Origin of the sequence: Cyclobacterium xiamenense, assembly GCF_900109255.1 — a bacterium.
GTDB classification, from domain to species: domain Bacteria; phylum Bacteroidota; class Bacteroidia; order Cytophagales; family Cyclobacteriaceae; genus Cyclobacterium; species Cyclobacterium xiamenense.
In genome coordinates, this window is record NZ_FNZH01000005.1 from 30,258 (window position 1) to 145,600 (window position 115,343).

Consider the following 115,343-nt stretch of genomic DNA (forward strand, 5'->3'; position numbering starts at 1 on the left):
CCCGAAGCTCCCTTAAAAACCAGGAACAGGGTTTGATCGCCCAGAAACACGGATCCGTCGGCGTAGCTTTCCGGGTCCACCACCCTGATCGCAAAAGGTGCAAAAGTTCTCCAGCCACCGGTAGGCCTAACCTCAGCCGTAGCGATGAGGGTACCCTCCGGGCTACCGGTTCTGAATTCGACTGTACCTCCTGCGGTATTGCTGGATGCGATGATCTGCCCGGCCAAGGGGCCGCGCCCAAAAGCCACGTGGTCAAACCGGATGTAGTCGCCGTCGTTGATATATCCCACTGCTGCCCCGGCATTGCTGGGCTGAATTCCGTTTTGGCTGGAAAAATCCTCGGCCTGAATCCCGGCATACGGATCAACAGAAGTGGATTTTTCCTGAACGATGATCGTACAAACCGCGAAAACCGAACCATCGCTGAAACTTGTGGCCGTCACCGTGACTTCACCCGGCGCGGTCGCCGTGAATTCTCCGGTGATGTAATCGACACTTATGCCATCATTTGAAGCAAAGGCCACAAACTGATTGCTGGTGTTTGCGGGAGAAATAAGGACATCGAGATCGATGGTGTCACCGACCTGCAAGGGTTCCGAAGGGCAATTGATGAAGCTGAGCTCCTCCACTATCACCTCCGAAGGCTCGAACGTGAAGCTATCGACATCGAGGAGGTATCCCGAAGCTCCCTTAAAAACCAGAAATAGGGTCTGATCTGCCAGATACGCGGATCCGTCGGAATAGCTTTCCGGGTCCACCACCCTGATTGCAAAAGGTGCAAATGTTCTCCAGCCACCGGTAGGCGTAACCTCAGCCGTAGCGATGAGGGTACCCTCCGGGCTACCGGTTCTGAATTCGATCGTACCTCCTGCGGTATTGCTGGATGCGATGATCTGCCCGGCCAGGGGTCCGCGCCCAAAAGCCACGTGATCAAACCGGATGTAGTCGCCGTCGTTGATATAGCCCACCGCTGCTCCGGCATTGCTGGGCTGAATTCCGTTTTGGCTGGAAAAATCCTCGGCCTGAATCCCGGCATACGGATCAACGGAAGTGGATTTTTCCCGAATCAAGGGTTCAAAGGGTTCTTTTTTAGGTTTGAAATGCTCAGGCCAATGCGCATCGGGATTTGTTTCCGGGGAATGTGAAAAATGCGCCTTCGCGCTACTACGTATAAACGAGCTACCAAAATCATCGGTACTTGGTATTCGCATCCCTATCTGACCCGGATTATTGGTATCACATTTAAATGGATCAGTTGACTTGCCCTGACTAGTTCCCACTAAAACAACAAATAATATGTTCAAGTGGAGAAGGAATACTTTTCGCATTTTCACATCCTTTAATTTGTTTTTAATAGTATTTTTTTTGCTTTTCATCCAAAAATAGGTAAAAATATTCAAACAAAAAAGCGATCGATTCTTTTTTCTGGTACCTTTTTCAAAGTAGAAAGCAGGGGTCGCACCATGCAGCAAAGGCAGCTTTTGGACTGCACATCTCTCAAAAAAAAACTACTTTACACTGGATGTTTCCTTTTTCCAACCCGCCTCGAACTGACAGAATTCCCATGCCTGAATATTTGGGTATCGGAGGCTCGCTCACTGTTCAGCAAACCCGAAAATTAGGTAATGATAGATTTACGCACCCAGTTTTCCACCGCACCTTCCGTAACCGCCTGTATGAATAGATCGTGGCCCACTTCGGTGATCAACCCGGTCAGTCTGGAATTGAGGGTACGGCTGTATCGACGGCTGTGGCTTCAGGAATTTTTTTGGAGGACTGTAGTTAATAAACCTGGCTGCTTTCATCGTGTTGGTTCTCTCAGGGGGCTGTCAACATCAAAGGTAAACGTACATATCCGCAATCACCTGTACGTTACCGTCGATTTCTTCGATCCGAACGCCCTTTTTACCAGGGACGGGTAAGGGCAAGGTGTGAACCGTACCGTTGCTGCGGTAGCTTACCTGTTGCGAATACAAGGCAGTTTGCTGCAAAACAATCGGAGTTCCTACAAGATAGGCGAAAAATCTAAAGATTCGAGCAAAAATCCCGGTTCGATTTCCGGACCGTTGGAGACAGGCGGAAGGTAGCCGGGAAGGAGTTCAACTTGGGGAAAGATGGGAATAAATGGAGATAGCCATTCGGGGAAGCCGATTGCGTGGGAACGCGAATGCAGTGACGTATTACCAAACCGGCAGCAGAACGGAATTGACCCGCCTACATAGCGGCAGGCGGGGAGGCAGCACCCTATTTTAGTAAATTTGGCGTATCTGCGATGCAAACTGTTGTGGAAGGAGCAAGTCGACTCCGAGGGATCCGTTCGTTAACGAAGTTTTACCACAGAAAACGTATCTTTTTGGTACCCGTTAAAAAAATAAATGGTAGTATTAGTGGTAGAAGGATTGTCCATTCGCTCCGCTTGACTGGCGCTGCGTATTCGAGGGCTTTGGTAAAGTGGTGTGTCACAGGAAGCATGCAACATGAAGCAACTTGGTTTTTTAGTATCTGTTTTTCTCGGCGTTAGTTCGCTCGCGTTCGGTCAATACTATACCTCCTATTTCACAGGAAATACCCATGACGAAACAAGGGCGCCGGCTGGTGGCGTCTGTTTGATGGGCGGGGCAACCGAAGACGATCGGGCGATGACCTGGTTTTTGCAGCGCGCAAACGGGGGAGACGTGCTGGTCCTAAGAACTTCCGGAAGTGATGGCTACAATCAGTACCTGTATTCCGAATTGGGCGTGCCCGTAAATTCCGTTGAGACCCTTGTCTTTCACCAGCCTGGCGCATCGGAGGAGGCATACATTCATCAAAAAATTCTGCAAGCAGAGGCGATCTGGTTTGCCGGAGGAGACCAATGGGAATACATTACCTATTGGCGGACTAGCCCCATCGCCCGCCTGATCAACGAAGCGATCGCCAATCGAAACGTAGTGATCGGGGGCAGCAGCGCGGGGATGGCGATCCTGGGAGGCTTTTATTTTTCTGCGGAAAATGGAACGGTTTCTTCCGGAGCAGCGCTATCCAATCCCTTTGACAGAAAGGTGACCGTCGATTCCCTATCTTTTATTTCCAATCCGTACCTATCGGATGTCATCACGGATACGCATTACGATAACCCAACGCGGAAGGGCAGGCATCTGGTTTTCCTAGCCCGCATTCTGATGGACTACGGAATCGAGGCAAAGGGAATTGCCTGTGATGAATATACGGCCGTTTGCATCGATGCCAGCGGTATCGCTCGGGTCTTTGGTGGTCATCCGGCGTACGATGACAATGCCTATTTTATCCAAACGAATTGCGAGTTGCCGGATGTGCTGCCTGAAAACTGTTCTCCCGGACAACCGCTGGATTGGAATCGGGGGGGCAAAGCCCTTCGCGTGTATGCGGTAAAAGGAACAAGCGAAGGTGCCAACAGCTTTGATTTGACCGATTGGGAGACGGGTAGGGGCGGCGTATGGGAATATTGGTACGTAGACCAGGGGCGGGTATACCAAAAAACCGGCAGGCAACCCAATTGTGAGGCACCGCCGGTAGCGGAAGCCATTGGGTTTCTAATGTATCCCAATCCGGCAAGCGATTACTTGTGGATCAGGTTTGCAAACAGCGAGGCGAGTCCCGAGTCCCTAATCATTAGCAATGAACGGGGCCAGGTAATCAGACGGGCGAGCCTAGGAAATGAGGATGAAATTCGGGTAACCACGAGCGGTATGACCCCAGGTATGTATTTGATCCGGGTAAGGTACGCGGACCACCGTTCGCTGGTAAAAAAGCTACTCATCCGCTAGAAAGCGAATACACCGCTGCATTCAGACAGGAAAGCGATGCTGGGTATAAGGATTTTAGTACCCTTTCTGATAAAAACGTATGAAAACAGTAAAAATAGGTGCGACCGTTTTATCCGTACTGCTTGGCGTTCATTCGGTGGCGGTACAAGAAATTACGCTATTCGATTCCGGGGGAGAAGCAATCGCCTACATTGACGCAGCCGATGCAGATTGGACCATTTACCTGTGGGACGGTACACCGGTGGCCTATCTTGATTCCGAGGGAGACGCTTTTGCTATGTATGGGTTTAACGGGAACCACCTGGGTTGGTACGAAGACGGGATGGTCAGAGATCGGGACGGATACCTGGTTGGATTTAGAGAAGGCCGGGCGCAGGTGTATACCCGGTACCCGCCTTACAAATCCGCGAAGCAGTACAAACCCTACCCGGCGTACCGGGAACCTGCGGCCTACAAACCCTATTACAGCAACCAATTTTCATCCGAACCGCTATTGCATTTTTTGCGAAAAGGAAGGCGTTAGCAAATTCAGGCTGCATTTACAGCTGTTGGATTCGCTTTCGGTAGTCACACAAAGTCACTCAGTAGAAGTTCTACTTTCGATAGTAGGGTGTAGGGGATAAAAAAAGCCAATTTTTAGTAATTGGTCATAAAAAAATTAGTAGTATTAGGTGACGGTGAGTGCGGGAAATTTGTGGCGGTTGATTTGGTTAGTTGCTGTCCTACTGATCTCCAATTGTAATCATTGACCACCTTGGGGTTTGTTGTGCATGGCCAGGGAAGTAACCAAGACAATAAGAGAATCCGGATGAAACATCAGAAAAAAACGAACCTGAACGGAAACATGCCGGTGCCAGGTAGGCTAAATGGCCAAATACTACGGAAGACAAATAGTCAGAAAAGTACGCCATCATTGAAGACGCAACGCAGGATCGCTGTTCCTGGTAGCGGCCCCTATCGCGCATTTACACGTTAGTTTACAAAGAAATGGAAGACGTACTGTTTGACTTTATCGCCAGATACATTTCCCTGACGGAGGAAGAGAAAAAGGCGTTGATCGATTTGGACCTGTTTCACTCGGCAAAAAAGGGAGCGGTCTTACTCGAAGAGGGGCAACGTTCCAAACAGGGATATTTTGTCCTGAAGGGCTGTATCCGGACGCATTACACCATAGAGGGAGTGGAAAAGACGACCGCATTTTTTACCGAAATGGAAGGCCTGACCCCTCCCTGTGTGCTGGACGGCAAGCCCTCTACTTACGCCGTTTCCTGCGTGGAAGACACGATTCTTACCATTTCCGACCCGAGCATGGAAGGCGAAATTTTTCAAAAATTCCCCAAGTTTGAAACCATGTGCCGGGTCTTGTCCGAAGAATTGTTGGTGAAACAACAAATGGATTTCGATGCCTTCAAGACCTCTTCACCCGAGCAACGCTACCTCGATCTCCTGGAAAAACGACCCGATTTAATCCAACGGGTTCCCCAGTACCAATTGGCCAGTTTTTTGGGGATTCAACCGCAATCGTTGAGCCGCCTACGGGCGAGAGTTGTCGAAAAAAGCAAGCATTGAGCCACCCTTCTTAACTTAAGTGAAGGAATTTGGGCCAGCCCTCCACCTATTTTTGTCCCATCGTTTTACCTAAATGGAGCGGACATGCAAACAAACAAACGATGGCTGGGTGTAGTCGTCCTGATGACGATTAGTTGCACCCTTTGGGTACAATACACCGGAAAGGAAAGGAGCTGCTTCGTGGCTGGCATTTTCGTGCTGCTGGCCAATTTTGCCCAGACAAATGCGCCGGATTTTGCCCAACTTAACCTTGGTTTCCGGCTAACGGCGCAGGACGTGCTATCCCTGGAACTAAAAACCTGGAAATATGCCTGGCCGCTGGGTATACATCCAACAAACAGCGCCTACGGCGATCCCAACACCGCCTTTCCCGAATACATCCGAGGACACGGCTTTGCCCTGGTGTACCAGCGGTTTTGGCGGAAAGGCCTGTATGCCGAGGTCCATATCATGCACGCCTGGCAACGGTTTGTTGACGAAAACGGACAGAAAATAGGAAACGGCTTCCAACTGTTTACCACCTACCGCCTGGGTTATCAGATAAAGTTGTTTCACAACCGCTTTTTCATCGAACCCTCCCTTGCGATTACCCATCGCCTCTATCCTACGAAAATGCCGGATGGGTTCCGGCAGCAGGACGATCAATGGCCCAGGTTTCTATTTGGCGAACCCGGTTTGCCTGTTGGATGTAATTTTTAGGGTATGAAAGCCATTGTATGCAGCAACTACGGGGGTCCGGAAGTACTTCGGCTTGTGGAGGTAGCCAAACCCACCTGCGGGAAAAACGAGCTATTGATACAAGTGATGGCCACGGCTGTCAACAGTGCCGATGTAAAAGTGCGCGCCCTGGCCATGCCGGGCTATTTAACGCCGCTTATGCGGATCGTGCTTGGAATTTGTCGACCCCGAAGACCCATTTTAGGGACCGTCTATGCGGGTGTAGTGGAGGCGGTCGGAACACAGGTCCGGCAATTTAGAAAAGGAGACCGGGTTTTTGGCAGCACGGGTTTCAATTTTGGTACCTATGCAGCCTACCTCACCGCCACCGAAAACAGTCCGGTCTCGCGGATGCCCGAAAAGGCAAGCTTTGCGGAAGCGGCTGCGCTTGTTTTTGGCGGGCAAACAGCCCATTGGTTTCTTCAACAGGCTGGCCTGCCAACTGCTAAAAAGCCCAAGCTCTTACTTATTGGTTCGACCGGCGCGGTTGGCACAGCAGCTGTTCAGTTGGCGCACGCGTACGGGGCAGACATCACCGCCGTTTGCAGCAGTGCCGGCAAGGAATTGATGGAAGGCCTGGGGGTTTCGAACACCCTCTTTTACGATACCGTCGATTACACCAAATGCGGCGGGTCCTACGATGTCGTATTCGACGCAGTCGGGGTGGTGAAAAAATCGGATATCAGGCACCTTTTGCGGGAGAAAGGTCGCTTTGTTTCGGTCGGTAGCTTATCTTACGCAACCGAGACAAAAGCGCAACTGGCAGCCATCAAAGCCCTCTACGAATCGGCGAAGATGCGGGCTGTTATTGACCGAACGTATTCCCTAAAAGAGATAGTGGAAGCCCATCGCTACGTCGATACCGGGAGAAAAAAAGGAAACGTGGTGATTCAGGTGGCTTCGTTGGCTTCCGAAACCGGGTGAAAGGAGCTCTTGAAACCCAGGCATGGGAAAAATCCGGCCAAAGGCCGAGAGAAACCTGGAAACCTGGAATCCGCCTGCACTGAAAATGGAGAAAAATACGAATTTCGAAAGGGAGATTACGTTGGCATGAAAAAGCCTTGCTCAATTCACGTTCAGCAGAGGAACCTGGGAACCCTAGGCCGAGGTCAAAGGCAGCTTTGGTACCGTTAAAATCAAGCTTGGGTGTAAAAAAGCCGATACGTTTGACATCGAAAGTTATTTCGACTGGTACGAGGCCCCAGCCAAGGCACGAAACGTGCAGTGCTGCGCCCTGCCCGGAGGCCTAAATGACGCCCGACGCCTGAAATTAGTAGGGTAATCGGAGCCAGTAGCGATGGGCTTCTGCTGATCCGTTTGGGGTCAAAACCCACTTTTCCGAAGGTATTCGGTCGATTTATTGGGATAATTCTCTATGTTGCGTTGACGATTGGGTAGCATTTCTTGCCGCATGGATACCTCAGGAGCCAAAAATACCGGACTCGCTGCCTTATGGAGTCCTGCTGATTGCCGGATTTTCTGATCCGGGGGTCAAACGAAACCCAATCAAAAACGAAATCGTTGGGAGAGCAAAACCAAGTGGAAGAGCTAGTAAAACAAGTAATGGACACTTTTGCCGGGATACTCACTTCGGTTAGTTACCGTCGAGGAGCGATCATTCACGCGTCAAATACCACCTGCAATAGCCTATTTATTGTGAAGTCCGGAATTTTACGGTCGTACTATTTTAAAGACGGAAAGGACATTACGGCTCATTTTGCCATGCGCTACGGAATGGTCGGTGCAGTGGATAGCTTACTCCGGCAGACCAAAAGTAGGTATAGCATTCAAGCGCTGGAAAACAGCGAAGTGCTGCGTATGGACTACGGCGAAATGGAGTCCTTTTTGGCAAAAAAACCCTCCCTGGAGCGGTTGGCGCGAAAGGTTTCGCAGGAGCTTTACCTGGACCTGGTGGAGCGGTTAGAGGGCATGTTATTTTTATCGGCAAAGGAGCGGTACGATCATTTGCTAAACCGCTACCCCCAGATCACCCAATACGTGAGCCTCGGACATATCGCCTCCTACCTGGGCATAACGCAGGAGACCTTGAGTAGAATTCGGAATTCGACCTGATTTTTTGACATTCGTCAAAAGTAAAGATACGCGGGGTCTTTACTTTTGTGTGTTCACCGACGAGAAGAGAAGTCATGACAATTTCTGCAAAAAACTTGTTATTGCTGGATGGCGTGGGGGCCTTGATGACGGCCACCCTGCTAACTCAGGTAGTGGCTCGGTATGAACCACTATTTGGTATGCCAAAGGCGACCGTCTACGTACTTTCGGTCGTTGCATTGGGCTTTGCGGCTTTTTCACTGGGCAGCTACTTGCTGGCAAAAAGGGGTTTTTCCCGCTATCTGGGAATGATCCTTTTTGCGAATCTGGCGTATTGTGTGGCAACTACCGTGTTGCTGGTTATTCATCGTGAAAAACTAACCTGGTTGGGGATTGCTTATTTTGTCGGTGAAATCATCCTCGTTTTGGTTCTCGTCTACCAGGAATACAAAAAAGTAACACAGGGGATTGGTGGCAAACCGTTTGTATAGCATGAAAATACTGTTTCGCGGAGCTATCAAACCCTTTCTGGGGCTATCCGTTGTTCGGCCAATGCGCGTTCTCTTTCACTCAATTCTTCTGCCGGAAGGGTGCGATTTTTAAGCACCTGACCATACCCAATACCGGAAGAAATCCGTTGATTGGCGATTTTTTTCAAAACCAGCCAACTACTTGGTTTCTTTTAGTAGGTATAGCCAATACGCTGATTTATACCTGAAAAGCTTCAGGTAGTCGCCATTGCCCATCATCAACTCTAATCAATCAAACGCGATGCTCAAAGCGGTTCCAATAAAGAAATTGCTTTGCGTGGGAACCTGCTGGCTGTCCAGGAAAATGTCATCGCTTCGACTACTAAAGGTCCTACCTTCTACCCGCCAAAGTACATTTTCCATTACCTGCACGTCCACGTTTACAGAATACCCAAACGTTTGAAAGCCACTGCCGGTGGAAATGATCACTTCATCTTTATCCGAATAGTACTCGGCCCTGGCGGAAATAGCCAATTTCTCGGTAGGTGTAAATCGCCCTATAAGCACAGGCGAATACCAATGATGGTAATCGTTGCTACCTTTTTCCACTTGCTGGGTGCCCATATCAAAACCAGCGATTATACCAAATTGATCGGTGAATTGAAACTGACCATAGAAATTGTGAAAATACCGCATCTGTCGGGTACTGTCCGGCGTGTCGCTGCCAATAAAGGAACTGCTGTTGAGCGTTACTTTTTCATTGGGTGTCCAGGTAAGTTGATGGCCAAAGGCCGGGGTTTGGTTGCCGGGAACGCGTTGTATGCGCTGCCAGCCATTAAGGAGTAACCCACTTAGAAACCATGCTTCATTATCACTGGTATAGGAAATTTTCGCCCCGGAGAGAAAGTAAGGTGAATTTTCTGCCAAAATACTCCGCGTCATGTTCCAACAAGTGGCCCCTATGGCGCTTTCAAAGCCAATATGGGAGCCAAAGATGCCGGCATCGACCCAGAGATTTTTTGTTTTGGATATTTTTATTCCAGCGTTGGCCTCAAATATATTTTTCAATACACCGGGTTCGGCCGAAAGATTGGCATTGGTATAGGTACCTGTCATCAATGCCAACTTTCCCCTTACCTGATCGTTGTCATAGGCGGCCTGAATGTACCCGAAATTTAGATTTACTTCGTTGTGCCGGTTAAAGGAGTAAAGGAAATCGGGCCGGTTGTGGTCCACGGGCTCGCCAAAATCGTACACGTAATAGGTTTCCAAATACCCACTTATTTTTACTGGGCGCTCGTTGGGTTCGGTCTGGGCAAAAATCGGGTTAACCAGGCCAAAAGTTATTGGAATTAAGAATAGTAGTTTAAACATCTTGTTGAAATTAATCCTTGTACAATGTAAGATTTTTTGACGCCCAGGATTATAAAAAGCAGACCAATCTTCTAACACGGATTAATAGCACCAAACAAGCGGCTACTTTAACGCGGGAACCAATAAAATTGCTTATAGGGAAGGGAATTGCTACCACGCTACCCTTTATCCATTGGTTTTAAATTAAAATAGGCCATGTAGAGGGGCAAAGTAACAATAAAAACGAATGCCCTATCAAATCCCCAAGGTCAGTTGGTCTTTGACTTTGTGGTACCGTAAAGCCGCTTTGATGCATTCTTTTAGTTCCGGGACCGGGATTTGCTGGTTTATTGCAAATATAATGGCCCGATTTCCCTCGTAGTGAAAGGTACGGTCAAAGACCATTCGAAAGGTATCCACCAGGCGACTCGTGCATTGAAAATATAGGGAGTATTGATCTGGCGCTTCCGATTTCCAATCCATACGAATGGTGCTGCCATTTCTTGTCAGGAAACTAGGTTCGCCCCATTTTAACGTTTCCACCAGTTCGTCAACCCCCTCTGTTTCTTCGGCCGTTTCGATAACCAATTCCCTTAAAAAAGTCATTTTATCCCGAACGCCTTCCGGATACCGGGCAAATACTTCATTTACGGTTGGGTTTGTTTTTCGTGTAGGCTTTCCCATGGTCTATGTTTGTTTGGGCGCCGCTGATTAACTAACTGTATTTAACTAAACTATTTTATCAACGTCTTAATACCTGCAACCAGCGCCGCTCTATGATTCGAACGGACCTGGTTCCAGGCTTGTGTATCTTTAAGGTAATAAATAAATGGTACTATTTTATACGTTTTGAGTCGATCTGGAAGGAATAATGCACCATTCTAACGTTCCTTTTTTCACCCCGGATTTTTGGGGAAACCATCCAAGTGAAACGATTTATTTTTTCAACGTTATCACCACGACTCCGTAAACCCCGTCTTTTCCATATACCTTTGTCGCCGATTCTCCCTTTAGCACCTCAATACTTTCGATGGAATCGGGAGAGATGGCGTTCAAATCATCGACTCTTTTCGTTTTTCCATCTTCAATTATAAAGAAAAGGGGCTTTTCTTTACCCGAATTAGTGTCAACGATACGAACGGTTTGGTTTTTGCCGGCAATATTGGTCGCGCCATATCCAACCACGGAGACGCCTCCCGGTTTAAAGCCATTAAGGCGTTGCTGCTGCTGCTCAGTCAGTTCGTTTTTTATAGCCACTAAGGTAGTAAGCTGCAGTTTTTTCAATTGGTTTTCCAGGCTGAGTACCCGGTCCATTTGCTTTTCAACTGCTTCGACGCTTACTTTTGACCTGTCCATCAATTCATTTAGCGTAGAGGTCGCTTCTTCCAGATCCCACTTAAGGGTGCTAAACTCACCGGCGTTTTTGCTATGAATTTCTTTTATGGTAGTTGCCTGTTGGTCGGTAAGATTGATTTTATCGCGATGGCTCATGACCAAATCGGCACTATATAGGTGATTTTGAAACAGGTCCTGGGCATGGGTGATTTCTGCGCACAACACCAGGAGAAATACGAATACAGTTTTCATTTTATTTGGGAGTTTTGTTAAAATTCAGTTAATAGAGAAGAAGTAGGTGACTCCCATATATCCATGGAAGTAGTCGATCTCACCACGATGGTCGGGTCCTGATTCTCGTTTTTCTCCAACGAGATAACCACTACGTCTCTGTCAAGGGAGATTTTTTCCTCTCCCCTTCCAAAATAGAACAGCGCGAGGAATAGGGAAGCTGCTATCCCTAAAACAGCAAACGCCCTCTTTTTAATTTTTTTGCGCCGTTCCGGAAATACCGGAATCGACAAATGCCGGTCCTCCCTTTTGTATGCCGCAAAGAAATCTTCAAGCACCGGATCCTTTAATTCATTTGCTGTCTTCATGTTCCCTTTCTTTTAATATCAAACACTTTAGGTTTTTCTTTCCTCGGTCATAGTGTGTGCGGGCCGTTCCCAGGCCTACCTGCATGATATGGGCTGCTTTTTCCAGGGTAAGGCCGTGGTAGAAAACCAACAGCAGTACCTCCTTTTGTCTTTCGAGAAGCAACTGTATAAGTGCTTCGTGAGAAACCGGTTCCTGTTGTACAACTGCCGGGTCTTCTATTTCGATGATCTCCGGTAGCGAATTTTCAGCGGGTTTTTTTCGTATCCATTCCAGAGATGTGTACCGGATGACGGAAAACAGCCAGGTTTTTGCTGCCGATTGGTGGTGGAAGGTTGCCTTTCCTTCCAGTATCTTGAGGTAGACATGCTGGAGGACATCCCGGGCCATTTCCCCATCAAAGCCGCAACACTGCCTTGCCCATAGAAACGCATCCTTATGAAGGGATTTTACGAGTGTTTCAAGTTGGTCTCTTGTCATTGTTGCCTATTGGTGTCTTCTCAACCACGATATATGACTTGAACGAAGAAAAAAGTAAAAAAATAATCGAGTATCTTGTTTTTCGAGACTTTTGGGCAGCCAAAAAGCGCAAATCTGCCAGCAACTATTTAATATGCTCCAGCCTGACCACCACTTTTCCCCGGTGCTTTCCTTCACCGAAGTACTGGAGGAGCCTCGGGGTATTTTCAAGTAAATAAGGCCCGTCAATGAGGACCTGAATTTTCTTCTGGGTATAAAGCTCCAGGAAATAGTCTAAATCCTTATTGGGTTTTAAACTTACTATTTGAAGCTTTTTTGAGGAGAATAGGGACTGGAGTTTGCCAAAAAAGAGCATTTGAATCAAGCTGCCCGGTTTGCCACCAATCGTAACGTATTTTCCGTTCGGGGATAAGGCTCGTAAGTAGGACCAGGGGTACTGGTTAGTTTTGCAATCCAGGATCAAATCGTAGGTCTCGCCCCTCTTGGTGAAATTGGTCTTCTCGTAATCAACGACAAAATCAAATCCGATGGCCTTCATTTGCTCCAGTTTTTCTCCCGAGTCAACTCCGGTTACCTCACAATCTTCCAGTTTGGCCAGCTGAACGGCCAGGTATCCTACCCCTCCTCCACCGCCGTTGATAAGGATTTTTTGCCCTTTTTTAAGTTTTCCAAGGTCCCGAAGCGCTTGCAAAGCCAGGCAAAAAGCATGAGGTACCGCCGTGGCTTCTTCGAAACTCAGGTTCTCTGGTTTTTTGATCAAAGCAGTTGCGTCTACACAGATGTATTCCGCAAAGGTTCCGAAACCATATTCCGAAATATCTCCAAATACTGCCTCTCCAACGGTAAATTTTGTTACATCCGATCCGACTGCATCCACCATTCCGGCCAATTCCATCCCGGGGATTTTCACCTTGGGTCGAAACAGCCCAAACATCAGTCGGTACAGGTGGGGTTTGCCCCTTACCAGGCTCCAATCGTAATCGTTTATTGCGGTAGCCCGTACTTTTACCAATACCTCGTGATTTTTGGGAATGGGTTTCTCCACCTCCCTTACATCAAGCACTCGTTCAGGATTGCCGTATGTTGTAAATTGGACCGCTTTCATAAGAGTAGCAATTGGTTGTGGTTGGCTTTCGCTGCCGATTCAGGGTACATCTGATTTCATCGCTGTTATTCCAGTTGATGCAATCCCCAACCAAGCTGCCAGGTTCCGATTGTAGAAACGTGAAGCGGGGATGCGCCTGTTTTTCATTCACGTCAACTTTACCCGACATAACAAAACTCACACCATAGGTAAGCTGGCAAAATGCTCTGTTTCGAAATCATAAAACATTTTTTAGGTTCTATTTTTCTGGGTCCATTTATTGAAAGCGCCTGTGGACCAAAGGGCCCATACAACCAATACAGGTTGGAAAAATAGCCGTGTCAATCGTTTTTGATCGGTATCCAAGCCAAACGCATCGATCCCATTGCTGTACTGAGATAGGTTTCCAGGGAAGATAAGTACGTAAAAGACCGCCAACGCAATCCCCACGTAATAGGTATAACCAGTTAAAAAGATCATCGCAAGTCCCAGCGATATTTCTACAATGCCAGAGGATATGACGACAAAATCCATAAACGCCGGATCCTGAGGTAACCATCGCGGAACCTGGGCCTGGAATTCCTCCCGTTGAAAAGTCAAATGTCCCAGTCCCGCCAGTACCATTAGGCCACCCAGGAGGATTCTCATTAGTTTTTGAATAAGCGTTGTTTTCATGTTGACTATCGTTTGGGATGAATTGGTTTCCGATAGAAAAGTACCCAACATTTGTCGCATGATCAAACCAATGTGAATCATTTACTAAAAACCTTACGTCCGCCCGCGGATTTAGTCCCGGTAATGGTTGACCGCTCCCCAAGCGACATCGACGGAATAAATTGGACAACGCGCAGGTGCATGGGTTAGGCGTGTAGCGCTTCCAACCGACAGGCCTGCATCCGTAATCACGACTTATTTCGCTCTTAGGTGCATCCTGGTATTTTTTCGTTTGGGCTGTTGCTCCTCCTTATTTTTTGTGGATCATTGAATTTTTATTAATTTAAACCGATGGCAGGTATACAGGGTCGACGCCTATTGGCAAGTCCAAGCATCACTGCTGTTGCTTTATTGCCGAATTTGTAACCTATCCGTCCGTTTTTTGCGGACACGACCCTAGTTCAAAAATGAGTATCAACCGAAGAACCTTTATTAAATCCGCTGCTTTTGCCGGAGCAGGATTAGCAGCTAGCCCGGAGCTGTCAGCCGGAGCCAGGTCTGTTGTAGTTAAGGCAAAAGAGGGCATCGAAATTGATCCCGAGCCTACCTTTGCCTTGTCTCCCTATTTGTACATGCAGTTTATGGAACCCCTGGGCCGCACCGATGGGTCGGTGGAGGCCGCATGGGATTTTAGTAAACACGCCTGGCGTGAGGACGTGCTGGAAGCCACCCGGGAGCTGGCGCCCAGCATGGTGCGGTTTGGAGGTATTTTCAGTTCGTATTACCGCTGGCGAGAGGGCGTCGGTAAGCGAAGCAGTCGGGTACCCATGCAAAATCTACTGTGGGGCGGGTATGAATCAAACCAGGTAGGCACGGCGGAGTTCGTCGACTTTTGCAGGCAGGTGGGTGCCGATCCGCTCATGTGTGTGAATTTTGAGTCGGAAGGCAGTCCCGGATGGTCGATTGACGGTATGGGAAGCGATCGGCGGGGTACCGCCCAGGAAGCAGCCGAATGGGTGGACTATTGCAACAATCCGGACAATGCGCTACGAAAGGCTCATGGTATAGAGGGTCCCTTACGCATCCCCTTCTGGCAAATCGGCAATGAAACCTCCTATGCCAACGACCGGTTTCACCTGGAGACAGCCGTTCAGAAGACGCTGGCGTTTAGCAAAGAGATGCTTCGGGCCGATCCGTCTATCAAACTGATCGGCTGGGGTGGTTTGCAACGGTGGGGTGAAGGAAAAGAAACCTTCTGGGCCAGGGAAATGATCGAGCGTGCCGGAGAGCACCTGGATTACGTGGCGTTTCACCACATGTTTAACCCCTACGGGAGGGACCCGGACAACCCCTTGAAAGGAGTAGATTACCGGAAAGATCCTGCCCGAACCTGGGAATACCTGATGAATGCCTGTGCCTTTCACGAGAAAAAAGTAGTAGCCATGAGGGAACAGGTGGAGCCCTATCAAATGCCCATGGCCCTGACCGAGTGCCACTACAGTTTTCCGGGTAGAAACCGAAACGAGGTGATGTCCACCTGGGCCACCGGTGTTTCCTATGCGCGCATGGCAAATTTACACGAACGCCACGGGGACTTGCTCAAAATCGCGACCATGGCTGATTTTTGCGGCACGCGCTGGCAGGTCAATGCCCTGATGATTCCTATCCCAAGATCCTACGGGGAAGCGTTCCTGATGCCCGTTGCAAAAGTGATGAAACTCTACAGAAAATACAGCGGTACCGGCTATTGCGCAACCACACAAACGCCCGCCTACCTGGACGTTACGGCAAGTAGAAAAGGAAATACGTTATTTGCGCACGTAGTGAATACGCATCGAACTTCCCCAGTAAAAACCACCTTATCCCTAAAAGGGGAAACGATAGCCTCGATTAAGGTGCACGAGATGGCAGCTGATCCGGAGTTTGAAGTAATCGCCCGGGAGCCTGACCCACTTCAAATACAAACAAAGGAGGCACCTATCGACGGAACATGGACTTTTCCGGCTGCTTCCGTATCGGCGGTGGAGATCCAACTCGTATAACCGGGGCTATAACGACCGGCTTGGCCAAGCGTTAGTAGCCGGGGCGGGTGCTGGCAATCCGGGGTCAGGCAGCCGATGCAATGCCTTTCTGATCACCTTAATGGAGGGGCTGCCGGGGCATCTTTCAGTGCGTTTTCCCCGGACAGCAACCGGTTCAGCGGTTTTTTGGGACGGACCTGTCCGCTTCCTTGCTTGTGCACAAATTACTTTTTAAACAGCAGCTCTCTAGTATCGGCGGCGATCCTTTCCGCAACGCTGCATACCTGGCAATTCAAAGACTGGGCCGGATCGTGGGCAGGTATTTTTCCCGTTGTTTGAAAAGCACCTGCTTGGTGAATGGGAGGTTACAATTACGAGTCGTTTTTCTTTGGCGAAATCCCAACCTTACGGGTGAGGAAAGTCGCTTTTCCAGGATATCGTCTTGAACAAACCGGGCATCAGCCCCAGGAAGAAGCGATTTACGGCCAGCAGAAAGGGGGCCGTATAGGTGCTCCGGTTTTGCCGTACGGCCTTGACAATGTACCAAGCCGCCTCCTCGGGAGTAAGCAGGGGAAAAAATTTTGCCAGTTTTGGCAGGCGCAGGTAGGATCCGGGGTTGGCCTTAAAGTAGTTGGAGCTGGTTTCACCCAGTATCACTTCGCATACGCGTATCCCCGTACCATGCAAATCAGCCCGTAGCGCCTCGGCAAATCCGCGCAAGGCCCACCGGGAGGCAGCATATCCCGTTGCGCCACTCCAGGGAATGAGCGATGCCGGTGAATTGACATTGAGGATCATGCCGCTACGGCGCGAAAGCATGCCAGGCAGAAAGGCCCTGCACAGGCGAAAGGCAGCCAGGTAGGGGAGGGCGATCATAACATCCTCTTCTCCTTCTGGCGTCTCCTCGGCAAACAGCCAACGTCCAGCTCCGGCATTATTAACCAAAAGATCGGGAACCCCATGATTCTGAAGGATCGCTTGTGCAGCGCTGCGGGTGGAGGCGGCATCCGCCAGGTCTGAAGCTACAATGTAAGCGATTCCGCCCGCCTGACGAATGCGTGTAGCCACGTGTAGCAGGTCGCCTTCCGAACGTGCAACCAGAATCACTTGTGCCCCTTTTTCAGCCAATAAAATGGCCGTGGCGGCACCGATGCCTCGTGAAGCACCTGTCACTACGGCCAATTTTCCGTTAATTTTCATCGGTTAGCGATTGGTAATTGTAACGATTAGGTATTCGGTTTGCTGCCAGAAAATTAATTCCTACCTGTCTGTTTAATAGGCCCAAACTACTATACATACACCTTGGTAATTGAAACAGCTGATGCGCTATTTTTTTGAATGATTTCCTGGTCGGTACTACCCGAAACACGTGCCGTTTTTTTACAGACTAATATACTTAGCGCTGAATGTTCTTGTTTGCGCAGCCTCAAGATGTTGGCTTTGTGGCAGCATTCACCAAATCCCATCCCAGAATTCTTCCCGGTCTATCCAATGCTTCTTATACTTTTTTCAGTCACAACCACAAAATGTCCTTTTTCAATAATTTGCTGGTAGTTTTGGGTCAGATTTTTCAAAACTAATACCTTGTTCCTTGAGGCTTCGTCAGTGAGCCTCAAAAAAATAACACCGCAATGAGACTGCCTGTTTTTAAAAATCAACTCACCAAAATCTTTGTCGTTGGTAATCAAAACTCTCTCCTCACTTACAGCTATTTTAAGAATTTCGTTATCCGAAATCCCTTTTCTATCCGGCGAAATTGAAAGGATATTAAGACCTTCTGAGGCCAACCATTTTGCAGCAGTCGGGCCGGTACATTCATCGACGATGAATTTCATTTGGAAGGTGCCAAAGGGATGAAAAAATTACTTTCCAATACTTCGTTTGCAAACAGCAAACAGGCCCTTATATCCTCCTCGGTTATATAATTATATTCTTCAATAATTGATTGAGGAGTTTCTCCGTGGGCAAGCAATCCAAGAATGAACTGAACGGACAATTGGGTGCATTTTATGACTGGCTTTCCGGCCAGTATTTCAGGATTTAACTCAATCCGTTTACGTAGTGCTTCCATTTGTCAGTTTTAAACAAATTTACATGAATATTTTTATTGCAGGTGGTTTGACTAGCAAATTGAATCTGCGAAGTTAACACTTTAATGCAGCGTGGTCTTGCCTGAAATATTTAATTTTTAAGACAAACTTTACGTTATTTTTTCAATTCATTTTACCTACCTAACAAAATATCAATCCCAGTGGCGGATAAAAAAAGATCATTTCTACAGGATAGAAAATCAAAGCGCGTTGGTTTACGGCATCTTTTATAAATATTTCATTCCCACCAATTCTTCCGCTACTTCCCAGAGACGTTTTGCCACATCTTCATCATTTGCTAATGCTGTACCGGAGACTTTACCGGGCTTTCCTTTGAACTCGTTAAATCCTGTTGGGCCAAAATAGTCACCCCCTGCTGCATCACCAATTGCCGCTACCATGGTAGGTTTTGCACCTTCTTTTGGCGCATGCGTTAGAAGTGGAGCAACTGTGTATTTCAATATAGCATAAACAATTTTCGGCATATGCCTGGCCAACTCGGTAGTGGCAATACCTGGATGTGCAGCCGTTGATATGGTTTGATCATGCCCGGCTTTTTCTAACCTCCTTTGCAATTCAAAAGCAAATAATAAGCATGCCAGCTTTGACTGCCCATAAGCGGCTGATGCGGAATAATTTTTCTCACTTTGCAGGTCGTCAAAATTGATCTTCCCATTTTTATGGGCGATGGAGCTTAAGTTTACTATCCTGGAATTGGGTGTTTTTAGGATTGTATTCAATAGTAAGCCAGTGAGCAGGAAATGTCCCAGGAAATTGGCCTCTATCTGTAATTCATAGCCATCTTTCGTCTTGGTATAAGGAGGCATCATCACACCGGCATTATTAATCAATACATCTAAGCGGTCATATTTTGATTGATAGGCTTTGGCAAAATTCCGCACAGAATCTAAACTACTTAAGTCAATTTCCATTACTTCTACATCTGCCTTTGGTACTTCTTTTTTTATGTTTTCTTTAGCGGCATTGGCTTTTTCCAGGCTCCGGCAAGCCATAATCACTTTCGCTCCTTTTTTTGCCAAGGATAGGCTATTTTCATAACCCAAACCTGTATTGGCTCCTGTTACGATAAAGATGCGTCCTTTTTGTTCCGGTAAAATATGCGTCTGGTCCATGTTTTGTGGTATTTATTAAAGCTAGTCAATCTATTTTACCAACTGCTTCCAATTTCAGGAATTTTGCTGCATTTCCATAAAATATCCCTTCTTTATCTTCCTCAGTGAGGAAGTCTAGACTGTTTAAAAAATCAATAGATTTCTCTATTGCATAAGGCCAAGTCATTTGGTCGGAGCCAAACATGACCCGATCAAGATAGCCCGCATGCTTAATATTTCGGAGAAAATCCGTCACGTATCGTTGCGTATTGGGTTCTACCCAGAGCAATACAGCGATATCGGTATAGAGATGGGGGTAGTAGGCCATCAATCGAATGGCGTGCTCTGGCCAATCTTCTCCTCCGGCATGCATTAAATAGACACGGAGTTTGGGGTATTTTACCAATACATCTTCAATGAGGTAAGGATCGCCTAATGAGAGTCTGGCTTTGGGTGCCCAAGAGTAGGTTCCCATTGGATCGCCTCCTCCCGTATGCACCGCCACAGGGATATCATATTTTTCGCAAATCTCAAGATAGGGCTGCCAAATGGAATCGCTCAAGGTAGTGCCGCTGTAATAGGGACCCAGTTCTCCAAAAACTTCAATTTCACCGGCTTTAATCATTTTCTCAAACTTGACGATATCCATATCATGATCGTCTGGCAAAAAACTCAGAATACCCCGAATCACCCTGTTCTCTCTATCATTTTCTTTCCAGATTCTTACACTTTCGGGGTTTCCACTGACCATGGCTTTCACAATATTCAATCGCTCCATTGCCGCAAAAGTCTCTGTAAGATGCGCTTTCGCATTAGCAGACCCTTTGACTCCATAGTGATCAGTAACAGGCTCCCGTTCGCCAAAATCACTCTCTGTATAGGAGTGAATATGCATGTCGATAATTCGCTTTTGTGAAAAAGCTTCCAGTGTGGGTAAAACTGCAAAAGCTAAAAGGGCTAAGATTTTTTTCATATTGTTTGATGTTACTGATTCAACCTATTGTATTTCCTCAGCACTTCCACTCTTTTCACATCGTCCTTTACTAATACCTAATTCGAATACGCACATAGCCATGAAAACTGAAATCCATCAAGGACGAAAGGGTGCATTTTCTTTCCCAATTCAGGAATTTATTTTTCTAATTTTACCGGCATGCTCCCCAGTTTCCCCATTAAATTTACTCGTGACTTCCGGGGAAGTTCCAGTTTCTCTTTTGTCCCATGAATCCATTGCCTCCTTCAGTTCCTTTGAAGGTTCCTGACCCGAAGCAATAGCAACCTCAGCTTATTGCACCTTAGCAAACCATTCAGGGTCTTTTCGGTTCCAGGCAGTTCCAATACAGAAAAGTATAATTGCAGTGAGGATAAGATTTTTGGGAGCCATATTTCGAAAGGAATAAACCAAAAATCCCATCAAAGCATAATTATAAAATATCTCTCCTACCCACAGCAATAAATACCCATGAATCAATCCAAAAATCAAGATGTTGGCTTTGTGGCAGCATTTACCAAATCCCAGAATTCTTCCCGGTTATTGGTGCGGGGAAACGCCGAATCGGGGGCCTCTACGTTTAAATACCCGCACAATGGTTCCCAGCCTTCCTTTACCTGATATACCAGTAGTTGTTCGGGTGGGATTAAAGCCTGTACCGCTTTATTATGTGCTTCGTATCTTTCTGCCAGGCCCTCGAAATCAAGGCCCATGGGAAAACCTGATTTTTCAATCACCTTCACCACCATATTGAGCCACTCCTGAACGGGTGCCGGTGCGTTTTCCCGCCCGCTAAGCAATTTGTAGATCGTAGAACCAAAGCTTTCCGCCCACGATTCTTTACTTCGGTGTGTTAAAATAAACTGAGCATTCGGATACGTTGCATAAAGCTCTTTGTAAAAGGCAGCGGTTGGCCAATCAACGGCGCTCTGCATGCCTTCATAAACAGCGTCAAAATTGGCCGGGTGATTCAATAGTTCATTCCAAAGGGGCAATTGAACGGGCATGTTTTGAGCCACCCGCTCCATGTGGTGGCAAGGACCCAGTTGTAGTTGTTCCAGTGCTGTTTTCAACGAATAGGTGCCGGTTCTTCCCAGACCTAATCCAATAACTTTTAATTCCATAAATATTCTTTTTGTATACGAACTGCCTACGTTAAATCGGTTTTCGGCCCACCTTTCCAATTTGCTCTTAATTCCCACAGGATGGAGTTCGGTTGCCTTGATCAGGATTATTGGTTATTCGGCCTGTAATCGGAATGTTGCCAGGACATCAATACCCACTTCTTTTTTTGAGATGCCCAAACGGCCGTAAATGCGCCTTTGTATTCAAAAATAGCTGAAGGATTCTCTTTTTGACTTATTTTTTGGTCGATAATGCCCGAAACGATTGCCGTACCACCTGATTGATTAATGGTTAGCTCTGAAAACTCATTGATTACGCTCATCGTTGAGGTTGCTTCCTTTATCGCTGTGCGACCCATTTTCTGGCCATTACCTGTAATAAATACAAAGTTTTCATCGGTATTTTCTAATGTAAACATCCGATCTTCCGCTATAGCCATAAATTCATGGAAGGTCTTTTCCGTAAAAGAACCTTGAGAATAGGCATTGAGGGTAAATGCCAAAAGGACAATAAGAAAAGCTACCTGTTTCATTTTTTTTAGTTTTTAGCCTACTCTAAATCGGTTTTCGGCGGACTCCTTTTTGACGACAACTGCTTAATCCTGGGATGTTGCTACCCGTTAATTTTTCAGTACAATTCGGAAACGGGCCTTCCCGGATTCCAGATGTTGCAGGGCTTCATTGACTTGGGACATCGGGAATTCTTCTGTAATCGGATAAATGTCATGCCGCACACAGAATTCCAACATGGTTCGTGTCAAGGCCGGGCTTCCGAGAGGGCTTCCTGCCACAGACTTTTCGCCCATAATCAGAGAAAATGCAGGAATAGCCATCGGTTCTAATACCGCTCCCACATTGTGAAACTTTCCTCTTGGAGCTAAGGCCGCCAAATAGGAATTCCAATCCAAGGTCACATTGGTTGTATTGAGAATGAAACTCAAACTTCCGGCGATTTTTGCCAGTTCCTCGGGATTCCTGGAATCCACCACCTGGGTAGCTCCCATGTCGATAATGGACTTCTTTTTATCCGGGTTGGAGCTAAAAGCGATGACTTCACAACCCCATTTATTTAGGAATTTAAGGGCCAAATGGCCCAGGCCCCCGATACCGATGACGCCAACCTTGTCCGTTGCTTTGACTCCGGCGAGAATGATCGGATTAAACACGGTAATTCCCCCACAGAGCAAGGGTCCGGCTTTATCCAGATTGATACCCTCGGGCAGGGGAATTGCCCATGACCAATGGCAACGCACATGGTCTGCAAAGCCCCCATGTCTACCACCTATAGTGAGTTCGGCAGAGCTGCAGAGATGATGCGCACCATCCATACATTCATGGCAGGACATGCAGGATCCCGAAAACCAACCCACACCGACTTTATCCCCTACCTTTACATTTTTGACAGCATTGCCTGCCGCGATTACCTCGCCTATGATCTCATGGCCAGGTACAATGGGGTAGGCCGTCATTCCCCAGTCATTGTTTATCATGCTCAGATCTGAATGGCAAATACCACAGTTGATAACGTTGATATCAACCTGTTCAGCGCCTACCGCTCCTAATTCGTAGGAAAAAGGCGTTAGTTTTTCATGGGGGCCATTGGCGGCATAAGCGGATACGTTCATTATTTTGATTTAGTTTAACGTGAGGGTATTGTCGAATGGGCGTAAATTAAATTTTTGGTAGTTAATCCCTTTGAGGATCTTTTTACTTACTAAAAGCATCATGTAATTTTTTTGTATCCACATATTGCTGAAAAGCAATCACTTTTCCATCCTTAAGTGTCCAGAAATGCGCCACTTGGGCGTCGTAACTATTGCCATTATTGTGTTTGCCATCATAGCGTAGGGTGGCTAGTACTTTGTCATTAAACATTTCATGAAGCACGATATCCTTTAAGTTGAAATACGCATGTTCTGCGCCAATGCGGCCAAAAACGCCATTCAAAACGGCATCAGGTCCTATGTAGGGATTACTATCCGCATACGCGTTACCTTCGGCTTCATTCCAAACGATCGTTGAATCCATCATTCCCAAAACTGTTGGGATATCGCCTTCGGCAAAAGCTTTGTAAAGCCCATCTATAATGGCCCGGTTTTCACTTGCTCTTTTGAGCTTTCCTTCAAGAGTTTTCATGATTCATTATTTTAGGGTTTATTGATTTATTCGTTCTTGTACTTCCAATTTGATTTCTATCAAATATTCAGGCAAAACCAGCCCTTTGACTTCCCGCCAGGATACGGTTGGAAACTGCTGGGTATAGATGGAGTTCCGGTATTTGGCATGGGAATATTCGTAGGCTATAGGTCATAAGCAGAAGTGTGCTGGTTTTTCTTATATCATAGAGATCGTTTTTGGCGAATCGTATATTTTTGATCTTGGCAAAAACCATCACGGACTCAAATCTGACGTTTAGTACTACATCGGTCTAAAAATTAACCTTTTAAATGTTGAAAGGAAACCCATCAAGGACGAAGCCCTACTCTTTTTTGTCCGAATGCCTCGATTTATTTTCCCAAAGAAAAATGATCAATTGGTCACCCTTCTCTGTTCTTCCTGGGAGCCTACTTTTCGGTCTCTGGTTCCTTTGATCTTACTGTTTCCAAACTTGTAGGTGTAGGTAGCCATAAATACCCTTTTTTCAAATTTGAGCCTACCTGTAATTTCCAAATCAGCACCATCGAAAGATCTCCACCTGAGTTGACTGGTTTCAAGTATATCGTTGAAGGATAACCTCAACATCCCTGCTTTTTGGAAGTCTTTTTGGATTCCCAGATTGAGAAAGCCCCGCGAAAGTACCTGGTAATATCCCATGATACCGGGAGACATATAATATCCCATCAACTCAATGGTATATTTTTTGGGAAGTGTAAAGCTATTTGTGAGTACTACCTGAATACCTGTCTGATCAACAGCATAGGCCTCTCCATTCAGTTCTGAATTGACTTTCTGATAATTTGCCGTGACGTTGTTTTGGGTTTCCCATCAGGAAGTCAATTGCAAGGGGAAAGCGACAATTATGGATACCGTCTGCCTATGGTCGATATTTTCTGTTTTAAGGAATACGGTGTTGGTCTCTTCATTTAGGGTAGGTTGAAATTGTGCAATTACATCGTTATCCATGCTATGCTGCACTGAGAAAATCATACGCTTGTAAGAATAATCTGTTTTGATATTGTTGGTGTAGGTAGGCAGGATGTTTTCATTTCCGGCGAAGAAGGTAAAAGGGTCCGAATAAAACACAAAAGGTGCCATTTCATTGAAGGTGGGACGGGTAATCCTGCGTCCGTAAGACAGTTGTACCAGGTTGTCAGCATTGATTTTTCTGGATAAAAATGCCGTTGGAAAGAAATCCCCGTAATGCCTGTCAACGAGTTTTTCTCCTGAAACGGTCGTCAGGTTGGTTTTGGTGTTCTCGTATCGTAGCCCTGCATTTAAGGTAGTTTTTTCATCAAATTCAATTTTTGCTGTAGAAAAAGCTGCCAATATATCTTCTTCGAGAAAGCCATCGTTGGTGAAGTTTGAATCAATCAGCCAATCTGATCCAAGTTTCTCTTCGAAAAGCACCGTATTGGTAAATTCTGAAAAAGTAGCTCTGAGACCTGATTCTACGGCTACTGATTCCCCGATTTTCATGGAGTGGTTAAAGTCCGTTACCCAAAGATTAATTGGGGTATCCTTGGTTATTCTGAATTCCTCTGATCCGATCAAATCATAGGATTCATCATAATTCATGATGGTGTACCCGGATGGGTTGGAATTTTTGTAGGTCAGGTAATCTACATTGGTACTGATGACCTGCCCGTTTTGGAATGTATGCTGAAGATTGATATTGCCCATAATATGATTCCATGTATTGTTCTCTACCGTTGTCATCCGTGTAAGGGTGTCCAGGGAGATGGAAAAATTGGCTTCTGTAATCGTCGGTGCAGACAAATTCCACTGGTTAGTATAACCACTGACCAAGCCACTAAAGATGGTGTTTGTACTTAGTTTGTAGTCAAAACCTGCCTGATAATTGATGGACTTTCTGGTGGAAAACCGATCGCTGTAGGTATCAATTCCAATGTCTTCAAATCCGTTGTTGTTGCCTCTGAAGCTTTCCCATTCCTGAACCTGATCTACATAAGTTGTTGACAAAAGACCAAACCAACTGAATTTAGGGCCCTGATGGTTGAGGTTGAAACTCATATTGCCGTTATAGCCGGATCCATAGCCTTGGCCGAATGTTAGCGAACCATTGGTACCGATCATGTCATTGTCTTTTTTCATCACAATATTGATAAACCCCGCATCTCCGTCCGCATCGTAGTTGGCCGGAGGAACAGTAATGATTTCGATCTTTTCGACATCACTTGAATTGAGACCGGCCAGCATTTGATACGCCGCCTCCAGGGGCATTCTGAACCGTTGGCCGTTCATCAGGATAACCACGCCGTTTTTCCCTAAGACGGAAAGTGTATTGCTTTGCCTGTTCACCATTATCCCGGGAGACCTGTCCAGCACATCGATGACGGACAAACCCGCAGCAGACACGCTGTTCGCTACATTGACCACCATTTTTCCCTGTTCCAACTCAAATAGTGGCCGGGTGGCGGTTACCGTTACTTCATCCAGGTTCTGGTCCTCTTCCTTCAATAGGATAGCCGCCAACTCATTTTTTTCAGTCCCCGAAAAAGGGAACACCGGGGAATAGTTTTTGGCATATCCCAGGATCGTTACTTCCACATAGTATTGTCCTTTTGGGATATCCGTAAAAACATAGTTTCCGGAGTCATCGGAAATGGCCCCTTTGATCAGCGAGGAATCCGGCTCATTCCTGAGCAGTACGCTGGCATAGGATATCCCTTTTGTCTGGGAATCAAGAATCTTTCCCTGGATCGTTCCTTGAGAAAAAACGCTGGAAGCCAATAAACAAAGCGGGATGGCAATTAATGGGACCTTCATTAGCGTGGGATTTTTTTTTTTTCAGTATCAACTCCTTCAAGAGAAGACAGAAAAATCCTACTCGAGCGGGCAAATAAATCGCTTTGGTGATCTCAAGGTCACCAAAGGAAATATGACATGACGAAGTCGGAGATTTGCTCAATTAGCAGGAGGAGTCACCTTAAACCCCTGCGTTTCTAGAATATTAAGCATGTCGTACCAGTATCTCATAAACGTAATTTTACCGTTTTCCATACGGGAAGCAGAGTGGTAGGGGACCTTAATTGTTTCCCCACTTGCCTTGTTTGTAAGCGTGTTTATTCCCCATGACAGGATCCATTCGCCTTCATTCCAGTTATTGGTAACTTTGACTGGCAGATAAAGCTCTTGCGAAAGGCTGTGCGTGAATTGGTTGGTACTAGTGGTGTAATAGTCGTTGTGCTGTGCCACTGTAAGTGAGTCCAATCCCCCACCCAAACCATAAATCATGGCACCTGTTGCGAACTGAGCGTTCATTGTGGCCACATCACCTGCTTGAAGTGCTTTCGTGTAGGTCTGGGCTGCTTCCATTGCTTTTGCTGCATTCTGAAATTCCAGCGTCGCTTCCTGTGCCATTGAAAGAGGGGTTGTCAAAACCAGCAGAAAGACAGATGCTACGATTATTTTGAAAATTTTCACGGCAGATGGGTTTTATTGGTAAGATATGGGAAAAGTTTATGTAATCGACTAAATATAAATAGATTAGCAGCAATCGGAAAGAAGGTCAGGACGAAAGGATGGTTTGATTGTCCGAAGTCAATGGAATTCTTTTCGGAGCTAGATTTGAGGAACGGATCTAGTGTACTGGTCATTTGTCAGACTTTATGGGAAATAGGGACACTGGGTCCCGTGCAGGCCGGCTTCATCCTTCCGCTTTCCTTAACGAATGACTTACCGGCGAGCATAAGGATGATTTGTCAGCCTGCCTTCTTTACCCACGATTTAGCCGTTACTGCTGGAGGTGGTTACACAGCATGATCTAATAAAGCAAATTTCTGTGTGCCACTTGGATCCCGACCACGTCAGGTAAGCGAGCTGTTTCGAGTGTCGCTACGGTAAGGCAAGCGCGACGTATTGGTCACCTGTGGGGGTATTGAACCGGCCGCCACCGCAAGCGAGGACGATGTACTGTTTCCCATTGACCGAATAGCTGCTTGGCGTGGCAAAAGCTGCTGCAGGCAGCAGGGTTTCCCAAAGCAATTTTCCGGTGTTTGTAGCGTAGGCGCGCAACTTCCCGTCTCGGGTAGCTGCGATAAACAATAAACCACTGCCCGTAACCAATGGGCCGCCAAAACTTTCGGTTCCGGCTGCGGAATCCCCGCCATGGGTCCCTGCATGGTTTTCTCCGAAAGGCACCTGCCAGCGGAAATCACCGGAATTCATGTCGATGGCCGTCAGGGTACCCCAGGGCGGGCGCACTGCCGGGTAGCCCTGATCGTCCAAAAATTTCATGTAGCGGTTTACCACCCAGGCGGGAGCCTGTAAGCCCGTTGCTTCGGCTATCAGTCCGGGTTCCTGGGAAGCCCCGCTCATGCGCGCTTCGGTTAACAGGTACTTGATAAGTGCTTCCTTTTCCTCCTCAGCCAATCCCGGAAAGGCCGGCATCATCCCTTTACCGGCATGGAGGAGATCCGCAATTTCATCCGCTGTTTTGCGCTCGCTCACTTGGCGAAGTGAAGGGTAGCCGCTTTGGGGATGGCCATTGCGGTCGGTGCCGTGGCAGGGCGCGCAGTTTAGGGTATACACCCGCTCCCCGCTCCCCATGGCGTCCAGGATTTCGGGAGCCGTACTCGGTCCGATACCCATGTAGCGGGCCATTTCGTTACTGTTGATATACAGGATGCCTTCCGGGTCTGCTGCTGCACCTCCCCAGATGGCGCCACCACTCAGGCCGGGAAAAACCAGCATACCCCGCTCGTTGAGCGGGGTAAAGGGTCCCTGATACCCGGAATTACGGAGGATTTCCAGAAGTTCATCCCGGTTGTTGGCCTTGGGGTTGATGAGGGAGTCGGATAGTAGCTGCCGTGCGAAGGGGGCTGGCCGGCTGGGGATGGGCTGGGTAGGCCATGCCTGTTCGCCTGGGATGGCGGAGGCAGGCACGGGTACTTCTTCTATATCAAAAAGGGGCAGTCCTGTCTCCCGGTCAAACAAAAAAACGTAGCCGTGTTTGGTGACCTGCGCCACGGCATCGATTGTTTTTCCGGCATGGCGGACGGTAATCAGGTTGGGAGGAGCCGGCAAATCCATGTCCAGGATGTCGTGGTGAACCAATTGGTAATGCCAGATGCGTTTACCAGTACGCGCATCCAATGCCAGCAGGGTATTGGCGAACAAATTGGCGCCGGGCCGGTCACCGCCGTAAAAATCGGGTGCTGCAGATCCGGTGGGCACGTACAAAATCCCGCGTTCCCGGTCCACCGCCATGCCTGCCCAGTTGTTGGCACCGCCAATCCCCTCGTTTTTGTACACATCGGGTGGCCAGGTCTCGTACCCGTATTCCCCAGGATGGGGAATGGTATGAAACACCCACACCAGGGCGCCTGTTCGGACGTCAAAGGCCTGAATGTGCCCGGCCGCAGCCTGGTGGTCCTCCGCCACCCGTAGTGGCATGACGATCAAATTTTCGAAGACGGTGCCGGGTGTATTGGATAGGACCATCTTGTTCCGGGCAGTGGGACCAAGACCGGTTTTCAGGCTTACCTTTCCGGCTGTACCAAAACCCGGAATCGGCTTGCCCGTCCGTGCATCCACTGCATGAAGCCATTCGCCCTGGGTATAAAGTATCCGCTCATCGATGCCTGCTTTCCAGTAGCTCAGGCCTCTGCAAGCACTGAAAGCCCCTTTTTCTGCAGATTCGTGCCGCCAGATTTCTTGACCGGTAGCGGCATCCAGGGCAAAGGGACGCAAGGAGGCACTCACACCGTACAGCACCCCGTCTACGATCAGGGGATTGGTCTGCATGTGCCCGCTGTCTCCGGTAGAATAGCTCCAGGCGATCTGGAGGTCTCCGACATTTTCCGGGCTGATTTGGGCCAGGGGTGAGTAATGGTTTCGGTCGGGCCCACCCAGGTATTCGGGCCAGTCCTGATTCTTTAGATCGGGTGTACAGCAAAAGTTTCCCAGCACGCAAAGTGCCAGCAGCGGCACAGGAAGCCAGGGATTCGAAGGGGTCGTACAAACAGCCATGGGTATACGTTACACAGTGCTACCAGCAAGCCAATGAGGTTTTTGCTGGTCGGTTTACCTACGAATATGCTGAAATATTTGGGAATAATAAAATTTTATTTCTACCGTGGCAGATTGACTGTACCACCTAGCCCTGCTCAGGCTTTTTTCGTGGAGGAGGTAGGGACAATTGATTCTTTTTGCCAGCGGTTGGATGGAACAGATAAGGGGTCATGGGAACTGATTCGGCCAGATTTTGGGGAAGATCTGTTGAAATCCACGCGGGTAAAAAAGCCCTGGCGCTACCCCAATTCGTTCCCATTTGCTGCCGATGCTTTCGGTAGGCCTGCAGCAACCTGATGCAGGGTATCGATGATTTGGCGCACCATGTCCTTGAATTCCTCTTCGTTGTCGCGGCGCATGACGTAATCTTCGACGTCGCGTACGGTGTTTTTGATGGAATCCACCCCAAATTGGTCCAAGCTTGGTTTTATTTTATGGGCCGCTTTTTGGATGCGCGGCCAATCTCTCTGATCCAAGGCTTGTTGCATTTCACCGGTGATTTCATCGGCGAGGGAAACAAATAGTTCGCACATTTTTTGAATAAACTGCTCACTGCCTCTGCTTATTTCTTCCAATTGCGACAGATCGAACAGGGGCTGGGTTGACGTTTTCGCGGGTGCATCGTCGTTCCCGCTGTCGGTCTGATCGGGTTCTGATTCCGTCTCCGGGGTTGTTGGCTTCCGAAGTACCTGCTCGATTTTCCTGAAAAAATCCTGTTCATCGTAGGGTTTGGTAATAAAGTCATTCATACCGGTATGGAGGTACAAATCGATGTCGTGCCGGAAGGCATTGGCGGTAAGTGCCAGGATGGGCGTAGTCACGTTGAGTTGCCGACGAATGTAGGCAGTCGCTTCTACTCCATCCATCACGGGCATTTGTATATCCATTAGAATGAGGTCGAAGGTTTTGTTTTTAATATGTTCGATGGCTTTTTTTCCATTTTCGGCTTCGGTCGTTTGGAACCCCATAAAATCCAGACTTTGCATGGCAATAAAGCGGTTCATTTCGTTGTCTTCGACGAGCAGCGCCTTGCGGCCGAGAAAGGTACCGGGTTTTGTCTCCTTGCTTTGGGATACCAGTTTACTGGGGTCACCGATCGGCAGTGTGAGGACGAAAGAGAATTTGGTACCTTCGTTTTTTCGGCTTTCCACCTGTAGTTCGCTGCCCATGAGCCGCACCAGATCGTGTGAAATGGCCATGCCCAATCCGGTTCCCTCAAACCTGCGATTGGAGGTGTTTTGCTCCTGAGAAAACTTATCGAATATCTTTTGAATAAATTCTTCGGACATGCCAATGCCGGTATCGGCGGTTTCGAATTGCAGGGTTTGGCTGGAATCGGTTTCTTGCAGTACGTGTACGCGCAGTTGAATATTTCCTTTTTCGGTAAATTTAATGGCATTGCCCAGGAGGTTGATGAGTACCTGCCGTAGGCGGACTTCGTCTCCGACCAGTACGGGGCGAATCTGGGGGCTTACCTGAAGGGAAAAGTCCAGGCATTTGTCTTTGGCCTGGGAATAGAGAATGGAATACACGTTCTGCGCCATGGCAGCGGGACTGAATTCCGATTGGATAATTTCCAAATCACCGGATTCAATTTTTGCGACATCCAGGATATTATTTAAGATGGTCAGCAGGTGCTTAGCGGAGGTTTGCGCCTGGAGCACGTATCCATGCTGTTTTGGTCCCAGATTTTCTGCTCTCAACTGCCGTATCATGCCAATGATTACGTTGAGCGGGGTACGTATTTCGTGGCTCATATTGGCCAGAAAAAGTTCTTTTGCTTTGGCGGCGGCCTCGGCAAACGATTTGGCTTTGGCCAATTCCTGTTCGAGTTGTTTTTGTTCGGTGATGTCCAGGTGCACGGCAATGCTTCCGATGAGTTGCTCCTGATCGTTGTAATTGGGTGCCCAGCTAACGAACCACCATTTGGGCTCTCCCTTTTTGTTTTTTATTTCCACCTCGAAGCTCGTGGTAATTCCTTGCTCGCCTTCCTGATTTTTCTGGTTGACCCGATTTTGTTGTCCTGCCGGGTAAAGAAGGTTGGTGGCCAGCTGCCCTTTTAGCTCGTTCAGGGTATATCCGGACATCTGGCAAAAGCTCTGATTGGCATAGATGACCTGGTCCGATAGGTCTACTTCCAACAGGCCCAGATTCATATTGGCGATTAGGTTTCTGAATTTTTCTTCCTGTACCTGTAGTTGTACGCCCCATTTTTTTCGGTTGCGGACGTTGATAAGCATCTGTCCGAAGAGGTAGAGCAGTTTTTGCTCTTTTTGACTGTATTGGTGGTGTTTTTTTACAGAATCGAATCCCACAAAACCTACCAATCTCTCTCTATCCATCATGGGGATGGCGATCAGGCTTTTGATATTTTGCGGTTCAAGCAGGGATTTCAGCCCGCCGTCTTTTTCGTCGTCAAGGTCCTGTACCCGAGGCACATAGAATGCCTCGTTTCTCCGATGGGCTTTTACCCAATTTGGTAACAGGGAGATGGGTACTTGTTGCAAATTATTGATCTCGGGATTTATTCCTTCGGCGCACCATTCGTAGGTATTCGAGGTCGTCCCTTCTTTGAAATCGTAGTCAAAAATATAGGCCCTGTCCGCCGCGACAAAATGACCCATTTTTTCAAGCGACTGTTGCACGGTGGTGCTTAAGTTGGAAAGGTCAAGATTGATGTAGGTGGTAGCGATATCGATGAGTACCTCCTGCAATTTAAGTTCTTGCTGCAGGGTTTCCTGGGCCTGGTATTGCTGGGTTCGATCCATCATCACCCCGTCCAGGCGGATGGCTTTCCTTTCGTTGTCGAAAATTAGCTTCCCGTTATTTCGAATCCATTTGGTTTTACCAGAGGGTGTCAGAATTCGGTACCGTACGGAATAAGAGCCCTTGGCCTCAAGTGCTTTGCGTATTTTTGTAACTACTGCCCGATCCTCCGGGTAGATGTATTTTTCCCAGCAGCCGATATCTGCGAGCCATTCGGCTGGGGCGATCTCGTACAGGTTTTCAACGGATGGAGAGATAAAGATGACCTGGTTTTCTGGTAATTTTACCGACCAAACCACGTCGCTCATCTCGTTAAAGATGCTTGTCAACTTCTGATTCGAAGCGTTCAATGCACGCTCTTGCTTTTTTCGTTCACTGATGTCGCGTGAGATCGCGACGATAAATTTTTTGTCTTTAATCCGGGTAATGGTAGCGGTAACCTCTACCGGGGTGGTTTCTCCGGTTTTTTGGTGGATATTGGTGCCTTCTATGATCATCTGTCCACTGGCCTCCAAATCCTGCACGTGACGTTTCCAATTTTGCTCGTTTTCAAAAATCATCTCAAAATCGCCGACCCGGTACCGCTGTGCCTGTTGTTTTTCGATCCCCAAACGCTCTGCAGCCCTCATATTAATATAGTAGAGCTTACCGCTTTCCTCGGCTATCTGTATGGCATCGGAAGAATTGTCAAAAAGTTCCTGCAATAGCCGCAGCCGTTGCTCCTCTTTTGCCTGACAGAGGTCGCGGCCCAATTGGTAGGCCACGCGCCCAAGTTCCCATTGCATTTCGGGGCCGAGCGCCCGCTGCCGCATCAATACCATATAACCGTAGCGATCCAGGGGGAATGCGTACCAATGTATCTGATCCAGCAGTTGGTAATGGGGTTGTTGGGAGTGTGAATCCACCCCTGCCAGCAATTGTTTTGCTTGTACCAACCAATTTTCACGCTTAAGCATGGCCTTGGGTAGTACCTGCACCAGCGCGTCCTTTTGAAAAATCGCGGCTGCAAAACAGTTTAGTTTGCGCAGATACAAAGTCAGTACCCTTTCCAGGCTATCCTCAATTTCTCCCTGAATCCGCTGGTTCAAAGCGATTTCTAAAAGAACCTGAATGTTTAATTTGTCTTTTTCCATCGTGCCACAACTACCGTTTTATTAAACAATTCCAGCGAGGCACTGCCGATATTGGCGATTTCACCAATACTCAGCGCCCCGTCCATTGGCTGGGTTTGGTTGAGAAAAGTAAGCTCCTGCTGAAAGTCGCCTTGCATAAACAGTACCCGGGATATACAATCAAAACATACCTGATTTCCTTCAGCAGTTTGGCCATTAAACGCGCTGCTAACGGCCTCCTTAGCCCCTTTTAGCAGAGAATGTAAATCCCCATGCATGATGCGGATGTATTCGCCTTCGGGGACCTCGTCCACGATATGGAGCATACCCGCTTCGGTCGCATAGGGATCTCGAATGATCATTTCGTCGTCCAACCGAACCAACCCCAGCGGATAGGAACGTGCAATATCGAAAAAGTTTTCCCGGCAGATCCGTTGTTGGGAGTGGGCTTCGATCAGCTCCCGGTAGACCTCAAAAGCGGGTTTCCAGTTAAGGCTGACGATGGTATTTCCCTTGGTTTGGGTGACTTTGATAGGGTCACTAATCGGCTGCCATCCATGAGCTACGCCTAATTGGACGGTTTCGTCCATGAGTCCGATCACGGCCCCCCGTTCGATCACGCGTTGGTTGGAAAGGATACAGGGAAAGGATTTGAAACTCAGCGAACCTGCGCCACCCCCCAGGTAATTGACAAAAGGGCCGAATACGTCATAAAGTGCGTGTAAGAAGGTCGTTTTTTCTGACCAGAACGCGTTCACAAAGCAAAAAACACTTGCGGCTTCTACCGGCTGTTCTTCCAGCCAATGCCTGAACGCTTCCGGTGAAACAATTCCCTGCTGCGATTCAAAACAGGCTACCTGTAGCCGCTCTTCAAGCGGCACTAGCGCAAAACCGGTTTTGTACCGGATTCCCTCTCCGATAATTTCGGGAAAAATACCTCCCAGGAGCGGTTTTTCGTTCAATGCGAGGATCTCCTCGAAGGATGCCTTGTCGGGGTGATTTTCCGCGGCAACAAAAAGCAGGTAGGAGGCGATTTTCGGATTTCGCTGGCCGTCAATCAGCGCCGATTTCAGCAGCTCCTGTGTTGAAAAATACATGCCTGTACGGTTTGGTTGTATCAGCTTTTACAAAATTAATTATCCCAGATGGGCTGCATCCAGACTGTTCTACTACAAGAAAGGGAATTTCCTCCATTTTTTTTAAAAAATAGCCGATATTTTTTTTCTTCACATGCCCTGTTTTGAATGATTCGATAAATATTCAGGGATAAGTAGGAGTATATCCGGATTTATTGCAGGCAGGGAGCCGGTGAGTAACGAGGGAGATGATCGTTGGCGGTATTTTATTCCAAAAACGTTACTTTTCCCGTATCCATGTCGTATACGCCGCCGACAATCATTATTTCTTCAGAGGCTTCCATTTCTTTGAGAATCTCACTATTCGCCCGTATCTGCTCGATGGTGTGCCGGACATTCTGTTCGCAGACCTTTTGCACAAAAGACGGATTGGCAGCCGTCCGGTCACCTTCGTAGACAACCGCGTCCACTGCCGGACGAATTTTACTCAGCATGGCAGTGATGTTACCCATTTTTACGTCTTCGATAGCTGCCTGTACAGCACCGCAGTGCTCGTGTCCCAAAACCAAAATTAACTTGGAACCGGCCACTTTACAGCCAAACTCCATGCTTCCCAATAGATCCTCGTTAACAAAGTTACCGGCCACTCTACCCACAAAAATATCACCGATACCCCTGTCAAAAACGTCTTCTACCGGTACCCGGCTATCCAAACAAGACAATACTACCGCTTTGGGAAATTGGCCGGAGGCACTTTTTCGTACCTGCGCCGAGTGGTCTCTCGCTGTTAGGTCGTTTGTTTGGAACCGCTCATTTCCCTCTTTAAAGGATTGCAAAACATCGCCCGGAGACAGCGCATCCCGCTGCTCCCGGGTAAGGACCTCCTGAACCAGGGGGCTTGCCGTTTGTTCGTTACTACTTGGTAAGGCTTCTTCCGTTTGATTGGGACGGGCACAGGCGACAAGCAGGGTAAATGTCACTAGCCCTACGATTGATTGTAATGTAGTCATTCTATTGCGTTCAGTTAAACTGGTAAAAACGGTTTTGGGCCTGAACGCAACGCGTTCAGAAATTTACAAAGGCAATCAGATTCAGTTGGTTTCGGGATACGGTATTGGTTCGTTGGTTCATGTACCCGATCTCTGTCCGGACATTTTTCGAAATTCGATACCCTACTCCTCCATACAATCGGTTTCGATCAAAAACGGTCTGTTCGGTATTCACAAACAGCTCGTTGTATGCAGATAAATAAACGGTATTATCCACAAGTTGGTTGTGATTGAGTGCTACCGTAATGCCTAAAAAATACCGAAGACGGAGTCTGGTATCGTCCTCAAAAAAACGTTGCTCAAACCGGTACCGGTGTTGAAAAGCAACGCGTCCGCTCGTTTGCCGGGTGATAAATTGCTGGTAGATGCGGTGCTCGTTGAACTGGGTCTTGTCATCCGTATCGCCTATGTAGGGTTCGCTGTAAATGAATCCGTATCCCAACAGGAGGTTGTTGTTGTTTTCGCTCAGGTTGTAACCAATTCCCGTGCGGAGAAGCAACTGTTCGGTATCGCCGATTGCGTTGAAGTTTCGGTACTGTACTTCGTGGTGCCAATTCCACTTCTCGGAAATTTTTTTATCACCAAAATAGATCATCCAGTTCCCTACATCAGTGGATTGGGCAAGCAGCGAAACTGGCATCAAAAATAGTAGTGCATAAATAAGCTTCATTCGGTGGTGTTTTTTTTGTTTTCGGATGTGGTACAATTCAGCGTTGGGTGCAAGTTACTTAATTGGCAGGGTATCCATAAACTCCTGAAGGCTTTTTTGTCCCGGGCAGGGCTCCGTCTTGTCGAAAAACCCCTCCGTAGGTCTACCCCTCGAATTCTTTCAGAAGTAGAAAGCAATAACTTTGTTGCCACAAATTGGCTATTTTTTAAAACTACCGAGTCAACGACGGGGAAGAACAACTACACGGATTGCAAGTGGGGTGCATTCCCAATCAAGCGGCTTAGTTCACAAACATTTCCTCAAACTTCCGGATGCTTTCATCGGTTCCGGCAAGGATGACGTAGTCAGCGTCTCCAAACGTGAATGTGTTGGGGTCCATGCCAGAAATCTTTTTTCCGTCCCTGATTACTGCCAGTATGGTGCAGCCCGTTTCGGCCCGCACATTGCTTTTGGATAGTGTATTTCCCAATAGCTTGCCTGCCGGTAATTGCACCAGGTTAATTTGCTTTTCCGCAGCGAGTGAGGTCTCGTCTTCAAATATGCTGGAGGCCAGCATTCGGCCACTTACGGTAGCCAGGGATTGTACGTAATCCGCACCGGCAGCGTATAGTTTTTTGACGTTTTCTATCTTATTTGCCCGCACAATGATGTGGATTTTCCCATTCAAGCTACGGGCCAATAGGGTAGCAAATAGCGCCATGGTATCGTCTTGAATGGTTACAATCAGGGCGGATGCTTCCTCAATTCCGGCCTGCCGGAGTGTCGCTGCTTTTCGGATATCCCCGACAATATCTACCCCTTCTTTTTCGCGAATATCTACCACTTTAATGGCTATCCTTTTCGTTTTCAGCAGGGCATCGGCCGCCTGTCCGGACAAACCGAATCCCAAAATCAGTACCTTATTTCGCTCAAAATGCCGGATTTTCGCTTCCGCTTTCTTATTGAGCCGGGCGAGTTCCTCCCGGTCGCCGGCAACAAGTAATCGGATTTTCGATTTTAAGACCAGATCAGTCGATACCGGACTTTGAAATTCACCATTCTGCCACGCTCCGATGATATTTAAATGGTATTTTTCCAGCAAATTTGCTTGCTTGACAGACTTGTTGCAGAGTTCACTACCCTCCTGTATATCAATTTCAATGAGCTCCACGTTTGTATCTATCTCCACACTGTCGTTGATCGATATGGCCGGTACCTGGGCAGCCAGGCTTTTCCCAATGAGCTGCCGTGGAGAGATGGTGCTATCCGCTCCGGCGAGTTTGTGGTAGGTTTCCATTTCCTCATCTTCGAGTACGGCGATCGTTTTTACCGTTTTATTGATGTTTCGGATCGAAAAAATTATGCTAATATTCTTGTCCGTCGTTGCGTTGAGAACCACGGCTTTTGCTCGTTTTAGTCCCGCTGCTTCCAATGCGACTTCGGATTCCGGGTTGCCTTTCATTACCGATAATCCGGCCAATAAAAGCTCTTTCGCTTTTTTCTCTGCTGCCTCAATGATCACATAATCCTGGTTCCGGGAGTTGAGTTCCTTTACCAAGACTTCGGCATGTGCGGAATACGAACAAATAATCACGTGGTCGCTTTTTTTCACGCTGGTGGGGACAGATTTTTCGATAGCATTTGTCAAAAACGGCAGAAAAAAAACCGGGAAGGCCACAAACACAAAAACCACTCCGGTAAGGTTCATGATAAGGACGAAGTAATTCATAAAGTCACTTTCCCAGGGCGAAAATCCGCCGTAGCCACTGGTGGTAAGGGACTCTACCACTACCTGTAAGCCTTGAGGAAAGGTGACTTCCCGGTCTTCAAAATAGGCCATGGACCAGACAAAAATCTCGGCATACAGGACGATGATCCCGGTCACTACAAGCACCGAAATTAGAATTCTTCTTTTTAGGTTATTTTGCATGAATGGCCAGTTTGCTCACCAAGTTATTTATAAAAAGTTGCTGAGAAAAGAGAAGTTCCGAAACGAATGAGATATAGTGCGGCCATGTGGCCATTCGGTCTCCCTGTTACAAAACCCAACCTGGGGTGCGGAAGCATCCTAGTAACAGAAATCAGCCGATGGAGGACGTAGGGCCGAACCAGGCCGGAGTTCCCTTGTTGTACGGCACGCAGCCATCATATTCACCCGGTGAGGGATTGTAGCGAAGTGCCTGGGAAACTCCGATTTCCGAAGTAAAGTATCCCAAAAGGGTCAATTGCTTTATTAGGGTATAAAAATGAACGGATTCTCCTCGGGTGGATTGTGTGGCTTCCCAGTCAAGTCGGGTAAGGAGTTCGGTCTTTTGTTGGAAATCCAAGGATAGAAAATCTACACCCTGGTCTTCCTTAGCGAGGCGATCGATGGTCTTCAATCCCTGCCGAAAGATCTCCTGCTCCCCGGTTCCGTAGCAGTCAAGCACCATTTTTGCCATAAAATGCCCGATTTCCGCAGCTTTCGCACCAGGTGACTGATCAGATTCCGGCAAAATAGTCTCGCCTATTTCGTCCATCAGGGAAATGTCCCTGGAGGTGAAGGCGAAGGAATGGGGTGTCTCCGAACCACAGCCGGACAAAAATAGCTCTGCGCCAACCACCGTACCGCCTACCAAAAGAGCTGTTTGTTTTAGTGCCAATCGTCGATCCATCGCCAAGGGGTTATAGGTTTCCGTTTTTGATTTGTTCCGCTGCATAGTCCGCTGCGCGTGCCGATAGGGCCATGTACAGAATCGAGGGACTCTGGTTGCCGGTGCTGCTCATGCAGGCGCCATCTGTTACGAAGACGTTTTTGCATGCGTGCAATTGGTTGTACCCGTTCAGCATGGAGGTGGTGGGGTCTTTACCCATGCGTACCCCACCCATCTCGTGTATGTCCAGGCCGGGATTTTGTTTGTTGTCCACGTGTTCGATGTTTTTACAGCCCAAGGCTTCCATCATTTTCCGGGATTCTTCGTGAAAATCTTGAATCATCAACTCGTCATTCTCATCGTAGCTAATATCTGTCACCAATTGGGGGATGCCCCAGGGATCTTTCTTGCTACTGCTTAGGCTGACCCGGTTAGTGGCCTTCGGTAGGGTTTCACCCTGCATGTACATGTAGACCCGCCATGGACCTGGTTCGCTCATGCGGTGTTTGAAGGCTGCACCCAATTGCGGTTCGGTATTAGGGACGTTGGCACGCTTTGGCCGGAAGGCGCCCATGAAGGTCATGTAGCCGCCCAGAAAGGCAGCATTTCGCTGACCAAAGTTTTTAAAGTTTGGCATAATGGGGCCGGAAGGAACCCGGCCATCGACGTAAACATCGTCAAATCCGTCGATCGTGGCCCAGGTACTTGGGCGGTAATTGTGGAAGCAGATGTATTTGCCGAGTACCCCGCTATCGTTGCCCAATCCATTGGGGAAGCGTGCAGAGGTGGAGTTCAATAATATCAGGTTGGTATTGAGTGCCGAGGCGTTCACAAATACCAGACGGGCAGCGATTATTTCTTCTTTTTTGCTTTGGGTATCGATTATCCTTACCCCGGTTGCTCGTTGTAAGGTATCCTCGTAGACGATAGAATGCACTACAGCATGCGGACGAATGGTCAGGTTACCCGTTTTTTGGGCCCAGGGCAAGGTGGAAGCGACAGAGCTGAAATAGCCGCCTAGTGGACAGCCGCGCACGCAAAGGTTCCGGCATTGACATTTTCCCCGGCCCTGTTCCAGGTGAATGGCCTGGGGTTCACTCAAATGGGCCCAGCGCCCTGCAGCCATCTTTCGGTCCGGGAATTGCAACGCAAGGGTTTTTTGCATGTGCTGCTCCACGCAGTTTAGGGGAAACGGGGGGAGGTAGTCTCCGTCGGGCATGGAGGCCACTCCATCGGTGCCTCCGCAGATTCCGGAAAATTTCTCCACATGCGAATACCAGGGAGCGATGTCGTCGTAGCCAATCGGCCAGGAAATACCATAGCCGAAGCGCTCCGGGGCCTTGAATTCGTTATCGCTCCAACGGTTGCTGGCCCGACCCCAGGTGAGTGATTTGCCACCGACCTGGTACCCGCGGATCCAATCAAAGGGTTTCTTTTGGACGTAGGGGTGCTCGTCGTCGTTGATGAAGAAATGGGCCGACCCCTCGTCAAAAAGCCATGCTTTGGAAGAGATGGGGTTCGCATCCGTATACGCTTTGGGTACCGTACCTCGGTGCTCCAACTCCCAGGGATGCCTGGAGGCGGTGGGGTAGTCTTTGATGTGCTCGATATTCCGTCCCCGCTCTAAGACCAGGGTTTTTAAACCTTTCTCGCACAATTCCTTGGCGGACCAGCCACCGGAAATACCCGAGCCGATGACTATTGCATCAAAAGTTAGCATTGTTATTGGCTTAGTAGAAGCATTGACCGTGGCATACACCGCCCCGGCGGTAATTTACTAAATGTGCAGAAATTGCTTGGCAAAATACAGAAAAAAGATCGAAAAGATGCAGTTGCTCTTGTTTTTCGGACATCCGGCAACCTATTTTAAAGCGCCTGGAGCGGGAGCTAGACCCTTTTGCTTTTTCGTTTACCGAGCCAGACAAGCAGTCCGGTGATCGGTAGGGATGCCGCGACCATTGCTGCCATACACACGAGAATCCTTCCCGGAAGCCCCAAAATACTCCCAAAATGAATTTCGTACACCATGCCGTTGATCGCATTGAAAGTTGAGATTTCGCTGGACAGACCGTTGCGGAATACGCCCTCAATTCTTTCTCCGCTGTATTGGTCGTGGTAGTAGTGATTGATGGCGGTCAGTCCTTTGCCGGGGTCAATGACAGAGAGGTGGATGGGGTCTTCCTCGCTATGCGGGATACCTATTCGTACTTCCGATTTGGGAAAGGTGTTCCGGTAGTCGGCAATTAATTGGTCGAGGATTCCATCGTTTTCTACGGGCCTCGCCGGAACCTCGGATCGAGGGGTCTCCCATGCGATGGTATTTTCTCCACTGAGCAGCTTAATGGTTTCTTTTACAGGGGAAAAACCCCAATAAATCCCTGTAATAAGAGCGAAAATAAGGACCCATGAAACATAAAATCCCAGTACGGAATGCAGGTCGTAGTTCCGTTTTTTTGCGCTCCCGGTAGTTTTCAGGAAAAACTTATCTTTCGTTGGCCGGCCCGTAGCGGGCCACCAAATCACCAATCCGGATACCAACAGGGGAATGGCCAGCAGGGTTACCCAGTGTACAATTTCCCGGCCCAATTCTCCCAAAAGTAAGTTTCGGTGGAGTTTTTTTAGATAATTAATCCAGCCCTTATTCATGTCTTGTAAATGAATCAGTTCGGCCGAATAGGGGTTTAGTTGTGCGAGATAATAGGTACCAGGGGCGTACAACAGTACTTCGATGCTGCTTTCCGGGTCGCGGTAGAGGGCCGTCCGGAAATCTCCCTCGGGAAAGGTTTTTTCCAGGCTGTTCCGTAGGTCAGCGATGGAGACAACCGGTTTGTCCTGCGCTTCCACGGCTTGATGGTAGGCAAGCCGACTGAATTCCGGTTCCCAGGTATAAATCGCACCGGAAAGCGCAATGACGAAAAACAACAGCCCCGTCCCCAGTCCAAGGATCAGGTGTAAACGGGTAAGCAGTTTTCGAAGGGACATGCGGAAATACGACATTCGCTGGCAGCCTAAATCCCTTATCCGGTCACGGCTATATGGTGCATGCCGGATAAGAGGTGGAGGATTGGAATCCTTGCTTATTTCTCAATGGGCGTCAAAACAATGTTCCGGTAACTCACCTTGCCATGATCTCCCTGCAGGTATATTGGTCCGGAAGCCAGCACGTCGGCACTCATGGCTCCACCGGTAGGGCCCCAGGCTGGCTCGTTGTCAATAATTTTTTTGCCGTTGAGAATAACGGTAACGTGCCGATCTACCAGAGTAATGTCCATGGACTGCCATTCGCCGGCCGGTCTTTCGGCAGCCTGGCTGGGGGTGATCCGACTGTATAAGGCACCCATATTGTGGGAGTCCAGCGGTTTTCCGTAGGAATCCACTACCTGAATTTCGTAAATACCCCGCAGGTACACCCCACTGTTGTTTCCCTCCGGTACATTCACCTCTAGTTTGAGATTGAAATCTTCGAATTCCCGCTCGGTGCGGATGTTGCCGTAGGAGACGTGGGCTCCATTTTCCGGCTGCACGGGGTCGTTTAGCAGCACGCCGTTTTGCGCCGAAAAGCCATTGGCCTGCCTGGGGTTCATCAATACCCAACCGCTCAGGTCGGTGCCATTGAATAAGGAGACTGGTTTTCCGTACCGAAGGTCGGCTAAATCGGGTTTATCCGGCATGGGAGGCATTCGTTTTCCGGTGAAGTGGGATTGGATTTCCCCGCCTCGGCCGGGTCCTGTCATGGTCCCTTTCAGGGAATCTCCTGATTTCACTATGCGGAGGGTATGGGTGAGGGTATGGCTCCGATCTTCGCTTTTTTTAGCCGTGTTGGTCCGGGTGACGACCAGTGTATTTTCATCGGCCAGGTAGACATGGGCTACGGGAAGCACGCTTCCTCCGATCCACAGCAGTTCGGCGTCGAGGTACCCTTTTTCTTCACTCACGTGCAGCCAGCCGACACCGCCACCTTCGATTTCCAGGCCCCACATGCCAAGAAAGGGATTGGCTAGTCGTGTTTCAGCAGTGGTATGCGTAAAACTGCCCACCAGAAGGAGTAGGGGTAGGATGGGAGATAGTAGCTGTTTCATGGGATATATTTTGAGTTTTTTCTGAATTTACGGATTGCTTCCGCGTTCGAATTCGAATGTACTAAAAAAAAATAAATTAAAACGCCATTTGATCCGGTGATCCTGTGGATTCTGGTAGGTTGCCTTGGGATTGACTTTCCAGCGGCGGGTCTCGGTGATCGTAGCTAATCACTTCGCTAAGGATCCAAACTCCTTGTTTTAAAACCCAGATATGGGCGAATTTTGCCGTGCTGCTCCATTTGTCCTCTTTGCCCCATTCGCGCAGGTAGAAGTGATGAATCCCGGTCTGGAGGACTGCGTAAAGTTGCCCCGCGTCGTAAAGCGGGAAAACCTGTAAGCTGGAGGTGTCGATTCTCCGAATCGGTTTTTTATTCGAGTTCGAACAAATGTATTGTTCGGTGTTCTCCAGAAAGCGTTCCCGATCCTGAAATCCACTCTGGTCGTGGTAAAAACGCAAATCCGAGGCAACATGCCCGGCTAAGTAATCGACGTCGCAGCGATTAAACCCACGTTCAAAAAAAATGCTGTCCTGTCTTTTGAGTTCCAGAAATAGGGGGTCGTTTCTGTCCAACTGGGCAGTAACGGGGAGGGCGTACAGGAGGAAGCCCAAGGCGATTGGGAGTAGCTGTAGTTTCATCTTTTTGTTGGCAAGATGGTGGTGGTACGGGCATTTGTCCAAAAAATCGACCCGCCAATCTCCCGACAACATCCCGTCAACCATTCACACGCTCAGATCAGGTTGAATCCCAGGTGGAAAAACAGTTTTCCCTTTCGATCGATTTCCACAGTATTTCTAAGTACGATACCTACATTTGCCAGCACCAGGAAGACCATGATTAGCAGCATGAAATTACCCCCAAGAAAAAGTCCTTTTTTTACAAACGCAGCCAACATAAAAAAGATAGCCGAGCCAATCGTCCAAACGATCTGGATGGACAGGATTTGCCTGGCGTCGGAGCTCCACTGCTTTTTCACTGCCATAATAAGCAAGGGAATGAGGATATTTGCGGGAGGGATTACAGCAAAGGGCAGGGCGGACATCGACAGTACCTTGAGCAGCGAGGTTGGTGCTTCGTTCGGTGTTTCGGGGAGGGAAAGCAGCTTTTCACTACCGACCCCCAGGGCTTTGGACAGGAGTTTGCGGGTTTGTCCGCTCGGTTCCGCACCGGATTCGATGCGCTGAATGGTCCGGACCGAAACGCCGGAAACATCCGATAGTTCTTCCTGGGTTAGGTTGCGACGTTCTCGAATATGTTTCAGTTTTGACATGCTATTTTTGGCAGTTATTTCCCGGAAGCAATCTTTCCGATACGGGTTATTAGGTATTTTTTCAGATTCGGGTATCAATCGCTCAGGGGGCAAAATTACCGCTGTTTTCGGGTTTACCCGAGCAAAGCTGGGAATTTTTCTCCATGCGCTTCCATCGTAACCGGAATGCTACTTGCAGGAAGCTGTTTCCCGACTCATCGAGGAATGGAAAAAAACGATTCCTTTCATAAATGAAGCCGCTACTGCGTTTTTCGGTACCGCTATCGAGGCTTCTGTGCTAATGCACCATATTCTTACAGCTAGCCAGTGTCTGCTCTGGAACTTCAGACAAAGGGATCCAAATGGGAGGTCTGAAAAATCTCAAATTGAAAGGGCTTGTTTTCCCTATGCGTTTCGTATCTTTCCTACCTAATTACTCAAAAAACCAAATTGTATGAAAACGTCAACACCACTTTATTTTCCAGCCGTGCTAAGTATGCTGCTGGTTTTTTCCGTCTTTTTTCAGGCAGAGGCCCAATTGATGGCGCCTGCGCCAAGCCCTGCGGCTGCTGTTTCCCAGCAGGTGGGCTTTACGAAGATCAGCATCGAATATTCATCCCCAGCCGTAAAGGGTAGGACCGTATTTGGCGAGCTGGTGCCCTATGGAGTTCCCTGGCGTGCAGGTGCCAACGCGCCGACGACCATCGAATTCAGCACTGCGGTAAACATCTCGGGAAAAAACATCGCCCCGGGGAAGTATTCGGTATTCATTACTCCCCTGCAGTCGGGTGACTGGACCATTCACATCAATAGCAAGGGGAATGCCATCTATGCCTACATGCAGGGCGACACAGTGGATGCGGCGGCCCTGGCAAAAGACGACGCCGTAGCCATCAACGTAGCTCCGATGATGAGCGGGGAAAGCCAGGAACGCCTGTCCTACGGCATATCGGCCGAAGACAACAAGGTGGCCAAAGTGACGATTGGATGGGATACCGTACGGCTCGCCTTTATGGTGGATACGCAGGTAGACCAGAAAATGGACGGCTTCAAAGCGGCATTTTAGCAGCAGCCTTGCGCCGGAAAGACATTCCTATCTGGTTTTGTCCGTGGGAGGTTGCCCTTCGTGAGAAACCGTTGTGAGCCAATTAAAGAAAGAGGCGTACCGTTTTCGGTCGCTTCTTTTTGGTTTACAAAGCACGGTTTTCCATACAGGTTTTACTACAAAAGGTATGCACCATAGGTTTGTGCCGGAACCAATCCAAGCGAGGCGTGGGAATGTTGCCGCCGCATTCGGTCAATCTGCTTTGAGTTTGGAGATGACGAGGCTGACTTCTGTAGTTTCAAATGCACGGATCAATAAAAGTAGCAAAGTAACTGTCAGCGATTTGGGTGACCGGATCAGTTTGCTGAGTAGAACCACCACGCGGTCTATTCTTCGTACGGCCCCTTCTCGTTCTTCCTCGCTCAGCGACCAAAGGCGGTTGGCCGCATGCCAGGATTGGGTCCGTGCCTTGCGCATGCTAAAGTTGATGATCTTTTCGTCTTTGTTTTTACCAATCAGATCGAGCACAAACATCAAGGGCGATACCCGGCTAAGGCGGTCTTGCAATTCGTTGGTGATTTGATAGAGGATGTCGTTTACTCTGTGGAAATCACGCTCAATGGCCTGGATATCCTGCCCTTCCATCACCTTGGCCGCTGCCAAAGCGAGGTCCAGGTTAATGTGCGCATTCATGCCCAACAGGATGTGCTGAACTATCGTTAGGGGCTTGTCCACCTGGTCAAAGGCATAGGCCCAGGCACCACTGACTTCCCGATTTTTTTTATACGCCTCATACGCATCCAGGTATAGCCTGGCAAATGCCACGTCAAATTTTTCGAGCCGCTCGTTGTCCTCAAAATTTCCCCGGGCAATTTCGGTAGCGATCTCATCGGTCGTACGTCGGTAAACGTAGGCAAACAAACCGATTCGGCTATTGCTTGCGATACTTTCCTCGATGATGTGGTCCAGCTCCTTCAGGACGTCTTGAATGGTGGTGGGATTGGGCATGGTGTTTCAGGTATTCGTATACTTACTAAATAAGCCAGGATCAGGCTTCGTCGCCTTGCCCATCCGAGTAAAAATTTCTGGGCAGGGCATACCGGAACGCGATACCGGCGTCGGTTTTGAGACGCAAATCAACAGCACAGGCAGGTTTGCTACAACTGAATGGAGCGGCCTTCTTCTGCCGATTGGTAGGCGGCGTAGATGACATTTACGCAGTTTACCGCCAAATCAATGCCGGCAAGTGGCTCTCGACCCTCTCCAATGGCCTGTATGAAATCTGCGATCTCGGTAGAAAATCCCCGAAACCAATCTTCGTCACAGCTGGGTCGGTTCCATCCCGCCTTGGTCTCCAGTTTTTCCGTAAAATTCTCGCTTGCAAAGGTAGTCGGGTCTACCGCGTAGGTTTCGATCACATCGTTTGCTGTCATGTTGGCTTTGATGACCCCGTCGGTCATGTAAGCCGTGACGCGGGTGTTGAGCCCTCCCAATCCCACGTCACTGACCAGTACGGTGGCCCGGGATCCGTCATCGAAGCGTATCACCACATTGGCCCAGTTTTCCACATCCGTTGGGTCGGAACTTATCCACCGATGCGCCTGTGCTTTTTTTGCCAACGCAGATGCCTCGGTATGGATCAGGTCTGCGGTATCGGCCATTACCGAAACTGGCAGTATTCGTTTTCCCCTGCGCTGCTCGCCTTCCCATTGTTTGAGGTAGAGGCAGGCTCCAACGGCGTGTGCGCCCATTCTGAGCAACGCTCCTCCTCCCATGTATTTCCATTCTTTGGAAAACACAGAATTCGACCCAGAATGATTTTCTTCTGCCCGAAGCTCAAGAATGGAGCCACTAGAGGCAGCGATCAATCGACGCATTTTGACAATCGGTGGGGCATATACCCAGTTTTCCGCATAGCAGAAGATCACCTTGTTTGCCCGTACGGCATCGCGTACCGCTTCCGCATGCTTTCGCGCTCCAACTCTCATTTTCGCACGTGAGACATGCAACCCGATGGGTTCGGGGTCTCCTGGCTCGCCAAAGTACCCCGTTAGCGGTTTTTCCATGATCAGGTGCTTCCCTGCTTTTGCAGCTTTGATGGCGATTTCGTGATGGGATGCCGGAGGCGTACAAATGTCGATGATATCAATGTCTTCGCGCGCGAGCAAACGATCCAACTCAGTCGTTGCAAAGGAAATCCCGGCATCCCGGGCTAAAGACGAGGCACTTTCCTCGGTCAGGGAACAAACACCTCTGACTTCCACCAGTCCGGGCGGTAGGTTTCGGTAATTTGCCAAATGCATGCGTGCCCCATAACGGGCACCGACCATTCCTATTCCCAGTGTTTTTTTCATCTGGTACAGCGATTTTTTAGCAGTTTTTTCTAGTGGTGTACTCGGCGGCCGCATGATTTTGGATCACAACCGACCTACTGATGCGAAGCTAGTAGAATTTTGATAGATTTAAAAGTATTGGACTACCGCAGCTTTATGCCAAAATCCGGGTTACCACCCCGTACAGGTGGCGAAACAAAAGCCCAGCGCGCGTTTTATTGGCTTCTTTCCAGGCACGAAAGGGGCCTTGTTTCTTTCCTGCAGAATTTCCGGTATTGTTCCTGCTGGGAATCACCACAGCTAGCCCATGGCCCCTGCGGCATTCGGGCAAGGAATTCTATCGATCACCCCATCGAAATCGATCACCCCATCGGATTGCTTGTTCAAAAAGTACGCGGGTTTTTCGCAGGCAGGAATTCTTCCAACTAGCATTTAATTGGTCCTTTCCGAAATTTTTTCCAGTTGATTGTTCAATTCCAGGAATTCACACAGCGTGGCTACATTTTTATTAAAAACGCTACTGCTAATGCGATCCATGGTAAGGTATTGGCCGTTCCAGCGCTCCCCTCGTGGCATATTCTTTTTAAATCGATCGTTTTTTGTGATCCAGGCTCCGGATTCCTCTTGTTCGTCCAGTATACGCACCACATCCCCGGAAATATCCGCAATACGGCGCGTCAATGCTTCTTTTGAGTTCGTGTACTGTTCGGCTTTACGCAGATCCTCGTGGCCCATTTCAAGGGCTTTTTCATACCGGAGGGTACTTTTCTCAAGCGGTACCTGCAGATCCGTCTGATACGCATATCCGGTTCGGCGTTCGGGATGCAGATCTTCCAGCTTTTCTACACGAATGCGGGGTCTATCGTAGTAAAGCGCTTTGTTTGTTCCGAGTTCTACAAAGCGGGCCCACATGCCGTTTTCCATCCGTACTTCCCGAAGCCATCGCAAGGCATCGGGGATGGGTTCCAGCAAGGTTTCGTTTCCGAGGATGAGGTACAAATCGATCAGGGTATTGATGTTCTTAACGGTAACAGATGGACATACTGCTGGGGGCTCGAAGGTGCGCGCCCAGGCCGGCTGAAGAAACTCGTTGTATTGTTGCGCCCAACCGGGTTGGGGTGGAGGCAGTTGGGAGATCATCAGAAACCGGGCAGCCTTGCGCAGGCTTTGTTCAATGGCCTCGTCCCCCGGATAGTACCGGTAGGCCTCCAGCATGACGCGAATGCAATCGTTAATCCCCCCGTCATTGAAAGTGGCATAATCGTGGTAATTTCCTTGTTTGGGGTACTTGTGAGGCCAACCCCCGTTGTCCAGCTGGGTTTTCAGCATCATGTGTATGGCTTTTTGGGTGGCCGCAGTCAACAGAGGATCGTCTACTAGCTGATCCAAGGCCATCAAAAAGCTAACGGCCGATTGGCTTTGATTATCATCGAAACTTACTACTTCGTTGTTCAAATTAGTAAAATCGATCGTATGATCCCATCCGCCGTGTTTGTTTTGCCCCCGAATCAATGCATGTGCTGCCTCTTTGGCGAATGCCAAAGCCTGCCTGTCAGAAGTGACCCGATAGGCACGCAAAAAGGATTGGCCCACGGCGGGAGTACCCGGAGGCTGAACCTCAATGGTATGTGCATCGGCAGGACTTTCTCCCCACCGCATCGATAGGTCAGGAGTTACGTAGTAGACATAGCCTCCTTCGGTATTCAGCGAGTGAAAAAATGCCAGTCCTTTTTTCAATGCCGCATGCGTCCGCTGTACTAAGTCGTTTCGCCCGGATACGGGCGCCTGGGCATGCACAGCAATCGGAAATACAGTCGGCAGTAGACCAACAGCGATCGCGAAAATCAGTATTTCCTTTCGGTAGGATATCATTTTTATGGGATTATTGTTAAAAACAGGCCGTACGGATTTAGCTGTTTGAAAATACATAAATCCCGCCAAATTGCCATTATTCGCTTGGGTTTTTCTACACTGCCTGTATTAGAACGATCGTTCCATTTCTTGCGGGTGCGTGTTCGGGTGATGTTAGCCGGCATAAGCTGTATTCTCCGGATCGGTCGCTTTTCAGGATAGGCACCTGGCCCCAATTGACACCGAACCATCGTTTTTTTAGTCCCATGTCTGGAAATCGGATACGATCGGTAGATCGTCAAAAAGCCCGGTTGTTCAACGTATACGGGGAAAACGCCTTACCGAAAAGGGTCGGGACCGGGAGAAATGGAGTAATCGTCCTTTTTCATAAACTCTTTGATGGTGTTTTCTTTTACTTCCGTCATCATTTTTATGAGGAATAATTATTCAAAGGAATGCTTACTGGTTTAAAGCTTATTCCCAAATCCTTTATTGCCAATTCTGAACTATAAACAATTTCAGGTTTGCCTACCGGAGGTTGATTGTTGAGCATCAATGTAACATCTGAAACCCTGTAGCTTTCCCCCGACAAGAGATAGTTTTTCCCATGGATGTTTTTGATTACAGCCGCTTTGTAAATCGCCTCGGCAACATCTTCTACGTCTACCAATGCCCATAAAACATCCACATCATAGATCATTTGTATGAATGGGTTGGGCGCAATTTTATTTTTAAACAGAAATTGTATACCCGTTGAGGTGGAATCCTGTCTGTTTGATAAAGATTTTCCCATTACACCCACAGGCGAAACAGAGGTAATTTCAAAATGCAGCTTAGGGTGGTCAGTGATAAATTTATTGACGGTCTGATTGGCGATAAACTTTGCCTGGGCATAAGGAATGCCTTCTTCGCTCATAAAAGGTTGATCATTTTCAGTGATTTGGTCTCCTTCCGTTTTTCCTGCAGGTAAAAATGGAAAATTGGTGTTGTAAGCCGCAACAGATGCAATAAAAACGACTTTCTCAATTCCGGGAATCGTAAGAACTGCTTCCAGAAAATTTTCCGTTCCCTTGATGGTCGGGTCAAACAGGTCTTTCTGAAGGTCTTTCACATCCAATTGGAAGGGGGTTCCTCCATGAATTACTACTTCACAGTCTTTAAGAAAATCCATAAGCTCTTGCTTATTTTCGACATCGAGTTGAACGATTTCCAGATTCTCGGCATTTTTGAGGCTGAGTAAATGCTCATACTTTTCTTTTTTGGAAAGGTCTGTAGTTGATACTTTTACCTTGTATCCTTCATTTAAGAACTTTTGAGTGTTGTAGCTTCCAATAAAGCCCGAACCTCCGATGATGCCTACTGTTTTCATGTGTTAAAAGATAAATTTACGCCTACACTATTCGGTGGTCGACATACCCGTTTTTATTATTGTCAGTTCTTCGGTTATTATTTTCGGTTGCTGTTGGAATAATCAAAATAGCTCCATGATTCGGCATTCGTGATTTTCTATTCCTGATTGGTGGTACAACTCGAAATGGCCAATATGATCAGTACAGGTGAAAACAAAAGTTTCATGATTTCCTGGCTTGAATTAATTTGGTAGTCGATTAAACTGTAACTCCGAATAATTTACTTCATTCAACGTTTCCACAGCTCAGGCTTAGGACGAAAGGGGTAAACTACTTTCCCAATGATCGGAATTATTTTCTGAAGGAAGATTTTTAATTAGTTAATATCAGTGATAATGGGTGGGCCAACCCGCGGATGAAAAAAGTTAAAGGCACGGGCTTTGGAGCCCAGTTCGTTGAGCTGCTTACCCGTCAGGCTGATGGAATATTGATGCAGGATGTCAGTAACGGAACCATGACTAAAAGATACCGCCTTTACCATTGTTTTTGTGGGTTGGTACGAACCGTTCCACGCATTCACCGCCAATTATTTACCAACAGGGAATCTGATCCATTTTGGCTTTTAAAACGATTCAAAGTTATTCTTCTTTACCAATCCGTTGCTGTCGATGGAATAGCCCTCCGGGGTACCGTCTTTCCAGGTCAATTCAGGCACCATGTCCAGCAACACGTTTCGGTGTTCTTCGATGACCTGTGTGTTCTCTTTTTTATAGGCCACATTATCCCATTCGTTGGGATCGTTTTCGTGATCGTAGAGCTCTTCCAGGTTGATCTCCGGATAGTAAATGTACCGGTACCGCATGCTTCTCACGGCATGCCCCGTGACCCCATTGGGTTTGGGGTTGGGAAATTTGTAGCTGGATACGACCGGAGCCGTTTCGGTACCGGGGTCGTTTAGTTGGGGCACCAGGCTTCTTCCATCCAAGTGGGAAGGAGGAGAAAAACCCGTTAGCTCTACCAGTGTGGGGTACAGGTCCATAAGGCTCACGGGTTGGTCGCAACGGCTGCCTGCCTGCTCCATACCGGGAACGGAAATGAGCAGCGGCACCCGGGTGGACCGTTCCCATAGGGTGAATTTTTCAATATTGTCTTTTTCGCCCATGTGCATGCCGTGGTCGGACCATAATACCACGATGGTGTTCTCCGCGTAGGCCGATTGTTCCAGGGAGTCCAGCAAGCGGCCCACCATGGCATCGGAAAACGTGATGGAGGCGGCGTAGGATTGGATGATTTTTTCCCATTGCTCGTTTTCCAGTACCCATTCCATGATATACCGGCGGCCATGATCGAAGGCATCTTCCAGGTCGTTTTTTCGCCGCTCGGGTAAGACAATGTCTTCCAATGGATACATGTCGAAGTATTTTTGGGGAACCTCCCAGGGATCGTGGGGTTTCCACATACCCGCAGCCAGGAAGAAAGGCTTTTCGTGTGGCTGTTGGAGCTGGTAACTTGCCCAGTCTACGATGTGGTAGTCGGCCATTTTTTCATCCGGAACGGGGATGGCACCCCAGGTCCACCAGCCATCTGCCCCGCCGCCGGGCCGGTTTTCGTTGTCCACGTCTTCCGGATAAATGACGTCCTTGGGGGCGCGGATTTGGAAGGGATGGGAGATGTAGGGGCTTGGGTAATAAAAATCCCAATTGGCCGGCTCTACCTGGCTGGTTGGCGACCAGGGAGGTGCCTGGCTGTGGTAAATTTTACCCGCGCCCAGTGTTTTGTAGCCATTTTGCTGGAAAAATTGCTCCAGGGTGACCACTTCCTTCAGTGCTTCAAATTCCCGCCATTTCGGGCCGTCACCCCAATACACGTTTTCTGCCCCCGAACGGGCATGGTGCACGCCCGTGAGAATAGCCGCCCGTGTGGGTGCGCAAGCCGGTGCGGGGGTGTGGGCATTGGTAAATACCATGGAAGCAGCGGCAAGCCGATCGATGTTAGGGGTATGGATTTTCATGCCCGCATGTCCGGATAAAAACCCGGCCCAGTCGTTCATATCGTCTACCGCGATAAATAGGATGTTTGGCTTTGTTTCGTCCGGTTTTTTCTCCGGTACACCACATGCCTGGATTAGCAGGATTCCTGCTGCTACCAGGAAAATATCTTTTGGGAAAAGGGCTCTCATTGGGGGCAGTGTTTTTCTTGTGACTCGAACATTGAATATAGATTAAAAAGATGACCGGTGCAACTCTGGTATAGCCAGCAAAGGGCCGAATTGATCGATACCGGTGATCTAGCCATTTGCGGGCACAATGGATCGAGGATATGGGTTGTGTAAATGATCGCTGGATAGGCCATTGGGCGCTTCCGCCCCTTCGTAAGAGTCTGTTCCACTGCCATTACGCGAGGCTCCTGGGGCTGGGCATAAGCTTCTGCCTTGCATTTCCTGCGTTTGTTCGGAAGGATAGCACCGTTGCCGGTATTTGCATTCTTCATTTTTCCTTATTCCATCACCCGTTCATTATCGATCACGGTCAGTACGCAGGGAAAAGCCAGGTCGGGATCTCCCCGGTGCGAAAGGCTTTGGTGGATGGACAGAAGGGAGCGCTTGACCCGTTTTTCTGCCAGGGTCTTGCCCTGGTACTTGACGGTAATTGGGGCATCCAAATCCAGCATCCGGTCATTTAATAAGAGTTCCAGTTTGCTGCTGTAATTCGACAAAATATTAATTTCGTTGTTTTTGGGATTGTATTCCACGTGGATTTCCCCGCCGGTTTCAATCTGTTCCTCCGGCACGCCCAACCAATAAAAACGGCGGTGATGCCGGTCGTCCTGTTTCCACACGATTTTTTCCGGAATGGGATTGCGTCGGTGAGTTGCCATCCAGGGCAAAGCCACCGCATCCTGCAATTTCATCCAGTGGCCCAATCCCTCGTGCAGGACCACCTGGTGTCGGTAGGTTCCGGGTGCCTGGTTTTCCAGGCTATCCAGCAGCAGCTTCCACTCCCGGGCTTTGCTATTTCGGTCGTAGGCAGCATCCAAGGCCCCCATGTGTAGCGCAAAAGGGACGTTTTTTAACCCCAGGGGGGAGGTTTCATTGGGATGCCCGGCCATCATGGCGGCGGCTGCCCAGCGGTCGGCCATGCGTGGGGCCAACTGATACACGCCATCGCCGCCGGCCGAATAGCCCAGCAGGTATACCTTATTGGGGTTTACGTTTTCCAGTGCCACCGCCAGTTGAATCAGCGTGGTAAAGAAATCGTCGATGTGTGCTTCGTGCCAAAGGTTCCAGGTATTGGTAGGGGCACGTGGGGCCAGGTATACCCCCTCCATTCCCTTTAATGTTTGATCGTACAAGTGCTTTTGGTTGTCGTATTGCCGGTCGTTTGCTTCGGGGCGCGTATTGCCTCCCCCGTGCAGGGATAGGTATAGGCTCCTGCCATCGGCAGGGGCATCCCCAACTACCTGGTAATAAAATGGCATGTTCAACCCGTCAAGCTGCAATTCCCGGGAATCCCATTGTTGCTGATAGGTACGAAGTACCTGTTGCTGATGGTCGCGAAAGAGCCTATCAGTGAAACGTTCTGCCTGCTCTTTCGATAGGGGTGCCGCTGCGAAATCCATGTTTTCCAGTGGTTCCCGTTCGGAAATTGGCTTTGCTAACCACTGTTCCAGCCCTTGGTTGCTATCAGCAGTGACGATTTTTTTTTCAATGCATCCGACCCATGTCATCGGGATTATCAATGCGAGTAGTGGAAGTACCTTCGTATTCATGCGCTGCGCCCGGTATCCGGGGGATGGGGTTTTTGTTCTGTTTATTTGACCCGATAAGCTAGGAAAAATAAATTGTATTCGCATCCACTTCCAGGGTCAATAATGCCCGCTTCGGGCTCTTTTTGCAGAACCGACGAGATGGTGCCGGGTTTCTGGGCCCGTTTCGGTGATTCGGTCCAAAGAGATCCAATCACCGCATGCAGGGAATTTTATCCCTCATTGGCGGGTCAGTTTCTGGATAAGTTCCGCTTTGTCCGGAAAACGAGCCTTGAGTGCATTTTCGGAAGCGAGTTCAAAGTCAGCAAAACTAAATCCGGGTGCTACCGTGCAGCCAACCAGGGAATAGCTGTGCGGCTGGATCACTTCTGCGGCAAACCAATGGCCTCCCGGAACAACAAACTGAGGAACCTCGCCTTTTTCCAGGTCGCGTCCAATCCGGTGAATCGAATGCTCTCCCGTCTCGGATAACAAGTGGAGGCGTAGGGGAGAACCTTCGTAAAAATGCCAGATTTCATCCTGCGTAATCCGATGGAACGCCGAAAAGTCCGCGGAAGTAAGTAGAAAATAGATACAGGTGGCATGGTTTCGCTTGCCAGTGTAGGCAGAACCCAGTGCGGCTTCGGGGATTTCTCCGGCACTTCGGTAGGTTTCCCGAAAATATCCACCCTCCGGGTGTGGTCTCAAGTCGAGTTTATCTATTAGGCTGTCTATCGATTGCATCGTTTGTTGGGAAAACCTTTCAATTTACCGAGTTCGCTTCGGTTATTTTCACTAGAGAACAAAAAATCACCTATACCTGTTTTCCGCGCGGTGATGGAAAGAAGGCCATCCAGCTGTGCGGAAAAGTCATCGGTTGTAATTGATAAAAAAAAACCGCAAAATGCCCATCGCCGGGTTGTGGTACGGTTTCTTTTCCGAGCAACTGGGAGCTGACGGCGATAAGGGGTTACTTGATCTGTTCCGTTTTCTTGACAATTTCGTGAATCAATTGATCCATTTCTTTTGCAGACTTGCTTACGGCTTTCGCAATTTCTTTAATTTCCGATCTTTCCAGGGTAATCGTTGCGTCTAAAAGGGAACAAAATCCCAAAATATTTGCCAAAGGCCTTCTGAGTTCGTGCGATTGAATCCACGCAATGGATTTAAGGTTTTTATTTTGTTCCAAAATTGTCTCTTGGTTTTTTTTGAACTCCGTCACGTTTTGAAGGATAACGATCGTAAGGTTTCTTTCCCCATCTCGAAACGAATTCAGGCTGCCGTTGAAATACAACTCTTTTCCGGATTTGGTTCGGGCCGGGATGTACCGTCCCATTTGAGAAAGCTTGCCTACCCTCTGACGGTATTTTTGGACAAGTTTCCGGTGGTCGGTATGGAATCGATCCGGGATCAATAACTCAATACCTTTTCCGGTGATTTCGGAGGAATCGTAGCCAAAGACTGTTGTGAAATCTTCGTTTACGAATTCTATTAAGTCTTGATCGTTTACGATAAGCAAGGGGTGCGGGATCGATTCGATTATTTTTTGAAGGCGATGTTCGTTGCTTTCGATCATCAATTGTGAATTTCTTATCTCAGTGATGTCTGAAAAAGCGACCAACACGTTTTTTAACTGTCCGGATTCGGTATCGAAAACGGGTTCACTATTCACAAGAATCCATGCAAAATCGGCTGCTTTTTTTTGGACGCCCATGATGTAGTTTCGGACAGGTTCCCCGCTGCTTAGTGTGACTACCGCAGGATGCTGCTCGGGCGAGATGGGGTTGCCCTTTTCGTCACAGGCATTCCAGGATTTGTCAAAGGAATCTTTACCCAGAAGCTGTGACTTGGTAAGTCCCAAAATCCGCGCCGCCGCTTCGTTACAATCGATCACAGGGTTTGTTCCATTCATGCCGTGCAACACAATGCCTTCCGATAGCAAATCGACCATTAGCCGGTATTTTCGCTCACTTTCCTGCAGCTTTATTTGTCCCTGCCTGGTTTCTGTTAGATCTTTTGAGACGAGCGAAGCGCCAATTACCTCCCGTTGTTGGTTCCTGACGGGATTCATTGTCAGCTGCCAAAATCTACCTGCCGTCCATCCCTCCAATACATTGGTGTTTCCATCCATGGCTTGCTGAAGCTGCCGGGCGTAGCTTTGCCCATCTGTCAAATAGGGATAATCCATCGAAGATGCCCCAATCGTAGGCTCGCTACCGAAAATCTGCGTATATTGATCCTTACCGGCCTGGTTAATAAATCGGAATGCAAATCCCTTATCTACGTAGCTGATCCCTTCGCTGGTACTTTCGTAAATCGCCCGCAGTAATTTATCTTGCTCCACGATTTTCCGTTCAGCGTCGACCCGTCCGGTTACGTTTCTCACCAAAACAATGTACCGGTCGTCTCCCAGGTTATTTAGGCGTCCCTGGTAATGTTTTTGTATCCCCTCAATTTCCAGGGAATACAGAACTTCCGACACTTCTCCCTCGTGACGAAGCTGATCCAAAGCAGCTGCTAATTTTTGCGATACATCGGGCGGGAGTGATGTGGAATAATGCTTGTTTAGAAAATGAGCGGGGCTTGTGTACAGATCCTTCGCATCAGCTTTGTAATCCAGAATTACTCCGTCTTTATCCAGAACGAAGAGCATATCGGGTATGCTCGCTAGTAAACCTTTCCGGTACACTTCAGACTCTTTCCTTGTGTGAATGTCCCGAATATGTATGACCGTGTCCATTTGCTCACCATCCACCGGGCAAAAACCGAACTGGTACCACAGGCCATCAATGGCAACTTCTTTGGATGAGGTTTGGTTTTTTCCGAGAATTTCCCCAATCCAGTTATTCCCATCCAGGGTTTTGATGGCTAGTAAATCGCTTATATCGGCGCCCACGCAAATGGGAGACCGGAACAATCGACCGTAGGTGGTACGCGAAGCTTCGTTAAACAATACCACCCGAAAGGAAGCATCGACCAGGATGTAAGCATCCGTGCTGCTATTAAAAACCTCATAAAACCGGAGGTCTGCCTGCACCCGTTCTTTGGCAGATTTTTTGACCTCGGTCAGGTCGTACCCGATGCACAAAATGCCCTGGGGTTCCCCTCCCTCCCCTGATACCAATGAAAACCCCCAATTTGTCCAAATAAAATCGTCTCCCTGTTTTTGGGGTTTCCGAAGTTGAACCGCTACTTCCTGCCCGGGATTGGCAAGGCAATACTTTGCGGCCTCATTGGCCTTCGAAACATCCGCTTCGTGAACTGTTGCCGAGAAAGGTTTTCCAATAAAATCCCCGTCTATAAAAGAAAATCGCTCACAAAAGAGTTGATTCACAAAGGTGTAATTCCCTTCCAGATCGGTTACAACCACTGAGAACAGGCCCGAGTTGATAAGGTAATCCGGAATCAGATTAGTTGGTGGCGCCATCCATTTTGGTTTTTCAAACAATAAATTAAACTATATTCCGGCATTGATTCCGTTAAATAATCCTTTGATAAAAAAGCTTTCATTGAGAGGGCTAAAATAATAAAATAATTTTTATAAAGAAGCTATACATAATGTATTTGATAGGATATGCTGGTTTTGGACGACGCCTCGACGTTCGTTAGGGTACTGGCGCCATGGTTCAACTCCCGTAGCGGCTCGCTTCGTCCAAAAAAATGATCCTTTAAATTGCAGACGGTGCGGTTGAAGATTTTTCAAGGGTACACAAAGAATGGGAGGCTTTTGTTCGTTACTTTTGCATCCGGGTGTTTTTTCTTTTCTGTTTTGGTGCAGAAAAGTGGCTAAGGGTAGGGCTTTCAGCCAGAAACCCGCCCGGAGCACCTTGGGCACTTAAATAATCCTTCCTTTTAAGCGGGCCGTATCGGATACAAAAGAAGCGAGTCGGCGTTTTTTTTCACCCTACTAACAGGTAAAGACCGGCATTCTGGGTTGTTTTCACTTTGCAGGCAAGCGAAACGAACCCATTCTCCTTGCTTTGGCAAAAAGGAAGTAAATAACCGTCAGTCGATTAGCCCCAATTTAAACAAGACCTTCAGGGATTCCGCTCCAAGGAGTAGCAGCATCAATAGGGGAATCACCCACAAAAACGTCACCTTTAGTAGTGTTTTAATCGACCTGCCTGGGGAATATCCGCTGACGGTGATCTCCTCGAACAGTTTTTCCAGGGTCCAGGTACCCCGAATAAAAGCGGACAAAAGAAAGGCTCCGGCTAGCAGGCAGAAAGTGCCGAAGAAATCCAGGATAAAGTTAAAATAGCCCATGGTAATGGTACCGTTTTCTTTGTCACCGTACCCCAGAAAATCGGTGAAAAAGGCAGGGGATTCCGGGTTAAAGGATAGGATGGCTGGTACACTGAAAAGGAAGATACCTGTTCCGATTAGCAGGGAGTAGGTTTTCCGCCGGCCGTCGTTCCCCTTGGAAAAGTAATTTACCGCCGGTTCCAGCATGGAAATGGTGGAGGTCACGATGGCCAGGTTAAACAAGGCGAAGAAACCAATTCCGATAAGCCTTCCCCAAGGTTCGCCAAAGCTATAAAAGGTATCGACCAGGTTGATAAATACCAGGCTGGGGTTGAGGCCAACCTGCCCGGAGGCAGCAAAAAGCGGAATAATCAACAGCCCAGCCAAAAGCGCCACGAGGGTATCGCTGTGTACGATGTAATGGGCATTGGAAACCACATGGGTGTTTTTGTCGATATGGGTCCCATACGTGACCATGGAACAGGCACCCAGAGATAGGCTAAAAAAGGACTGTCCCAGTGCCTCGATGATGCCAATCCTACCGCTGCTGTCCATCGCAAATAGGGCCGGGAAGTCGAAGTAAAAATTGGCGTAATTCACCCGCTCTCCGGCGACAAAGGGCACGGAGAGGATCAAGCCCAGCATCATCAGCACCAGGAGTGGGATGAAGCGGGTACTGACCCATTCGATTCCCTGTTTGATAGTGTTGGCGACAATCGCCACGGTCGCCCCCATGAAGATTCCCGAAAAGAGTAGTACTTCGTAGTGCGAACTCACAAACTTCCCGAATAGGCCACCTACTCCCGCTACGGAGGGAGCATCTGTTGCGAGGGCTGCCGCCACCGCAGCGGTGATTTCCTGGTACTGAAAGAGGTACAGGTACAGGTAGTAAAGGGACCATCCCGCCACCACGATGTAAAAGGACAAAATAAAGCAGCAAGTAATCAGGCCAAACAGGCCGGCAAAACCCCACTTTCTCCCCCCGATGCCACGATATGCCGCTACGGCATCGCGTTGGCTGTGTTTGCCTAGCGCGGTTTCGCCAATCATGAGGGGTACGCCTAGAATAAACGTAAACAGAACAAATACCAAAATAAAGGCCAGCCCTCCGTAGTGGAATACCCGTGCCGGGAAGAGTACCAGGTTGGCGATGCCCACGGCGGCACCGACGGAGGCGAGAATGTGTCCGGCATTGCTGAATTTGCCGGGCAAAAGAGCGAGTTTGCGCATGCGTAGGAAGGGTTTGGTGGTTAGTGGTTTACCAGGTGCTGGTTTGACCCCACTTTCTCTTAGGGGTCAGTTTTTTTTGCCAGAAAACCAGGCAGCTTCCGTATCAAATTTATTCAAAAATTTGGTACGGAAGCTTTCGTCCGATTAATTTTTAATCCCCGAGCAATCAATCGCCGGCATGAGGAGCAAAATCGGTACCGCCTGGGAAATCCCTGTAGCAACGGTACCGGCAGCCTTGACGCGTCCGCCGATACAGGCCGGCCACGAGCAAGGAAAACCCCGATTGCATTCCACAGCGGCTTTTTTCAGAGTAAGCGTCCTTTTCCCTAAACGCATTCTTGGGGCTCGTATTGGTACGGCACATGGTGTCCATTTGCGGATTTAAAAACGAAGGCCAAAGTTTAGAATTCCTACGTAGACCGCCCGTTCCCCGTTGGCGTCAGCTATCGGGTGCGGGTTACTCTTTGCTGCGACGTAGTAAAAACCATGCTGGACGCTCAGGTATGGATGGAATCTAGCGTTTGCTCGTTTTTCCGGTTTCATCAAGTCCCATCGATACCCCGTCAACAGTCCAACCTCATAATCCCAACTGGTATAATCGTTTCCGTTCAAGGCATTGTTTCGGTTAAAGCCCGGACCAAATGCATTGTAAAACTCCAGATGCAGACCCTTCCAGACATATTGCCTGTATCCAAAGGTCAGGGCATAATTGGCAAAATCTCCTTCTTTTTCCCTGAATTCAAAAGGTCGGATGTGATACCCAACGAATACATCACCGGCCAGGTCTTTTTTTCGCCAGGTTTCGTACGTTACCTGTCCTTTGTACATGTTTCCTGGAAAAACTGGCCACAGTACGTTTACTTCCACACCCCATTTTTTTGATGGAACGGCATCCACCTGGGCATGCAGTTGGAAGGATAGGGCTATCAAAAACGCCCCTAGTGTCATTGATTTTTTCATTGTACCTCGATTTAGTTTGTAAATGATGGTACTAAATTCGGGGCTGGGAAAAATAAAAGCATTGACCAAAGTCAATAACGTGGAGGGGCGTTGTTATTTTCTTGTGCGGATTCGACTGAGTGTTTCGGGCTTTACCCCCAAGTAGGAGGCAAGCATGTACTGCGGCACTTCTTGTAATAGCTTGGAGTTTCGGTGTACCAGTTCCTGGTACCGGTTTTCCGGATTGTCGTGCAAAAAGGAGTCAAGCCGCCTCGTAACGGTCAGGTAAAGGTTTTCGGCGATCAATCTCCCAAGGCGTTCCATGTTTTTGTGCTTGTCGTAGAGCGCAAGCAGGTCTGCTTTGTTTACCTTGTAGACGAGGGTCGGTTTCAAGGATTCAATAAAATGATCAGAGGGCTTGCCTGTGAGGAAACTGCGGTAATTGGTCACAAAGTCGCCCGGGAAAAAAAATGCCGTGATCTTTTCTTCCCCCTCCCGAACATAGAAAAAGCGGTAGATTCCTGTGCCAATAAAGGCGATGTAGTCACAGACTTCCCCTTGTCGCAAGAGAAAGGTCTTTTTTTCGTGGCTTTCTTTTTTTAAGCAGGCAGCGAAGTCTGCCCATTCCTCATCGGAAAGCCGTAAAAAATTATCGAAGTAGGCTCTGATTTGATCCATTTTACAGGGGGTATTGGAAAAGCAAGCATCGCTGTTCGGCCTTACATGCGGGCTGTTAGACGCTCGGTAGTCAGTTACACAAAGGTAGATTGCTTCGCTGGTACCTCCAAAAAAATCAGGGTTCGGCACCTGGGTAAGAGCACGCGTTTCCGCATGTTTTATTGTCTCATCACGGTTTCCTGGTTTCAGAAGCTTGGTTTCCCCGGATATAGGACACCACAATACCAAAAATACCAAATTGAACTATGTGAAAAGCTGCGTTCATTAGCCATGCGGCAAGCGGCATCGTATCACGTGTGCCATAAAAAATCAAAAAAAGCGGTAGATACATGAATGTGCCTAGGGTTGAACCCTGCTTAAATCCTTCTCGGACCTTATTGCCTCCTTTTGCCAGTTGACCGTAAAGGTATGAAAACATAAAAGAGGCGATAAGTGCACCCGGTAATACTGCTGTCATTAGACGTTCTTCGCGTGCGGCTGTATCCTGAAATGGGAAAAAGTAGGTGTACCATATCAGGTTTGTAATGCAAAACAGGGCAAAGAAGGCTAAAGTGCTAATGATAAGTTTGTTAGTTGTCATAAGATTTGGGTAAATGGTGGTTGATGAACAGTGTATCATTTGCTTATCATTGGCTATTTATTTTGATTCAAAGCCTGTTCTACTGACTGAGCCATATCCAAAACTGATTTTTTAAGAGGTACAGGCTCCCAGTCAAATGTTGCTTCCGTATCGCTGATATCTACCGCAATGTGTTTACCCACACTTGTTAGCAAGGCGCTTACCTCCGGGTCAAAAAGACCTATGAGTTTTAATAAGAAAAGCGGAGCCTTTTTTGTACTTGCCTTTTTATACCCGTTTTCCTTTAGAATAGCAGCGATTTCCGAGAAATGCGTGGTTTGTTTTCTGGCCGCAATAAAACGTTTTCCGTTAATGCCTTCTTTGGTAAGCGCTTGTACATGCAGTTTGGCCACGTCTCTCACATCGATCATGGGGAATGACAAATCAGGTATCATGGACATCTTTCCGCTAATCATTTGAGTGACCATACCCATGCTTGCACCGTCCAGATTATGGGTAATGGACGGACCGGTTATTCCCCCCGGATTGATTACTACCAATTCAATAAGATGATCGCCTTCCTGTGTATGAAAGAAGTCCCAGGCTGCTTTTTCCGCCATGGTTTTGCTTATGGCGTAGGTACTGAGATTCTTGTCAGATAAATCCGTCCAGTCATTTGGTGAAAACCGGCCCCTGTACATATGGGAGCTCATAGCTGCGGTGGAGGAGGTGACCACTACTCGTTTTACCTTCGCTTTTTGAGCTGCCTTCAATACGCGTAGCGTTCCTTCTACTGCCGGTTTGATGAATTCATTTTCATCCCTGGTTTGCTTGAAATAAAAAGGGGACGCTACGTGGAGTACGTACGCACAATCGTGCATTGCCTCTTCCCAGCCGTCATCTTTAGTGAGATCGAGTTCGCAAAATTCGAGTTGATTTTTTGGGTCGATCAATTTGGCAATGCCATTCCTCACTTCTGCTTCTTTTGATAGACTTCTAACAGATCCCTTGACCTGAAAGCCCTGCTTAAGTAATTCCAGAGCACAATGCTGACCGACAAATCCGGATATACCGGTTACGAGTACTTTATTTTTCATAATTATAGGATCGATAGGGCAGGGCTTATTTCCAGTAATCTACAATGCTGGCACTCTTCACTAATTTTGGCCTAAGTGCTACGATGCGTCCGTGATCTGGGTGTGCTTCATAGGCATCATAGGCTGCTTGTGACTCAAAGACCATGATGATTATCGTATCAAAATCATCAGACGAAAGGGTTATGTCCGCAATACTTACCTCCTCACAGCCGTCAACTTTTTCCGGAAAGCGTTGAAATAGCGTCAACGCTTCCTCTTTCAGCTTTAGGTCTACACCATCGGCCCATTGAATAATGAGTATATGATGCAGTTTTTCAGCGGTAGGATGCTCTTGGGCAGCCAGCTGAGCTTGGCAAATCACCAGGAGCAAACAGAAAGACAGGGTTTTAAGAATTTTCATCGTTTAATATTTAAATTTTTAACAATAGGACGCATTTAAACACATTAGAATTACCCTTCCTTATATCGGACTATAAGTTCGCTGGTCCAACTATCTCTGTATTACCTGGCAGAAAGTGTGTTTACACTAAAACCGATAGCCCCTAGTTAACAGGTAACTAGACAATTTGATGAATTAATATTTCCCAGGAATACTTTTTTCTCTACTGACCGGTTCCTCCTATTTTGATACTTTGTTAGAACAAGTCAACCTACAACATAAACGTATCCAAGGTCAACTGCACCGATTGTAATAAAGCTGCCTCAATTCACAATTAGTTGGTTTTATTTAGTTATATTGGGTAATGGATACCCTGAGCTTTCAATTCCCCAACAAATGGTTGTGTTTCTTTTTTACAGGGTTACGAGAGCATTGATAACAAGCCCTCTAAGAGAGGATTCATATTCATCTGGAACAAAATAATATTCCTTTTAGTAGAGGCTATTACTTCGTACCGTAGGTAGGTAGACTGCCTATGCTTCCTTTTACTAAGTATTCATTGGGTAGATCCTTCGCTTTTTTGTTATAATTCTGGATAGTAATGGTTTTCCAACTAAGTAAATCTATGTATTCAGCTTTTATGGATTGGATATCATAATTATCCTTAATTTCTAGTTCTATTTCCCCTCCTTTTTTTAAATCAGTGGACGACCACACCGATGGTAAATAACCAGGGATAACATAAGTAACCGTAAATCTAACTACCCAATCCGACGAGTTGGAAAAATGATAGGTCATATCCCTGACTACTGATACATTGGAATTAGGTTGGGAAGTCGTCTCAACTACTTCAAAATCGCCAATTTTATATACCATATTATCAATACCTACCGCTCCACTGGCAAAGAAACATAAACCTTGCATTCCCCATTGTGGCCCCCAACTATTTTGAATAGCCCAAGATGGAAATCCATTTTCACCCTTTGAGGGGTTACCATACCCAATGATTAATACAGCATGACCACCAAGTTTGGGTTCGGTACTTGAAACCCTTCCTCCATATAATCCATCGTTTCTTACATAGACGTTGAAATCATCAAATACATCATAGCGGGTTAACAAAGCATTCCCATTTTTGATTTGGTCCCGCATTTTTTGCAATCCTTTTCCAGGATCTGCACGCTCTACTATTAAGTAGGATACCGAATTATTATCTAAAAAGTATTCTCTTACCTCTCCATTATTATTGTATGAGAAATAACTTTTTAGTTGTAATGCTTTTCCAGGAGTTGGCTTGAATGGTATAGGATTTTTTAATAAATAATTCAAGGATCCTCCCTCAGATCCCGATGCATATTCCCAACCCGCAGTTTGACTATCTCTGTTTCTATATAGCGCTTCTCCATCAAATAATTCATAATTGATTGAAGGCAAAGCATTTTCCTTTAAATATGCCATGGCCAAAGCAGCTGTAGTTGCATACCCAACACAGGCTCCTTCATTTCCCTGATCTTTAATTGGGATGGTGACCTTGACTGCTTCTATTTCATTAGTAGGAGCATAATCTGTCCTCGTCAGTTTGGAACATACGATCCTCCATTTTCCAGATTCACCCCCCGACTCGAAGTTTTGGGCAATATAATTTCCATCTTCTTTATCGGCATTAATAGTGATAGAACCTATTTTATCATCTGGGTCAAATCCAAAAGCAGGATTTTTACCAGAATCTTCTTCCCACAAATCGAATCGAACGTTATCCTCCGCATAATAAGAGCCCGGCATCATCCAATATTCCTGTTTGGAACCTAATAAAAAGGGCGTTGGGTTCATCGTTCTGGGGCCTATTTTTTCCTTAAATTCTCCGTCCACAAACACTTCTATATAGAGTTCGTCAACATTATCTCCAAAATCCCCTGCTTGTAAACATTGCACCCCATTTATCAGGACAGTAAAACCATTCTTAATTTCCCCTGATATTTGTTCAATATCGAAATGTCCCGCAATTCTGTCTGTTCCCGCATAATAGGAGGCAGCCACTTGCTTTGTCTTGCCGTTTTTGAGATGGTAGCGGGTCCAGTACCGGCCATCGTCAGACTGTATTGTATATTTCCCATTGGAGAGTTTATTCAGTTTAAAAAGCGTAACGGGATTAGGATTGGATGGGTCAGGAACACCTGTGGTAGTAATCATAGTAAGGTTCTCCGTTTTTTCACAACCGCCACACCTGGCTAAGTATCGGCCATCATAAGCTTGGAATGCTACCCTATCGCCATGACGGAGAACGGTGAATATCTCCGAACTGCGGGGAGTTGAGCCAGTATAAGCAAAGGAGCTCGTAAATCTAATTGAGCTATAATTCATATTCTGGCAGTCTTCGCAAATGGACAAATAGCGACCAAGATCTGACCTAATCGTGACTTTTGATCCATGGGAGAAGTCCTGAGCAAAAAGGCCTAAGGTTGTAAGATGTATTGCTATGACTAGTAGAGTCAATTTTACATTTTGCGTTTTCATATTTAGATTTTTTTTAGTTGAAGTTGAATGTCATCAGCCACTATGATTAATAAATTATTTTCACTTAACTATCTAAAACTTAGCAAATAGTTGTTTCAACGGTATGATCAGTGTTGATTTATTACTCGATATCAAGGAAGCATAATTGAAGCAAGAAAGTTGGCCCAACTTTCCGACAAGCCAACCCCGACAATAATTCCTAAGCCAACGATAATGGTAACAATCCCAATAAAGGTTATCCCCTGCACTTTTTTAAGCGTTTTCTTATCATACACCAGGGGCGCAAGGGCTAGCAGGATCAAGAAAAGCAGGCTCAGGAATTCATTAATGCCCATTGCCCGGGTTAATCGGCCCAGCGAAGGAACTAACATGGCCAGACTGGCATACAGGATAAGTCTTTTATGGATAACTGGACGCTGGTAATGGTAAAGGGCAAAGGCATACAGCATAATAAAAGATCCCATCATTACTATACTGGCCATAACGATAGCCGCATCTTCTGAGCGGGTATACCTGTTGATGGTCACCAATATTCCGGAAACCAAAATGCCTATGGCCAGGACTACGCTTGACTTACCCAGGCGCTTATGTAAAGCAATATTTTTTACCCTTATCAGCCCGGCCTGAACGACCACCAAAAGGTACCACAAGGTCATGCACGTTCCATGTGCTACCAAATAAGTGGAATTCGGAGGGATACTCTGAGGATTGACAATCGCATTTAATCCAAACCCCCCTACTGCGATAATGAGCATCAGGCAACTGAAATAAAAGAAAAAAGGGTCTCGGATAGTACGTAAAGCTGACATGAGCCTATCATTTTTATATAAAATAGGATGAAGGTTGTAACTCGCATACCATTATTTTAATGGCCTGACGGAGGTGAAAAATGGGCGGGTTTGTTATTAATCCGGCCTATACAAATATGGCATTCAGACAGAACTTTTACCCGCACATATTTTGCAAAAAACAGGATTTATATTACATTACTAAAGCTTTTTACCTAAAACCTTACATTAAATTCTTAGTACTACCTAAATAAATGTATAAATATTCCTTTGTATGGTTCAGGTCCGGGCCAATTTGTTTTAATCGGAACGTTCCGGGCCATTTGTTACTGGCTATTATTTGCTTCTCCTGTCAGGAGGGCGCTAATAGTACCGGGGACAAAATTTCTGGTACATCAAAAATCGAGGTAGTGCTCCAAACCCCCCAAGGAGATACCATCCCCACGGGCGTACCTTACCTATTGGCTGGACAAAGGATCTCTTCCGACACATTGCCTCCTCCTGTGTCTGTCGATACGAGTACTTATATTATTCCTGCTAAACAACCTAAAAAATACCCGGTAGAGCGGGTCAAGGTGACCCAATGGCCAGAAAATCTGCCAAAGTACATTCCGGGGCAAAACGGTGTGCCCCCCCCTCAACAAATAGACCTTACTGCCGATACTTTGCCCATCCCCATGCCCGTTTATTCCAGGGCCTTGCCTTTCCGTAGCATTTCCATGAATACCCGGCCATTTCAGTTTATGGACATGGAACAAGGCCTACCCAGTGATTTTATCAATTCAATTTTTGAAGATGCCAAAGGGTATTATTGGATGGGGAGCACAGACGGCCTAATCCGATATGATGGAAAAAGTTTCCTGAGTTATGATTTGAGTCCATTCATAGTTCAACCGAATGTAAGTAACATGGTGGAAGATAAAAACGGGGATTTGTGGATGACACTTGATTACCAGTCGCTTGGCAGGTTCAATGGGGAACAACTCATTGTTTACCATTATACCAGCGATTTTCCAGGAGAATATGTCAAAGGTATCATGGAAGACCGGAAGGGCAGGATCTGGCTTAATTTAAGTAACGGAATAGGGAGATTTCACAACGGACACCTCATTCGTTATGCCACCGGACAGATGGATATAGATTTCAACATCAATCAGCTTATAGAGGACAATGACGAGGTTTTATGGACCATCAATAAAGCAGGGATAAGTAGTTTTGACCTCAGGGCAGGTTTTGTTCAGTACCCCTTCTCTATCGATTATATCAACGTGAATTACCGTCTGATAATGGACGGAGAAGGGATTTTATGGCTGGCCAATGGCATCTACCTTTGCCGGTTTTCAATGGAAAATTTAGTATTTTTTACTTCACCTCGATTACAAGAAGATTTATTAATTGGACTGAATATAGAACAAAACGGAACGATATGGGGAGTACACGCTTCTTCTGCTATAAGCAATTTTGATGGTGAACAATTTACTTTTTATGGAACAAATCAGGTCTTTCCCGATGTAAGGGCCCTCACAAAGGTGAGCTTGGTAGATACTGAAGGCAGGGTATGGGCAAACACCAATGGGTATGGGATACAACGGATCTCCCCGAAAGTGATACAGCATACTAATTTTGAAGGGGTGTCAAAAAACGCGGATATTTCTGCAATCGCAGAAGATTCTACACAGCACGTATGGTTCGGTACGCATGGGAACAATGGAGCTATAAAATATGACGGCATCACCTATACCCTTTTCCGTTATTTCAAGCAGGATGAAAACAATCCTGGAGCCGTCATCAGGTCTTTGTATGCAGATGGCCGGGGCAATATCTGGATGGGCGCAATAAAAGGGGGTAGAAGCTTGGGAGGACTATATAAATGGGACGGAAATCACTTGTTGTGGTTCACCCAAAATGAAGGCTTGCCCGATAATGATGTTTTTGCGATTACTGAAGACCAGGATGGTGCTATCTGGTTTGGGTCAGGAACGGGCATCTTAACCAAATATGACGGTAGCTCTTTTACCAAATACCCGGGGACCGGTACTATCCGGGCACTGATTACTGACCAGCAGGGTACTATTTGGGCAGGAACCGCTGGAGCCGGATTAAGAAAATTTGATGGAACGTACACTACATTCTTCACGCAAAATGAGGGATTGAGCAGCAATTCCATTGTTTCGCTGCTGGAAGACCAAAACGGGAATATCTGGGCTGGCTCCCCAGATAAGGGATTGAACCTTTTTAACAGGGAAAAGGAAACCTTCACTACCTATACCACTGAAGATGGGCTGAGCAGCAATGATATCTGGACAATTACAGCAGATAGGGCAGGTAACATTTGGGTGGGTGCAGGAGATTGCCTCAATTTGCTGGTACAGGATCAGGAAAAAGAGGGTCTCTCTTATAAGATTTTGGACTATTGCGATGCCGACGGGTTGCACGGTGGTGAATTCTATGCCAATGCGACACTGCTCGATAAAGAAGGGCGCATCTGGTGGGGGAACAACAAGTCGGTCTCGATGCTACCCGCTGGCGTATACCCCATTCAAAAAACGCCAAGGGTCGAGTTGACCTCGGTAGAAATCGACCAAAATCCTATCGATTTCCATTCCTTGTCGGAACGTAGCCGGACAGGTAAAGCATACTGGTCGGAAAAGGAACGGGAGTTGGGGCTGACCAGGATGAAATTTAAAGAAGCAGTACCTTTCCATAATTATCCTACGGACTTGGAATTGCCTCATCATTTGAACAGCATGGGTTTTCGCTTTTCAGCCTTCCAATATCCGCGTACGGACCAGGTACAGTTTAGCTATTTTATGGATGGGCTGGACAATGCCTGGAGCTTGGCCAGTCCAGAAGACAGGGTGGATTACCGGGGGTTGCCTCCCGGAACATTTACCTTTAAGGTAAAGGCTGCTGGTATCGAACAAATATGGAGCGAACCATTTGAATACGCTTTTATAATCCATCCACCCTGGTGGCGAAGTTCCTGGGCTTACCTCATTTGGTCAGCTTTGGTCGGACTTGTACTATTTTCTTTTTACCGTTATAAGGTCAACAGAAAGTTGGAGCAGCAAGAAGCCCGTCGGGTAAAGGAACTGGATGTCCTTAAAAATCGATTTTATACCAATATCACCCACGAATTCCGAACCCCGCTTACCGTAATACTGGGAGTGGCCGAGCAACTTGCCGATCAACGTGCATGGCCCATTAGTAAAAAGGAATTCAGTCGGGGAATCTCTTTGATTTACCGAAATGGGAATAACCTGCTCAGGTTGATCAACCAACTGCTCGATCTTTCCAAACTTGATGCCGGGCACCTGAAACTAAATATGGCACAAGGAGATGTCATCACTTACCTGAAATACCTGACAGAATCTTTCTACTCGATGGCGCAGGATAAGCACATTCATCTTACTTTCTTTTCAGAAGACAAAGAAGTGATCATGGATTTTGATGAAAAAAAGATACAGCAGATCGTTTATAACCTGTTGTCCAATGCGATCAAGTTTACCAAGAAGAAGGGTAAGATTATTTTTCATGTAGAGAAAAAAATGGATGCAGGGAACGCAAAACTACACATAAAGGTGATAGATACCGGGATCGGTATACCACCCGATCAATTGTCTCACATATTCGACAGATTTTATCAGGTAGACACCTCCTCGACTCCAAAAGATGAAGGAACCGGGATAGGCCTGGCCTTGACCAAAGAGCTTGTGGATATGATGAAGGGAAGTATAGATGTAGAGAGTACGGTGGGAAAAGGTACAGTCTTTCATGTTCTGTTGCCAATTTTTAAAGATAGTGCCCCTGGTAATTTTGTTTTTGACTGGGTTCCCGGGTGGGGTACCGACAAGATGGCAAATGTCAAGGAGGGTTCTTCTTCAAAAAAGGTAAATTCAAGGATAGCAGGTTCCCCGATAATATTGATCATCGAGGATAACCGCGATATCATCACCTATGTTGAAAGCATATTGGAGAATTATGTTTTTTATTCGGCAGAAAATGGACAAAAAGGTATAGATAAAGCCCTTGCTCTAATACCAGATATTATTATTACCGATGTGATGATGCCGGAAAAGAATGGCTTTGAGGTATGTGAGGCCCTTAAAAAGGACGAGCGGACAAGTCACATCCCTATCATATTGCTCACGGCAAGGGCTACGCAAGAAGACAGGGTCGAAGGCCTGGGATATGGGGCCGATGCCTACTTGGCCAAACCCTTCCACAAAGAAGAATTGAAGACACGGATTGCCCAACTCATTGCTATCCGAAAAAAGCTTCAGAAAAAGTATTCGAACTTAGTAAAGGATTCCCCACAAGAAACAGCTCCCACCACAACTCCCGGCCCGGAAGAGACCTTCCTGGAAAAACTCAAAGAGGCAGTTCTGGTCAATCTGGATGATTCTGAATTTGGTCCGGCCCAATTGTCCGATTCGGTAGCCATAGGTCAAATGCAGGTCTACCGCAAATTAAAAGCATTAACCGGAAAAACCCCTTCTCAGTTTATTCGCTCCATCCGCCTGGAAAAGGGGATGAAATTATTGCAAACAACCGAAATGACCATCTCAGAAATAGCTTATGAGGTTGGGTTTTCAGATCCAAATTATTTTTCCCGTACCTTTCAGTTAAAGTATAAAATTACGCCGAGTGATTTCCGAAAATAAAATATAATATTTGCTGCCTGGTGCCAGGGGCCTCACTAAATTTTCAAGGAATTATTATCCATCTGCACTTACTCACTCATCGATTGAAAAGGTACATCCTCTTTCCTGGAAATGCTGATCCTTCGGGCGGATACGAAAAAAAAAACGATTAATCCGGCAAACTTACTTTATCTGTAAACTGCAGGTTTTGACGGACCCTTCAGGCCTGGTAGGAGTATTCTGACAAAGAAATATTTTGCTATTGTAAATCAATGGCAAGGCGCAATTCGTTTGGTTGAATGGCAATACTTTCATTGGTATATTCCACCTGCATTTGAGGCCCATTTCCTGGAAGGGTAAACTGTCTGAAGTTTGTCAAATCGTAAGAGCCACTTCCGCTCAGCTGAAGCGGAAACTGCATAGATAAAGGTGTGAAACCTGTGTAATTAACTGAATTGGCTGTGACCGATAGCTGCAACCCGTTTTGTTGCCAGCTGGTAGTAAAGGGTAAAAAATGGTTCAGTACAATGTTGATGAGGAAAGACATGGAGATGGTCAATGACATAAATACCGGAGCAAAGAGGATAACGCCTAAAACTACCAGCATACCGGAAGTGGAAATCTGTGTATTGATATTGGCATCGTAAATAAAATCCAGTTTAGGCTGGGTGGGTGCTCCTTTTATTTCCGGAGAAACTGCGGCACGGAAGGATATTTTGGCTTTTACACGGCACCAGCATTTTCCCCGCTTTGCTTTCAATGATCCGGTAGCCACGACCTTGTCTTGTTCAAACCCAACATGAATGGAATTAAGGTAGATTTTCCAGCTTGCTACGCGGAATTGTGAAGGGACCCATCCCTTTGAAATTGCAATTTGAACTGCTGCACTGATCACCTTATCATTCACCACAGCTCCAATGCTGGTATTTGGAGGGTTAAAATGTTTTAATTGCTGGCCTACACCCATGGATGGGGCGGTCAGGTTAAAATCGGAAGCCAGGAGCAATGAAGTTGGTAGTACAGTTCTCTGGGCGGTCAGTAGCGGGCTATTTGGTGCAAAGCTCAAGCCCAGAATGCCAAAAATATCAATCAGGTCCCAAACCGGTATTTCCACTTTCCGGATCAGTTTGAAAGCCATCCAAATGCCAAAGGAAACGAGCGGAGCAACTATACCGTTCAATAGCCATTTTACCATGAAATTGCCACCTGAAAAACTGATTTTTACAGATAGGGTAGGTGTAATTTTAATGACCACCCCCTTGGGTAAGCCAGCGGCGGTTCTCGACAAATCAAGTTCTACATCGTTGATGGTAAATGTCATGGTCGTATTGACAATCTGAATGCCGAACAGCTTCATCTTGAAATCAGCCTGTGCCTGCAGGTCCGATGCCACGCCGCCAAGTGGGGCCGGATCTTCCAAATCCAATAGTTCCAGGTCTTTTACAGTGGCCTCGAACGAACCTATTCGTCCCAGCTTTGCCTGATACGTTAATTGTGCCAGTAGATGCTGTAAAAATTTATCCAACACAAGATTTATAACCGTTTGGTTAATCTCAACCGCCAATGTAAAACCTGCTGCCCATGACATAATGGTTTTGTTTAAGGTGCTAAACAAAAAATGCCGTTAAATGCCTGCTTTGGCTACCTCACGTGCATCATCGATTTCAAATTTATTATCGCTTTCTTCGCAATTTTCTTCGTAGATCAGCTCCAGTTTTTCCATTCCGTAAAATTGGATGTTGCCGGTAACGATGGCATAAAATAGTTCTTCATTTACAGGCAAGCCTTCCTCTTTAAGAAGCATTTCTTCCGTCATCATAGAAGCAATGATTTCAGGTACTTCTATATTGAGGAACTCAGAGAAAAAGCGTACGTGATCAGCCATAAATATATGTCCGTTTCTGGTTCTGGAATTGACTACATCGACCAGTTTTTTCCTCAAATTATCGTTTAGTCCTTCTTTATCATTGGCCGTTACCCGCTCAAACACAGAAATCCAAAGGTTCCAGCTGAAGGGCTTTTCTGAGCTTCCCAAAGGAGCAAAATGTAGCGTAATCGGGATTTCCCCAAAGCCTTCCTTCCCTGGTATGCTCGTAAAAACTACCTGCTGTTCGAATGATTCTCCTTCCTGTAAATCCAGCGATAACTCCATACCGTCTTTTTCATTTTTGACAACTCCATTGGTAATCTGTTTCAGCTTCCAGGTCAATTGATCAAGCTTACACCTTTGCAACGCGGTAATGTGCAAGTTGACCAGAAGCTTTTCTCCCGGCTGGATTATAGAAGGGCTTGTACATGAAATTTGAATCAATTGATTTTTATGCTGAGTTGAAATTTGCATGGCATCAAATGGAAAGTAATTTGAATAAAATTTATAAAAAAATACTGTTAATGTCAATTAAAAGGATAAAAAATATTTCTCCTATAAAAACAGGTGTTTTAAAAATTCTGTAATTGTCTGTCAATTCAAAATAAAAAAGGCCTACACTTCGAGTGGCGACCTCTAAAAAGGGTTTATTAGTTACCTGATTGCTATTTTACCTTTTTGCCAGGGGATTCCATCTAAATAGAAGTTCATACCTGTTGAACGCTGAATGCCCACCAATTTATTATGTACCTCTATTGTTCGAAGGTACATGGATGCCCTTCTTTCGTTGTTTTTTGCTAAATCTTTTTGTAAGGTACCGTCAAGAATTCCAAAACCCGGAAGGTAAACACGAAAAAAATCTTCATTGGCGCCAAACAGCCAAGGGGCTTAAAGCGCCTGGTTTCGGCACAAACCTGAGGTATCTGTGACGTCACATGGGATCAACCACCCGGTACTGCCCAGGCTACCCTCGTGGGCAGTTGTCTTTATTCAGCGTATTTTTGGTACGCAGCTATTTTACTCCGTAAGCGGGCGTTCAGGTAGGCATGCGTGTCAACCAATAGCTCATTGATCAGGGCTGCTTCCTTCAGGTAATGGTTAATCTTATCTTTTTTCCAGTGTTTTGGTGGTTCTTGAAGATTGGTTATGCGATCAGCTAGCTTTACCATTCCGACTTCTTTCTCCAGCTCCTTGATTCGATGCAAACTGTCCGTCATTTGGTCGATTTTCGACCCCAGGCGCTCATTTTTTGTAAGTGCCTGAACCCCCAAAGCCACCCTTTCCCCAAAATTTTCACGTAATTCAGCAATGTTGGTGTCGGTATCTTCGAGGGTATCGTGCAGTAACGCCAATTGCAAGGCATAGTTTAGATCAAAATTAGCGTCCACGGTATAAGCGAGCAATATCTCCATTGCTACATTCGAAATGTGCAACAAATAGTTTGCGTTTGTCCCAGGTACTTTTTGATTTTTGTGTTTTTCTGCGGCAAATTTTATTGCTTTTTGATACAGTTCTTGTGTCATCGCATGCACGTTTCTTTGCGTATACCGGTAACCTGAAAGGCAGGCACCGATACGCTACCGAACCTTCAAGTGGTGGACAATTCGCCAACTTTCGTCGAAACACTGCTAGGAGCTACTTGCCTTTTCGCACAGCATGCCCATTTTCTGTTTTAGGTTCCTGCGCTTTCCAGTGACCGATCCTCGGAAATTACCCGGCTCGGCCTACTTCCAAAATTGAAGAAGCATCCCAAAGATCAAAAACAGGGTCAATTGGTACCCGCCCTGAATAAGAAAGCGAGCCCATTTCATTTTGCTACTTTCATTTGTCCACATCACGGCGCCAGCAAGCGTTGGAATGACAAATGCTGCCCATATCCATAGCGCCCGCTCTATACCGCTTGCGCGGGAGGTGTCCGCAATCAAATGTGCCAGCACAAGGACTTGAAATAGGGTAAGTACAAATTGTACCAAGTACAAGGGACCGGCGCTCCGTTGCATTTGTTTTCTTTCATCGGGGCTCAAGGCATCGGCACCGATGATTTGCAACCACTTTTTACCGAAAAGAGGACCGTACCATAGTGCACCGAGGATCATGGACAAGATCCCGCCGGCAGCAATTGCGAAATAATTAACTGAAATAGCTGCTGTTTCCATACATACCTGATTTTAAGATATTTATTGACAAAATCTACTGTTTTCCATCATCAATTCCTATAGATTTCCTCTTTTTTTGCCCGAGATGGTCGGTTTTGAGCTACCGGGTACCCAACTTGTTACGTTGATAGCTCCCTTGTCCGGTGGAATAGTATCGATTGCACGCAACGAAAACGCCAATGGTGCCTCCCCCTGTTCGGTTTCGTCGCGGGTGATTTTTCTTGTTCCGGTTTACTTTGCTGTCTACCTGCATCTCGCCAGCCGCGGCTTTGCCGCTGATACTGCCGTCGCTATTCTCGACTTTCATAGCTCTACACGGAACATACTTTATTTGTCAGACATTTCATTTACTAAATGGTCCAACATCTCGCTGTCAATTTGTTTGGCCATGTGATTGGTCTCTTTTTTATTTTTGAATGTGCCTTAGTCTTTCAAAATCTTTCCGGTACGAATCCATTTCGACTGCATGTGCCAGGAACCGTCAGGGCGCTTTTGCAATGCCGCTTCCCAGCGGTAGGTGGTAGGCCATTTTTTAAATACCCTGACCACTGTGAATAAAAACCATGTGGAAAATTTGGTTGTTTTTGGCTTCCAGCCTTTACTGGGAACCAGGGTAATACCAATGGTCTCCTTCTCGGAGCGAATGAGATAGTCTCCGGCAATGCTACCTACCGATTCATGTCCTGAAACCCTGAAACTCCCTTTCAATTCCGTGTTTTCCGAGAGGCTATTCAAGGAGGGGAACGATGGAAAAAAACTCATGGTCAGCGGGTGAATGGCATTCTGGATACCCATTGATTTAATGTGCGCATGGCGATCGATCCAATTTATCGCATAAAAACGGTTGCCTTTTTCAGCAGTTTGTTGACCGATCGCTGCATCAAATCCTTCCAAGATCCCACTATATGCTGGATTGAGCGTGGCAATTAGAGGTTTGGGGCTGTATCGGGCAAAGATCATTTGTTGCCAATCCATCGGCACCGGAAGGCGGTCCAGGGTATGGGAGCGATTGTTTATGGAAACGGTAAGTGCTGTATGGGTTTTTCTAACGAAATAGAAGTCCTGAAGCAGAACCAGGGGCAGCGATCTTGGGTTGGAGGCTGCATCACCCATGGGTGCCAGTAGCCCAAATGGCTTTCTTTTTTTTGCATTTCTTTCCTTGATGGAAATCTCAACAGTTCGTCCCGATACATCGGCGAATCGGTAATGGGCCTGTACACCACGATCGTTTACGTCAAAAAATGCTTGATCCATATCAACAGGAATCATCTGGTTTAGTCCGGCACCGGCTATGGTGTATTTGGATGGATCCGGATTGAGGGATCGCTGGTGATAAACATCCACCTTTTTGTCGGTTCTCCACCCGATTAGTAGGTGTCCAACGCCGTTGGTGGCATCGTTAAATACCTGTGGTTCAAAGCCTACATAGGTAGTATCCGGGTCGTTCTCAAAATTCACTAAAAGCAGTTTTTCCATCGGATCAATGTCGATCCAAAAGGGAAACAGGATGTTGATAGGTTGGTTCGTTTCCATTTTCTTGGTGTATGAATCGTTCCTTGCTTCAAGTCTTCCGGAAGGAGGAATCCCCAAACCTCCAGTGTCGCGCGAATTCGTGAGTCTCCTAATTGTACGGTGTTCAATAGGTCACCTATCAATGGTTTTTTTGACTCGAATTCTTTGCTGTCCGGATTGATAATCGTGCTGCACGTGTATCTGGATATACCGAATTTTCAAAACTTGGCTATTGACGAAACCGGATAAATATTTTTCAGCGGGTCGTTCATTTTTTGCTATTGTCTTGGCTTCAGTTCGGTTGGATTGCCATTTAAGGTAGTGAAGAAATCGGCTTTCATCGCTTCCGCATCGATTTCCCGAATGATCTGAACATTCGTGGGCCCTTCGACCTTTTTCCACCGGTATTCCTGATCGGGACCGAGCACCTCCGAAGGCTCGACCAGGGTCAGCCAACCTTTCCCAAGGTGGTTGCCAATCACCATGGAGATCGTAGCCACGTCGTAGAGTGCCTTTGTTGGACTTTTGGACCAAATATTCGAAATGGCTACAAGGTAATCTCCCAACTTGTTGTCCGGATAAACGCCTAAATCTGTGCGTTTGTCGAGAGCGAGACTGGCACCTGTGGGATTCTCGAGCAGGATCCAGAACTCCGCGCCGCTCCGACCTGTCACATAAACCGACCAGGGATCGTTCGTCCCATTGAAGCTCCTGACATTGACCTGTTCCGGGCCACCGCCCAGCCAAATGATTTTGATGCGGCTTGCCAAATCGAATCCTTCCTCACGCGCTTGCAGGATCGCGCTGCCAATGTTGGTACACGGGCCGACAGGAAGTACCCAGACCGGATTGTCGGGCGAAGCGCCACGAGCCGCGGCAAGAATCGCTTCACTGGCTTCGGTTTTGACTGGCTGCGTGTCCAACCAGTTTCCGCTAGCTGGAACCTCCAACGGCAGGTTTGATCCGTGGAAGACCAGCGGCATCTGATTTTCGGGACGATGCTTCAACAGGTCGCTCTGGCGGCAGAGTGCAAGGATATGAATAATCTCGCCATAGTTCATTTGCTCCTGTGCTTGCCCACCGCGATCAGAGCGGAAAGGACCGTGATGGATGCTGTTGATACCCAGCACGTCCAGGTTGCTGAACAGGCCATAGGCAATGTAATGCTGATCATCAATTTCATTGCGGGCATCGGTATCGAGAAGGACCTGCGGCAAGTGCACGGTTTCCGGGGTGTGGACCCGCAAGATGGCGGAGGATAGCTCGTTAAATTTTTCGCCCACCTTTGATCCCATGACGACGCGGTATACCCCGGGTTCCTGGTACGTATGGGTGACTGATGCACCCTCAGCCGTCGACCCGTCCCCCAGCTGCCAGTGGGGGTCGCCCGGATTGCCTTTGAGGGTGAATGTCACGGGCTCGCCGGCCAGCACCGGCCCGTCGATTGGGACAATCGTCCCTGCACGCGCGGCGTATGCTGCCTGGTGGGATACATCCTTAGTGGGAACAGATCCGGCAAGCACGTAATTGTCCATGGTATTAAAAAAATCAGTGTATACGGCGTCACGGTTTGGATCCCTCCACATAGTCACTCTTCGGGGATTGTCAGCATTTTCCACCCATGTTCCAGGATATCTGTGCGCTTGCGACCCGGTTTGGGACGCCTCTTCTACTACGAATGAAGGCGCCCCCATTTCGTAAGGAGTAAATTCCCCAACATTGTTTTTGAGAGCAGCCAAACCAACCATATCCAACAGAGAACGTCCGTGTTCTTTTTGCCTCGCCCCAACAAACTTATCGAAAAGATGAACTGAATAGTCGCCAAAACTGGCGAAATCGGGGCCTTCACCCCTTAAACCAGGTACGGCAGGACTAACCCGGGGACCTCTGCCGGTCATTTTACCTTTTATTTCAGCGAAAGTTACCCCTTTATGTGGCCAGGGAATAATATTGAAGGCCACGTTTTGCGGATTGGCGAGGAGCGCATCCACTGCATCGAGATCGCCCGCATGGTTGTTGCATGCATAGTTCTGGGGCCATTCGGTCCCCATCCACCATATTTCAATCTTGGGTGCAATCGTGGGATCTTTTAGTAGTGCCAGTGCTACATTCGTGAGATTTCCCATCGCATATATGTGGAGGGGACGGTCTGATGGTGCATGCGCACGCTCAATGATGAAATTGACCGCACCGGATCCATCAAAAGTTGAATGGTTACTATCCCCCTTTATTTGACGGTAATTTCCCGCGGGACCTTTGAGAACCGGGACGTCAGAAGAAGCGCACATCCTGGCCATATTTACCGCTTCCTTATAATGGTCATCGATAGTTACTGTACCAAAATAAGGACGGCGTTCGGTACGCTCGGGATAATCCGATCCACGGTTGACCGTAATACCTTCTACCTCAAAATGGTCGCCACTGAAAAGCGCATACGCCAGCGCATGCTGATCATCTACTTCCGCCATGGCATCAGTATCCAGAATTATCCGCATCTTTTCTTGCGCAGCGGCAGTGGGTGTCAGCAGCAGGACGGCAGCCAAACTTACCAGCAGGGACAAACAAGTCTTCATGGCCTTTACGTTATTCATACGGTAATCTTCGAGACGCTCTTTTTGGAGTAGAGTTAATTTTGGCGGTTCAGTTTCTAGAGGAACCGGTTTCATAGTTTACCGGTACCGCCCGCAAACCGCTGAAACCCGTATGGCGTTAACACGTGGTGTGTGCCTTGAATGGTGAATATAGGTTAAAAAGTTGAGCGTTCCAACGGGTAAATAGCCCGTGCCGATTTCAATCGGTATCCCTTAAGCGCAGGACTGGTCCCGATGGAGTCGGGACAGGCTGTCCCGAAGCAACATGCATTTGTCCCGATAAATCGGGAGGGATGAAAACAGGACCAAGCGTGAAGAAATGACCTGCAAAAGCGAATCAAATGAGCGACGAGCCGGGCTGCGGGGAGGTACAGCCTGTCCCGATTCATCCGGAAGAACCGCCCTTTCTGCCCCTTGTAACCCGATCCGGTGGCCCCGCCGCGAGGGAAAATTTGTGGGAGGTGCTCCCCGTCAGCGGAATCTGGCAGGGCCGTCTACATGATTGGCGGTAATTTTTTCTTGTTCGGTATAAACAATCGCGTTGTGGATGACTATTCCTGCCAAAGCGATAATGCCCAAAAAATTGTAAAAATCAGGTTATTATCAGTAAACGACAAGCCCGCTACTACTCCGAAAATCCCAAAAGAGGCTGCCAATAATACGATGCTACTTTTCCTTTTTGAGTTGAACTGCATCAGGAGCAACAAGATGATGCTGAAGAAAGAAATCGAGCGCGGCGCCACCGCTGCACCCTTCGCCTGGGCGCTCGCCCCCAGGGGCGGAAAGGGGGTTTGGGGATGGGGGGATTTTTTGGTACGGTTGAACTGATTTACCAGGTATGTCCCTTTGAGGGTATGTTTGTTCAATTCACCAATAGCTATGTTCAGTTCACTGTGTTCAATAAATACCTGGAGCAGGATAGGCCGTAATTTCGGGGAAAGCAACCAAGAACAAGCATGAAATTTCCCATGAATTTGAGACAAACCCAGTGGCTAACCAAAACCGTGACTTTGTTTTTTGTATCGATCTTAACGGCCTTTTCTTTTCGTGCACACGCACAAATAGAGGGGCAGTGGAAGGATACCGAAAAAGGTATCACCATCTTCATATATGAACAAGAGGGGAAGTATTTTGGTCGGTTGATTTCTTCGGAAGATGCCGAACAAAACAAACAGATACAAGAAAATGGAAAAATTGTATTGCTAAGGGACTTTGAAAAGAAGAGTGATACAAAATTCTGCTGTGGCACCATCTTTCAGCCTAAAGCAAAGAGAACCCTTGACGCCACGCTTTATTTGGAAGATGACAAAACCTTAAAAATCAATGCAAGCTATGGTTTTTTCAGCGGAACAAAATATTGGAAACGGCTTTAACGTATGAAATCTATTAAACTGATAATGGGGTTATTGCTGATTCAACGATCTTCATTGGCACAAATACAGTCCTTTTCAGACGCTGAAAAAGGGATTGCTGCCACAAAGCATGAACCCATTCAATTCGATTCCCTCCGAAGGGTTTACAAAAAACGTTGGACAATTGGCCTGACTTATGGGTAACGTTTCATTGAAAATGCCGATAGGACGGCGGTGCCGGATACAATTTCATTTGCCGACTTTACCAAAAAAAGGGTTTACAGATAGAAGAGAGCGGAGTAGGAAACGTCTTTATTATCAATAATATAAGACTAAACCACGAAAAATTAACCGCGTGCATCCGTCCTTTGGTGAAGACAATACATGGGCTCCCTGCATAAGGAACCACCTTTTTTGGTTGATACATCAAAAACTCGTAACTAGTTACGTAAATCTTATTATAAATATTTTACTCTCAAAATTGAAACGCAACACAAAAACACTATTCCCCATTGCCCTATCCGTGGTTTTACCCCTTTTGGGGATATATGCAAACACCGATGCGGAGTCCATTTTTAATCTGGGTTTCATCGGTAACTGGATGGTTGGGTTCATCACCTGCTACACGTTGTGGTACATGCTATGGGAACTTTGGAGGGTAAAAAAAACCGAATATAGGGTTTTGCTGGTTGTGTTGGGCATCGTAACTTGTATTGGGGTGTTAAACGGTTTTTTTATCCTGTTTATGACAGAAGGTGGAGAAAATTCATTAAGGGCCCAATCAATAGCCCGAATCATATTTACTTCCCTCATTTTTATGATTATTCAATATGCGCTCAAAACGCAGGAAAACCTTTCGAGGTTATTGATTGAGAAGGAGCAGATACAGAAGGAAAATTACAGGGTCCAATTAAAAGCGCTGCGAAAAACGGTTGATCCACACTTCCTGTTCAACTCTTTGAACACGCTGCGTTCCATGGTTCGCCAGCAGCATCAACATGCCGAGGCTTTCGTAATGAACCTGTCCGACTTTTACAGGCAAATATTGAAGCATGACGATAACTCGACGCTACCGCTTTCAGAAGAGCTGATGCTGCTGGAGTCGTACCTGTTCCTCATGAAAAACCGCAATGAGGCAGCCATGCATGTGAAATTGGGAGTTGACGCGAAGTTGCATGCGTTGCATTTGCCTTCTATGGCCTTGCAGGTAGTGGTGGAGAATTGCTTCAAACACAACAGCATGACCGCCAAAAAGCCGCTAACCATTGAAATCGTAAGTACGGAAAGCGGTCATATCGAAGTATGCAATAACCTCCAGCCAAAAATTGAAGAGGCTGAAAGCTCCGGTTATGGCCTGGATGTTTTGAGAAAGCGTTATGCGCTTTTGAACGAGCAGGATGGGGTTACGATTAAAGAAACGGACGGACATTTTCTTGTACAATTAAAACTGCTGAAAAGATGAATGCCTTAATCGTGGAAGACGAAGCACATACCGCCTCACTTTTGCAGGAAATCATTGAGCAAGATGACGATTTTATAGTCATCGAAAAACTGGAGTCGATCGCAGAAGCGGTCCAGTACCTGAGTAAATACCAGAAAAACCTGGATATTCTCTTTTTTGATATTCAGTTGGCAGATGGGAAGAGCTTCGAAATCTTTAAACATGTAGATGTAACCGTGCCCATCGTATTTTGCACCGCCTACGATGAATATACCCTCCAAGCCATCAAAAACAACGGGATAGACTATGTGCTCAAGCCTTTCAAAGAGGAAGAAATCCATGGGGCGCTCCAGAAGTACAAAAAGTTGGTCAGCAGTTTGCAAGCTAAAAATGCAGCACCCGTACTCATGCAGACACAGGATGACAAGAAATTCCAAAAGAGCTTTCTGACCCAGCACCGCGAAAAATCTGTAATCAAAAAAGTGGAGGAAATCGCCGCTTTTACCGTTGAGTATGAAAACGTGTACCTTTACACCTTTGGAGGGGATAAATATCCCATTTTTAAAAAATTGGAATACGTGGAATCCGTCTGCGATCCGAGCCGCTTCTTTCGCGTCAACCGACAGGTGTTGGTAAACAGGGAGGCCATCCAATCTTTTGAGCCCTATTTCAACCGAAAAATAATCTTACAACTTCGTGTACAGCTACCCGAGCAAACGGTAGTCAGCCGGTTGAAAGTATCGCCATTTAAGGAATGGTTGGAGGGATAAGGTGTATCTTTTTTAAATCGGTGAAATAGTCAGTTTTTTGACCGAAGTCTTGCATTGCATCCTGCATAAAACGTATTATCTGTGAAATCATTTAGTCTTTCTTTAAAATGATTTAGTCGGCCATTTTAGCCTGATCTAATTTTGTTTTCATCATCAAAGTCAGTTAAAATGGAAAATGTAATTAAACGAAGATCAAGTCATGTCCTTCCAAAGAAAAAAATTCTTTATGTAGTATCTAATCCCGCCACGCTCATGGGATTTCCGGTAGGTTTCTTTGCTGAAGAACTGACACGGCCCTTCTTTGAATTTATACAGAAGGGGTATGAAGTGGAGATAGTTTCACCCAAAGGCGGTAAAGTGGAATACGATGGTTTCTCCAATCCCGAAAATGAACAGACCATTTACCCTAACGATTTGGTAACCATTGGTTTCAATCATCACAATACTTTCGGAAAGTTGTTGGAAAATACCAAATCGATTGCTGAAGTAAATGTGGCTGATTACGATGCCGTTTGTGTGGCCGGTGGCGGTGGCCCTTTGGTAACCTTTAAAGACGACACTGCTTTGCACCAACTCATCGCTGATTTTTACGAGCAGGGCAAGGTGGTAGGCCTGCTTTGCCACGGAACTTGCTTGCTGTTATGGGCAAAATTAAGCGATGGTTCGCTTTTGGCCGATGGAAAGACTTGGACCGGCTATTCCGATGCGGAAGAAGAAATGAACAACCAGGCAGCAGGCGGCATCAAAATCAATGAATATACCATCGAGACTGAAGCCAGGAAAAATCACAAGACCCATTACGAAGCGGCTGATCCTTTAGAGCCATTTGCCATCAAAGATGGAAGATTAATCACTGGGCAACAACAGCACAGCAGTGCCCTATTTTCAGATTTAGTAATTGAAGCCTTAACAGAATCAAAGTAATCTACAGCAACATAAAATTATTTTATGAAAAAGTTACTAATAATTGCGGCAGTTATCAATTTAGCAGTCGCTATAATCCACACAATTATCGGAGAAAGTGATATTGTTGCTCCGCTCTTGGCTACAGATGCGCCAGATACGGTTAGATGGACACTTCACTCCGCATGGCACATGATTTCAGTAGTGCTTTTCATATCCACTCTTGCACTTTTCTATGTAAGCCGCAAGGGTAAAGATGAGCCACATAGCATGGTTTTGTCAAAATATATTGGTATTCAGTACGTAGCTTTGGCAATGGTATTTGTGGTAACAAGCCTGATGTACGGAATATTCTTTCCGCAAATCGTCATGCTTGCACCAATTGGAATCTTAGCTATTTTGGCAAGTAGAGCAGCTAGTGACTAATAAAAAATGGCACAGTATTGTTTAAATGAATCTAAAACTGTAATATAAATATAATGACAAAAGTAGCATTCATAACCGGAGCGAGTTCAGGCATGGGAAAATCGACTGCCGAAATCCTCCTTCAACAAGGTTATAAAGTATATGGAGCGGCCAGAAGGGTTGACCGGATGCAGGAATTGCAGGACAAAGGAATGGGCGTTGTGGCCTTAGATTTGACCGAGGATGCGTCTATCGTAGAAGCGGTAGCTACCCTTTTGAAAAAAGAAAGTAGGATCGATATTTTGATCAATAATGCCGGGTACGGTTCTTATGGTTCGGTAGAGGAAGTGCCAATTGAAGAAGCCAAAAGGCAATTTGAAGTCAATATTTTTGGGTTGGCCCGTTTGACGCAACTGGTAATCCCGACCATGCGAAAGCAAAAATCCGGACGGATCGTCAACATTTCATCAATGGGCGGGAAGATATACACGCCTTTCGGGGCATGGTACCACGCCACAAAGTTTGCACTCGAAGGCTGGAGCGATTGCCTACGGTTGGAATTGAAACAGTTTGGAATCGATGTGGTCGTAGTAGAGCCGGGAGGCATCAAAACCGAATGGGGAGGCATAGCCATGGAAAGCCTGAAGAAGGTTTCGGGAAGTGGTCCGTATGCACACTTGGTAAACAAGGTTGTTGCCAGCATGGATACCACCAATGATAAACTCACGCCCGTGGAGGTATTGGGAAAAGAAATTGCCAAAGCTGCTACGGTTGAAAAGCCTAAAACCAGGTACTTAAAAGGATATTTGGCCAAGCCATTGGTAGGGATGAGGAAGTGGTTAGGGGATAAAACCTTCGATAAAATGATCCTCAGTCAGCTAAAATAAGCCCTGATGCCAAATTAAACAACATGCGGGAATCATATATCATCAATTCAATCAGTCAGGCCCATACTGTCATGGGCCTGGCTAAACCGAAACACCCTTTGGTTTCGGTAGTAAAAACAAGCGCGTTTAAGCCTTCAATCGATTTTCGGAGCGTGAAGGTTATCAACCACCTCTACCAAATCACGTTAAAACACATTGGCTGTGGTAATTTGGTTTATGGAAAGAACTCGTATGACTACCAAGAAGGGACATTGGTGTTTACCGCTCCAGGGCAGGTAACCATTTGGGACGCTGAAATGCCGATACAAACGGATGCGGATTCGGGTTGGACGCTGGCTTTTCATCCTGATCTAATCCGAAAATCCAATCTGGCCAACAAAATTGATACCTATTCTTTCTTTCAGTACGATGTGAACGAAGCACTTCATCTCTCTGACGACGAGCGCAAAACGCTGGAAGAGATCTTGGATAAAATTGAGATGGAATACAGTCAGAATTTGGATAGGCATAGCCAAAACCTCATTATCTCAAACATTGAATTGCTGTTGGATTATTGCATACGATTTTACGACCGCCAATTTTACACCCGTTCCAATTTGAATGTTGACGTTGTTTCCAGGTTTGAAAACCTGTTGAAAGACTACTACAAAACGGATAAAGTCATTGACTTAGGTATACCAAGTGTAAAATATTGCGCACTCGAGCTAAACCTCTCCACAAATTACCTGAGCGATCTTTTGAAGAAGGAAACTGGAAAAACTGCACAGGAACACATTCATCTATTTGTTATTGAAAAAGCAAAAAACCATTTATTGAACTCTTCCAATTCCATTAGTGAAATTGGCTATAAATTAGGATTTGAATACCCCCAACATTTTAGCAATCTTTTTAAATCAAAAACAGGGTTTAGTCCCAGTGAATACAGAAAGAATTAACTAAAGGTACATCGGTTTAATCCGCCCGCAGGATAGCCCGAGGCTTGTCGTGAACAAGACGCTTTCTTTAAATGGCATTGACCTAGGTCTATGTGGGACGGCTATGGGGACCTAAATTGATAATCCCGCTGAACAAATTTACAGAATACGTGAAATTGTTGACCACGCTTACAAAAAGCGCATTTTTTAATCGATCCATAATTTTTATGACACGGTCCAACCGATAAAAACTCAATCCCCAACCTGTTCAATTGACTTGCCGATTGGTGCAGTTCAGGCAGTTTGCACCGAATTAGCACCCTCAAATCACATAGTTTTACGATGTATTCAAAAAGGCAAACACTTCTAAACCTTGTTAAAATGAAAACATCTAAAATCAGTCATTTCTTATTTCTATCTCTGTTTGTGGTGCTCCTGAGCTGCTCGGAAGATGAAGGCCAACAACCTGAAATCGCACCTGTAAATCCCCCCCCTTTTCAGCAACTGTATGACCAAGGGGTGGATAGGTATCTGGGTACCATTACACCTATTTCTTCGACACCTGTAGGCCCTGGGGTAACCGAACATGTTTTTAACAGTGCAGATGGCCCCGTTTGTTTTACAGGCAAACAATTTTCGATGTTCACCAGAAACGGAAGCAGCAATAACCTGATGATCTTCCTACAAGGAGGGGGTTTTTGTAGCCCGGTAGTTTGTGCAGCAGTTGAAGAGGGCATCCCTTTTATTCCTTTTGGGATACTAAGCCCGAATGATTCGCAAAACCCTGTTGCAAATTATAATGTAGGGTATGTGCCTTATTGCGATGGTTCCATGATGTCGGGCGATAACGAAGTGGATAGCGATGGCGTAAATGACCGTTTCTTTAAAGGCATCCAAAATCTATCCGCATCGCTTGATGTAATTGTTCAAAACTATCCGTCTCCAGAAAAGATTGTACTTGCTGGAAATAGTGCAGGAGGCTTTGCAGTACACACGGCTTTACCCTTAGTAAGAAAATTATACCCCGAAGCCCGTATTTATGTAGTCAATGATTCAGGGCAAGGTATTGGTAATCCAGGAGGCTTTGAGGGATTGTTTACTTATTGGAATGCTCATGCTTTTATACCTTCGAGTTGTTCAGATTGTATTGGGTCAGACGGTAACCTTACGGGTCTTCACGACTACCAGCTCAGGCAAGATGCCAATATCCGCATGGCGTATATTTCTTCAAAACAAGACTCTGTAGGCTCAGCTTCGATGGGAGGTCCCGCTTTTGAGGCACAACTCATAGAAGCTGCAATAGCGCTAAACAACGCCCACCCCGAACGCTTCCAAAGTTTGATTGATAATGGTGATGCCCATACCTACATCATCAGGAGTTTCAATGTGGAAGTAGGGGGCGTAACCGTGAGGCAATGGCTTGCCGATATGATCAATGAAAGCGCGGGTTGGGAAACAGTTATTGAATAGAAAAAACTTATCTAAAAAGAATTCTCAACAATTTTCTCCATCGAAGATGGATGTTAGCTAATCCTTTACCTCAAAAATGTACTAGTAAAATAGACTCGATCTTATTATGAAAAAGCTCAAATTTATTCCCGTATTTATATTCGTATCCATTGGTTTATTGACGGTTTCCTGCCAGGTTGATGAAATGGATGTTTCTCCTGAAGTAGAAACAGGAGTTGAAGTTTTAACCACGGCAGGTGGGATAGCGTTCGTCAGGACCCCTGAAGCGCAATTTGAAAATTTACCCGACTGGCCCTACGATTATAAGTATGTTGAAATAGACGGATTACGGCAAGCCTATGCAGAGGCCGGTCCGGCTAATGGACAAGTGGTATTATTGCTGCACGGCCAACCAAGTTGGTCCTACCTCTATAGGAAAATGATTCCTGTACTGGCTGATGCCGGATACCGGGTCATTGCGATGGATCATATCGGTATGGGGCGCTCTGACAAACCTATCGATATCAACTACTACAGCTATCTGGGTCATGCTGATCGCCTAGGGCAATTTATTCAGGTCCTTGGGTTAACCGACATCAACTTATTTGTGCAGGACTGGGGCAGCTTGATCGGTCTGCGGGTAGCCGGACTTAATCCGGACTGGTTTGCCACGATAAGTGTCGGAAATGGAGATTTACTACTAATACCTGAAGGCGTTCAACCTTTTCCACCCGTAGAAAATCCAAATGAACACGAAGATTTAACCTTCCCGCTTGCAATCGTACCTGATCAACAGATCCCCTTTTATAATGGTTGTGAATTGCGCTTTGGAGGAGGAAGTCCGCAGGAGGGCTTTGGAGAATGGATAAACTATGCCATGAAGGACACTACCTTTCATGCTTCTGAGGTAGTAGAAAGTGGCACTTGGTTCCCGTTATCAGCAGCAGAAGAAGCAGCCTATGATGCGCCATTCCCCAGCCGCGAATACATGGCAGGTATCCGTACATTTCCGTCATTGATCAATCAAATGCCCGGACTCAACGAGGATGCCTGGGCGGGTCTTACTTCATTCGAAAAGCCATTCCTGACTATTTGGGGTGGGAATGATCCTGGCAACTTAGGCAGTTGCGAAACGCAGCAAAAGTTTATTGATCAGGTTCCGGGCGCTGAAGGGCAGCCGCATGACCGTCTTCCGGAAGCCGGCCATTTCCTCCAGCATGATCAGGGAGTAGAGATAGCCACTAGACTGGTTGAATTTTACGGCACTTTCTGATTTGGCGTAAAGCAGATTGTTCCGCATCAGAATTGGTTAAAAAAGCAAATAAACCTTCGTTTTCTTGGCGCTATGCTTTGTGGTTGACACCGTTGGTCTTTTGCATGAGATGAACAGGATAGCCTTGTTCAGTTTACCCACCCTATTGTTCAATCTGCTCTGGTTGACACGTCAATGCCTCTCAAGCGTCCGTACCTTAATTGTATAATTGCAACTAGCTCAAATTAAAGATGCTGTATTCAAATAACTAATTGAAATTATCATGGACTCCATCAATGTATATTTCCTAGGGTTCGTTTTTGTGGCCCTACTTGCAGAAATCATCTGGTCAACTACCAAAAAGAAAGCCGTGTTTAACCTGAAAGAAAGCGTGGGCAATTTCGGGATTCTGGTCGGTAACAATTTGTTGAAACCACTTTCCCTCGCTTGGAAGTATTTGGTGTTTGATTGGGTGGCCTCTTTTCGGTTTTTTGAGATTCCGACCGGCATTTTTACCATCGCCCTTACCTTTTTGGTAACCGAATTCGCCTACTATTGGTACCATCGGTTGAGCCATGAAGTGCCTGTTTTATGGACCTTGCACCATACCCATCATTCGAGTATCTGGATGAATTTGACCACAGCCGTGAGGTTGAACTGGCTTGGGAATTTTATCAGTCCCTTGTTTTACATTCCGCTGGTACTGCTTGGGTTTTCCCCGGAAATCATTGTTACCAGTTTGGCGGTCAGCCTGTTCTTTCAGTTTTTCCTCCATACCGAGGCTGTTGGCAAACTTGGTTTTTTGGAAGGTATTTTCTTCAATACCCCATCGGCACACCGCGTGCATCATGGCTCCAATGAAAAGTACATCGACAAAAACTATGGCGGGATGCTCATCTTATTCGATCGGCTGTTCGGTACCTACCAAAAAGAGGAAGAAAAAGTAAAATATGGCGTTACCACGGGCTTTTTAAGCCATAACCCTATCGTTATCAACTTTTCGCCACTCCTTCAATTTTTGAAAGGCAGTTGGAAACGGGAAAAACAACGGGTAAGGGAGCAGGGTGTCAATCAATTAATCCGAAAACAATGAAGGAAGCTACAATCAACACAATTGTCCTACTAGGGGTGCTGGCACTTGCTGCCAGTTGTGCAGACAATGAGGAAGTTGTGGTTGCTGAAACGGCTGACAAAGGTCTTTTTGATGAAACCATCAGCCACGATAACCTTCAAAGGGAGTATTTACTCTATGTTCCGGAAAGTTATACGGGCAACGAACCTGTCCCTCTCGTTTTCAGCTTGCACGGTGCCGGGGGTACAAAGGAAAGCCAGTATGGTTTGTGCCAATTCAATTTACTTGCCGACAGGGAAATTTTTATCCTGGTAACACCGCAGGCAACATCGATATTAGGCAACGTGACATTTTGGAACCAGCAAAACGACCCCAACCGTGCAGACGATGTGGGCTTTATAGAAGCCTTAATTGATGACGTAGCAAGCAGGTATACCATCGATTTGGACAGGGTCTATTTGGCAGGGTCTTCAAACGGCGCCTTCATGGCACTGGAAATCACCTGTCAGTTGAGCCAAAAGATAGCAGCCACCGCTGCCGTAAAAGGGTACATGCTCCCCGACCAAATCAACAATTGCAACCCAACTACGCCAACGGCCATCATCCAGATGCATGGTACCGAAGACCCGCTTGTCCCATACGGTGGCGTATCAGCGACCCTGCAGTTTTGGGCTGAAACCAATCAGACGGCACTTCAGTCAACGGTATCCCACTTGCCCGATACCGATCCGGACAACGGAAATACGGTGGTCAGCTATCTGTACACCAACGGTACAAACGGGGTTGAAATAGAACACCTGGAAGTGATTGGGGGGGGACACGATTGGTTTGGTGAGCCCGGCACCGATTATGACATCAACGCCAGTGAAAAGGCATGGGACTTTTTTACCAGATTTGATAGCAACGGCTTGAGATAAAACCATAAAAAATGGAAAATCAAAATTCAGGTTTAAGGAAACAACATTCTCCAGCCCGTACGATGAAAATAATGGCGCTCGATTGGTTGGTGCAAAACTGAAATACTGCGATCCTGATGTAGCTGAGGGTCCTGCCCGTCCGGCAGGCGGGCGCAACCTACAATCCAGTGAACTGGGACTGAGCGTTAAGAAATCTTTTTGTAAAAGATTTTAGCGAAAGCTTGTCCCGATAGCAAAGCGTATCGGGAGGCTTGGCTGCGGGGGGCATTGGTGGTGAAGAAAAGCAGTTGGGAATCACTTAAGCGAAAGCTCAAGCAGATCACCAAGAAAACCAGACCGTACAGTTTCGAAGAACGGCTTCACAAGCTCAGGGAGGTCTGGATGGGATGGGTGAACAACTACCGCCCCTGATTATATCAGGACAGGTTGGCAAGTATTCATGCCAAACTCAAACAGATCGACGAGTGGCTCAGAAACCGACTTCGCTACTGTATCTGGTCCGCCGCGGCGGAGAAGAAGCCTGAGCGGAAACGCAAAAACCTGGTCAGACTGGGCGTTGACCAAGACCATGCCTATGCTTGGAGCAGGACCAGAAAAGGAGGATGGGCAGTAGCTCAGAGTCCGATTCTGATAACCACTATTACTTTGTCACGTCTGAGAAGAAAGGGGTATGAATCCATGCTTTCCTATTACCTCAAATCTCAACCTAAAATCCAGTGAACCGCCAAGTACGAGACCCGTACGCTTGGTGGTGTGAGAGCCTCAACCTGAGCCATTTGGCTCAGGTCGGGCTACTCGATTGTGCGTTCGGCTTTATTATTCTATTTCTCAAAACCGTTTTCTCTTAACCCATTTTCCTTTATGAAGATAATGTGTTGACTCTCTTCGTTTTATCTTGATTTGAGCTGGTCTTGGTGGTGTTTTCTGTTTTTGACTCTCCATGAATAACTGACCCCTATTATGTGTTATTTGAACTAAATCATTTCTTTTAAATCCAACAACAATTGCTTGAGTAATATCCTTTTGAGGTAATAAGCACCATAAAGTATTTCTAATTTCATTTTGTTCGGTTGTTGAGAAATCAAAAATCACAGGAACTGAGCTATTAAGCCAAATTTTCGAAAAGACTCCTTCTGGGAAATTCACGTAAAAAACACCTTGTTGATTTGTTCGTCTAAAGTTTTCCATTCCTTTATGGAAACGTGGATAATCTCTTTTTAAACGAGTTCCATCAACAACCCAAATCATATTTTTATAAAACTTTTCGCGGGATATTCGTTCTTCCGGTTTTATAGCTGAATGTTGAAATTCTATGACAAGACTATGAATTGTCTTTACATCAGCAATATGTTTTTCTCCTGTTTGTCCGTCAAACAAAACTGTTTCTTGCCAGTCTGATGGATAATAATTTTTCCAATTTCGATGCCATTCAGTCTCAGGTTCCCACCAGCTATCACAAGCTTTAATACTACGATGTGCCCAATGCCAAACTTTCTTATCACCACATTTGGCAATAACAGATTGAGAGCAAATAGGGCAAATTCCTTGTTGCTTTGGTTGTGCTTCAACACGCTTATTGTCAATTAGTGCAAATCGCATATTTTAAAGGTCGTCAATTGCTTTTTGCCTTATTTTTTCGCTATTAATTTTGTCAAAATATGAGAGCCTTACAAAACAACTAATTACACTTTGATGGTCAATTGAAATTTGGATACTTCCATTTTCCAATTCAAAAGTTGTATAGTATTTACAATTATCCATTTTAACTGCGTTCATTCTGTCCCCGTCATCGTCAGGTTCAGAATAAGTGTCAAATTTTTCAATAATCTCCGATGGCTCTCCGTATTTTTCAGTTAACAATTCTTTTAGGTTGTAGTAGTTGGATGAAAGAGATGACCAAGTTTCTTGTTCAGGGAAAATAACTGTTATTTTACTAACTAGATCTTTTCCTTTTAAGGTTGCGACTCCGATAATGCAATCTTTGTAAGCAGCAAAATCACCTTGTAGAATAGCTACACCATCTTCTGTCTCAATTAGAATGAATCCACTTTGTTTCATTTTAGAAACATACTCATTTAGCGTTCCGTCAATAGGCACACCTTTAAAGGTCATATGTTCGGTTTTTTCGTTGTTGTTTTGTGCAATACTTGTCATAGTCAGTACAAAACATAAAAGTTCGGTAAGAATTGATCTCATTTTTTAAATTTTAATTCTTTATCGTGATAGTCATTTTTCAGCTGACGCACAACGGTTGATGGTATGGTGTCGTGCGGGATTACGAGGCAATTTCCTATCAGTTTACACCGACATTTTTTACGAGCCACGAACCCTCGAAAACCGCTGAAACCCGCATGCACTATACCATGTGTGTGTGCCCAGCATGGGCATCTGGTATCGAAGATACCAAATTATTCCAACGGGTGAAACGCCCGTGCCGATTTCTCGGCATCCCTTGTGCGCGGGAGTTCCCGATAACTATCGGGACAGGCTGTGTCCCGAAGCATTAGCAAGTCGCATTGCCTGTCCCGCTGATGCGGGAGTGGTTTGCCGTGAGAGGGCCGAACGTTAAGAAAATATCCAATGGATATTTTTAGTAAGGAGCCAGGATGCAGGGTAGGTGAAGCCCTGAAGTCTCGGAATTTTTACTAAGCGAGACTGCAAACCCCGGTTCCAACGAACAGGAACTGGATACTGAGGCCAGATAGGTTGGATAAGAGGCCTGAGCGTGAAGAAAATATCCGGTGGATATTTTTAGCGAAGGGCCGGGCAGTGCGCAGCATCATACCGACGTCCTAAGGGTGGGAAACCATCATGTACCTGTCAGGTAGATCCAGTGGATATTGGGGGAAGGAATATGCCCTTACCTGGGGAGATCTTGGAATAGATTCGGATTCTATGAGCCAAGAAGTCAGCCGACCTGTGCCGTGCCAACGGTAGGTCATGGTAGGTACCGGGAACGAGCTGTAAGAGCTACAGAGGTCTCACTGGGTAGCGAAGCCCGCCCGAATGACCGGTCCGACGGGGACCGAACATTGGATTAGGTCCTAATTCCATGGGGAGCGCCGTATCGGGGTAGCCTCATCTTAAGCAGGACCGAGCGTCAAGAAATGATCCCTTAGAATCATTTTTGCCAGGGGCCGGATTGCAGGGCTGGCAGAGCCTGTCCCGATTTTTCGGGAAGACCCGTACGCTTGGTGGTGTGAGGGGTGCTCCGCGGTCTTACGGCTTGCGGCCATCCACTCGATTGGCTGCAGTCTTTTATTACAGGCTTTCCTTTTCTATAAAAAATTTATTGAGATACGTATGCACCACTTTTTGGTACAAAACATAATAGCCAAAATATCCTAGTGCTACTCCGCCTAAAAATCCTATAACCGTGTGAAATTTCAATAAATATGTTCCGGTCGCACCAATAAATGCGAGAGGTAAGAATATCCAAAACAATGTCTTCCAGTATTTATGAAGGAAAACACCCATCAACATCAGTGGCGCGACATGGAGACTAGGAAAATCACCGAGAGGAGTACTCGCTCCATATAAGTCTTGCAGTGTTTGAAATGCTCCTTCATGTATCAAATAATATGCTGCGTATTCGTCGTATGAAGTAATCATGACTTCCGAAGCAGTTTTTGGGAAAACAATATAGATTATGTAAGCAACCAACCAGGTACCTATAACAACAAGATAAAATGAAATGACTTGCACCACGCTGATTTTACGATTAAAGGCATAAAATATTCCTGAAAATGGAACAAATAGGAGGACAAATAAATAGGGTAGGAAAGTGTACATTTCTGGGGGAGTCCATGTATCCAGAAAAGTTTTAAGAGAGACAGGTTCAAAAAGTTTTCCGCCTAACTCACAAATCGGTTGATATAGCGTCATCACTATAAACAAGAGAATGAAAAGTGGAATAAAAACCAGAAATTTCAACCAGATACTATGATTTAGTTTTTTTGATAGTTTCATCAGGAAAGTATGTATCTAAGTAAAATCTCTTAGGTTAAGATTGCAGCCAACGTTTTGCAGCTATAAGATTTTATTTTATTTCATATTGTATCGTATAATACCCATCGTTGTCAGTTACCAATCGGTCGTTTACCCGAAGGTATAGTCTTCCTTTTGAGTTTGTTGTGAATGTACCACCTTTACCGACCAAAAACCAATCACCATCCTCACCTATTTTTCCTATCAGACTGCCGTGTGGAAAGCGCTTATCAATGTTGTAAATTTTTGATGCATTGATTCCCTCCGGACCACTATTACCTAAAAAATTGCCTACTTTCATCTTACCTGATGCCTTCAATGTGTATGACTGCCCTTTGTTTAAGAAAAGATTTGTAAATGTAGAAAACGGTATAATTTTGTATATTGTTGCCCCTATCAATTCAGCTTCTATTGGGACTTCAGTTGCATAATTTGACTTTGCCTCTACGGTAAGAGAATTTCCCGCTGTATAATATTTATATAAGGTTCTTCCACTGTTTACAAAGTAATTGGATTTGGCTTCATTGGTATTTGGCGTTTTAAAGGCTTCAAGTCTATTTCTATAATTAGCTCTAATATCTTTATCATAAAACGATTTTATTTCTTCTGATGCATCGCTAATACGAAGACTGACAGAGCCACTGCTTTTTTCAAAGTTGCCATTAAAATGCATATAATGGCCAAAACTATTTTTAAAAATCATTTTGTTGGACATCTTACCGCTACCCAATCGCTCAAAACCCATTTCTCCGGTTTTATTGATAAAATTAGAGGCTTCACTATCTGAATACTTTTTGCTTGGATTTATCATTACTAAATAAGCTTGAAGCACATAATGTAAATCTTCATAACTAGGAAGACTATTGGCATACGTAATATTGAGCTTTTGCCTCAATACTTTTACCTCGTTTTGAAGTTTTGCAACTTCATTAGCCCTAATATTAGCTTGCTCAGTAAATAAAATTTGCTTTTCGGCAGCTTTCGACCGTTTTTCCTGAGCGATACGGTTTTGTTTGTTGATAATTGATATACGTTTATTTTTAATCTTACCAGATAAATCTAAATAGGTAGTACTATTTTCGTCTAAGTCAGATAGAAGGAGAGTAGCCAGTTGGTCTAATTCGTCCTGTGATTTGATACTCTCAATACCATCAGTTAGATAAGAAATCATATTAGAAACAATCTCAGTCTTCCGTTCTTGAAAAAGCTCAAATGTTTTTTTTGCGCTTTCCATATGTAGTACTCGGTCATAGTCTTTTTTGAAATCAGCAATAAGCCTATTGATAATCCGAACATTGGCATCTGTGGATTTGGCTGCCAAAAGCTTCATTTCTTCCTTAGGCATCAAATAATCGACTACTTCTACTACTTTGGATTCAACCTTACTATTGACTTGGGTTTTCATAGATTCTGAAGCCGTCAAATACAAGGTACTGTTTGAGGCTTTAAAATTCAGCAGTGTTTCTAACGAACTTTTTGAATTGACTAAATCCTGAGCTTCTTTAGCTTTTTGAGATAGCATCCTATCCGCAGCGAGACTTTCATACTTGTTTACTGTATTTGAAGCTATTTCTATTTCCGAAGGGAACAAAACAGCATATTCTGAATTAAGTTCTGACTTTAACTTTTGAATTGAATTATAATCAAATTTACCATCAGAAAGCAAACGTAATTCTTGAGATAATGCGTCGCGAAGTTGATTCCTGGCATCTATTTTTTTCCCAAAGGTATCAGTTCTAAAATCTAACTGATAATTATAAATTATATTGTTGAATACCCAAGCCCTGTGAGAATTGGTTTGATAACCATTTTTTATATAACAGGATTGTATTTTACGCCAGTCTTTGGAGCGCGCCTTTTCTGATAAGCTTGAAAACGACTTGCCCCTAAATGGAACGAAATATTTATCCGAATACAGATTCAGGGCTAAATTATCTATGATATTCTTCGAAAGGTATGAGTCGGTTTTTAGCTCGGGGTACTCATTTTTAATAATATCCATCCAATCTGAGACTTCTTTGCAATTCTGTGCCCATGCACTACTGAAAGATAATAGTATTAGGATAAAAAGATATGCTGCTGAGTGTTTAAGAATCATTTTTCAAAAGGCTCACTTTTTTGTTATTTCAATTTCAAGAATCTAAAGCTAAGTTAAAAAAAAATACTGTATTGAATACTCGATATCATTAAAATCACCACTGGTAATTTGAAACACTTCAACAGTATCTGAGTTTTCCACGTTAAAACCAAACAAACCAGAAATGAATTGTGCCACTTTATCAATAGCGATTATCCTAAAAAGCCTTGAACTGCCATCAGTATCAATATTCACAATAGTGTCACCGCCAGTTTCACATTAAAACCAAAACTTGGGCTTGGCTCTTAATTTAGGTTTTCATTCACCGCAATTCTTTTTAGTCAGTTTAATTTTAGTTTTTCAGCTTTTTAAAATCTTAAAAAATTGATGGTATTTCTAATGCTCAATTTTAGTAGTATTCTTGCCTACACAACGGTCTGTGTATGGTGTGCATCCACCAGGGTATGCACGTTACACCTTGTGTGTGCCCAGCATGGGCATCTGGTATCGAAGCTACCAAATTATTCCAGAGGGTGAAACGCCCGTGCCGATTTCAATCGGTATCCCTGATGCGCGGGAGTGGTGTCCCGAAGCCGTAGCAAGTCGCATTGCCTGTCCCGCCAAAGCGGGGCTGGTTTGCCGTGAGAGGACCGAGCGTAAAAAAAACTTTCTGTGAAAGTTTTGAGCGAGGAGCCAGCTTGGAGGGTGGCAAGTAAGCCAGACTGCGGTGTCTGTACTGACGAATACGCCCGAGCACGGGAGTGCGAAGGGGGCGCACGTAGTGCTGGCATCCGAAGACCTTCTAACTTCGAACTGCTGGGGTATTCATTTATCCCGACATACCAGAAGGGGGACAAAGGAGGACTGAGCGTTAAGAAATCTTTTTGTAAAAGATTTTAGCGAAAGCTTGTCCCGATAGCAAAGCGTATCGGGAGGCTTGGCTGCGGGTGGCATTGGTGGTGAAGAAAAGCAGTTGGGAATCACTCAAACGAAAGCTCAAGCAGATCACCAAGAAAACCAGACCGTACAGCTTCGAAGAACGGCTTCAAAAGCTCAGAGAGGTCTGGATGGGATGGGTGAATAACTACCGCCCCTGATTATATCAGGACAGGTTGGCAAGTATTCATGCCAAACTCAAACAGATCGACGAGTGGCTCCGAAACCGCCTCCGATACTGTATCTGGTCCGCCGCGGCGGAGAAGAAGCCTGAGCGGAAACGCAAAAACCTGGTCAGACTGGGCGTTGACCAAGACCATGCCTATGCGTAGGACCGAGCGTTAAGAAAATGTCCCTTTGGACATTTTTAGGGAGGGGCCAGGCAGCGGGCTGTAACCAGAAAAGGAGGATGGGCAGTAGCTCAGAGTCCAATTCTGATTACTACGATCACTTTGCCCCGCTTAAGAAGAAAAGGTTATGAATCAATGCTTTCCTATTACCTCAAAACGCAACCTACAATCCAGTGAACTGGGACTGAGCGCTAAAAATGACCCCTTTGAGTCATTTTAGCGAAGGGCCGGATTGCAGGGCTGGTAGAGCCAGTCCCGATTTTTCGGGAAGACCCGTACGCTTGGTGGTGTGAGGGGTGCTCCGCAGGCTTACGGCCTGCGGCCATCCACTCGATTGTAAGCCGTTTTTTTTGAATTCTTTTTTTCTTTCAATCATTTTCTGATGCATTGATCCTTTTGTAATAAAAGAGTTCAGGGTCACCTTCATCTAGCCCTTTTAATTCTCCTGCAAAAGAGAAGTCAGCTTTTTCAAGTGCTCTTTGCATTTGAGTATTTGAGCGATTTGTAGAAGTGAAAACTTTATCTGACTTGCATCCCTCACATATTAGGTCAAATACTTTTGTGCCGATTCCTTTTCCCCTGTATTTCTCGTCTATGATAATTAACTCTATCCAACCTTGGTCAAAAAAGCGGTAATCGAAAATCACAAATCCAACTTCTTTGTCATCTGCTGAAATGAGAAAGCACTCACCATCCAATATTGCCTTTGAAATCTTTTCTTCTCTCTTTAGTTTGATATGTTCGTCCTTGTCAAGCCTATAATCCAAGTCAACAGCGGTTGCTTTGTCGCTTATTGATGCTTGCCTTATCTTAATATTATTCATTTTTCGATCTGTCGATGCTTATTTTTAATGGCTTACAACGTTTTGGCGCTTGGCGCAGTGGCGGATTTCGGAGCACAAAAATGTCAATACACCACAAAAGTTGATGCGAGGTAGAATGTTCAATTAACCACGTCACCCGCCATTGAGCCAAACGCCTGTTACCACCAGCGCTTCCTTGTCTGCCGTGGTTTGTCGGTCTATTTGATACTACGTTTTTCATTGTCTTTTGTCGTGCGGTGGGGCATTTTTTAAAATTTCTTTTTCTCTTGGATTGGTGAAAAGCAAGCTCTTTTGCAAACTTTGGTCTGCGTGTCGGCTTGTGTGGTTTGCAAATGTGCTTGCTTTGTGCGTTGGCTTTTCATTTTGGTCTGTTCAATACATAGTTAAAAGCTTTTTCCAATGTCTTTTCGCCAATACCGTCATAATTGGCTAATGAAATCATTGAGTTTGCTTCTCCGTTTTGAATTATCTCTGATATTTTTCTTGCGTATTGTGGTTGTATGCCTGTTTCGGCTTTTATTGTCTTTTCGTCTAACGACAACCATTTTGCTTTGAAAGAAGCAAACAAGTCGTCATTTGCATTAGGGTCATAGTCGTAAATTTCAATGTCTATGGAACATTTGCCTAAATAATCGTCCATAAGACGTTTTACTTGGTTTGTGTCCAAGCCACCGTTATGCGTTCCAAGTAAAGGAAATGCGATTGAAGTAATACCTTTCTTGTCGTAGGTTTCCACAAACTTTTGCAAACCTTGTTCAATCCATTCTATTTTGCTCGGATATTTCCAATGAAATTTTGTCGGGAAACTTAAAATCCAAGGTGCATTTTCCTGTTTTGTATAAAGCCACAAAGAGCCTGTTTTAATGAGTTTGTTTTTACAATGCTCTTTGTATTCCTCATACATTCTAGGATATCTAAGTCTATGCACAAATGCAATTCCTTTTCCCATCACGCCAACACAGTTTACTGTGTTCACAATGGTTTGACACTTTGAATTAAAAATATTTCCTTTTATATGTTTTATTGCCATTTTTTATACTTTATAATTCACAAAGTTAAAGATGAATCTTATCATTTCGCATAAACGAACCAACTTCTGTTTGATTCATCTATAAAATTCAATTGTATATTTTGTTTTGCGTTACCAAGAGAAATGTTTGACTTGAATATGATTTTGTCTTTGCTTGTTTTGGAAACATCGCCAACAAGAATTTCCATTTCTTTTATATCGGATGTGCCATTTAAAACAAAATAACCTTCTCCGCTAAAATTAGTAGAAATGTGCAATTCAGAATCTTCCTCTTCTATTCTCACTCGTGGATTTTCATTGTTGTAATAACGTCTATCTACCACGATTTTTGAAAAAATGTCTTTATGCTCATTTCCTAATAAATTTTTGAGTAGTGTTCTGTCTGCTTCCGATGGGCAAATAATTTCAAATTCGAATAAATCATTAAAAGAAAGATCATCCTTAACCAAAAATTCCTGTTGTGAGTAATTCATATACTTTCTATTGTGCTCTTTGTCGTAACTCATATTTGAATACAAATAATCAAAATTGAATTTATCCAACATTTTTTCAATGGAATTGAATTTAGTAGAATCCGCTTGCATATTTCCATTGCTTACACAACATTTCTTTTCGTATTTAAATAAAACTTCCTTGATTGAAAACCTGAAAAATATTGGAATTGGACATTTTGGAAATCCTAGACCTCTAGCTTTGTCATACCAGGAAATCCAATTTCCGTGAGTTTCATATCCGTCTGTTGTGTTTTTGCCTAAAAACTCATTGTAAAACTGTGTTGGTGTTTGCGGTCTAAAATAAAAGCGTGCATAATTATGAGCATCGCCTCTACGATGAACAACGTTTCCTGCGGCATCACCTTTTATATTCGCTTTATTTCTGCTTTGAATTTTTCTATTTTTAATTATTTCAACAGCATTGTCAATATGGGAAAAGTGATAAATACTTCCTTTCCATTCCGACCATTGTTGTTCAATTTTATCAAGGAAATTTAAAGTTGCGTTTTTGTTTATTTCATCTAAGACATAGTTTCCTAAAAGTTCTTCAACTCGTTTGTTTGCTTTTAGGTTTGACCAATTCCAAAACTGTTTGAACTCTTGAATTATTTCTTTCGTGAAATGGACATTCGTGTTTGATGAAATCAAATTCCAATCTAAATATGCCTTAAACTTGTGTAAAATTTGGGAGTTCAATGGAAGTTTACCCGATGCACATATAAAATGCCAATTCCATTTGTCGGCAAATCGTTCAAGAAAATCAATATCATCAAAATTGATTTGTGGATTTTCTGTAATACCTTCCCAATGCCATTTGTTTTCAAATTTGGCAAGTATTTCTTTAGTCGGACTTAGGCTTGAATGTTTAGAAATGAATTGCCAATCTATATCACAATCTTTGGTAAGAGTCAATATTCCAATTGTTGGCACAAACGATTTGTGTCGTGAAACAGATTTCCAGTTCCAAGATTTTGCTTTTGTTTTCTCAATGAATTCAGCGTTAAACTCAAGATTTGAGTTTTCGGATAAGTAATACCAATCCCAATCTTTGTCTAACAGTTGTAAAAGCGTTTCATTGCTGAACTCGATATTTTTGCGTTTTGAAAGTGCTTGCCAATTCCAATTCTTGTCTTTTAATTCAAGAATCAGTTCGTTAGATATTTCTGCTCTTTCGTTTTCTGATAAAACTTGCCAATCCCAATTTTTGTCTTTGGTTGAAAGAATTAAACTACTATCAATTTTTATGTCTTTTCGTTTGGAAAGAATATCAAATTTGATTTCTGGAAATTGCTTGACAAGTCTTTCTAAATATTTTTCGTTCTCTTTATCTCTTTTCTGTTTAGTTAGAAAACCACCAAATTCGGTTAAGTAATCCCAGTCCCAATTTTCAGTTTTGTATTTCTGTAATAAAAGCCTGTTGTAATTAATACTTCCGTTTTTGGATAAAACTTGCCAATTCCAATAATCTTCAAATTGTGTCAAATAGCGATCTATATTGCTGAACCATTGTTTCCCACTATCCCAACTATAAGGGTTAAATTTTTGTTTAATGGCATAGCTTTCAGTAAAAATCGTCCAATTTATTTTTTCTCTGAATTGATTAAGTGTTCTAATGTCGGTTGGGAAAAGTTTATGATTGGAAATATAATCCCAATCCCATTCAAAAACATCTAACTGAATTGTTGCCTGAACAATAGGGAATAAGGTTTCAAAGGGAATTTTGCAAGTTATGTCTTTCCAATACTCTTTACGTTTCTCCGATTCTACAACAGTCAAGCATGCTGCAATTTTTGGAAGTTGTTTATCTATTGCAAGCTCATTTTCTATTGAAAAAACATCGTTTATCAGATACTTCCAATCAACGTATTGTGCAATATCTTCTAATAGTTCGAGAATAGTGTCCTTGTCAATTTTTCGGGTTACAATTTTCCAATCCCACTTTTCAAACAATTCATCATCTTCATAGCTATCAAGAATTGTTTCTTCTGAACTATTTTCCGTAATGAAACTCCAATCCCAAGGGAAATGCTTGTTTGCAAAAATGAATTCAAAATCAGCATTTTGTTTTTGGGTTAACAAACTCCAAAAATGTATTTGTTTTTCGCTTTCGGTTGCCTTGAAAAAAGTCTCTAGGTTATTATTCCAAAACGAAACATCAAAGGACGTTTGCGATAGAATTTCATTCCAAAGCAAATTGTTTGAATATGTAAGTTCTCCAAGAAATGCCTTTTCAATAAATGTAGCGTTGCTAATCAGAATTTTATTTTGTGAAATTCCTTCCCAATTCCAAGCGAAGTCCGGAAAGTCGCTTATCAAACTGTAATCAGAAATATGTTTGCTTACATTCAAAAAACCATTTTCTGTAGTGATACAATTGTGATACTTCTGAAAAATAGGTCTGCTCCATTCAACGTTTTCGTTTGTGTCAAAGCCGTTAATGTATTTATGAGTTTCCCATTGAATCAAATTTTGATTTTCAAAAAAATCTATAAGGTCTGGTGTCCAAAGATACTTTTGATGAGCAACAACAAAATTTTCGGGCAAATACAGCTTTAAAAGTGTTTTAAATGACTTATCATTCAAGCATTTTGCTGTCAATTCTTCATTGATGAAAAAACGATTTAAAACCGTGTGCCAATTCAATTTACTCGCAAGGCCCGAAATGTTTTTGTGTAGAAAATTGAGATTGATTTCTTCTGAAATTAATTTCCAATTCCAATTTTTTGAAATTAGCGTTTCAAGTTTGTCACGGTATTTGATGAAGGTATTTTTGAAAACCTCATTTTTACTTTCCGAAATAACATAAAAATCCCAAGGAAAATCTTCAATATGGTCTTCAATAAATTTGTCAGGAAGATTTTTTGACAAATAGTTCCAATCCCAACCTTTTTCTTTTAGGTTTAAATTTGAAAGTAAAGACGTTACAAGTTCGATTTCTTTGTATGAAAGTTCTTCAAAATCCCAATCAAAGGTTTCAATTTGTTTTTTTATAAATTCATCATCAAATCTTTCTGTAAGCGTTGTCCAATTCCAATAATCAGCATATTTCTCAATTACAGATTTAATACTTTCAATTGGTGCTTTTTCAGAAAGAATGCTCCAAACTCCACCGTCTCCGTTTTCACAAAACATTTCAAAAATAGTATTGTCATTCCAATCAAGTTTTGCATTAACTGCAAGCTCTTTCCAATTCCATAAGTCAATATACGTTTCAATGTCTTGCTTGGTAATTGAAGGTTTTACTAGAAGAATGTGATGATACATTCCTTGTCGTAGCAACTTGCTTTTAAATCCTGCGTTTTCGGGTAGCCCAAGCAAAAATTGAACTTCGGGTCTGTTTACGCCTGATTTTAATATTGAAAGTTCAAGCGAATTATCAAATGCAGTAATTTCGCATTGTAGGGATATGGTTTTGTAACTTATTCTTGGTTCGCTTTCGTAAAACTCAACTATCTCGCCTTTGTAAATATCGTTTCCGAAAAGTTGGAATTGAAGTTTTTGCTTTTGTTCAGGAATTTCAAGTTTCTGTTCTTTAAACTCTTTTTCGTGAGATATACGATTTTCTATGTCAAAAACATTCTTGAAAGAAAAATCAAAAGTTTCCCCTGTGGCGGTTTGGTTATCAAAAAATTCAGTTGTAGCAAAGTAGTATTTATATTTCAGCTTACTTTGTATCGCTTCTTGTCCAAATTCTGTTAATTGAATCTTCTGTTCCTTTTCACTTACTGCAATCAGATTGTATTCGGTTAGCCCTTTGAGATAGATTTTAAAAATATCTATTTCAGACAAATCTTGTAAGTTGAAACCTAACAATATCCCTAACTCTGAAAAATTGATTTCGTTTCCTTTTGCATTGATGATTGAACAGAAAATCTCATCAATTTCATTGATATTAAATGCTTTTCTATACTGAATTTGGCAAGAAGTGGATTTTACTGTCCACTCAAACGGAAATGTTGCGTATGTCGTTTTAGTGCTATCCATTTTGGTCAACTGCGTTTTGTAATTCTTCTGCACTAATTATTTTTCCTTTCTGCTGTATGGTTTCAAAAACGTTTTTGTATATGTCTTTTCTGCAAAAATGTTCACTATTCCCAACTACAATAAGTAGTCGCCTTGCTCTTGATAACGCTACATTCAAACGGTTTGGCGATTCCGCAAAACCTAAACTCTCTTGTAACGGATAACCTAATTCGCCATAAATTTCATCAGGTTGTTGACCTTGAAAAGATGCTAATTTGTTGCTACGCACCATTGAAACAATGATTATGTTCCTTTCCATTCCTTGAAATCTATCAACCGTGCTTAAGCGAATTGGAACTTCACTATGCTTTTCTTTGAGCATTTTGTTGATGTAGTGAATTTGCTTTCCGTAAAAACTAATCAATCCGATTTGTTTTTCTTCCAAACTTTTGTTGGAAAGCCATTGGTCAAATTCATTTTTCCCTTTGCTGTTATTCAGAACTGTTAAAATATTGTCAATCGATTCAATTTCTCCGAAATTAACTCTTGATGTTCCTTCTTGAATTTCGGGTGTGGTTACATTTACCCAAATGGTATGTGTTTCGGGTGTCAAGATATTTTTGTATTGTAAGCCGTGATACCTTGAATCCCATTCGTCAAAAGAATTGTGATAAGTTTCTTCTAATGGCAAACCGCACTTCAAACCACCGTCATCTTTGTAAAATTGTGATATAGCTTCATTGATTGCAGGGTGCATTCGATATTGTGTATCAAATGTTCCTTTTATGCTTTCATCAATGTTTTTGAATAGTCTTTCAAATTGCGATATTTCAAATTCCTTATGTGATAGTGTTTTGGCCAGTGCCTTTTCGCCAATAGACATTAGTAAATCTTTAATTTCTTCTCCATCAATCATTGGTGGTAATTGTCTATGGTCGCCCACTATAATTGATTTCTTTCCAAATAAGACAGGCAAAGCAAGTTCGGGGGGTGTTGCTTTACTGGCTTCATCCATAATTACAGTATCAAAACTGATTTTCGTGCGGTTTAAAACATCATAGTTTTTGTTTTCAAAATGTTTTTTCTCAAATACATTCAAATAAGAACGGAAAAACGAAGTCCATTTATTTTCAGAATTCAGTTTTCCTATAGAACTTCCTGTTGCACCAATCAAATTCACATACTCCAAGTATTTCTCTGCAAAAAGCTTTTTGGTTTCATAGTTAGGCTTTTGCAAATGGGTTTTCCATTTATCTAAAGCCGAGTTAATCAGTTCATCTTCTTGATATTCAACTCGGTTTGCAATGTTGCTTACCCAGTGTGAAACGGTGTTGCTTTCATTGGAATTGCTCTTCTGCCAATTTTCAATGGCTCCAAGCGAGAAAAAATATCCTTCCGATTCTAAGTTATCAGTATTGCCAAACCGAATGGGTTTTACAACATTATTTTGACCATTCTTTAATCGGTCAATGGCATTATCAACAGCAAGATTCGTTTCAGAAGTCAGAAGAATTTTTTGTTTTGGTTCTTTTCTGATGTGTTGCCAAATTATTTCAGCGATTGCAGTTGATTTGCCTGTTCCTGGTGGTCCTTGAATTAGAGCTAATTCATCTGCGTAAAGCGATTTGAAAATTGCTTGCCGTTGCGACTCATTTAATGACTTAGAAAAAAGATTATTCTCAAAGTCCTGCCATTCAGCACTTGTTTTGTTTAGTAAATAGTCAATATTCTCAATGATTTTGGCTTTTGATGAATCGTATAAAAAAATTTTTGCATTGTCGTTTGGCAACTTCGTTTTTTCATCATCAAGTTTAAGAACAGTATCTTCTAAACGTTTTATTTTGTCCTTTTCACCTTTTAAATCTGGAAAAATGGCTTTTACCTTTTCTTCCGAAATATTCTCTTTTACTTCTTCAATTCTATCTTCATCAACTACGAAATACAAATCTGGATAATCAACCTTTTGCAGTTTGCCCAAATAGTATTTTTCTTTTGGATTGCCGAAATAAAATTCTTCTCGTAAAAGTTTGGAAAGTTTATCTTGTTCTTGCTCAACTTTCAATTCAAAGTTTTCCTCACAAAGATATTTCTCTTGAAACGTGTCGTTTATTGTGTAAATGAAACTTTCGGAATCAATAAAGTCACTTAATTGGTTGTTCAATCTTGCAAGAATTTCCGTTTTATTTCCTGTTTGGTAGAATTGCCGGAATATAAGTTTCTCTCCGTTTGCAATAAGTTTTGTATTCAGATTAGGAAATTCTTTTTTCAAATTACTTTGTAATTCGTGCAATCCTGTTTCAAACCTGATGTTGAATTTAAATTTATGAGAATCACCTCTATCGTATATGTCAAAGAATGAGAATGATTTAATATAATTTAGTTTCTCAATTAAGTTTGATTCAGTTTCAAAGTCAAATGAAATTGTTCTGTGTGTTTGGCTTACTTGAAATTCGTCCCCGTGTATTTCAGAAAAAAATCTATTCCAAAATACATCTTCGTTTCTTTCAAGCTCATCTATTCCTTTATCAAGTTTTCTAAAATCAAAGGCATATTCAGTTTTGTAATAAAAAACAAATGGATTGTCAGGAAAATATTTTTTGAGTGCTCTCTTTAATCGAAAAGCCTCAAAACCTAAATCTGATTCGTGTTGTTCATAAAACTTGCTGTCATAGTTAAAATGCAGGCAATTCTCCTTTGGTTGCGGAAGTGTAATTCCCTTGCTTTCTAATTCATCAATTCTTCGTTTTAAAACATCTTTATTTTCAAAAGTGAAAGTCAGTTCGTTTCCACGTTTTGCTAAACCGAAATGTTTCTCAAACACCTGATAAACATTTTGGTGTAATTCGCCTTCAACTGTTATTTTATTCCCTTGTTGAGCGATTTCAATGTTTCTGTAAAACGTTGAAATAAGAAATGAAAGCGAAGGTTTTATTGAAAAAACTGCTCCTATTTTTTTATTAAATTTTAGACCCTGAATTTGTCTAGCCCGATTCCATTCGTCTAAAGTTAAAAATATCAATCCCGAATTTTTAAAATGGTAGCTAGTTGGAAGTTCTCCAATTATATTTTTTAGTTCTTCTTTGCTGTTGTTTTCTTGTCCTGTAATTGTTCCTTCAATAACAGGATTTTCATTAAAGTCAATGTAACAGATTTCAGCAAGTTCTTTCAGTTTGCTAAGTCGTTCAAATGTTATGTTTGTTGTGCTTGCAACGCTTGTCTGAATATACCCGCTTTCAAAATCAAAATTTTGAACATTGAAAATGTGCTCTACTTCTTTCTTGAATACTTGTTTGAAGATTTCTTGGTCTATTGACAAATATAGTTTCAAGCCGTTAAGTTGAACGGATTTTGTCGTGTCAATTCCAATTGGTCTAGATTTATGTTCTAAGATTTTGGATTGTGCAGTGATATACTTTTTCCAAACGTCCTTTTGATTCATACTACAACTGCTTTTTGGGGGTGATTGAAAATTGGCTCTTTTGGTTTTGCTGCAGGGTCGGCTTTGTGCGTTGGGGCAAAACCAAATGTGCCAATGTGCGGCTGGCTAAAAGAAATTTTAAAAAATGCGAAGGGTTGGCTTTTTCTTTCTTTTCTGTCACTTGTCCCAAAAGAAAAACACGGTCAGTTTGAAAGTCTGTCTGCTTGGTCGATATGGTCTGTATGTTGAGTCCATTTTTAGTCATTGTCTTGCTGTGTCGTCTGTCTTTTTAGCATTGGTGGTAACGGTCAAGTATAAGAGCAGTAGCGGATTTCAAGGCAATTACCTGTCCGCCACCACAAAAGTTTATTAAATGCACAGACCTTGCTTTTACCACTTCACCCGCTATTGCTCTTATACAATGTTGTGTTTTCGTGCTTTATTTCCTCTGTCAGTCCGTGCGTTTGGGCAGCCATACTCTTTGACAAGTTTTGGTTTGTGTGTTGGCTCTTTTGAGCGACTTGGCAATGTGTATGGATGTGAAGGATTGGCTCATAGTTTTGTTACTTTTTCAATTATCTTTTTTCCGTTTTTACCTTTTAAAGCTTTGGTCAATTCTGGGAGAGCGCCCGTTTTAAAATCATCTCTATTCCTCTCAATTTTGCATTTATCTTCAATTATCTCTGAAATCTCTTGAGCAAATAAGTCTACTTCATTTGCCAATATTGATAACTGTTCTAAACCATAACTGATTTTTCTAATATCAAGATTTTTTGTCGTCTGTTTTAAAATCGGTCTGTATGTTTCAAATAATTGCTTTGCTATAGTCAGATGTTCATCCTTATCCAAATCAATAAGTCTTTTAATACCTTGTCCAAATGTTGATAGATTAACATTTTCTTTTTTAGATTCCTTTGCTTTATCAACCAATATTGGCGTTAAATAATGCCTTGTCAATTCTTCACTAATAATCCAAGTTTGCTGAAATCCATTTAAAAATTTATCTATCTCGGTATTTCTTGCTTTCCTTAGAAAAGTACTTGTTCTGTTTGTACAAAGTGTTTTTAGAATAGATTGTGTTTTGGTGGAAGCAACTTGATATTTATTTGAGTATTGCTTATCTATTTTCACAAAGCTAAAAATTGCATGGCATACACCTTGAAAATATGTTCGATTTGAAGGCTTGATAAAATATTCGTCAGATAAAGAAGTATAAATTTTATGCCCCAATTCTAAATCCGCATCTATAAGCTTTGGTAATATTTGTTGTAAATGAGATATTCTAAAATCCTCATTTTTAGCAATGCGCACAAAATTTGAAACAGAGAATTGATTTGATGAAAACACTCTTATTAAAACGTCTTTGTTTTTTTTGAATCCAGGAAGTGTTTTAGCGACTTTTGTTAAATCGGTTTCATTTAATAAGGCATCAACTGTTGATTCGGCTACAGTTTCAATCGATTCTTTTTTTAAATATAAATTATAGCCTTTTAAACATTGTTTAAATTCATGAAGACCATTCAAGTCTGTTAATTTCTCATTACTCAAAAATGATTCTGCATTGATAAGCTTCAATAATATTTCTTTAGCTGATTCAGAAGAAACCTTATTTAGGTTGTTAATGATTTGAGTTACTGAATATAAACTTTCCTTATCCCTTATTAACTTCTCTGCTATTTCGTTAGATGTTCTGCTTGAAAATATGCTTCGTGCTACTTCTTTATTAATGTCATAAATATCACTTAGAAAACGAGCAAAATCAGTTAAAGACAATTGTGATATCTTTGCATAAAATGCTTTATCTGCAATTAACCTATTTAAGAGTTCATCCAATTTTTGATTATTATCAAACGCTCTGAAATTTATTAATTCATTTAAGCTTTTAGAGATTTTAACAGGTTTGTTCTTATCTTCTAATGCAGATTGCAAAAGCAAATCAACGCTCAGGTTTTTATAAATATCAAAAGCCAACTGTCTTGCAACATCAGTCTTTTTAAGCTCCGCTAAACAATTACCAAGCAAGCTAAAAGGTGCTGAATAGAATTTTTCCATCCAAAACGAAAAGTCTAATACAAAAAGCCTTTGAATTGTTAACTTCTGATTTTTCCTATCTTGATAAATACCTAATGTTAATTCGTTTATAGGTGTTTCTTTAACAAAAGTTTTAATCTGTATATTATCAACTGATTGCCCAATCTGAGTTTCCATTTCTCCAAGTACTTCTTTGAAAGAAAGTATTTCATTTTTCAAATGATAACCATCTTGCTCAAATACTCTGATTTTATGAAATGGCATCATGGATTCAAAGTCTTCAAGAAATGCTTTTTTTGAGTTATGATTTAATAGTTCATATTCACGTAATAGTTTAAGAAGCTCTTTTTGTGAAGCATATGATTTTAAAGAGTAATAACTAATAACTCGTTTAGTAAATTCTCTGTCATTCAATAAGTCGCCTAATAATGAGTTATCAGTTAAACCGCCAACAATGATTAAAGTATTTGAAAAATTAAAGGGTAATGGTTTTAGCTCTAAATAATATTCAAGTATGGAACTTTTAATATTAGGCATATTTAAAATTTCCGCAACTATTTTAGAATCCCCATTTTCAGAAAGGTTTTGAACTAAAGTTCCGAAATTCTCCGGAAGAGAATCGATTGCCGATAGGTAGTCAATTATTTGTTTCTTTTTTACTCCAGCTACACCTTTGCTTTTTAGGTCAGGGAATTGTGAAATTATTGATTGTGCAATTAAGTCAGCAAATGCTGTATGATGAAAAACAAAGAATTTATCTTCTTTAAAAAACAATCCTTTATCCTTTAATCGTTCAAAAACTGTTAGTCCGTTAGCATCAGAAAAAGGTAATTGTGGCTGAAATGGAATATTGTAGCTATAAACAGAAGCGTACCTTAACGTTAATTGAATCTCATCTTTATTTTTGAAGTCGTAGCTATTATAAAACCTTTCGTTCAGAATTTCATTATCAAAATCTGACAATAAACCTCCATCTTTGCCCCAGAAATGAAGCAAAATTGAAAGTTTTAATAAATTAAAATTTACAAGTTCAAGAACTTTGTTTAAATCTCCAATTTCATATGCCTTATCAGGATGCCTTTGTGTATAGAAGCGTTTTCTGTTTTGTACAAGTTCTCTAATTCTATTCTCATCACAAGTAATCTGATTATTGTAACGTTTCTTCCAGACAAATTTTCGATGATAGATTTGGCCATTAAATTCATCATCAATTATGCTTGTATTTCGGCTAAGAAAAATGGTCTGTATTTGATTAAAATTCTTTAATTCTACAAATAGTTCATCGCTGAAATTGATGTTATTTTGTATATCATCAATTATTAAGAAACTGAATTGATTATTAAGGATGACAAGTTCCTTTTTAACATCAGATAATCTCGTTGCTTCTGTAACCTTTAAATAGAAACTTTTAATTAAAGTCTGTTTTGCCAACATACTTGCGACAAATAATGAAAAGGTTGTCTTTCCTGAACAACTACTGCCAACTAATAGATAGTTTTGTTCACCCTCATAAAGATTAACCTTAGAATTCTTACGAATATTTTTAAATAATTGAAATTCATGTTTCGATAGAACAATCCAGTTATTTTCAAGAAACTTTGAGTTTGAATAAAACTCATCCGTTTTATCGAAAGCTTGGTCAATCGACCTAATACATGCAATACTTTGAACTCCTTCCTCTTGTGGGAATAGCTCTTGTTTTAGAAAATTATATACATCAAGTTGCTCTTGATAGGTGAAATTTGATTGGATATATGCTTTTAATGAGCTAGGTGTTAAAATATTTTTTTCATTACTGAAATTAATAGTAGCGTCATTAAAATCATTCTCTTTTTCTGATTCACTTAAATCCTCAAAAAATGCGATGTATAAAGATTTATAGCCTTGTTTAATTTTTCGATTCTTAAACCCTTTTATTGTCCTTTCTATTTTACCTTTCTTATTGTCTTTTTGAGCGGTAACTTGAACAGTAATATTTTTGTCATAGGTAGCTAAATCAATATCAGATTCATTTTTCTTATGGTAATTTCTATTGTACAAATTCCATCCGTACACTTTATTAAGAAATCGGCAGTAGAAATCTTCAGCTTTCTTGTATGCATTAGTCCATCCATTATCAGCATCTTTCCTCAATTGAGAAAAATACGTTGTAATCAAACCCTCTATTTCTTGTGGAATTTCTCTCATATCTGCTAGCCGTGGGTTGTGTATAAAATAGCTCTTTTGCAAGCTGAAGTATCAGCTTGTGCGTTGGAGCTTGCGAATGTGCTATTTGTGGGTGGGCTTTTCATTTTATATTACTACGATTTTCTCTTTGCATGAAACACAACGTCCAGGCTTGCGTGCGGTGGGCGCTTTCGGAGCGCTTTTCTCCCGGCTTTCCCAAACGTTATTCAATGTACTAAATTTTATTTTATTCTCTTGATGCCCAATGCGCGCAAGCCATTGTTACAGGCAGGGCTCCCTTTTTTTCTGTTGTTCGGTCCCGGTATGCTGAAAACTAACTGGTGTGTTTAGCCGCAAATGTCATGGACCAGATCGGGTGGCCAATACGGGAAAGGTTGCTGTTTTCGGTTTTCATCTCTTGGATATCGATGTTCGGCGTTTTTCCAGCAGCCTTCCTCCAGGCGTTCCGGGTTCGCCCTGTTCTCCATCTTAAACGTCGTTACCTTCCGGAACCCGCTCGCCCGGCGCAAGGGATTTGTGTTCGGTACCGAAAAATCACCGGTCGAATCGCAGCACTTCCGGATATTACCGGTTGTATCGGGTTGCTGTCCTGCAGGTATGTCTTCCATCTCCGTAAACGGATACCTATCCACGCCCTCGATGCTGGAAAAAGCCCCGATCCGGTCCTTCGTGCACCACCAGAAATTGAAAAGCTTTCATCGGGACCACCTATTCTTACTGTACATGGCCTTGCCTGTAACGTTTTGCGGCTATAAAACGAGGCAAGTTGCGTGCCGTTTCAGTATCAAATTGCAATGATGTTGGGGCGGCGCACCGCAGCCCGCAAACCGCGTCATCTTGCCTTGTTTTATAGGTGCTGTTGTGCTTTCGTTATCATTTTGCCTTTTGATTCAATGGTCAAATTTTTCCAGTTCTAAACGTATCTGTGTTTGTACTCGATTGATTATACGTGATTGGTTGTGTAGAAGACCCCTGTATGATTCTGATAGCTCCATTTGGAGGTTCATTAAACGCATTAACGCTTCTCTCTTTTCATAAGAATTTAAGATAATGGATTCTTTTATACTATTATTTCCACCATTTGATTCAATATAAAGATCCGTAACTTTCTCGTGTAATTGATCTATATTATTTAAGATATAATCTTTTCTCCCACTATCACCAAAAATCTCATTTCTGGGTAACCAAAATTCATAAGTAACAACTATTAGGTTACGCAAAGAATCATTACTAATGTACTCCAATCCTTTTGATTTTAGAGCTTCATATGCCCCTCCGTTGAAACTAAGCTTAATACCAGTATTTGAATCTTTCAGGTTTTCAATTAGCATCGAATCTGCATTGGTGGCTCCAGTCTTTAAATAAGAAAGAATGTTGTTTATAGCTGTATCCCGCTTTTGAACTCTTTCTTGTATTCCTTTATTGACAATTGAGTCAGTTTTTAATGCAACAGATATTTCTTTCAATGCTTTATTTTCATAAACCCTTCCTTTTCTGCCTTCATTCCAGTTGTTTAATGAAAGTGCTATCAGAATTCCGATGACTACGAGCACAATTTCACCAATAGCATATCTCATGTATTTGGTCACATTATTTTCGTAAACCAATTGTTGTCTGATTTTTCTAAAGAATTTTATCATTGGTTATTAGTTGGCTATAATGAAGCACAACGTTTGCGTATATGAAACGTTTGGCATTTCGAAGCACTTTCCTGTCAAGTTACAAGTGCTTTTGATACGAGCTGAAACGCTTGATAACCCACTGACTGCCAAATGTTTTATATACGATGTTGGGCATAGTTTATTATTCTAAATTCAACTTTAAATCACATTTTTCACAAACTCCTATTTTTCGATTATCAATAAACATTTCACCACATGATGGACATTTTTCCTTTCTGTGGTCTATTAGTTTTAATGTAAAAGAGCCATCACCGTCTGGGTCATAATCAGACTCTTTGTGGAAGGTTAAACCACACCCCCCCTCACACTCGATGTCTTTATTATCTTCATCAAGGACAGTTACAGATTTACATTTGGGGCATTTTATATGTAAAGTATTACACCATTGACAATTGCCAGAAAACACAAATTGGAATTTATGGTTTGGACTACTACTGTCATATTCATTGTCTAATGATATCTTGTCGTAAAAATCTACATAATTCCCAACATTATCTCGGTTGCCATCACAGACATCACAGGGATAAAAACCATCATTATCATCAGATTCGCCATAAAAATCAACTGAGAATTGAAAAGATTCTATTAATTCCGCCCCTTCCATTTCAACAGAATCATAGTTATGCACTCCAACTGGATATTCCCACACTTCAAATTTTGCATTGATTTCATTTCCACATTCACATTCAAAACTTTCTTCAGCGACATATTGATTTTCTGTGCCCATATTTCTTTCAGAACCTCCAACACAATCAAAATCTAAATCAAAATCTAATTCATGATATTTATGAATTTTCCCACATTCATCACATTTGAATTTGAAGTAACTCCCTTTTTTATCTTTTGTATTTAAGAATTGTGAAATATTCTGAATCACCTCTTCTTTTATACTAGACTTTAAATACTTATTTGCATTATATAAGAATTGAGGGAGATTATACATCCAAAAATCTATCCCAGAAAAATCTTTTATTTCTTTTATCAATTCTTCACGTGGACTATAAATACGGTCTTCAGTCGCCTTCTTATCTAAATAGCACCAATCTTCATCTTTTTTAATATCATTAGTTATAAATATAATGGGTTGTTTTGCTTCTTTAGAAAATTCAAGTATTTGCTTCCAAATAATTAAATCTCCAAATATTTGTGTGCCTTTCTTTTCTTTATTATAATAATCACCATAACCAGGAGGAATTTTATACTCGTAACGATGTTTTCCTTCTTTAGTAATTTCTATAATCTC

89 protein-coding genes and 1 pseudogene (1 of these 90 only partly in view) are annotated in these 115,343 nt (G+C 44.7%); 22 read left to right on the top strand and 68 right to left on the bottom strand.

The features are described 5' to 3' along the window. Nucleotides 1-1,211, bottom strand: a 1,211-nt coding sequence (locus tag BMW71_RS15945; protein ID WP_177179673.1) for a carbohydrate-binding protein, incomplete at its 3' end; no start/stop codon positions are given. Nucleotides 1,212-1,835: 624 nt separating this feature from the next. Next, nucleotides 1,836-1,991 (bottom strand): hypothetical protein, encoded by a 156-nt coding sequence (locus BMW71_RS23740; RefSeq protein WP_177179674.1) that lies wholly within the window; start codon nucleotides 1,989-1,991, stop codon nucleotides 1,836-1,838. A gap of 486 nt (nucleotides 1,992-2,477) precedes the next feature. Here BMW71_RS23740 and BMW71_RS15950 point away from each other — a divergent pair, with 486 nt between their 5' ends. The 7 genes from BMW71_RS15950 (at nucleotide 2,478) to BMW71_RS15985 (ending at nucleotide 8,614) form a co-directional block, all read left to right on the top strand. Then, nucleotides 2,478-3,785 carry a T9SS type A sorting domain-containing protein gene (locus BMW71_RS15950; RefSeq protein WP_092176203.1) on the top strand — a complete coding sequence of 436 codons (1,308 nt, stop codon included), beginning with the start codon at nucleotides 2,478-2,480 and terminating at the stop codon, nucleotides 3,783-3,785. A 79-nt stretch (nucleotides 3,786-3,864) separates the two neighbouring features. After that, nucleotides 3,865-4,308: a 4-fold beta flower protein gene (locus tag BMW71_RS15955; RefSeq protein WP_092176205.1), complete on the top strand. Its 444-nt coding sequence runs from the start codon at nucleotides 3,865-3,867 to the stop codon at nucleotides 4,306-4,308. Nucleotides 4,309-4,772: 464 nt separating this feature from the next. Then, entirely contained in the window at nucleotides 4,773-5,354 is a 582-nt protein-coding gene (locus tag BMW71_RS15960; protein WP_092176207.1) for a Crp/Fnr family transcriptional regulator, read from the top strand. An 84-nt stretch (nucleotides 5,355-5,438) separates the two neighbouring features. Next, nucleotides 5,439-6,053, top strand: a complete 615-nt coding sequence (locus BMW71_RS15965; protein ID WP_092176209.1) for a hypothetical protein — start codon at nucleotides 5,439-5,441, stop codon at nucleotides 6,051-6,053. Between the two features lie 3 nt (nucleotides 6,054-6,056). Then, complete coding sequence (locus BMW71_RS15970) at nucleotides 6,057-6,995, top strand: NAD(P)-dependent alcohol dehydrogenase (RefSeq protein ID WP_092176212.1); 939 nt, start codon at nucleotides 6,057-6,059, stop codon at nucleotides 6,993-6,995. A 615-nt stretch (nucleotides 6,996-7,610) separates the two neighbouring features. Then, nucleotides 7,611-8,144: a Crp/Fnr family transcriptional regulator gene (locus BMW71_RS15980; protein WP_143057647.1), complete on the top strand. Its 534-nt coding sequence runs from the start codon at nucleotides 7,611-7,613 to the stop codon at nucleotides 8,142-8,144. 74 nt (nucleotides 8,145-8,218) lie between these two features. Continuing rightward, a complete protein-coding gene (locus tag BMW71_RS15985) occupies nucleotides 8,219-8,614 on the top strand; it encodes a hypothetical protein (RefSeq protein ID WP_092176220.1) in 396 nt (131 codons plus the stop codon). 267 nt (nucleotides 8,615-8,881) lie between these two features. Here BMW71_RS15985 and BMW71_RS15990 read toward each other — a convergent pair whose 3' ends face one another. The 7 genes from BMW71_RS15990 to BMW71_RS16020 all read right to left on the bottom strand — a co-directional run bounded on the left by BMW71_RS15990 (nucleotide 8,882) and on the right by BMW71_RS16020 (nucleotide 14,117). After that, nucleotides 8,882-9,967, bottom strand: a complete 1,086-nt coding sequence (locus BMW71_RS15990; RefSeq protein ID WP_092176222.1) for a porin — start codon at nucleotides 9,965-9,967, stop codon at nucleotides 8,882-8,884. A 234-nt stretch (nucleotides 9,968-10,201) separates the two neighbouring features. Further along, entirely contained in the window at nucleotides 10,202-10,630 is a 429-nt protein-coding gene (locus BMW71_RS15995) for a DUF1801 domain-containing protein (RefSeq protein ID WP_092176225.1), read from the bottom strand. 252 nt (nucleotides 10,631-10,882) lie between these two features. Next, nucleotides 10,883-11,533 carry a Spy/CpxP family protein refolding chaperone gene (locus BMW71_RS16000; protein WP_092176227.1) on the bottom strand — a complete coding sequence of 217 codons (651 nt, stop codon included), beginning with the start codon at nucleotides 11,531-11,533 and terminating at the stop codon, nucleotides 10,883-10,885. A gap of 17 nt (nucleotides 11,534-11,550) precedes the next feature. Then, nucleotides 11,551-11,880, bottom strand: a complete 330-nt coding sequence (locus BMW71_RS16005; RefSeq protein WP_092176230.1) for a hypothetical protein — start codon at nucleotides 11,878-11,880, stop codon at nucleotides 11,551-11,553. Then, the gene (locus tag BMW71_RS16010) at nucleotides 11,864-12,358 is read right to left on the bottom strand and encodes an RNA polymerase sigma factor (RefSeq protein WP_092176233.1); all 495 of its coding nucleotides are present in this window, start codon (nucleotides 12,356-12,358) and stop codon (nucleotides 11,864-11,866) included. Before BMW71_RS16010 ends, BMW71_RS16005 begins: the two co-directional genes overlap by 17 nt. 124 nt (nucleotides 12,359-12,482) lie before the next feature. After that, nucleotides 12,483-13,463 (bottom strand): NAD(P)-dependent alcohol dehydrogenase, encoded by a 981-nt coding sequence (locus BMW71_RS16015; protein ID WP_092176236.1) that lies wholly within the window; start codon nucleotides 13,461-13,463, stop codon nucleotides 12,483-12,485. Nucleotides 13,464-13,694: 231 nt separating this feature from the next. Next, a complete protein-coding gene (locus tag BMW71_RS16020; RefSeq protein ID WP_092176845.1) occupies nucleotides 13,695-14,117 on the bottom strand; it encodes a DoxX family protein in 423 nt (140 codons plus the stop codon). A gap of 446 nt (nucleotides 14,118-14,563) precedes the next feature. Here BMW71_RS16020 and BMW71_RS16025 point away from each other — a divergent pair, with 446 nt between their 5' ends. Beyond that, nucleotides 14,564-16,138 (top strand): alpha-L-arabinofuranosidase C-terminal domain-containing protein, encoded by a 1,575-nt coding sequence (locus tag BMW71_RS16025; RefSeq protein WP_092176237.1) that lies wholly within the window; start codon nucleotides 14,564-14,566, stop codon nucleotides 16,136-16,138. 384 nt (nucleotides 16,139-16,522) lie between these two features. On the opposite strand, the gene BMW71_RS16030 is transcribed toward BMW71_RS16025, so the two are convergent. The 23 genes and pseudogenes from BMW71_RS16030 to BMW71_RS16165 form a co-directional block, all read right to left on the bottom strand. After that, nucleotides 16,523-17,317: an SDR family NAD(P)-dependent oxidoreductase gene (locus BMW71_RS16030; RefSeq protein WP_092176240.1), complete on the bottom strand. Its 795-nt coding sequence runs from the start codon at nucleotides 17,315-17,317 to the stop codon at nucleotides 16,523-16,525. A 284-nt stretch (nucleotides 17,318-17,601) separates the two neighbouring features. After that, a complete protein-coding gene (locus BMW71_RS16035; protein ID WP_092176242.1) occupies nucleotides 17,602-17,952 on the bottom strand; it encodes a DUF5615 family PIN-like protein in 351 nt (116 codons plus the stop codon). Next, a complete protein-coding gene (locus tag BMW71_RS16040) occupies nucleotides 17,949-18,188 on the bottom strand; it encodes a DUF433 domain-containing protein (RefSeq protein ID WP_092176245.1) in 240 nt (79 codons plus the stop codon). The genes BMW71_RS16035 and BMW71_RS16040 overlap by 4 nt, the downstream gene beginning before the upstream one ends. A 246-nt stretch (nucleotides 18,189-18,434) precedes the next feature. Further along, a complete protein-coding gene (locus BMW71_RS16045; protein WP_092176247.1) occupies nucleotides 18,435-19,340 on the bottom strand; it encodes an oxidoreductase in 906 nt (301 codons plus the stop codon). 25 nt (nucleotides 19,341-19,365) lie between these two features. Continuing rightward, nucleotides 19,366-20,292 carry an amidohydrolase family protein gene (locus BMW71_RS16050; RefSeq protein WP_092176250.1) on the bottom strand — a complete coding sequence of 309 codons (927 nt, stop codon included), beginning with the start codon at nucleotides 20,290-20,292 and terminating at the stop codon, nucleotides 19,366-19,368. Between the two features lie 506 nt (nucleotides 20,293-20,798). Then, the gene (locus BMW71_RS16060; RefSeq protein WP_092176253.1) at nucleotides 20,799-21,434 is read right to left on the bottom strand and encodes a sulfotransferase family protein; all 636 of its coding nucleotides are present in this window, start codon (nucleotides 21,432-21,434) and stop codon (nucleotides 20,799-20,801) included. Nucleotides 21,435-21,541: 107 nt separating this feature from the next. Beyond that, complete coding sequence (locus BMW71_RS16065) at nucleotides 21,542-21,967, bottom strand: nuclear transport factor 2 family protein (RefSeq protein ID WP_092176256.1); 426 nt, start codon at nucleotides 21,965-21,967, stop codon at nucleotides 21,542-21,544. 87 nt (nucleotides 21,968-22,054) lie between these two features. Then, complete coding sequence (ahr, locus tag BMW71_RS16070) at nucleotides 22,055-23,059, bottom strand: NADPH-dependent aldehyde reductase Ahr (protein ID WP_092176258.1); 1,005 nt, start codon at nucleotides 23,057-23,059, stop codon at nucleotides 22,055-22,057. 82 nt (nucleotides 23,060-23,141) lie between these two features. Then, entirely contained in the window at nucleotides 23,142-23,570 is a 429-nt protein-coding gene (locus BMW71_RS16075) for a nuclear transport factor 2 family protein (RefSeq protein ID WP_092176261.1), read from the bottom strand. 393 nt (nucleotides 23,571-23,963) lie between these two features. Then, nucleotides 23,964-26,381 (bottom strand): annotated as a pseudogene (locus BMW71_RS16090) (TonB-dependent receptor domain-containing protein). Between the two features lie 138 nt (nucleotides 26,382-26,519). After that, nucleotides 26,520-27,038 (bottom strand): nuclear transport factor 2-like protein, encoded by a 519-nt coding sequence (locus BMW71_RS16095; protein WP_244891201.1) that lies wholly within the window; start codon nucleotides 27,036-27,038, stop codon nucleotides 26,520-26,522. A 411-nt stretch (nucleotides 27,039-27,449) separates the two neighbouring features. Beyond that, complete coding sequence (locus BMW71_RS16105; RefSeq protein WP_092176272.1) at nucleotides 27,450-29,585, bottom strand: outer membrane protein assembly factor BamB family protein; 2,136 nt, start codon at nucleotides 29,583-29,585, stop codon at nucleotides 27,450-27,452. 281 nt (nucleotides 29,586-29,866) lie between these two features. Further along, nucleotides 29,867-33,526 carry a PAS domain S-box protein gene (locus tag BMW71_RS16115; protein WP_092176277.1) on the bottom strand — a complete coding sequence of 1,220 codons (3,660 nt, stop codon included), beginning with the start codon at nucleotides 33,524-33,526 and terminating at the stop codon, nucleotides 29,867-29,869. Further along, nucleotides 33,508-34,602: an FIST signal transduction protein gene (locus BMW71_RS16120; protein WP_092176280.1), complete on the bottom strand. Its 1,095-nt coding sequence runs from the start codon at nucleotides 34,600-34,602 to the stop codon at nucleotides 33,508-33,510. Before BMW71_RS16120 ends, BMW71_RS16115 begins: the two co-directional genes overlap by 19 nt. A gap of 245 nt (nucleotides 34,603-34,847) precedes the next feature. Beyond that, nucleotides 34,848-35,591 (bottom strand): carbonic anhydrase family protein, encoded by a 744-nt coding sequence (locus tag BMW71_RS16125; RefSeq protein ID WP_092176282.1) that lies wholly within the window; start codon nucleotides 35,589-35,591, stop codon nucleotides 34,848-34,850. Between the two features lie 55 nt (nucleotides 35,592-35,646). Continuing rightward, complete coding sequence (locus BMW71_RS16130) at nucleotides 35,647-36,300, bottom strand: DUF2490 domain-containing protein (RefSeq protein WP_092176851.1); 654 nt, start codon at nucleotides 36,298-36,300, stop codon at nucleotides 35,647-35,649. A gap of 280 nt (nucleotides 36,301-36,580) precedes the next feature. Then, nucleotides 36,581-38,209, bottom strand: coding sequence for a potassium channel family protein (locus BMW71_RS16135; RefSeq protein WP_092176285.1), 1,629 nt, complete (start codon nucleotides 38,207-38,209; stop codon nucleotides 36,581-36,583). Between the two features lie 151 nt (nucleotides 38,210-38,360). After that, on the bottom strand, nucleotides 38,361-38,933 hold the full coding sequence (locus BMW71_RS16140; RefSeq protein WP_177179676.1) for a gluconate 2-dehydrogenase subunit 3 family protein: 573 nt from the start codon (nucleotides 38,931-38,933) through the stop codon (nucleotides 38,361-38,363). 10 nt (nucleotides 38,934-38,943) lie between these two features. Beyond that, the gene (locus BMW71_RS16145; RefSeq protein ID WP_092176291.1) at nucleotides 38,944-40,632 is read right to left on the bottom strand and encodes a GMC oxidoreductase; all 1,689 of its coding nucleotides are present in this window, start codon (nucleotides 40,630-40,632) and stop codon (nucleotides 38,944-38,946) included. A gap of 167 nt (nucleotides 40,633-40,799) precedes the next feature. Then, nucleotides 40,800-41,894 carry a PepSY-associated TM helix domain-containing protein gene (locus BMW71_RS16150; RefSeq protein ID WP_092176293.1) on the bottom strand — a complete coding sequence of 365 codons (1,095 nt, stop codon included), beginning with the start codon at nucleotides 41,892-41,894 and terminating at the stop codon, nucleotides 40,800-40,802. A 95-nt stretch (nucleotides 41,895-41,989) separates the two neighbouring features. Then, nucleotides 41,990-42,991 carry a 3-keto-disaccharide hydrolase gene (locus tag BMW71_RS16155; RefSeq protein WP_092176296.1) on the bottom strand — a complete coding sequence of 334 codons (1,002 nt, stop codon included), beginning with the start codon at nucleotides 42,989-42,991 and terminating at the stop codon, nucleotides 41,990-41,992. 76 nt (nucleotides 42,992-43,067) lie between these two features. Further along, the gene (locus BMW71_RS16160; RefSeq protein WP_092176854.1) at nucleotides 43,068-43,628 is read right to left on the bottom strand and encodes a nuclear transport factor 2 family protein; all 561 of its coding nucleotides are present in this window, start codon (nucleotides 43,626-43,628) and stop codon (nucleotides 43,068-43,070) included. 92 nt (nucleotides 43,629-43,720) lie between these two features. After that, complete coding sequence (locus tag BMW71_RS16165; protein ID WP_092176298.1) at nucleotides 43,721-44,260, bottom strand: helix-turn-helix domain-containing protein; 540 nt, start codon at nucleotides 44,258-44,260, stop codon at nucleotides 43,721-43,723. 433 nt (nucleotides 44,261-44,693) lie between these two features. Here BMW71_RS16165 and BMW71_RS16175 point away from each other — a divergent pair, with 433 nt between their 5' ends. Next, complete coding sequence (locus BMW71_RS16175) at nucleotides 44,694-45,305, top strand: DUF2911 domain-containing protein (RefSeq protein ID WP_092176303.1); 612 nt, start codon at nucleotides 44,694-44,696, stop codon at nucleotides 45,303-45,305. Between the two features lie 231 nt (nucleotides 45,306-45,536). Here BMW71_RS16175 and BMW71_RS16180 read toward each other — a convergent pair whose 3' ends face one another. The 18 genes from BMW71_RS16180 to BMW71_RS16265 all read right to left on the bottom strand — a co-directional run bounded on the left by BMW71_RS16180 (nucleotide 45,537) and on the right by BMW71_RS16265 (nucleotide 67,011). Then, entirely contained in the window at nucleotides 45,537-46,292 is a 756-nt protein-coding gene (locus BMW71_RS16180; RefSeq protein WP_092176306.1) for a DUF5995 family protein, read from the bottom strand. A 149-nt stretch (nucleotides 46,293-46,441) separates the two neighbouring features. Beyond that, the gene (locus tag BMW71_RS16185) at nucleotides 46,442-47,638 is read right to left on the bottom strand and encodes a Gfo/Idh/MocA family protein (protein ID WP_177179677.1); all 1,197 of its coding nucleotides are present in this window, start codon (nucleotides 47,636-47,638) and stop codon (nucleotides 46,442-46,444) included. A 279-nt stretch (nucleotides 47,639-47,917) separates the two neighbouring features. Then, on the bottom strand, nucleotides 47,918-48,049 hold the full coding sequence (locus BMW71_RS24010; RefSeq protein ID WP_262485673.1) for a hypothetical protein: 132 nt from the start codon (nucleotides 48,047-48,049) through the stop codon (nucleotides 47,918-47,920). Next, a complete protein-coding gene (locus tag BMW71_RS16190; protein WP_177179678.1) occupies nucleotides 48,050-49,489 on the bottom strand; it encodes a pectate lyase in 1,440 nt (479 codons plus the stop codon). It lies immediately after the preceding gene. Nucleotides 49,490-49,898: 409 nt separating this feature from the next. Continuing rightward, on the bottom strand, nucleotides 49,899-50,837 hold the full coding sequence (locus BMW71_RS16195) for an NAD-dependent epimerase/dehydratase family protein (RefSeq protein ID WP_092176314.1): 939 nt from the start codon (nucleotides 50,835-50,837) through the stop codon (nucleotides 49,899-49,901). Nucleotides 50,838-51,193: 356 nt separating this feature from the next. Continuing rightward, the gene (locus tag BMW71_RS23745; protein WP_177179679.1) at nucleotides 51,194-51,358 is read right to left on the bottom strand and encodes a hypothetical protein; all 165 of its coding nucleotides are present in this window, start codon (nucleotides 51,356-51,358) and stop codon (nucleotides 51,194-51,196) included. Nucleotides 51,359-51,439: 81 nt separating this feature from the next. After that, complete coding sequence (locus tag BMW71_RS16205; RefSeq protein WP_092176319.1) at nucleotides 51,440-52,996, bottom strand: sulfatase; 1,557 nt, start codon at nucleotides 52,994-52,996, stop codon at nucleotides 51,440-51,442. 317 nt (nucleotides 52,997-53,313) lie between these two features. Then, complete coding sequence (locus BMW71_RS16210) at nucleotides 53,314-54,585, bottom strand: alpha/beta hydrolase (RefSeq protein ID WP_143057648.1); 1,272 nt, start codon at nucleotides 54,583-54,585, stop codon at nucleotides 53,314-53,316. A gap of 216 nt (nucleotides 54,586-54,801) precedes the next feature. After that, nucleotides 54,802-55,305, bottom strand: a complete 504-nt coding sequence (locus BMW71_RS16215) for a cupin domain-containing protein (RefSeq protein ID WP_092176324.1) — start codon at nucleotides 55,303-55,305, stop codon at nucleotides 54,802-54,804. Between the two features lie 226 nt (nucleotides 55,306-55,531). Continuing rightward, a complete protein-coding gene (locus BMW71_RS16220; RefSeq protein ID WP_143057649.1) occupies nucleotides 55,532-57,988 on the bottom strand; it encodes a PAS domain S-box protein in 2,457 nt (818 codons plus the stop codon). 578 nt (nucleotides 57,989-58,566) lie between these two features. Further along, nucleotides 58,567-60,036: a sodium-dependent transporter gene (locus BMW71_RS16225; RefSeq protein WP_092176329.1), complete on the bottom strand. Its 1,470-nt coding sequence runs from the start codon at nucleotides 60,034-60,036 to the stop codon at nucleotides 58,567-58,569. A gap of 381 nt (nucleotides 60,037-60,417) precedes the next feature. After that, nucleotides 60,418-60,996, bottom strand: a complete 579-nt coding sequence (locus BMW71_RS16235; RefSeq protein WP_143057650.1) for a hypothetical protein — start codon at nucleotides 60,994-60,996, stop codon at nucleotides 60,418-60,420. Between the two features lie 93 nt (nucleotides 60,997-61,089). Then, nucleotides 61,090-61,653, bottom strand: a complete 564-nt coding sequence (locus tag BMW71_RS16240; RefSeq protein WP_092176337.1) for a Crp/Fnr family transcriptional regulator — start codon at nucleotides 61,651-61,653, stop codon at nucleotides 61,090-61,092. Nucleotides 61,654-61,822: 169 nt separating this feature from the next. Next, entirely contained in the window at nucleotides 61,823-62,233 is a 411-nt protein-coding gene (locus tag BMW71_RS16245) for a hypothetical protein (RefSeq protein WP_092176339.1), read from the bottom strand. A gap of 53 nt (nucleotides 62,234-62,286) precedes the next feature. Further along, nucleotides 62,287-63,309 (bottom strand): SDR family oxidoreductase, encoded by a 1,023-nt coding sequence (locus BMW71_RS16250; protein ID WP_092176342.1) that lies wholly within the window; start codon nucleotides 63,307-63,309, stop codon nucleotides 62,287-62,289. Between the two features lie 25 nt (nucleotides 63,310-63,334). After that, nucleotides 63,335-63,709 carry a Dabb family protein gene (locus tag BMW71_RS16255; protein ID WP_092176344.1) on the bottom strand — a complete coding sequence of 125 codons (375 nt, stop codon included), beginning with the start codon at nucleotides 63,707-63,709 and terminating at the stop codon, nucleotides 63,335-63,337. Between the two features lie 483 nt (nucleotides 63,710-64,192). Then, nucleotides 64,193-65,878, bottom strand: a complete 1,686-nt coding sequence (locus BMW71_RS16260) for a C1 family peptidase (protein ID WP_177179680.1) — start codon at nucleotides 65,876-65,878, stop codon at nucleotides 64,193-64,195. Nucleotides 65,879-66,333: 455 nt separating this feature from the next. Beyond that, nucleotides 66,334-67,011 carry a hypothetical protein gene (locus BMW71_RS16265; RefSeq protein ID WP_143057651.1) on the bottom strand — a complete coding sequence of 226 codons (678 nt, stop codon included), beginning with the start codon at nucleotides 67,009-67,011 and terminating at the stop codon, nucleotides 66,334-66,336. A gap of 389 nt (nucleotides 67,012-67,400) precedes the next feature. Here BMW71_RS16265 and BMW71_RS16270 point away from each other — a divergent pair, with 389 nt between their 5' ends. Further along, complete coding sequence (locus tag BMW71_RS16270; RefSeq protein ID WP_177179681.1) at nucleotides 67,401-71,654, top strand: hybrid sensor histidine kinase/response regulator transcription factor; 4,254 nt, start codon at nucleotides 67,401-67,403, stop codon at nucleotides 71,652-71,654. 238 nt (nucleotides 71,655-71,892) lie between these two features. Here the strand turns inward: BMW71_RS16270 and BMW71_RS16275 are convergent, their stop codons facing one another. From BMW71_RS16275 to BMW71_RS16305, 7 genes are all read right to left on the bottom strand, one after another. Continuing rightward, the gene (locus tag BMW71_RS16275) at nucleotides 71,893-73,221 is read right to left on the bottom strand and encodes a hypothetical protein (protein WP_092176355.1); all 1,329 of its coding nucleotides are present in this window, start codon (nucleotides 73,219-73,221) and stop codon (nucleotides 71,893-71,895) included. 36 nt (nucleotides 73,222-73,257) lie between these two features. Beyond that, nucleotides 73,258-74,031, bottom strand: coding sequence for a hypothetical protein (locus BMW71_RS16280; protein ID WP_143057652.1), 774 nt, complete (start codon nucleotides 74,029-74,031; stop codon nucleotides 73,258-73,260). 455 nt (nucleotides 74,032-74,486) lie between these two features. Next, nucleotides 74,487-75,023: an HD domain-containing protein gene (locus tag BMW71_RS16285; protein WP_092176360.1), complete on the bottom strand. Its 537-nt coding sequence runs from the start codon at nucleotides 75,021-75,023 to the stop codon at nucleotides 74,487-74,489. Between the two features lie 201 nt (nucleotides 75,024-75,224). After that, on the bottom strand, nucleotides 75,225-75,656 hold the full coding sequence (locus BMW71_RS16290; RefSeq protein ID WP_092176363.1) for a DUF1761 domain-containing protein: 432 nt from the start codon (nucleotides 75,654-75,656) through the stop codon (nucleotides 75,225-75,227). 100 nt (nucleotides 75,657-75,756) lie between these two features. Further along, nucleotides 75,757-75,963 carry a hypothetical protein gene (locus BMW71_RS16295; RefSeq protein ID WP_092176365.1) on the bottom strand — a complete coding sequence of 69 codons (207 nt, stop codon included), beginning with the start codon at nucleotides 75,961-75,963 and terminating at the stop codon, nucleotides 75,757-75,759. 116 nt (nucleotides 75,964-76,079) lie between these two features. Further along, nucleotides 76,080-77,189: a hypothetical protein gene (locus BMW71_RS16300; RefSeq protein ID WP_143057653.1), complete on the bottom strand. Its 1,110-nt coding sequence runs from the start codon at nucleotides 77,187-77,189 to the stop codon at nucleotides 76,080-76,082. A 257-nt stretch (nucleotides 77,190-77,446) separates the two neighbouring features. After that, nucleotides 77,447-79,834, bottom strand: coding sequence for a nucleoside hydrolase (locus BMW71_RS16305; protein WP_092176371.1), 2,388 nt, complete (start codon nucleotides 79,832-79,834; stop codon nucleotides 77,447-77,449). A 468-nt stretch (nucleotides 79,835-80,302) separates the two neighbouring features. Between BMW71_RS16305 and BMW71_RS23550 the strand changes: the two genes are divergently transcribed. The 12 genes from BMW71_RS23550 to BMW71_RS16370 all read left to right on the top strand — a co-directional run bounded on the left by BMW71_RS23550 (nucleotide 80,303) and on the right by BMW71_RS16370 (nucleotide 91,121). After that, nucleotides 80,303-80,587, top strand: coding sequence for a hypothetical protein (locus BMW71_RS23550; RefSeq protein WP_143057654.1), 285 nt, complete (start codon nucleotides 80,303-80,305; stop codon nucleotides 80,585-80,587). Nucleotides 80,588-80,715: 128 nt separating this feature from the next. Next, nucleotides 80,716-81,132 (top strand): DUF2147 domain-containing protein, encoded by a 417-nt coding sequence (locus BMW71_RS16315; protein ID WP_092176376.1) that lies wholly within the window; start codon nucleotides 80,716-80,718, stop codon nucleotides 81,130-81,132. 844 nt (nucleotides 81,133-81,976) lie between these two features. Continuing rightward, complete coding sequence (locus tag BMW71_RS23750) at nucleotides 81,977-82,573, top strand: sensor histidine kinase (RefSeq protein WP_177179682.1); 597 nt, start codon at nucleotides 81,977-81,979, stop codon at nucleotides 82,571-82,573. Then, nucleotides 82,570-83,322: a LytR/AlgR family response regulator transcription factor gene (locus BMW71_RS16330; protein WP_092176382.1), complete on the top strand. Its 753-nt coding sequence runs from the start codon at nucleotides 82,570-82,572 to the stop codon at nucleotides 83,320-83,322. The genes BMW71_RS23750 and BMW71_RS16330 overlap by 4 nt, the downstream gene beginning before the upstream one ends. Nucleotides 83,323-83,490: 168 nt before the next feature. After that, a complete protein-coding gene (locus tag BMW71_RS16335) occupies nucleotides 83,491-84,246 on the top strand; it encodes a type 1 glutamine amidotransferase domain-containing protein (RefSeq protein ID WP_092176385.1) in 756 nt (251 codons plus the stop codon). Between the two features lie 24 nt (nucleotides 84,247-84,270). Continuing rightward, nucleotides 84,271-84,651: a hypothetical protein gene (locus tag BMW71_RS16340; RefSeq protein ID WP_092176387.1), complete on the top strand. Its 381-nt coding sequence runs from the start codon at nucleotides 84,271-84,273 to the stop codon at nucleotides 84,649-84,651. A gap of 53 nt (nucleotides 84,652-84,704) precedes the next feature. After that, entirely contained in the window at nucleotides 84,705-85,517 is an 813-nt protein-coding gene (locus BMW71_RS16345) for an oxidoreductase (protein WP_218145595.1), read from the top strand. A gap of 23 nt (nucleotides 85,518-85,540) precedes the next feature. Further along, nucleotides 85,541-86,452, top strand: a complete 912-nt coding sequence (locus tag BMW71_RS16350; RefSeq protein ID WP_092176392.1) for a helix-turn-helix domain-containing protein — start codon at nucleotides 85,541-85,543, stop codon at nucleotides 86,450-86,452. 360 nt (nucleotides 86,453-86,812) lie between these two features. Further along, complete coding sequence (locus BMW71_RS16355) at nucleotides 86,813-87,901, top strand: pectin acetylesterase-family hydrolase (RefSeq protein WP_092176856.1); 1,089 nt, start codon at nucleotides 86,813-86,815, stop codon at nucleotides 87,899-87,901. Between the two features lie 106 nt (nucleotides 87,902-88,007). After that, nucleotides 88,008-89,153, top strand: a complete 1,146-nt coding sequence (locus tag BMW71_RS16360) for a haloalkane dehalogenase (RefSeq protein WP_092176395.1) — start codon at nucleotides 88,008-88,010, stop codon at nucleotides 89,151-89,153. Between the two features lie 262 nt (nucleotides 89,154-89,415). Continuing rightward, the gene (locus tag BMW71_RS16365; RefSeq protein WP_092176398.1) at nucleotides 89,416-90,225 is read left to right on the top strand and encodes a sterol desaturase family protein; all 810 of its coding nucleotides are present in this window, start codon (nucleotides 89,416-89,418) and stop codon (nucleotides 90,223-90,225) included. Then, a complete protein-coding gene (locus BMW71_RS16370) occupies nucleotides 90,222-91,121 on the top strand; it encodes a CE1 family esterase (protein WP_092176400.1) in 900 nt (299 codons plus the stop codon). Before BMW71_RS16365 ends, BMW71_RS16370 begins: the two co-directional genes overlap by 4 nt. A gap of 828 nt (nucleotides 91,122-91,949) precedes the next feature. Here BMW71_RS16370 and BMW71_RS16380 read toward each other — a convergent pair. The 11 genes from BMW71_RS16380 to BMW71_RS16445 all read right to left on the bottom strand — a co-directional run. Then, nucleotides 91,950-92,720, bottom strand: a complete 771-nt coding sequence (locus tag BMW71_RS16380) for a competence protein CoiA (protein WP_092176403.1) — start codon at nucleotides 92,718-92,720, stop codon at nucleotides 91,950-91,952. A gap of 3 nt (nucleotides 92,721-92,723) precedes the next feature. Next, on the bottom strand, nucleotides 92,724-93,317 hold the full coding sequence (locus tag BMW71_RS16385) for a hypothetical protein (protein ID WP_092176406.1): 594 nt from the start codon (nucleotides 93,315-93,317) through the stop codon (nucleotides 92,724-92,726). A gap of 1,065 nt (nucleotides 93,318-94,382) precedes the next feature. Beyond that, on the bottom strand, nucleotides 94,383-95,090 hold the full coding sequence (locus BMW71_RS16390; protein ID WP_092176408.1) for a phosphatase PAP2 family protein: 708 nt from the start codon (nucleotides 95,088-95,090) through the stop codon (nucleotides 94,383-94,385). Nucleotides 95,091-95,160: 70 nt separating this feature from the next. Continuing rightward, on the bottom strand, nucleotides 95,161-97,110 hold the full coding sequence (locus BMW71_RS16395; RefSeq protein WP_218145596.1) for a hypothetical protein: 1,950 nt from the start codon (nucleotides 97,108-97,110) through the stop codon (nucleotides 95,161-95,163). A gap of 1,729 nt (nucleotides 97,111-98,839) precedes the next feature. After that, nucleotides 98,840-99,295 (bottom strand): GNAT family N-acetyltransferase, encoded by a 456-nt coding sequence (locus BMW71_RS16410; protein WP_092176416.1) that lies wholly within the window; start codon nucleotides 99,293-99,295, stop codon nucleotides 98,840-98,842. A gap of 358 nt (nucleotides 99,296-99,653) precedes the next feature. After that, entirely contained in the window at nucleotides 99,654-100,325 is a 672-nt protein-coding gene (locus tag BMW71_RS16415; protein WP_092176419.1) for a macro domain-containing protein, read from the bottom strand. Nucleotides 100,326-100,366: 41 nt separating this feature from the next. Continuing rightward, nucleotides 100,367-104,803: a DarT ssDNA thymidine ADP-ribosyltransferase family protein gene (locus BMW71_RS16420; protein WP_143057656.1), complete on the bottom strand. Its 4,437-nt coding sequence runs from the start codon at nucleotides 104,801-104,803 to the stop codon at nucleotides 100,367-100,369. Continuing rightward, entirely contained in the window at nucleotides 104,796-108,221 is a 3,426-nt protein-coding gene (locus tag BMW71_RS16425; protein WP_092176424.1) for a DEAD/DEAH box helicase, read from the bottom strand. The genes BMW71_RS16420 and BMW71_RS16425 overlap by 8 nt, the downstream gene beginning before the upstream one ends. Before the next feature lie 531 nt (nucleotides 108,222-108,752). Beyond that, nucleotides 108,753-112,418, bottom strand: a complete 3,666-nt coding sequence (locus tag BMW71_RS16430) for an SMEK domain-containing protein (protein WP_092176427.1) — start codon at nucleotides 112,416-112,418, stop codon at nucleotides 108,753-108,755. A gap of 890 nt (nucleotides 112,419-113,308) precedes the next feature. Next, nucleotides 113,309-114,058 carry a DUF6090 family protein gene (locus tag BMW71_RS16440; RefSeq protein ID WP_092176432.1) on the bottom strand — a complete coding sequence of 250 codons (750 nt, stop codon included), beginning with the start codon at nucleotides 114,056-114,058 and terminating at the stop codon, nucleotides 113,309-113,311. Nucleotides 114,059-114,221: 163 nt separating this feature from the next. Beyond that, nucleotides 114,222-115,343, bottom strand: partial view of a PIN-like domain-containing protein gene (locus BMW71_RS16445; protein WP_092176434.1) — the 3' portion only. The gene runs 555 nt beyond the window's last position; the window shows 1,122 of its 1,677 coding nt (coding positions 556-1,677); its start codon lies beyond the right edge, outside the window; the stop codon is at nucleotides 114,222-114,224.

What these genes read in the sequence shown, in the direction of transcription:
- BMW71_RS16125 (WP_092176282.1), bottom strand. Translation starts at nt 35,591, where the DNA reads ATGACTACATTACAATCAATCGTAGGGCTAGTGACATTTACCCTGCTT.
- BMW71_RS16225 (WP_092176329.1), bottom strand. Translation starts at nt 60,036, where the DNA reads ATGCGCAAACTCGCTCTTTTGCCCGGCAAATTCAGCAATGCCGGACAC.
- BMW71_RS16210 (WP_143057648.1), bottom strand. Translation starts at nt 54,585, where the DNA reads ATGAATACGAAGGTACTTCCACTACTCGCATTGATAATCCCGATGACA.
- BMW71_RS16290 (WP_092176363.1), bottom strand. Translation starts at nt 75,656, where the DNA reads ATGGAAACAGCAGCTATTTCAGTTAATTATTTCGCAATTGCTGCCGGC.
- BMW71_RS15965 (WP_092176209.1), top strand. Translation starts at nt 5,439, where the DNA reads ATGCAAACAAACAAACGATGGCTGGGTGTAGTCGTCCTGATGACGATT.
- BMW71_RS16045 (WP_092176247.1), bottom strand. Translation starts at nt 19,340, where the DNA reads ATGGACCAGACGCATATTTTACCGGAACAAAAAGGACGCATCTTTATC.
- BMW71_RS16365 (WP_092176398.1), top strand. Translation starts at nt 89,416, where the DNA reads ATGGACTCCATCAATGTATATTTCCTAGGGTTCGTTTTTGTGGCCCTA.
- BMW71_RS16030 (WP_092176240.1), bottom strand. Translation starts at nt 17,317, where the DNA reads ATGAAAATTAACGGAAAATTGGCCGTAGTGACAGGTGCTTCACGAGGC.
- BMW71_RS23745 (WP_177179679.1), bottom strand. Translation starts at nt 51,358, where the DNA reads ATGGTAAAGGCGGTATCTTTTAGTCATGGTTCCGTTACTGACATCCTG.
- BMW71_RS16205 (WP_092176319.1), bottom strand. Translation starts at nt 52,996, where the DNA reads ATGAGAGCCCTTTTCCCAAAAGATATTTTCCTGGTAGCAGCAGGAATC.
- BMW71_RS16440 (WP_092176432.1), bottom strand. Translation starts at nt 114,058, where the DNA reads ATGATAAAATTCTTTAGAAAAATCAGACAACAATTGGTTTACGAAAAT.
- BMW71_RS15950 (WP_092176203.1), top strand. Translation starts at nt 2,478, where the DNA reads ATGAAGCAACTTGGTTTTTTAGTATCTGTTTTTCTCGGCGTTAGTTCG.
- BMW71_RS16105 (WP_092176272.1), bottom strand. Translation starts at nt 29,585, where the DNA reads ATGGCTGTTTGTACGACCCCTTCGAATCCCTGGCTTCCTGTGCCGCTG.
- BMW71_RS16130 (WP_092176851.1), bottom strand. Translation starts at nt 36,300, where the DNA reads ATGAAGCTTATTTATGCACTACTATTTTTGATGCCAGTTTCGCTGCTT.
- BMW71_RS16245 (WP_092176339.1), bottom strand. Translation starts at nt 62,233, where the DNA reads ATGACAACTAACAAACTTATCATTAGCACTTTAGCCTTCTTTGCCCTG.
- BMW71_RS16120 (WP_092176280.1), bottom strand. Translation starts at nt 34,602, where the DNA reads ATGTATTTTTCAACACAGGAGCTGCTGAAATCGGCGCTGATTGACGGC.
- BMW71_RS15970 (WP_092176212.1), top strand. Translation starts at nt 6,057, where the DNA reads ATGAAAGCCATTGTATGCAGCAACTACGGGGGTCCGGAAGTACTTCGG.
- BMW71_RS16275 (WP_092176355.1), bottom strand. Translation starts at nt 73,221, where the DNA reads ATGTCATGGGCAGCAGGTTTTACATTGGCGGTTGAGATTAACCAAACG.
- BMW71_RS16115 (WP_092176277.1), bottom strand. Translation starts at nt 33,526, where the DNA reads ATGGAAAAAGACAAATTAAACATTCAGGTTCTTTTAGAAATCGCTTTG.
- BMW71_RS16415 (WP_092176419.1), bottom strand. Translation starts at nt 100,325, where the DNA reads ATGGCAATAAAACATATAAAAGGAAATATTTTTAATTCAAAGTGTCAA.
- BMW71_RS16005 (WP_092176230.1), bottom strand. Translation starts at nt 11,880, where the DNA reads ATGAAGACAGCAAATGAATTAAAGGATCCGGTGCTTGAAGATTTCTTT.
- BMW71_RS16015 (WP_092176236.1), bottom strand. Translation starts at nt 13,463, where the DNA reads ATGAAAGCGGTCCAATTTACAACATACGGCAATCCTGAACGAGTGCTT.
- BMW71_RS16140 (WP_177179676.1), bottom strand. Translation starts at nt 38,933, where the DNA reads ATGGATCGACGATTGGCACTAAAACAAACAGCTCTTTTGGTAGGCGGT.
- BMW71_RS16150 (WP_092176293.1), bottom strand. Translation starts at nt 41,894, where the DNA reads ATGTCCCTTCGAAAACTGCTTACCCGTTTACACCTGATCCTTGGACTG.
- BMW71_RS15955 (WP_092176205.1), top strand. Translation starts at nt 3,865, where the DNA reads ATGAAAACAGTAAAAATAGGTGCGACCGTTTTATCCGTACTGCTTGGC.
- BMW71_RS24010 (WP_262485673.1), bottom strand. Translation starts at nt 48,049, where the DNA reads ATGCTAGTTGGAAGAATTCCTGCCTGCGAAAAACCCGCGTACTTTTTG.
- BMW71_RS16305 (WP_092176371.1), bottom strand. Translation starts at nt 79,834, where the DNA reads ATGAAACCGGTTCCTCTAGAAACTGAACCGCCAAAATTAACTCTACTC.
- BMW71_RS16300 (WP_143057653.1), bottom strand. Translation starts at nt 77,189, where the DNA reads ATGGAAACGAACCAACCTATCAACATCCTGTTTCCCTTTTGGATCGAC.
- BMW71_RS16260 (WP_177179680.1), bottom strand. Translation starts at nt 65,878, where the DNA reads ATGATTACTACCACAGGTGTTCCTGACCCATCCAATCCTAATCCCGTT.
- BMW71_RS16180 (WP_092176306.1), bottom strand. Translation starts at nt 46,292, where the DNA reads ATGCCCAATCCCACCACCATTCAAGACGTCCTGAAGGAGCTGGACCAC.
- BMW71_RS16420 (WP_143057656.1), bottom strand. Translation starts at nt 104,803, where the DNA reads ATGGATAGCACTAAAACGACATACGCAACATTTCCGTTTGAGTGGACA.
- BMW71_RS16235 (WP_143057650.1), bottom strand. Translation starts at nt 60,996, where the DNA reads ATGAAAAAATCAATGACACTAGGGGCGTTTTTGATAGCCCTATCCTTC.
- BMW71_RS16155 (WP_092176296.1), bottom strand. Translation starts at nt 42,991, where the DNA reads ATGAAACAGCTACTATCTCCCATCCTACCCCTACTCCTTCTGGTGGGC.
- BMW71_RS16335 (WP_092176385.1), top strand. Translation starts at nt 83,491, where the DNA reads ATGGAAAATGTAATTAAACGAAGATCAAGTCATGTCCTTCCAAAGAAA.
- ahr (WP_092176258.1), bottom strand. Translation starts at nt 23,059, where the DNA reads ATGAACGTATCCGCTTATGCCGCCAATGGCCCCCATGAAAAACTAACG.
- BMW71_RS16255 (WP_092176344.1), bottom strand. Translation starts at nt 63,709, where the DNA reads ATGAAAATTCTTAAAACCCTGTCTTTCTGTTTGCTCCTGGTGATTTGC.
- BMW71_RS16000 (WP_092176227.1), bottom strand. Translation starts at nt 11,533, where the DNA reads ATGAAAACTGTATTCGTATTTCTCCTGGTGTTGTGCGCAGAAATCACC.
- BMW71_RS16195 (WP_092176314.1), bottom strand. Translation starts at nt 50,837, where the DNA reads ATGAAAACAGTAGGCATCATCGGAGGTTCGGGCTTTATTGGAAGCTAC.
- BMW71_RS16265 (WP_143057651.1), bottom strand. Translation starts at nt 67,011, where the DNA reads ATGTCAGCTTTACGTACTATCCGAGACCCTTTTTTCTTTTATTTCAGT.
- BMW71_RS16145 (WP_092176291.1), bottom strand. Translation starts at nt 40,632, where the DNA reads ATGCTAACTTTTGATGCAATAGTCATCGGCTCGGGTATTTCCGGTGGC.
- BMW71_RS16330 (WP_092176382.1), top strand. Translation starts at nt 82,570, where the DNA reads ATGAATGCCTTAATCGTGGAAGACGAAGCACATACCGCCTCACTTTTG.
- BMW71_RS16295 (WP_092176365.1), bottom strand. Translation starts at nt 75,963, where the DNA reads ATGAAAGTCGAGAATAGCGACGGCAGTATCAGCGGCAAAGCCGCGGCT.
- BMW71_RS15990 (WP_092176222.1), bottom strand. Translation starts at nt 9,967, where the DNA reads ATGTTTAAACTACTATTCTTAATTCCAATAACTTTTGGCCTGGTTAAC.
- BMW71_RS16040 (WP_092176245.1), bottom strand. Translation starts at nt 18,188, where the DNA reads ATGGAAGCACTACGTAAACGGATTGAGTTAAATCCTGAAATACTGGCC.
- BMW71_RS16240 (WP_092176337.1), bottom strand. Translation starts at nt 61,653, where the DNA reads ATGGATCAAATCAGAGCCTACTTCGATAATTTTTTACGGCTTTCCGAT.
- BMW71_RS16355 (WP_092176856.1), top strand. Translation starts at nt 86,813, where the DNA reads ATGAAAACATCTAAAATCAGTCATTTCTTATTTCTATCTCTGTTTGTG.
- BMW71_RS16345 (WP_218145595.1), top strand. Translation starts at nt 84,705, where the DNA reads ATGACAAAAGTAGCATTCATAACCGGAGCGAGTTCAGGCATGGGAAAA.
- BMW71_RS16425 (WP_092176424.1), bottom strand. Translation starts at nt 108,221, where the DNA reads ATGAATCAAAAGGACGTTTGGAAAAAGTATATCACTGCACAATCCAAA.
- BMW71_RS16160 (WP_092176854.1), bottom strand. Translation starts at nt 43,628, where the DNA reads ATGAAACTACAGCTACTCCCAATCGCCTTGGGCTTCCTCCTGTACGCC.
- BMW71_RS16390 (WP_092176408.1), bottom strand. Translation starts at nt 95,090, where the DNA reads ATGAAACTATCAAAAAAACTAAATCATAGTATCTGGTTGAAATTTCTG.
- BMW71_RS16060 (WP_092176253.1), bottom strand. Translation starts at nt 21,434, where the DNA reads ATGGAATTAAAAGTTATTGGATTAGGTCTGGGAAGAACCGGCACCTAT.
- BMW71_RS16315 (WP_092176376.1), top strand. Translation starts at nt 80,716, where the DNA reads ATGAAATTTCCCATGAATTTGAGACAAACCCAGTGGCTAACCAAAACC.
- BMW71_RS16215 (WP_092176324.1), bottom strand. Translation starts at nt 55,305, where the DNA reads ATGCAATCGATAGACAGCCTAATAGATAAACTCGACTTGAGACCACAC.
- BMW71_RS16385 (WP_092176406.1), bottom strand. Translation starts at nt 93,317, where the DNA reads ATGAGATCAATTCTTACCGAACTTTTATGTTTTGTACTGACTATGACA.
- BMW71_RS15985 (WP_092176220.1), top strand. Translation starts at nt 8,219, where the DNA reads ATGACAATTTCTGCAAAAAACTTGTTATTGCTGGATGGCGTGGGGGCC.
- BMW71_RS16285 (WP_092176360.1), bottom strand. Translation starts at nt 75,023, where the DNA reads ATGACACAAGAACTGTATCAAAAAGCAATAAAATTTGCCGCAGAAAAA.
- BMW71_RS16350 (WP_092176392.1), top strand. Translation starts at nt 85,541, where the DNA reads ATGCGGGAATCATATATCATCAATTCAATCAGTCAGGCCCATACTGTC.
- BMW71_RS16050 (WP_092176250.1), bottom strand. Translation starts at nt 20,292, where the DNA reads ATGAAAAAAATCTTAGCCCTTTTAGCTTTTGCAGTTTTACCCACACTG.
- BMW71_RS16250 (WP_092176342.1), bottom strand. Translation starts at nt 63,309, where the DNA reads ATGAAAAATAAAGTACTCGTAACCGGTATATCCGGATTTGTCGGTCAG.
- BMW71_RS16035 (WP_092176242.1), bottom strand. Translation starts at nt 17,952, where the DNA reads ATGAAATTCATCGTCGATGAATGTACCGGCCCGACTGCTGCAAAATGG.
- BMW71_RS16025 (WP_092176237.1), top strand. Translation starts at nt 14,564, where the DNA reads ATGAGTATCAACCGAAGAACCTTTATTAAATCCGCTGCTTTTGCCGGA.
- BMW71_RS15960 (WP_092176207.1), top strand. Translation starts at nt 4,773, where the DNA reads ATGGAAGACGTACTGTTTGACTTTATCGCCAGATACATTTCCCTGACG.
- BMW71_RS16220 (WP_143057649.1), bottom strand. Translation starts at nt 57,988, where the DNA reads ATGGCGCCACCAACTAATCTGATTCCGGATTACCTTATCAACTCGGGC.
- BMW71_RS16185 (WP_177179677.1), bottom strand. Translation starts at nt 47,638, where the DNA reads ATGAAAAAAACACTGGGAATAGGAATGGTCGGTGCCCGTTATGGGGCA.
- BMW71_RS16360 (WP_092176395.1), top strand. Translation starts at nt 88,008, where the DNA reads ATGAAAAAGCTCAAATTTATTCCCGTATTTATATTCGTATCCATTGGT.
- BMW71_RS16165 (WP_092176298.1), bottom strand. Translation starts at nt 44,260, where the DNA reads ATGTCAAAACTGAAACATATTCGAGAACGTCGCAACCTAACCCAGGAA.
- BMW71_RS16410 (WP_092176416.1), bottom strand. Translation starts at nt 99,295, where the DNA reads ATGAATAATATTAAGATAAGGCAAGCATCAATAAGCGACAAAGCAACC.
- BMW71_RS15995 (WP_092176225.1), bottom strand. Translation starts at nt 10,630, where the DNA reads ATGGGAAAGCCTACACGAAAAACAAACCCAACCGTAAATGAAGTATTT.
- BMW71_RS16190 (WP_177179678.1), bottom strand. Translation starts at nt 49,489, where the DNA reads ATGATATCCTACCGAAAGGAAATACTGATTTTCGCGATCGCTGTTGGT.
- BMW71_RS16065 (WP_092176256.1), bottom strand. Translation starts at nt 21,967, where the DNA reads ATGAAACAGGTAGCTTTTCTTATTGTCCTTTTGGCATTTACCCTCAAT.
- BMW71_RS16135 (WP_092176285.1), bottom strand. Translation starts at nt 38,209, where the DNA reads ATGCAAAATAACCTAAAAAGAAGAATTCTAATTTCGGTGCTTGTAGTG.
- BMW71_RS16020 (WP_092176845.1), bottom strand. Translation starts at nt 14,117, where the DNA reads ATGAAAACAACGCTTATTCAAAAACTAATGAGAATCCTCCTGGGTGGC.
- BMW71_RS16370 (WP_092176400.1), top strand. Translation starts at nt 90,222, where the DNA reads ATGAAGGAAGCTACAATCAACACAATTGTCCTACTAGGGGTGCTGGCA.
- BMW71_RS16395 (WP_218145596.1), bottom strand. Translation starts at nt 97,110, where the DNA reads ATGGATATTATTAAAAATGAGTACCCCGAGCTAAAAACCGACTCATAC.
- BMW71_RS16340 (WP_092176387.1), top strand. Translation starts at nt 84,271, where the DNA reads ATGAAAAAGTTACTAATAATTGCGGCAGTTATCAATTTAGCAGTCGCT.
- BMW71_RS16175 (WP_092176303.1), top strand. Translation starts at nt 44,694, where the DNA reads ATGAAAACGTCAACACCACTTTATTTTCCAGCCGTGCTAAGTATGCTG.
- BMW71_RS16075 (WP_092176261.1), bottom strand. Translation starts at nt 23,570, where the DNA reads ATGAAAACTCTTGAAGGAAAGCTCAAAAGAGCAAGTGAAAACCGGGCC.
- BMW71_RS16010 (WP_092176233.1), bottom strand. Translation starts at nt 12,358, where the DNA reads ATGACAAGAGACCAACTTGAAACACTCGTAAAATCCCTTCATAAGGAT.
- BMW71_RS16430 (WP_092176427.1), bottom strand. Translation starts at nt 112,418, where the DNA reads ATGAGAGAAATTCCACAAGAAATAGAGGGTTTGATTACAACGTATTTT.
- BMW71_RS16380 (WP_092176403.1), bottom strand. Translation starts at nt 92,720, where the DNA reads ATGCGATTTGCACTAATTGACAATAAGCGTGTTGAAGCACAACCAAAG.